This window comes from Anaerotignum propionicum DSM 1682 (genome assembly GCF_001561955.1).
In the GTDB taxonomy this organism is placed as follows: domain Bacteria; phylum Bacillota; class Clostridia; order Lachnospirales; family Anaerotignaceae; genus Chakrabartyella; species Chakrabartyella propionicum.
Genome location: NZ_CP014223.1, coordinates 1,672,476 through 1,787,818, shown reverse-complemented (window position 1 = coordinate 1,787,818; position 115,343 = coordinate 1,672,476). Strand labels below are relative to the sequence as shown.

The following is a 115,343-nucleotide window of genomic DNA, read 5'->3' as shown; positions in this document are numbered from 1 at the left end:
AATTGCTTGGATGGCTACTCCGTGGCTGCATATCAGCCCTTACAATCAGCGCCCTGCAATTAACTTTGTCTATGCGTATCCGCAGCTTCGCTGCTCCGATTGGAATTGGTTTATGTGCTGTTTTCATTGGCCTAGGCATGTACGTCATACACTTGGGACTGTTTTTTCCCCACTCACTATTGACTACTGGTATGGGGGTACTCAGTCAAACAAGCCTTTCGCCTGGAGAGGACCTTTTGTTTATCATAATAAATCTGCTGTATCTTATTATTATTAGTGCAGGTGCAATACGCCGGATGGGTAAATCTGATGTAGTTGCTTAAAAATAGAAAGGATGTCATTTTTATAAAGCAAAATTGTCATCCGGTATATAAAAGGAGAGTATGTATTGATTTGATTTTCCCTATCGCTACGCACTGCGTAGCGATAGGGATGGATACATTATCTGCTGGTTGAAAAATTTTTTCTGGTAAAGTGTAGCCTATATCTGTATTGGAACGGCTGAATATCAGAAACAGATTTGCTCTGATTCATTCGGGTGATGTGCTTCGGTACCGGAGAAGTAAACGGTCGGGGAAATAAAGCTGAGGATATAAGGTGTTATCTGACATTATATTATAATAGTATGGTCGAGAAAAACAACAGAGCCTGCCCTTTTTTATAAGGGCAGGCTCTTGGTTTATAACATGAATATTCTCTTAAACAGTGGTCTGAAATATAAACCAGCCATCTTAACCGAAAACTGAAATACACCACTATGCTATTCAATGATATGAGTCATGCTGTATGTTCCAAAACAATTTTTTCTTTGAGATTGGCTTAGTATGTAGTTAATAGCTTCACCGAGTAGCTCTCCAAGGCAAATTCAGGTGATGATGTAAAGAACAGAATCGGCGCGGTTTTGTCAAACGTGGGGATTTCCTTTGCAACATCAATACCTGTAAACCCCGTCATAATAAAATCCAAACAATATATATCATACGGCTATCTTTTTTCCAAGGCCGAAACTAGCTCAAATCCATTTGGAAAGACGGCGTGTTCGCAGTTTAGATGTTCGGTACAGGTCTATCAGCTTTATCATATTGGCTAGTTCGTCAATATTGTCATCACAGACTGCAATTTTATGCATAAGCATTCCTCCGTTTCTTTAGCTCCACTTCACTAAGCTAATTACCATAAAAATAAAATTTCAAAACTATAATTCATGTCGAAAAAAACATGATTCATGCAGAGAATGGTTTTCGGAGGATTTTTTTTGATAGCGTCAAGCTGTGATATAAAATCTATATGCAAAATTTCTTAGGAGGAAAACCATCATGAAAAAGCAATTTGTGAGCATCCTGCTCGCCCTGTGCATGGTACTTACCTTGCTGCAGGCGACGACTGCAAATGCATCCCATCCTAACAACCCAACACCTAAAAAAGACCGCTGGTACTATCTTCGGTGTATGGGCAACTATCTCAATATAGATGTCGATGGCAATGCAGAATTGCGCGACAAAACTGACACCCCAAAAGGAAACGCGAAGTTTCGTCTGCACTACCTCGGAAACGGTGGAATTGGTGATGCCTACGCTTTAGAGACGGAGGACGGAAGGTATTTGGGTGTTGACAAAGCATCCAATGGAGCGCGGGTAAAGGCGTTGGTGCGTAGCCCAGATAATAATCATTTGCTGAGTTGGCAGCTCTGCGGTGAAAATAAACCCAGCAAAGATATTAGCAGTCTGCGCCTAATGGCCAATAAAGATATGTTATTAAATGCCACTGGTCAGAAAAAAGCGGACGGAACTCCTATTATTTTATGGAGCCATATAGATAAATGGGTTTGTCCGGCTGATCCTGTCCCTGACGGGCCCGAACATAGCGAGTTCAGGTTTATCCCCGCGGATACCCCAGCGGGAGCTACGGCTCCTGGTACTCCGCAAACACCCGCTGACGGTTGGTACAGCCTCCGCTTTGACGTTCACGAAGCTTTCAGTATTATTGACGTCATAAGAGCCGACCTGGTGGAGCTTAACAGCTGGAACTGTGCAACGCCTTGGACGCGAGCGTTTTATGTTGAAAACAAGGGAAACAATCAAATAACGTTGAGACTTGCAGACGGAAGGTATTTGGGAGTGGGCACCGAAGCTGTTTCCGATTACGGGTGGAAGGTGGCGGCCGTGAAAAACCCGTTTGCTTGGAATACCTACTCAGAAAGCCTGGGGGTAGCAAACAACCACCGTAAATACAGCTTGCGCCCGGTATCTGACACTGGCTTGGCACTCAGAGCATTCACAGTCAATTACACGTTAGGAGATCCTATCACAGTGTTTAAACATAAGGGGGATTATGGTCGCTCCGACGTCGTTTTTTGGGAATTAAGCGGCGATGAAATCCCGAAGACGAATGGTTGGACTCCTGCTCTGGTCACGCAACCTGCACCCGCAGTCATAGCCACCCCAAGCTAGACGAGTTTTGTTATAAACAGCAAGCCCGTATCTGTTACAGCGGAGTACACCATAAATAGCAGCGGCGCAGTTACCGAAACAAAGTACCAAAAAACAACGTATGTCAGGCAGAACGGCACGAAGTTCAAGATGTACCCTGAAATTTACATTTTTATACGCCCCACTAACTACCTCCAACTGCGCAAGTTTGCATAGAAACTCTCTCCAGTACAGCATCTCAATGCAACGTGTACTGGGATAGTATAGCAGGTCAGCAGTTATTTAACCCAGCATGGCCTAAAAGGGTTAGCATCATAGTGATGGTCAAAAAGGAGCGAATCCTCTTTTTTATATCCAATTAAAATTCATGTTTCATGCAGTGGACGGTTTTAGGGGCAGATTTTTGATAGAGTGACCGCAGAGAAATTTACCCTATACAACCCAATAGAAAATGGAGGAATTATAATGAAAAGATTACTGGTACTTATAATGGCACTTGCCATGACGCTAAGTCTTGCAGCCTGCGGAGGAAGCAATGCTGCTCCCACAGCGGTACCTTCCACACCCGAACAAGTTGAAGTGGAATTTACGGAAGAACAGCAAGCCCTTGCCGAGGATTTTATGAGCATGGCAGAAGAATATGATGCAATTGCTGACAAGGTAAATGCAAGCCCTGATCTTTTAGAGGATGAGGAGCTTGTCACTGCAATGAACGACCTTGCCGATGAAATTATCAAGGCGGACGAATGCTTTGCCAGCCCCGAAACGCTTACACCTGAAGTTATGGGTGCCCTGACGGTAGCCATTGAAGTAGGCCGTACATTCATCGCTGAAGCCAATGCCGCTCTAGAAGAAATCGGTCATTGATATTTCCTATACACCTCAGCCATTGTGCTAAGGACAATCACCACAAGCGCAGACTGGTGGTACTGGATGAGAATATCAGAAATGCCATGAGCCAGATCGGCGTGCAGTTTTCAAGCCGTTTTGACGCTCTGACGGTTCTTTTGGATTTGACCAAGGGCTATCCAAGCACGAAAGTGAAACACTGATTGTAACAATAAAATCAAAAAGAAGCGTCATCACGGCAAAATCTACGCCGCATGATGTGATGCATCAGGAAGGGATTATCTAGGAAGCCCTAGGTAGGATTGCCATGGGTACTCATGGAGGATGGCGTTATTTCCCAGCAGGAGTTTGACGCTAAGAAAAAGCAACTACTTGGTATTTGATGAAAACCTACATGGATCTGCGGAAAGGGGGCATGAGATGACTTATTCTTGCGAGGACTGCGGCTTTTTATTCTGCCGTGTGGGAGCGGCAAAGGAATGCCCTTCCTGTGAGAAAAATAACATCCGTTCTGCCACCGAGGACGAAATCGGGTGGCTACAGAAACTATTGGAACAAGGAAAACCAACTTTACGAATCAAGGAGGGACAGACTCTATGAAAAGAATACTTAGTATGTTTCTTGCGCTTTGTATGGTAATGACCCTGCTGCCGGTATCGGCAATGGCAGAAGAAATACATACGCCTATGGACACAAGCGGAGAAATTATTAGCTTTGTGCCGCTTGCAGAAACAGAAAAAAAGGTATCACCGAGCACATCCACAGAGGATTTGGAATTGCCCGAAAAACTGACTGCTACGGTGCGGATAGCCATGCCTATCAAGGAAGGTTCCGTGCAGGATTCCGAGAACCCAGAAACGACGACTACTACAACAGTGGCCCAACAAGAATGGGTTGAGACCACCGTGGACATTCCGGTGAAATGGGAATCCGCACCGGAATTTGACATGAACATCGAAGGTGAGTATGTCTTTACACCGGTAATTAAGGGCTATACAGTCAGCGCCCCGCTGCCGCGGATTACCGTGACGGTGGGTGAACCCGCTTCTGCCGCATTGGGAATACAGCCGTTGGCAATGAATGCCGGCGACGTCGCCGCAATTGGCGAGAAAGGCTATGCCACGCTGCAGGCGGCGCTTGATGCTGTTGCCGACGGGGATACCATTCAGCTTCTGGAGAACATAGACCTTACAGATACTGTCATCATCGCCAGCGGCAGTACAAAAAGCTTCATCCTTGACTTAAACGGCAAGACACTAAATGGCGGCAATGCCATCGCGATTCAGCACAACGGTGGTACGCTGACCGTCGATGATACCGAAGGCGGAGGCAAGGTAACCAGTATGGTTGCAGACGGAACGATACATTTAAACGGCGGAAGCCTTGTTATTATAAGCGGAACGGTAGAAAATACGAATACTTCCAAGTCCTGTGCCGCGGTTTCTAATAACAACAGCGGCAGCGTGTTGGTGAATGGCGGCACGGTTACGGCACCTGGAAGTTATGGCTTTGGAATTGCAAACCATTCAACTAGCTCCGTGAGCGTTTCAGATGGCACAGTAAGCTCCGGTTTCCGTGCAATTATAAACAATTCTAATGGCAAGGTGAGTATTTCGGGCGGTGAAGTGAAACTTACTGGCTCGTCAGCAGGTCAAGCGATTGCAAACATGTGGGATGGCGAAGTGTCTGTCTCCAGCGGTGTAGTAGATGGTGGAAAAGGTACTGGGATTTATAACGATTCAACCGGTAAAATCGTCATTCCAAGCGGTTCTCCCATTATTAAAGGCGAAACCTGTGCAATGGACATAGCTCCGGATTTGAGCGATTATACAAATGTAGAAATTACGGCCAGCACCGAATACAGCGGCTTGCCCACAACTGCTTATGATGTGGGGGCCATTGCCACATACAAATACCTGACTCTTGCAGAAGGCGGGACCGTCACCAATGTGGCGCAAATCGGCAGCACAAGCTATCTCACTCTGCAAGCCGCAATTGATGCGGCTGTGGATGGACAGACGGTTACGTTACTTGCCAATATTACGGCAGATTCCGGCATTAGTGCGGTGGTATTAGCAACAGACAAAGAGATAACACTTAATCTGAACGGTTATACGATTTCCGGGTCAAGTGAGAGTGTGTCTACAATTCTTATCAATACCTCTGGCGCCACACTGACAATCGAAGATAGTGCGGGCGGCGGTACCGTTAGTGCAAGTGGAGGTCAGGTCGATAGTGGTAATCCAGCGGGCACAGCCGTTGAGTGTGCCTACGGAAACTTAATAATAAACGGCGGCAGAATCTACTCGAGGTACGGTAATGCAGTTTTTGTTCAAAGCGGTGGGACGGCAACGATAAACGGCGGAACAATTAACTCTGATGGTTCAAGCTTTACCACAATTTATATAACAGGCGGATCCTATTTTAATATCTGCGGCGGAACAATTGACTCTAAATATACTGCTTTAAATAGCATTATTAACATTATAAACGTGAATGTCTCCAGCGGTTCTGCAATCGTAAAAGGCAATAGCAGAGCATTATTTTCTTCCACCATAAATATCGACACCGGTACGCAGGCCACAGCAAGCACCGAATACGACGGAAGTTCGCCGGTGGCTTACGATCCGGAGAAAAAATACGATTACAAATACTTAAAATTTGAGCCTGCACCGACCGTTTCGGAGCAATTTAATCTCGCTCCCGGAGGCACCTACTATTTCGACCTTTCCAGCGAAAAAAGTAACATCGGCACGGTAAATACCGCCCTACCTGACATAAGCCTGCACTATGTGCCCTTTACCTACGCAGGCACAGTGAATGCCTATAGCCTGGCAAGTCAAATGACAACAACTGAAGTCTATGCAAACGCAAACAAATTCGACCGCAGCCTGTTTGTTGGGGATTATGTCATTGGCAGAAGTATCAGCTGGAACAGTTTAAATACAAATGGTCTTATCTTCGGCAAAGACTTTGATACAAATTATAAACTGCGCTCTTTGAGCGCAGGGAGCAGCAAAGTTGGTTATAAAGACGATAGCAGTGATCATATTGGACAGCCCAATTTCAATGAATGGGATCAGATTTTAAAAAAATCAAATTCAGACGGCTATGCAACGGAATGGATAAAAAACTGGAACGGCCTATACTCCTGGGGACAGGATAGTTCTTCAAATGCTTCCAGAAGCGTTAGGCGAGGGTACAACTCGGTGCATTACTGGGGTAGTAACGATATCAGTTATACTACGGACATGGGCTTCCGCCCTGCCCTTGAAGTGCTGAACCCTGTAACGTTGGGCTCTGAGGGCTTAAAGGTAGTAACGCTGAACTTAAACGGCGGCAAGCTAAAGGAAAACACTGCGCCTATCCAGATTATCTGCACGGGGGATGAATTTACTGCTCCCAGCGGTGAGGGGCTGACTGCGCCAGTCGGTAAGACGTTTGACGGCTGGAAGGATACAAGCGGTACAACTTACCATGCGGGAGCCACGGTTTCTGATTCTGTGACAGGCTTGACGGCACAGTGGTCGGCACCTCCTGTCGTCACTTCGGTAGCGGTGCCAACGAACGGAACCTATTCTGCCGGAAACAATTTGGAGTTCACAGTAAACTTTAGTGAGAATGTCAATGTTACCGGCACACCGGCTCTCTCACTGACTGTCGGCTCGCAAACAAGGCTGGCCGATTATGCCAGCGGCAGCGGCACATCAGCACTGCTCTTTTGTTATACGGTGAAGGGAGACGACAGCGATAGCGATGGTATCTCCGTGGGCTCTCTGAATCTCAACGGCGGCACCATCAAGGATACCGCAGGAAAAAATGCGACTTTGACGTTGAACAGCGTAGGCATTACCAGTGGCGTAATTGTGAATGCTACAGGTGCAGCCATCACCACCGTCGCAACTGCCGACTTTGTGTCCAGTGACCAAATAATCGTCTTTCCGGCTGTAGCAAGCCATAATCCGGGCAATCAGACCATTGAATATGCAATCAGTCTCAGCAATTTGACTGCGCCGACTACCGGCTGGCAAACGGGGTTGTCCTTTGCCTCCATTATGCATAGTACGACTTATTATATCTGGGCGCGGACTGCGGCAAAACCAGGCTACAATGCGGGAACCGCTGTGGCAAGCGCGGCGATTACCACTGCTCCACCTGTCAACGCAAGCATCTCCCCGATTTCGGCTACCTTTGACCTGAACCCAAACGGGGCAAACTACAAGGACATTGACATAACACTTACGCAGGGTAGCTATAATTGTATGTCAATCAAAAACGGCGGAGTACCTCTTTTAATCATGTCTCACTATTCTGTCAACGGTAACATCTACACGCTTAAAAAAAGCTATCTTTCATCCTTAGGTGAGGGCGCCACGATCATCACCTTCCAGATGAGCGGTGGTACAAGCCCCGCCCTTGAGCTGACGATTGTTGACACACGGACAGAGTTGACCTCTGTATCAATCAGCAACACTGCACCCACATTCGGAGATACACTTTCTGCAACAATCCTGCCAAGCTGTGCAACCGTCTCATGCAGTTGGAAAGTGAACGGCTCGCAAGTCGGCACCGATGCGACATATGAGGTCAAAGCTGCCGACATTGGCAAAACAATCACACTAACCGTAACGGGAACAGGGGCATATAAAGGAACAATCACAAGCATAGCTACTTTTGCGGTTGCCGCAAAGGATTACAGCATTACGGTAGGTTCTGCCAAGAGCGTGGCACAGGGCTCGGGATTGTCATCCCTTCCCACAGCAAACTCAGCAACGGCAAATGGTACGCTGACTTGGTACTCAAACAGCGAATGCACAATTGCGGCCCTTGACACCGACATCAGCTCGTTAAGCGTCGGCGGCTCCGTCACGCTGTATTGGAGCTTTACCGCAACCACAGCAGGCTATGTTACAACACCCAAGACAGGTTCGTGCGTGGTTACAATCGTCAGCGGCACGGCGCAAACACTCTCCTTTGAGGAAAGCGCAGTCACAAAGACCGTGGGTGATCCTGTATTCACAAACGCGCTCACCCACAGTGTTGGTACTGGTGCAGTAACCTATTCAAGCAGCAATGGGGGTGTTGCCACCGTGCATCCCACAAACGGCGCAGTGGCGATTGTCGGTGCGGGAACCACAACCATTACTGCAAATGCGGCCATGGTTCCGGGTGAGTATGCCCCAGGGATCGCGTCGTTCACCCTGACTGTAAATAATACACCCATAAAAATTGTGTCTGTCAGCTCACAAATCGGTACAGCCACTGCGGGAACAGCGGGAAGTTTAACCTATACTGTGACGACGGAGAATATTGCCAACGGAATATATGCTGTGAGTGTGGCAAACCTGCCGACAGGCGTAACCGTCGGCAACAGCGGCAATGTGACGGTTTCAGGCAACAGCGGAACGCTGACACTGACCGTTGCGGACACGGCGGTAGCGGGAACGACCGGCACACTTGTGCTGACGCTTGACGGTACAACCTCTACGGCGTTCAGTGTCGTAATTGAGGAACCTGCGGCCGCAAATTACCTCACAGTCACCTTTAACCCGAATGGAGGCACGGTCAGTGAAGCTTCTCGCTCGGTTGCACCCGGTACGGCGGTAGGAGCACTCCCGACACCGACACATTCTGGCAGTTACAGCTTTAACGGCTGGTATACGGCAGCAAGCGGAGGAACTCAAATCTCCGCAAGCACAACCGTCAGTGCAAATGTGACCTACTATGCCCATTGGACTTTCATCGGTGGCGGTGGCTCTGGGAGTGGAGGCGGAAGCTCCTCCAATGATAACAGCAGCACCGTCATCATTATCCCACCCACTGCCGATAAACCCACTGCCCCCACACAGGGTGAAATCAAAGTTCCTGCCATGGCAGACGGCAAGGGCAATGTTACAGTAAACATCACTGATAAAATCGTGACCCATGCCTTTGACAAAGCTTACGCCGACGCAAAGAAAAGCGGTAACGAGCAAAACGGCATTGCCGTGGTTCTTAGAGCAGGCCTAAACAGCAATACGGCATCTCATGTTACCATCAATCTGCCTAAAACTGCGCAGGATACCATTATTCAGAGAAATATCGTCAACACCATCGTAGTGGTAGATAACCCCAATATCAAAATTGGTATGGACCTAGCGACAGTGAAAGAAATCAACAAGCAGGCAAGCACTGATGTCAACATTACTGCAACCCGCCCAGACAATAGCAAGCTGACGGACGATGCCAAAAGGGTTATTGGTAGTCGCCCGGTATTTGATCTTAACGTAAACTACGGTAGCGGAAAACAGGTAGAAAATTTTGGTGAAGGTAACGTTTTGGTGACCATCCCTTACACCCTTGGTGAAAATGAAAAGGCAGAGAATGTTTGCGCTGTTTATGTGAATGTGAATGGCAGTGTAGAATGGCTCACAGACTCTATTTTTGACAGCAGGGAAAAGGTATTGCGCTTCAGCACCAATCATTTTTCCACCTACGGCGTGGGCTATAAACAGCCTAGCACTGCATTCATGGATATTGAAGACAACTGGGCAAAAGAAAATATTGCATTTGTGGTAGAACGTGGATTGTTTAGTGGGACTTCAGACCATACCTTCAGCCCGAACATGACGATAACAAGAGGAATGTTCGTCACCGTACTGGGGAGGTTGGCAAATGCCGATGTGAGCAACCATAAGCATAGCAGCTTCACTGATGTAAAAAGTAATGCTTACTACATAGGTTACATTGAATGGGCAAGGGAAAACAGTATCGTAAAGGGCTCTGGAAATGGGAAATTTGCCCCAGATCAGTCCATTAGCCGTGAGCAGATGGCTGTGATTATGAATAACTATGCTAAGACCATGAACATTAAGCTGCCACAGGTTCAAGCAGAAAACATCTTTGCTGATAGCACCAAAATAAGCGCTTATGCTAATGATGCTGTGAAACAGGGGCAGATATTGGGCATTCTCAGCGGTAAAAATGGCAATCTCTTCGATCCTCAGGGAACTGCCACTCGTGCCGAGGTTTCAGCCGTTCTTTCTCGTTTTGTGAAGCTGATGGATTCAAGTGACACCATGTAGGGGCTAAGCGCGACGTACAATGAAAGACTAATGTTATAAAAGAGCCTACTCTTGATTCTGAAGGTGGATTCTTGTCATATTTTTGCGTATATTCTTGAATAAATCCTAAAAAAGTGTAACAGCCGATTCTTTCTGCCGAACACAAAAAGGTTTGAATCGTTTTGGCAGATAAACCATAAAATTGAATAGAATTCATGTTTCAAACAGAAGACGGCGTTTTGTAGGTACAACTGCTGTAATGAAAATATGTGAGAAATACAATGTGAGAAGGGAGTTAATTACAATGAAAACTATGAAACAAAAAAAACTGCTTGCAATACTTTTTGTCCTAGGCTTCTTTCTTGCTGCTTGCTCGAAAACCTCCATAGATAACGGGCGCCAGATTACGCCGGGAGACGAAGCTTGTATTGGCAATATAGGATACGTTACCCTACAAGACGCGATAAAAGCGGTAACGGATGATAATACGATTACATTGCTGGAAGACATCACCCTAGAGGAAGCTATTTATATTGGAAGTGACATAAGTTTTATCCTTGACCTAAACGGTAAGACACTGGACGGCGGCAGTAATATGGCCATCCAACATGATGGCACAGGGATATTGAACATCACCGACAGTTCTGGCGGTGGAGTTAGTATCGGAAAGGTTAGGTCAGCAGGTGGCGAGAATGTGGCCACAGTTGGTATAGGCAACGGCGGTAATCTGGTCTTATCTGATTGCGCCATGATTACCGCTGATGGTGGAATTGGGATTTTTAATCTAGGCTCTGGCAGTGTATTTATTGCAGGCGGCGACGTGAACGCAACAACTGGCGGCACGGCTATTAAAAACGGCGAAGGCGAAGTAATCGTAGCAGGCGGTGCAGTGGGTACGACGGATAGCGGTTACGCCATTTGGAATGAAGGCAATGGCAGTATAAATGTTGCTGGTGGATCAGTTTACGCAGAGGGGAGGTACAGTGCAGCGATTTACAACTTCGGAATCGGCAGCGTGAATATTTCTGCTGGTACCGTATCCTGCAATGGAGCGGACAGTCATGGAATTTTGAACAATGACACCGGTACCGTAACTATCAACGGCGGCACAATTCGCAATAACTACGATATGGGTACGGCAATATGTAACGAATATGGTGGAACTGTCTCCATTCTTAATGAGACTCTGCCTATCCAGGAAAATTGCGAGCCACTCGTTATCATAGGTGGTGGCATGGCGATTGACGCAGCACCAGATTTGGGCGACGGTGTACAGGTAGTGGCTGGCTTTGACATAAACGGAACGCCGACGGTGGATTTCAATCCGAAGAACATCACAAAATACAAATATCTTAAGTTTGAACAAGGCTCTTCCTCTATACAAACTTCCGACGTAACAAAGAAAAACGCAGATGCCTAGAATATAGAAGTTGTAATAATTGTAGTTACAATTAACGCTAAAGTATGGAACGTAGCGGATTAGCTTTGTGTAGATTGATGAGATAATTGTTTTTAATCGAATAATTAATAAAATAGCCTAATTATCAATGCTGGGAAACAGGCCAGAAGATAATTAGGCTATTGTTAAAGATATGCCTTTTATTCTATTTTAAATTTCTAGGGGATCATCATGGGGGACATAAGAATTTGTTGCATAAATTTTGTAAATACAATATAATAGATTTGTAGAATTTTGTAGAAAATTGTAGTAAATGTAGTAAAAAATAGAAAAATTTAATGCAGCAAACAATTCTGTGTATCACTTTTTAAAACAACTTTTATTTAACTCAAATCTTGTTAATTTGGTCAGTAATAATGATTCTTTTTTTAACTAAGTTGTTAAACACAAAATTATCTAGGAACTTCCATTTCCTTGGTGTTGTTTCTTATTTCTTCCTAATGAAAAGAAAAATATGAAAAAGATAATATAAATATATTTTTTGGATTTATATTTGAAAGGCGGTGGTTGGCAATATTATGTAAACTTAGGAAGAAAAAAGTTAATATAGATAAAGTGATAATTTGATTTGTGTAACTTATGTTATGAATTGAATCATTCAACAAAAAAACAAAAATAGATTTTAGGAGATATTGTACACTGACTTTATAGAAAGGGATGATCATGATGATCAAAAAAATGAACTTCAGTTTGAAGGTTAAGCTTAGTATAATTATTTTGCTGTTTTCATTATGTCCATTAATTCTAGTTTCTACAATATTTATAAATTTTACGAGTAAAAGTATAATGTCGGAACAAGAGAGAGCGTCCAATAAGCAGCTTGAAATGTTTAATAGTAATATTGATTCAATCATTGAAGAATTAATGAATAATACAAGTGGGTTTGCAAACGAAGCAATAATAAAACAGGCAGATGGATCTCTAACAAGTTATTTAAATAATAATGGTATTACGCAAATGACACCTAGTAAAAATGGAGGAGTCGAACAGGAAATCTACCAGCGATTTAAAGAATTTGGAGAAACACATTCTAATTATCAATATGTGTATATGGGGGTGGAATCGGGAGGATATGTTCAATATCCGGAAGGGAAAATGGAAGGGCCATATGATCCACGACAAAGACCATGGTACCCTATTGCCCGTAATAATCCAGATAAAGCAGTCTTAGGAGATCCTTACTACTTTGCAACGGATGACATTGTTATTTTAGGTGCTTCTCAAGTTTTGAAAGATGCCAATGGAAATGTAATCGGTGTTGTTGCATTAGATATGAGTTTAGATAAGATTACAGAAATGGTTGACAAGGCAGGGAAAGATACAAAAGGACATTTTATCGTTGTTGATGATAGCGGAACGATTATTGCAGATCCAAGTAACAGTGAAAATAATTTTAAGAATGTGGTAGAGGCATATGGAAATGAATTAAGTAATCTTATTTTATCAGGTGCTGATTTCAATGAAGTGGAAGTGGATAATAAAGCTTATTTAGTTAAGTCTATAGAAAGTGACAAGACAAATTGGCGATATGTTGCGCTTTTGGATAAGGATGACATACTTAGCCCCATTACAAATTTAATTAGGTTGGAAATGATTATTATTTCTATTGTGTCATTATTAGCTATTTTGTTTGGGATAATTACAAGTCTAAAAATCTCAAAACCAATAAAGGAAGTATCCAAAGCTGCCAATAAAATAGCTGGAGGAGATTTTTATGTGCAATTAGAAACTAAAGCAAATGGCGAAGTAGGTGAACTTATTGATTCATTTAAAAGGATAGGAATAACTTTAATTGAGTATAAAGAGTATATTCAAGAGATAGCACATATTTTGAATCTTATTGCACAGGGGAATTTATGTTTTGAATTGAAACAAGAATATATAGGAGAGTTTTCAAAGATAAAGGATTCTCTTCTAAACATTTCAGAGAATCTTTCCCTGACAATTGAAAATGTTAAAACATCATCAGAACAAATTGCAATGGCTGCCAATCAGGTATCATCGGGAGCGCAATCCCTTGCCCAAGGAACAACGGAGCAAGCAAGCAGCATTGAGGAGTTTTCGGCAACGATTGCAGATATTTCACTGCAAATTAAAAATACTGCAAACAATGCTAATTTGGCTAACAGAGAAGTTGTGTCTACTTCTGAAGAGGTTATAAATAGTAATAGTCAAATGCAAGAAATGAAATTGGCTATGAATAATATCAATGCAAAATCAGCTGAAATCAGTAAAATCATTAAAACGATTGAGGATATTGCATTCCAAACGAATATTTTGGCACTAAATGCTGCTGTTGAAGCTGCGAGAGCTGGTTCTGCTGGAAAAGGATTTGCTGTCGTTGCGGATGAAGTTCGAAATTTGGCTCAGAAATCAGCAGATGCGGCAAAGAATACCACTATGCTCATTGAAGAAACGGTACTAGCGGTTGAGCGGGGATCTAAAATTGTTGATATTACCGCACAATCAATGATAAATGTTGTGTCAGGATCAGATCAAGTGCGAGAGTTTGTTAATGAAATTGCTCGTACTTCTAAAGAACAATCAGATGCAGTATCTCAGATATTAATAGGGGTTGAACAGATATCTTCTGTTATTCAAAGCAATAGTGCAACTGCAGAAGAAAGTGCGGCAGCAAGTGAGCAACTTAGTGGACAAGCTGATTTGTTAAAGCAACACGTGGACCAATTTCAAGTTCAAAAGGATGTTAACATTCATTTTCATAAGTTTATAAAAACACAGGATAATACTATAGAATCAAGCCAGTACAGAATGGATGATGGAAATAAATATTAGAATGCAAGTGTAATTATGCCGCTTAGATTGATTTTCTCAACGAACAGACTGACTGTCCTCTCAAAAGAACAGTCTTTCATGTAAAATCGGTAAAAAATCGTAAAGGCGGTATTGGCTATGGGTTAATATATGTACTTTACTAAAGAACAAAAGCAAAGAGCCAATGAGGTTGAGCTTGAGTATTGTCTTCATCAAAAGGGTGAGATTTTGCTTCCATACGGTATAGAAAACGGTTAAAAAGTGATCACAGTATTACTGACAGAGGAAAAAAACAGGAGTAATAATTGAGACTATACAGATATTCGTATATAATATATCTTGTGTTTTTATATTTACATGTAGGGGAAAGTGGTGAGCAGTTTGCAGGGTATCTCGGCGCGAGAAGCGTCATATAAATGTGGAGTATCGGAACGGTTTATGCATCATTACTGCCAAGCCAAACACATCCTTGGAGTTTCCTGTTTTGAGCGTTCTTAGCTCATTGCCGCTGATGCAAAAAAGCCTACTGACCACAAAATATTATAAGGAAGTGACATCTATGCTGCGTATTGCCATCTGTGACGACCATCCGGAAGAGTTGGAAGTCAACAGCGAATACATAAGAGAATACCTTGACACTCATACGTTGGAAGCAGAGATAAAAGAGTTCTCCCATCCTGATAAAATACTGACTACCATTGAAACCGAGAGCTTTCATCTTTACATACTGGATATTGTTATGCCCATGGTGAGCGGTATCGAACTCGGCAAAGAAATTCGCCGCATTGACCGTGAAGCGCAAATTATTTATGCTACCACCGAGCCGCAGTTTGCTTTGCAGGCATATGCTGCAAGTCCCATCAATTATCTTGTGAAGCCAATTAATAAAGCTCAGTTGTTTGATACCTTAACTCTTGCCATCTCTAAGGCAGACCTTGCCGAGGAACAGACTTATGCGGTGAAAACTGCGGACAGCCTGCGAGTAATAAAGCTGTCCGAAATCGTCTGTTGTGAGTACAGAAATCATACTGTCCTATTTTTCCTGTCAAACGGAGAGGAGGTGCAAAGCCGCACGATTCGAGAGAGTTTTGCGAAATACACCTCGCTTATTTTGAAAGACAGGCATTTTTTGCAATGTCATACTGCATTTGTAGTCAATCTGCGTCGGGTAGAGCGCTTTGCCAAGGATAGTTTTACATTGTGTGGAGGCAAGATTATCCCCATTGCCGTAAAGCAATATGCGGCGGTACGAGATACCTATATGGACTACCTAATGGCAAGGGGGAGTAGCAATGATTGAAATTTTTCCGGATCTGTTACGAGGAATCATTTCTACTACCGCCAATGTTCTGCTGATGGCATCCCTTTTGCAGCCGAAATATTCTAAAAAAGTAACGCTGCTCACTATGCTCGGCGTTCTTGCGGCTGATTTGGGTACTGCTATTTACTGTTATCTCAGCGGAAACCTAACATTGCTTTCAAAGCTTGATATTATCTTGTTTGCGGTGCTTTGCATCGCCGTGCGCCCAATGTTCAAGGATAACTTCATGCAGTGGTTGTTTTCGTATATCACCCTTCAAAATATCAGTGACACCGTGATTATTTTAAGCTTCCTTGGCTCAAGGCATTTACCTTATCCTGCATATGCAAATTCATTGCTGCGCATTGTCCTGTTTGGCACTTTCCTGCTGGTTTTATTGCGTTATGTGCGTCCACTGTATCGGCAGGCGGTAGAACATTGGACGACGTATTTTACCGTGGCATTGGGACTTTACATTACCTTTAACTACTATGTGCTAACTGCGGATGATGTTGTAGTAATGCTGGCAGAACAGGCCATACCGCTGATTCTTGTTATTTTTATTGGACTTGCCGCCTACGGCTCTATTTTGCTCTCTCTTAAAAACCTTCAGCGGGAGTTTCGAGTGAAGGAAGAAAACCAGAAAATACAGGCGGAGCAGGAATATCTGCAATTAGCCGCAGGAAATATGTCTCAGCGTCTTGAGCTCATGGTAGAGGTATCGGCGCAAAACAGCCGCGCCGCCCATGATCGACGTCATTTCAACAATATTCTTCTGGAGCTTTTAGAGCAGGGGAAAACCGGCGAGGCTAGCGCTTTGCTGCAAAGTCAAAATCAGACGACACATGAAATCAGTAAGGTCTATTGCGAGAACCCCGCCGTGAACGCCGCTGTCTGCCATTATGCGGGTCTTGCGGAGCAGGAGAGTATTCCCACAGACATTGAATTGGACATTTCAACAAAGCTGGCTTTGGATTCCTTAGAGCTGGCCATGGTGGTTTCAAACTTGATGGAAAACGCAATTTCAGCCTGTAGAAGACTGCCGAGAAATCAGGCTTCCTATCTGCGCTTTACCTGCCGAAGCGTGGGACGGCTGCTGCTGGAAATTGAAAATCCATGCACAGAGGATACTGTACTGGATGAGAAGGGCTATCCTATTGCGCGCGAAGAAGGACATGGAATTGGCACCAAAGGAGTGATTGCCTTTGTGAAAAAATATGATGGCGAATTGCTTTATAAAATCGAAAAAAGTGTTTTTCGTGTGCGTATTTTGGTGTAAAAGAGCACTGTCTCCCGTTTGTCAGAGTGAATTTTAACTGAATATCTTTTTTTACTTATAAAAATGAGCCTTTTAAGTGTAAAGGCTCATTTTGTTTTTCAGGTATTCTCAATGAAATTTAACTGATGTGAAAAATTACCACGTCAGACCATACTCTTATAATGAGGGCTACCATATGCCGTACACCGTCCTTTCTTGTATTGTGGTACTACAATTTTGGTTGACTAGGACAGGTTGCTGACTATTTGTGTTGAATATTGTTTTTGGGTGAAAAATATTGCAATTGTCTGTAAAACTCAAAAAAGTGTTATTTCTTTCTAAATCTTGCCGATTAATATAATATAAAGATGCTATTCTACATAAAAAACAGGTGTAACGGACGTAAAAAAGAACGCTACCGAAGCCTGCCGAAAGGAGAATACAGTGAACAGCAAGTATATTGTACGACAGCCAATTAAAGACAGGGACAGCAATGTCATCGGCTATGAACTTCTCTACTACGGAGAAAATCAGGCATTTGGCGCTGACTACCCATCTTCTTCGGGAGGGGGCGACGCCTCCACTCCTTCTGCATCCAATGCTCCGGCTTTTAGAAATGACTTTGCCGCGGCAAATGCCATTTATAATTTTTTAACGCAGAATACCGATAAATCTCTGACGGGGACTTTGAATTTCATGACTTTCACACCTACTCTGCTAATGAAGAACGCACCCCGGATATTCAAAAAGTCTGAATTGGTTATTCAGATTGAAGATAATGCAATCATCTATCCGCTGGCCATGAATTTCGTCCAGAAGTTTGCAAAAGAGGGGTACAAAATCGCGGTAAACGAATTCAGATTTGCTCCTCGTTATTTAGCTCTGATGGACAAGATTCATTATATCAAGCTGAATTTTTCCACGACTCCGGTGTCGACATTGTCCAACATCATTGAGCTTGCCCATAGCATGGACAAGAAATGTATCGCAACAAATATTACCAGCGAGGAGCTTTACAATTGCGCAATAAATCTGCGCGTAGATGCGTTGGAGGGGACTTTTGTGGCAGAAAAGCTCTCATCCAAAGCACACACCAGCGGATATCTGCAAAGCAACTTTTTCCGACTGATAGTGGCCATCACGCAGGATGAACCGGATATTGACGAGATTGAGCAACTGGTCTCCCAAGACGCTTCCATGGTCTTCGGCCTGCTGCGAATGGCAAACTCCGTCTATTTTTCTTCCAAGCACCGATCTACCACCATCCGCCAGGCCATTATGACTCTGGGGCTTGGTCAGTTACGTCAATGGATCTATTTTCTCAGTGCCAGCAATGTGGAAAATGAAATCGATCCTTCGTGTGAGGAGTTCCTCAAGTTGTCTTTCTTGCGGGCGAATTTCTGCAGTGATCTAAGTGATTACACGCAGAATACGCTCTCCATCACTAAGGGTGACGCCTATCTGATCGGTATGTTTTCTACTCTGGGCTGTCTGGTAGACGCACCCATGGAAGAAATTTTGTCTGAAGTCCCAGTTGCAGATGAAGTCAGAGATGCCTTGCTCTACCAAAAGGGGTCCGCCGGCAAACTGTTTTCTTTGCTTCTCAGCTATGAACGGGCCGACTGGAATCGCATCACTACTTTGGCAGACGAACTTCATATCCCTACTAACCTGCTCACTAGTTTGTATTTTGATTCTGTGGATCGCGCGAATATGATCTGGGCACGGATTACCGCTCCCGCAAATCCCCCTGACGAGAACGTATAATTGTTCCGGTCAAAGCAAAATAGGGCACATATAAAACAGCATCGGATGCGGAATACCAACGCCTCCCGGCACGGCCGTCCTGTCCAAATCTATAAGAAAAGATTTCCTGCCAGTTAGACTGCCGGCCAAACGTGTTGCCTTTCTTCTATATCAAAATCCTGATAGGGTGTTCCTGCATATGAAAGGGACACTTTATCGGGATTTTTATTACTGCTCCTGAAGGCTAAACAGGGCTCTATCTGAGTCAATCAAAGCTTTTGATATTGACAAAAGCTACAGGTTTTACTTGTGCGTTTCGCTGCATGATCCAGCTTCTGAAGAAGCACTATTAAACCATGCAGCTACATTGGGTTGGAATTACGCATTCATTCTATAGGTTTTAGGTTGTATGCCTTTTGGTGTGCCATCAGTCCCTACGCTTGTTCTCATTAGCGGCATAGTGATTGCTGCCGGGAGGGGACATATAAGTGCTTGAAAAAGCCTTGAAATATGGGGTTTCCGGGAGCTGGGAATATTTTCCTGACTCTCGGATTTTTTGTATTCAGGAGAGGATGAGGTTGGCATATGAATGCAGCTGATGTTACATAGACTAACGATGAATGAAAACAATGGTTATTAAACCAGTACACATAATCTACTAATTTAAACTGTAATTCTTAAAGAGATTCAAATACGCTGAATTTTAAATGTTGTTTCCATTAACAAGGAGAGAAAGGTTGAACGCGAAAATAATAATTTTAAATTTTAGATTGTTCTCTTAAAGAGATATCATAATACGAAATATTATTTCGTATTATGATATGAGGGTGAAAATATAATGAAGTTATGAAAATCCACAGAGGTTAGGTTTTACTCTTAGATGGCATTGAAAAAACGAAGGCGACGTCTTGGTTTTTTGATTGAGAAGATGAATGACTTCATCAAACATTTTATTGATTGTCACCGGGAAAATATCATAAGTGGTGGGGTTATTGTTTAACCGAATTGCTTATAAAAGAAAGGTGCTATGGGAGGATAGAATAAAATGAATGCTGTTACTAAACGGGAAAATAGTGTCAAGTCCATATTAAAGGCGTTTCAGATTATTGAGGAATTAGATAGATTTGGAGAACTTTCCATTGGGCAGTTAAGCCATGCGCTTTCCATGGATAAAACCACTGTACATCGTTTGATTAGTACCATAAAAGAGGCCGGATATATTGTGCAGAATCCGTATACCAGAAAATATTCAAACAGTATTAAGCTTTTTACCATTGGAAGTAGCATAATCGAAAGAACAGGTTTGAAAGAAATCGCCAGGCCATACATAGAAGCTGTTGCAAAAGAAACGAAGGAGACAATTAATTTAAGTATGCATAGTGGCAATAATATCGTTTATGTTGACAAGATTGAGAGTAATTCTGCCATAAAGGTGGGTATTAAAACCGGAACAGCCATTCCTATGTATTGTACTGGAATGGGGAAGGCGATTCTTGCTTTTCTTCCTGAAGATATTCAGAATGAAATTATGAATAACACAAGTTTTCAAAAGCGTACAGAAAAGACGGTTGCCAGTAGGGAAGCCCTCATTGACCAGTTGGAGCTTGTCAGAAAAAATGGTTATGCCAAAGATGAAGAAGAATATGTCTATGGACTAATTTCTTTTGCTGCACCGATTTTTGATTACAGGAATAACCCTGTTGCTGCCCTCAGCATTTCCATGCCGAAGCTTAGATATAACGAAGCGGAAAACAGGGAGTATTATGTAAGTCTTGTAAAGGATACGGCGGAGCTACTGTCAAAAGAGTTAGGGAAACGCTAGATCATTACGTGCACACATCTAATGAGTAAATTTTCCTCTTGGCTGCGTCAAAAAAATTCGTAGTAGCTGCTATTCTTGCGTTTTTTCCTTGCCAATAGAAAAGTTTCCTCGACTATCTGCGCACCCTCTATTACATCAGCGTTTCTTTAGGAGAAAGAACAGCAATTTATTAGGTGCTAAAACTATTAAAGGAGGGATAAGACCATGGCAAAAGTAAAAATGACGGTGGGAGATTTTAAGAAATTTAAAAAGGAGGGAAAGAGATTTAGCTTTGTAACCGCTTATGACTATACAACAGCAACAATTGTTGATGAAAGCGATTGCAATATTATCCTAGTAGGAGATTCTTTAGGTATGATTATGTTGGGTTACAAAGGGACAGAATCTGTAACGATGGATGATATGGTGCATCACATCCGCCCAGTGGTAAAGGGCGCTCCCAATACATGGATTATTGGCGATATGCCCTTTGGGTCCTATATTACACCAGAAATTGCAGTTGCCAATGCTGTCCGCCTCATCAAGGAGACAAATTGTGACTGCGTTAAACTGGAGGGCGGCGTTGAAATGCTTCCGCAGATTAAGGCGATTGTCGGAGCTGGTATCAATGTTATGGGGCACATCGGACTGACACCACAAACAGCCTCTTCGCTGGGGGGATTTAAGGTGCAGGGCGGTACTCCTGAAAGCGCTGCAAAGCTAATTAAGGATGCAATAGAATTAGAAAAAGCTGGATGCTTTTCAATTGTATTGGAATGTGTCCCTTCTGGGGTTGGCAAAGCAGTATCGGAAGCTGTGGAAATCCCAATTCTGGGAATTGGAGCAGGCCCCCATGTTGACTGCCAGGTTCTTGTGACCCAAGATCTTCTTGGCATGTACGGCGATTTTAAACCCAAATTTGTGAAGCAATTCGCACAGGTTAGACAGGTTATGATTGAAGGGCTGAACGAATTTCATAAGGAGACACTGGAGGGAACTTTCCCGTCTCCTGAATTCTCTTTTAATAAACAAGTAGATATTCCAAAATTGTATTAATGGAACAAAACGGTTTAGCATATATCATCATATATCATAATGTAGAAAGGGAATCGGTCAAATGAAAATTGCGATCATTGGTGCAGGAGCAATGGGATGCCTTTATGGGGCTAAATTATCTACAGTGCCTGGCAACCAAGTCTATCTCCTTGACATTTGGAAAGAGCATGTAAACGCCATTAACAATGATGGTCTTCATATGGAAGAAAACGGTGCGTTGTTGTGTTATAATCATTTGACAGCTGCCACAGATGCCGTGGCGGTTGGCATTGTTGACTTGGCAATTATATTCGTGAAATCCACGTTGACGGAGCAGGCTGTAGAAGCGAATAAAGCTGTCTTTGGGGGTAATACAATCGCAATTACCTTGCAAAATGGGGTAGGCAACATCGAAAGTATCGGTTCCTTGATTGGGGCAGAAAATGTAATGGCGGGAACCACCGCTCACGGTGCTACCATGTTGGGACCTGGAAAGATACGCCATGCGGGCGTAGGAAAAACAATGATTGGCGAGCTTTCCGGAGTAAGAAGCAAAAGAATAAATGAGATCGCAGAAGTTTTTTCTGCAGCAGGATTGGAAGTTGAAGTTTCGGAAAACGTATTGGGGCTTGTGTGGGATAAACTTCTTGTAAATGTGGGTATTAATGCATTAACGGGAATTACGAAGCTGACAAACGGAGAAATACTTGCGCATCCTGAAATCGAAGGAATATTGGAAGAGGCTGTGAAGGAAGGTATTGCGGTTGCAAATGCCAAGGGAATTGTTTTAGGGTTTACAGATCCTGTGGCACATACCAAGGAGGTTTGCAAAGCGACGGCAGCCAATAAATCATCTATGCTTCAGGATGTGTTGCATCATAAGCGAACAGAAATTGATATGATTAATGGTGCAATTGTGAGAGAAGGCAAAAGCACAGGCCTTGCCACCCCAGTAAACCAAGTGCTTTGTGCTCTAATTCATTATTTCGAAAGAAAGGAGTAAGTATACCAATTTTGCGGTTATTTGCAAGTATGGTTGCATAGGTGTTATAACATGATTAAAGGAGGGAAAGATATGGTGCCGAAACTGACGGAAAAGGAGAGAAATCTTCAGATTAAAAAGGAAGCTCTTATTTCCATTGGTCTTTATGTTGCTTTCTTTTTATGGTGGTATTTTGCTGGCTATGGTTTGGCAGAAGCTTCCAAAGAGTATATTTATATTATGGGATTACCCCTTTGGTTCTTCCTAAGCTGCGTTGTGGGCTATGTATTATTCAGTATTGCTGTAATTGTTGTTGTCAAGCTGTTTTTCAAAGACTTTAGTCTTGATGAAGTAGCGGATGAGGACAAAGGAGAGGAGGATGAAGGATGAGTTCATATACGATAATTTTAATGACTGTTTTAGTGCTCTATCTCCTTGCAAACTTGGGCATTGGCCTTTTTATCAGCAAAAAACAGGCTAAGATAGATGCTGAAGCTGGGACTGGGTTTATTAATAACTACTTTATTGGTGGAAGGTCTATGGGTGGTCTTGTTCTGGCGATGACGTTGATTGCTACTTTCACAAGTGCCAGTAGTTTTATCGGTGGCCCTGGTGTTGCATATTCCAAAGGACTTGTTTGGGTATACTTATCTATCATTCAGGTTCCCACAGCTTTCATCATTTTAGGAATTTTGGGCAAGAAGTTTGCCATTATTTCAAGAAAGACAAACGCTGTAACGGTGACGGACTATTTAAAAGCAAGATATAAATCACCTGCAGTGGTTATCATTTCTTCCATAGCCCTTGTTTTGTTCTTTATTGCACAGATGATGTCTCAATTTATTGGTGGGGCCGTTTTATTCCAGACAATTACAGGGCTTCCTTATGTGTATGGCTTGCTTCTCTTTGGAGCTATTGTCATCCTTTATACAACCATTGGTGGGTTTAAGGCGGTAGTAACTACGGACACCATACAGGGATTGGTTATGGTAATGGGCGGGTTCATTATTTTGTTCACCATTGTAAAGGTAGGCGGAGGATTTGAAGCGATTGTTGAGAAACTTAACGTTGTGAATCCCACTTGGAATGACCCTACCGTAGGTGGTACAACACCAAAGGCATACGTAATGTCTTTCTGGGTACTTGTTGGTATCGGCGTGTTGGGTCTACCCCAAACTGCCGTAAGAGGCATGGGCTTCAAGGATACAAAATCCCTCCACAGTGCTATGATTTATGGCACCATCGTAGTCGGATTTTTGATGCTGGTTATGCATATCTCAGGGGCATTTGCACCTGCAATTTTAGATCCAAGTGAGATTTCTTCTTCTGACTATGTTGTGCCTACTTTGGTGTTGAAATATATGAATCCAGTTGTGGCGGGCTTATTTATTGCAGCACCTCTATCTGCAGTTATGTCAACAGTATCTTCTCTGTTGATTTTGGCTTCTGCGGCGATTATCAAGGATATTTATTTAAACTACATTGCAAAGGAGAAAGGCAATGTGGATAAGACAGACGCAAAATTTGAAAAGAAAATTGGAAAGATGAGTATGATTACCACATTGTTTGTAGGTGTTATTGTATTCGTATTTACAATTTATCCACCTGATTTAATTGTTTGGATTAATCTTTTCGCTATGGGTGGCCTTGAATGTGCATTCTTATGTCCAATCTTATTTGGATTATATTGGAAGAGAGCAAATGCCACAGGTGCAGTTTTATCCAGTGTTATCGGCGTTGTTTCTTTCTTGCTTATGACTACTTATAAAGTAAGTATTTTTGGTACCACCCCCATTGTACCATCTATTGTGATTTCAATTGTGGTATTTGTTATTGGCAGTTTGATAGGTAAAAAACCAGATGAAGAAATAATGAAATTGTTCTATTCATAAGCTATAAAATCAAAAATGAAAATTAAAGTAAGCTTATGAACAACAGGGATTGTGTCATTGAACAGAAGGGAGCTCCGCCTTTTGGTGGGGCGTTAGCTTCTACATGTAGTGAGGCACGCAAACTTTCACTGAATAAATTAGTGTTGTTAATACCTTCTGCTATGAGGATTTTAATTGGGGGGAGGAGACAATGAAGTTTGATTTTTCATATATAGACACGGCTTTTATAGGTGGCAAGGTGATTACTGTAAATGATAGAGATGAAATTGCAGAAGCTGTTGGGATTAAACGAAATAAAATAGTTTTTGTTGGTTCGAATGAGGAAATTTTAAAGATTACAACAGATAAAACAAAAATAATTGATTTGAAGGGCAAGACTTTAATGCCGGGATTGATAGACTCTCATTACCACCCCATTCTCTCCGGTCTTTTAGGAAAGGATTTGGATGCACCCATGATTGATACCTTTTATGGGAATTGCAAATCTCTTTCCGACATGTTGAATATGGCTCGGGAGGCTGCAAAATTAAAAAAGCCGGGACAATGGATTTCCATGATGGGCTATGAGCCTACCCTTTTTCCGGAACAGCGTCATCCTACCATTGATGAATTGGATGACGTAGCACCAAACAACCCTGTGCACTGTATGCATGGGGGAGGACATATCTGCATGTATAACTCCAAAGCATTGGAATATTTAGATGTGCATTCTCCACAGGATGCTAAAAAGTATCCAGAAAATGAAGTGGAAGTAGTCGAAGGAAAATTGACAGGAATGGTTAGGGGAAGTACCCATTTCTGGCTCTGGGGTAAAGTTGAATATACACAAGAAGCTCAGGCAAAGGCGGCAATGAAAGCACATCAACATTGTTTGGAGAACGGTATTACATCTATTCACGACTGTGGAGAATGCGACAAACCGTCGTATCATATTATGCAGAAACTATGCAAAGAGGGTAAGTTTAAAGTCCGTTCCTACATGATGTTACACAGCATTTTTGGTAAAAGATATTCTTTAATGGATAACGAACATTTTCTGGAATTAGGTTTAACCAGTGGTCTTGGAGATGAACACTTTAAGATTGGCAGTTCAAAATTTATGATTGACGGCGGCTCCGGAGGCCCCTCTTGTGCAACGAGAGAGCCTTTTTCCCACAATCACAACCTTCCGAGGGAAAGAGCATGGGAGAAGAAGGAAGTAGCGGAGTATATTAAAAAAATCAACGATGCCGAGTGTCAGGCAACTGCCCATGCCATTGGAGATTTAGCAATTGAATTTATGGTTGAGGGATATGAAAAAGCCTTTGAAACAAATCCCAGACCGGATCTTCGCCATAGGATTGAGCATTGTACCATTGTGGATCAAGACCTAGTAAACCGCATGGCAAAAATGAATATCTGTCCAAGTGTAAATGTATCTTCTATTCAGAAGATGGGAGCAAAATTCGTTGATTTCTATGGTGAGAATCGAAATAAATATATCTGTGCTATACGAAGCATGCTGGATGCCGGAGTAAAATGCTCTTTACATAGTGATACGCCATCGTATCCTGGGGGGCTTGCCCTATTAGATGCTGCTGTAAACCGCTACGATAGGTCAGTGGGATTCCAGTGTGATAAAACCCAGGCTGTATCCGTTCTTGAAGCAATTCGTTGTGCTACGTTAAATGGAGCTTATAGTTCTTTTGAAGAAGATATTAAAGGCAGTGTTGAGGTCGGAAAACTGGCAGATTTGATTGTTCTCACAGATGATATTCTTTCCATCCCAACTATGAGCATTATGAACTTGGAAGTGGAAATGACTATGATTGATGGTGTTATTGAATATCAAAAGTAAAAGTCTTTGTGCTATATAAGCCTGTCAGATAAAATTAGTAAGGTGTTGGTTTATCGTGATATAGGAAAGGGGGCGCTGAACTATGGCTCAAGAATCGAAGAGCGTCAAATATGCCACATCGTATAAGGAACAGCTAACTGTTCGTGGTATGATAATTGGTGTCATCGGCGTAGTCATTGTAACATGTTCATCTATGTTTATAGCATTGAAAGCATCATCGTTACCATTCCCCATTATGTTTGTTGCGCTCGTATCCATGTTTGCATTAAAAGCATTGGGAAGAACCAATATTAATGAAATCAATGTAACACACACCGCAATGTCAGCCGGTTCAATGGTGGCCGGTGGCGTAGCCTTTACCATTCCGGCAATTTATATGCTGTATCCCAATTCGGAATTAGGTTTGGCTAAATTGCTTGTCATCACAATTAGTGGTACTATGCTGGGGCTTATATTTACATCTCTTATGAGAAAACAGTTCATAGAAACATCAAAACTTCCCTATGCCATGGGTCAGGCAGCTGCAGAGGCCCTGATCGTTGGCGACGAAGGAGGGAAAAAGGCACATACACTCTTTGGGGCATTGGGCTTCGCTGCTATTTGGACTGCTCTTCGTGACTGGTTCATGAAGATTCCGGCTGTCCTTTGGTTTGGCGGCGGCAGTTGGCTGAATTATGGTTCCTACGGAGGTGTTTGGCTTTCGCCGATGCTTGTATCTGTTGGCTACCTTGTAGGCCCTATATTTGTGGGTGTATGGTTCTTTGGAGCACTTATCGGTGATGTGGGTATTTTAATCGGCGGTCAGCGGTTAGGTTTTTTTGACGCAACGACAGCAGCAAATATCAAAAGTGGACTGGGACTTGGGATGATGGTAGGAACGGGCGTGGGTGTGTTTATTAAAAACATCTTTCCAAATTTTAAGGCAATCTTTGGGTCTATGGTATCCAAGGATTCCATTGGGGATTCAATTGTCCCCTTGAGATGGGCACCAATCTTGATGGCACTTTTTGCAGCACTTTTTGTAATTATTGTTGACGTTCCGGTTGTTGCTGCAATTATTACAATTATAGGGGTTTGGCTTGCAACTGCCATGTCTTGTCAAACGGTTGGTATGTCCGCCATTAACCCTATGGAAGTGTTTGGTATTTTCGTACTGATTCTTGCAAAGCTTTGTTCTCCCGGAATTACAGAAGTTGCAGCCATTTGTATTGCAGCTATTGTTGCAATTGCCTGCGGTCTTGTGGGCGATGTTATGAACGATTTTAAAGCAGGGAGCATTTTGAAGTCCAGCCCCAAAGCCCAGTGGACAGGAGAATTAATCGGTGGTCTTGTTGGGGCGGTTGTATCCGTATTTGTCATCATGGCTATTATTCAGGCCTATGGTCCTTCTGCTTTTGGCAATCCGGAACTTTTCCCTGCAGCGCAGGCATCTGCTGTAGCAGCTATGGCCGGAGGAATTTCTCATGTACCAGCGTTTATAACTGGACTTGTGGTAGCTGCCATTCTTTATATTGTAGGATTTTATCCTGTTATGACCCTTGGACTTGGCGTTTATCTGCCGTTCTATTTATCCTTTACGGCTTTTATCGGAGCAGCCATCCGCTTCATTCTTGACAAAGTTTATCCCCAGTTTGAAAGGGAAGGAAAAGGTACCATTATTGGTGCAGGGCTTTTGGGTGGCGAAGCGGTGGTAGGTGTTATTATTGCAATTATCATGGCAGTGCAGTTTATTGCGTAATTAAAAAGACGACAGAAGATGAGGGCGGCAAAAGCCGCCCTCATCTGAAGAAAGGAAATGTGTATGAAGGAAATTAAAATTTCAGAAATAAAGGGAATTAAGATTGGACATGCGCAGAATTTTAAAGGTGCAACGGGATGTACTGCCATAATTTGCGAAGCTGGAGCAGTAGCGGGAGTTGATGTGCGTGGGAGCGGGCCGGCTTCCAGGGAGACAGAGCTGTTAAAGCCCGTCAATATGGTTCAGCAGATTCATTGTGTTATGCTTTCCGGCGGCAGTGCTTACGGCCTTGCGGCGGGGGACGGTGCAATGGAGTATTTGGAAGAGCAGGGAGTTGGTTTCGATGTTGGTGTTGGAGTTGTGCCTATTGTTTGCGGAGCATCCCTCTTTGATTTAGTCGTTGGCGATCCGAAATGCAGACCAGATAAAGCCATGGGTTACGAAGCTTGCGAAGCGGCAGGAACATGCGAGCCAGCGGAGGGAAATGTAGGTGCAGGAACAGGTGCATCTGTAGGCAAGTTTCTGGGTCCTGAAAGAATGATGAAAAGTGGGCTTGGAATCCACGCAGTGCAGATTGGCGATGTTCAGTGTGGGGCAGTGGTTGCGGTCAATGCTCTTGGAGATGTGATTGATTATGATACGGGAAAACGAATCGCAGGAATTATAACAGAAGATAAAACAGCTTTATCGAGCACAGAGGAAGTGATGTATGCCGAAATTGGCAGAAAGCGAAATGTTTTTTCGGGTAATACAACAATTGGTTGTGTTATAACCAATGCAAAGCTTACGAAGGTTCAGGCAAATAAGCTTGCCAGCATTACCCATAATGGGTATGCCAAGGCCATTAATCCGGTTCATACTTCTGTTGATGGAGATACGATTTTTGTTATGGCAACCGGAGAAGTGGAAGTCGGGCCGGATGCTCTTGGTGCACTCGCAACGGAAGTTATGGCAAGAGCAATCTGTCGAGGGGTAAAGGCAGCTGAACCGGCTTATGGACTGAAAGCAGCAAAAGATTTTAAATAATGCTGTGCTTCTGCAAACAAGGTATAATTAAGAGTGGTAAACGAAAAAGCAACCCAACAATAGGACCTGAAATCAAAGGTGTTATTGTTGGGTTAAATTATTTAAGAAGCACCAGGTCTGCAGGTGAAGAAAAAATTTATTGCTATGGATAATACACTAACGAATAAAACTGTTTACGTAACACAACGTGCTTTATAAGACGTGAGTCCTCTATTATAAGAAAATCATAATTCTTTTTTCTGTTTTTTGATAAATCAGCAACAATCCTTTTGTTCCCATTCCACGAAGCATTTCACTGTTGACACTGGTTGAGAAAATGATAGGGAACTGCTCTTAAATTGTTGTCAGAGATGCCATAAGTATCGGGGGGGTCCGGTTGGGAAGGCCATCAATCGGCTTCCATCAGTTCCATCCGTCTCATGAAATTGTGATAAGGCCTTTAAAATGATATCATTGTTTACAACGATGCCTACAAGCACTAGACAGGCAATCATTGTCATCATACTAATGGGTTCACCATTAATGGAAAAGGGGGTATTGTTCCAGTAAATACCATGGAACTGTAACCATGATAATGAAACAGATTGATAAAACATTCAAACTGAAACAAAGGAACTGATAGTGAAAGTTTTCACTATCAGTTCCTTTGTCTTTATAATTTATTTCATAAGGGGAATTCCTAAAGAAGAATATTATTAAATCTAAGAGTAAATAGGGGTTCATAAGGAGGTATTTAAATGAAGAAAATAAATTTATGTAAGTTTATAAGTTGAATATATTATTTTTTTGTAACAACCTTAAGACCTTCCTTTAAAATCTCGTCATTTGAATCGGTCACAACGAAGCTATCAGATTCAAGCCCCGATAAAATTACAGTTTCGGTGCGTAGATCCATTCCTGTTTTTACTTCTATCGCGTGCAAAGCTCTGCCATTAACAATCCAAACCTTATCAATTCCATTATCTTTAAATAATGCAGTTTTAGGAACGGCTAAGCTATTTTCTTCCTTGTAAAGTAAAAACTGTACATCCACATCATACCCAATACCAATCTTTTCTTCTGTCAATGAAATACTTGGAGTTACCTCTATCTTAACCTTTCTTTCTTCTAATCCAAGTGGAGAAATCATAAGGTTTGCTGTGTCATCAATATAAGAAACTGTTCCGTCAAAGGTAACATCTCCATCTCGTCTTTTTATTATTAATACAACTGAATCTCCAAGAGCAATATTGCTTATGTCATTTGTAGATACATATGTTTCTACAAACAGCGTATCTGTGGCAGTTAACTCTGCAACAGATGACATGGCAGATACATAATTTGTTTCCTGTACAGGCAGGTTTGTAATAACTCCATCGGTAACAGCCGTGACATTAGTTTGTGAAAGTTCTTTTTCCAGCAGTTTCAAATTGCTTTCTTCTATATTAATCAATGCCTTGTAATAATCTGACATTTTGCTGTTTTCATCAGCATTTGATATCAACTCTAATTCCTGCTGATGGCTCTGCAATGTTAATTCAGCCTGCTCGACGGATGATTCGGCCTGCTCCAAGTCAACATTGGAAATAAAACCGTTTTCATAAAGTACCAGAAGCCGATCCAGATCCTTTTTTTCCAGCTCTAAATTTTTCTCACTTTGTTTGATTATTATATTTTGTAATTTTCTTTTTTCGACGACACTTTGGTTTTGGCTTTGGTTTTGGGCTTGCCATGTCTGCATCTGAGCCTTGTATCCGGCTATCGAGCCGTTTGTTTGGTTAATTTTCTCTTTAATGTCCTCAGAATCTATGACACATATAATATCTCCCTCTTTAACATGCTGCCCCTTTTTTACTTCAACGCTTAATACTTTGCCTGAGCTTAGAGGATATATTTGAATTGTTTTTCCACCGGCAACAGAACCCTGTTCGGTAAAGGTAAGCTCTGCAGTTTTTGATACAACTTTAGTTAAGGGAACTTCTTTCGGCGCATTCAGCGAGTAAATACCACCGGCAACAGCCGTTACTATAATAACACCAAGCAATATTTTTATTAATTTTTTCTTCATAGTTTCCCTCCTTATTAATCACGTTCTTTTAATACTTCAACCATATCAAAGGTTTGTATTCTTTTTCTTGCGGATCGGGCGGACAAGAATATTGCTGAGAAGCAACAGCTTGCACCTATAAGATAGGCGGATAGGGGGAGTGTGCTAGGCATACTGTATATATCACTATCTACCATCAAATTCATTAAACTGTTAAGAAGTTTGGTAAAAGGAATACCTAAGAGAATGCCAAAAGATGTGAGAATTGCATACTCAAAGTTCATAATTTCCGATACCTCACCCACAGAAAGACCAATAACACGTAAAGTTGCATATTCCCTTTTACGTTCTGACAAAGAAATCGTTGTTGTATTATAAATAATTGCAAAAGCTACCAATGTACCCAAAACTTGAAGAGCAACGTAAAGACTGGAGAACATTCCCATCATCTTTTGATAGCCTTTTAAAGTGTTTTCTTTATCTTCTATGGTTGTCACAATGTTGCTTCCTTTTATTGTTTCTTTTAGTTCTCGCAAATCATTTGTATTTAAAATTACGGATGTGGCAATGTTTTGATGATTTATAATACTGCTCAGGTAGTCTAACTGCGTATAGCAGCCGCTTCCCATATTTTGTTCGATAACCTTTGATACGAAAACGGAAATATCTTTCTCAAGTAAAGGTGAAGAAAGTGTCACATAATCCCCGGCTTTAACCTGCAGCTGATCGGCAAGACCGTTCGTGACAATAAAGCTGTCAGCAGGCGGAACAAATGTCCTTTTTGTATTTGTATCCACAATATGATAAAGCTGAGAGTCCTTTGTTATGCCTGTAACCATAGCATTTTCAACCAAATGACGATTAGAGATTTTAAAGGGGAGCTCCAAAATACCCTCCGCATATGTTATATTTTCTAAACGGTATGCGTCTTTTACGGCATATTCGTAGGATAGGGGTTGAGATAATGACAGCTTCACTTGAAAACGCTGAATATCTTGAAGCTGACTGAAAATCATTTTATCTATTAAACCGTTAAAGCTTCCCACAATAGATATAATTCCAAAGGAAAACATAATGCTTATAACCACAAAGGTCGATCTTATGGGATTTCGTGTTATACCTCTTACAGACATATTTCCCCGTGAATTAAGGAAGTGTTTTAGAACACCCAAATACTTTATGATATCAAAACGTATTGGTTTTGGACTTTCGGGGCGCATTGCCTCGGCAGGAGCTAGCCTAATCATTTTTCTCGCCCCGGCGTAGGCTCCTAATAGTCCGCTGAAAATTGCCAGACTCAGTGCTTTTATAATAATGTTTAAGTCAAAGCTGCTTTCTATATTAGGGAGCATAAAAAATTGTTGAAACATTTCCAAATAAGGGCCTGAAAGCATATATCCTAAGATACAGCCCGTTATTCCGCCTATAGTACCTGTTATAGCTCCGTAGGTTAGATAATGGAGTATAAGCTGGATATTAGAGTAACCAAAGGCTTTCAGCGTTCCGATTTGCGTACGCTCTTGGTCAATGACGCGTTTTAGCATTAAATACAGAACTACAGCGGCAAGAAGTAAAAAGACCGTTGGCATAGAGCTTGACATGGAACGAATAGAGGTTATTTCCAAGTCCAAAAAGAAATAACTTAACAAGTCTTCTTTATCAAACAATTCCTTAAGTCCGAAACGGGAAAGGGAGTCTTCTAACTGTAATTTTATATCATCAAAGGAAACATCTTTTTCTCTCTGAAAAATAATACTGTTAGCCACACCGACGTAACCTGTGAGAGCCTCCATACTTTCCGTTGTAATATAGCCAATTCCAAAGCCTGCTTCATCGGGCAGCATTTGTGTCATATCCTTTGTTATATAAACATATTCAGGACTAATGGCAGTGCCTGTTAAAGTAAAGGTATATTCTTTTCCTTTTGAAAATATGGAAATAGTGTCACCTTCACTTAAATTGTTTGCCTTGAAAAATGCAGGATTCACTAAAATTTCAGTTTTATTTTTAGGCGCAGTACCGGTTATGTTTAAGGCGTTAAGCGTTGGATTCTCTATGGAATTTGCAGCAATAAGCCTTAAGGTTATTGTTTCATCCGAATTGGGAATTTCTGCACGCATTTCGGCTATGTATCTGCCTTCAGCGGAAGAAATACCTGGTATTTTTTCTAATGTATCAACATAGTCTTCCGGCATAGATTGAACAGTTGCATATGTATCTGCCAAATTATTAGACTTATAAAATTCAAGCATGGATTTTTCAAGTCCCGAAGCTGCAATACATAAAGCGGTTTGCATGATAATTCCAACCGCAATTAAAAACATGCAGGCAAAATATGATTTTTTATTTGCTAATAAAGTTCGCTTTGCTTTTCGAAGAAGCATGCTACCACCTCAATTCTTCGGGCAAAACAGGATTTTTATTTTCTGTTATGCTGTCAATAAGGCCGTCTCTTACATGTATAACGCGGTCGGCCATTTCTCCTATTGAAGAGTTATGTGTAATAATTACAACTATTTTTTTGCGGGTTTTCTGGTAATCTTTTAAAATACGCAAAACTTGAATTCCCGTTTTAAAATCCAACGCTCCCGTAGGTTCGTCACACAGAAGGATAGGAGGATTTTTACTTACGGCTCTTGCAATGGCAATCCGCTGTTGTTCACCTCCTGATAACTGAGAGGGAAAATGGTCACCTCTTTCCTCCAAACCGATTTGCTTTAAAAGTTCGTCAGCAGAAATGGGGGAAGATGACAGCTCTGATGCCAATAAAATATTTTCCCTGGCAGTCAAGTTAGGGATTAAGTTATAAAACTGAAAAACAAAGCCAACAGCCTCTCGACGAAACTTTGTAAGTTCCGCTTCAGTGGCGTAGGAAATATTTTTTCCGTTATAGAGGATATCTCCCCTTGTGGGTTTGTCAATTCCGCCTATTATATTAAGCATCGTGCTTTTTCCGGAACCGCTTGTGCCTAATATTACTACAAGCTCGTTATCGTAGAGGGAGAAGTCGACACCCCTTAAGGCCTTAACTGAAACCTCACCCATTTTATATTCTTTCGTAATATTTTTAAGCTGAATAATCGGTTCTTTTTCCATTCCCTTCACCTCCTTGTTAGCGGTACAATAACTCCCTTAGCAAATTTAAATAGCTTTTTGTTTCTTCAAGATAAGTGTCAAACTCTTTACTCATTTGTTTAAATGACTTCTTTTCATGGGTCATTTTTTGTGATAATCCTTCCAACGTCCAACGTATAATGTTTGATGCCATAACCTTGTTGATATTTTCTTTAAGTAAGTCTTCGTCAATGTTATCGTAAAGAAGTCTGTATAATTCTTTCTTTAACTCCATATATCTAAGGGCAAAGTCATTTGGCTGCTCTGAAATTTGATAATAAGACGCAGTCAAAAATTCAAAGATGTCAGGATATTGACCGCATAGGTCTTTTTTAAGCAAGGATATTTGCCAGATACGTTCTAATAAATCCTTCTCATCAGAATAGAGAAGACTTTTATATTCATTCATGACCGTTTCTAAGGCATAATCCAATATAAAAAGATATAAGTCTCTTTTGGTTCCAAAATAGTGAAAAAGGAGCCCTTTGGAAATTCCTGCTTTTTGTGCAATTAAATCAGTGGACGCCATTTTAAATCCTTTTGAAAACTCAGACATGGAAGCATTTAGTATTATATTTCGTTTTTCTTTTTCCATAGACATAATTTTATGGTTTTCAATACTTGAATGAATTTGCACAAACTTCGCCTCCTTCAATGTTATTATAATTTCATTATATAGCTATTGACTCATTCAGTCAATAAGCCTTAGCTGCAATTGAAAAAAACCTCGATTTATCTAAATATTTTAAATCGCAACTTATAAAACCGAAAGGATAGGGATGATTATGGCATATGAAAGAACGTATATTATGTTAAAGCCTGATGTGCTAAAGAGAGGTATTATGGGAGAAATTATAGCCCGCATTGAAAGAAAAGGATACTCCATAGCCGATATCAAAATGATAAGTCTTGATGAAAAGATTTTAAAGGAGCATTATTGCCACATAAGTGGTGAATCGTTTTTTTCGGAAATTGTTGAATATATGACTAGCGGTCCTGTGGTAGGGCTGATAGTGGAAGGGGAAAAGGCTGTTAAGGGAATGAGGATTTTAATCGGTGCAACAAAGTTTGAAGATGCAGTCGCAGGGACAATAAGAGGAGATTTTGCTTCCGACACAACATTTAATATAATTCATGGTTCGGACTCTGTTGAAAATGCAGAAATAGAAATAAAAAGATTTTTCGGATAGAAGAGAGATTTTTTTCGTCACGCTATAAATGAAGCTAAATTTGCAATAAAAGGCTAAGTGATAGGCCAATTGATGAATTTGTACTTAGCCTTTTAATATTGAAAAAAGTGATATTATTATAGTTTGTTCTTCCGTAATAAAGTAAGCTACCGTGTTGCGAACATTGAAGCTAAGCTTGTAGATTCTTAATTAAGCTGTCTAAATATTCTTTACATAACATCAGTATCAAATGTCATTCGTTCTTGCAAAGCTTTTTCGTTGATAGCTTTTTTTGAAAAAAGCCATAAAATTGTGCCTGTGAGGCAAGCAAAAAATTCGGAAACAGTCATAGACCATATCACTCCATTTAACTGAAATAGAGAGTTCGCTATGATGATGATTGGAATGAGAGCAACACCCCTTGAAACCGACATAATATTGGATTGAAAACCTTTTCCGAAGGCTTGAAACATACTAGTTAACAGCCCTGATATACCTGCGAACAATGTTGAAAGCAGTAGTGCCGAAAGAATAATTACACCGACTTCTATCACATTTTTATCTGAGCTAAATAATTGTATAATCTGTGTGCGCAATAAAAATAGAGTAAAAGCAATCGTAAGAATAATACTTACGAGATACAATGCAGTTTTTTTCAAAACCTCTTGCAAACGCTGTGTATTATTGGAAGCATAAGAAAATGCAATCAATGGAACAACACCCATATATAGCCCCATACCAATAAAATCTGATATTTGGCATATACGGTTAGCTACACCAAATGCTGCAACAACATGATCTCCATAAATAATTGCATAGTTGTTGAACATAAGGCTTGAAATAATCAAAAATCCGGACAGAAGGAAAGCAGAAATGCCAATTTTGAAGATATTAAAGAGTATTTCTCCGTTAGGCTTAAAATCCTTGATACTAACACTCTGGAATTGGCTTTTTCTTTTCAAATAGTAAATATAATAAGCCACCGCGCAGACGTTGCCAATGACAGTTGCAACGGAAGTACCCATAACATCCATATGGAAAAGAAAGATAAAAACTGGGTCAAGAATAATATTGATGACGACACTTATTATCATTCCAATCATTGATTCGGTGGCAGCACCTTCACTTCTAACCATTTGGGCTAGTGCAAAATTTGCAATTACAAACGGGCTACCGATTGCATAAGCAATTACATAAGACCTCGTATAAAGGAGTGATTCGCCAGTGGCTCCCAGGAGTTTCAAGATAGGAGATAAGGCGGGAAGACAGATTAGCATAAACACAATTCCTGAAAGTAAGGAAAGATAAAAGTTTACCGAGGAAGCCTTTCTCACACCAATTAAGTCTTTTTCGCCTAACAATCTTGAGATATATGTACTTCCTCCCGTACCAAATAGTTCCCCAATTGCCATAAGAATGGTGGTAAAAGGCAAAGCCAGTGTGATGGACGCCAGCATAGGTGTATTCTTGAGCATTCCGATAAAATAAGCGTCCGTAATGTTGTAAATCATGTTGGCAACCATGCCTAAAATCATAGGAATTGCCATGTGGATAATTGCTTTTGTTACAGGAGCTTGTTCAAGATAATACATTGCATCTTTTTGTTTGTTTTCCATTATAGATATCTCCTTTAAATATAAGTTTAATTCTACCTATTTAGTCATAAAAGTCTTAAAGAACTATAAAAATAAGGCATTTGTTGATAGGTATAAATCTACCTATTTGTTTAAAAATTTTAAATGTGTGAGTCCATGCCTAAATTTTTGTAAGCCCTTTTTAAGAACATCAAGAATGCGATTTTTTCTTCTTCTGAAAATCCGACCAGTAAATCTTGTGTTATCATATTCAAAATATCAGACATTTCATTAAGGAGAATCATTGCCTTTTGACTAAGTTCTATGCGCATTGTCCTGCCATCTTCACTGCCCGAACAACGCGAAATCAATCCCTTTTTTTCTAAATTGTTAAGTAAGCTCGTTACGGATGGACCAGATATTTGCATGGCCTGACTTAAGTATCTGCGGCTTATTTCTTGTTCTGATCTTTGTGCACCATATATGTGCCCCAAAAGACGTGCTTGGGACTCGGTGATATCATAGGGTGCTAATCGTTGATCGCTTTTGTAGCGTAATAAATGAGCTATATTTTTGATATAAAAATCGTGAGAAGGTGTATCGCGACGTTGCATAACTAGGATTCCTTTCTAAATAGGTTGAATTCTATCTAATATATTATAAGTTAAAACGTAACTTGTCAATACTAATATTTGCTATTTTAAAAGGATTAATTAAAATTTTAGTATGAAAGGGATTGCTATGGTGCTGAATATTTTGAAACACCATCTATTAATTTTAAGGGAACGATAGGACATGTATTATTAAATATGTAATGCAATTAAGAGACCTTAGTAACATAGAATAAAATGCAAATTTTCAATATCAGAAGTAATTAAATAAAATAGACTTCAGGGGCAACTCTGATTTATCACATGGAAAAATCTCTATTTCTTTGATTAGCAAAGAAATTAGAGATTTTTTCTCTTCATCGCTGATTTTATCAGCACTTTATTGAAGTTACCCAGTAGGGTGTAGATACTTTCCAATGTGATGGCATCTTGTTGTAAGGAGAGGTTCGCCATAAATAGAAACAAAAAAACCACCGCCCTTATGCAATTATTGACTGGACAATCCTTGCATAAAGACGGTAAACAGAGATCAGGATCATTTGTGCGACGGGTGGGCTTCTCCAATTCTTTGAAAAAAGGACAAGAATTGTTTTGTTTAGGTATCGACTTCTTCCTTTAAATGATTTATTCTGTTCCAAAAGGGTGGTAATTTGTAAATGGACAAGGAAGGAAGTGGAATATTCCTTCGTGTACTGACGAAAAAAGTTCTAGAAGGTTGCCATGAAAATCTTTCGGTGGAAGAGCGGCAACCTTATGCTGAGGTTGGTAAGCTTAGTGAACGTGTTGGAATATACCACGAGTAGCCGAAGGACGAACAGCAGATTCTTGAGGACTACTTTGCAAAACCAACCTAATCGCAGACAAGGAATTTGCGTTTTTCTATGAGCAAAGCACAAAAGAGTGTGTGTAACTGGTGAAAAAACTCGGTACCCTGTAGCAATCCGACACATAACATGACATGTTGGACAGAAGTGCTTATCTAGCCAGGATGTTTCTGTTGAAATATAGTGACTGGGCAAAAAAGAACAGAATCCATTACAACTCTATAACAAAACCTTGATAATATTGTTGAATGAGGAGGTGGTCAATTGGCATCTATTTTAATTGTTGAGGATGAAGCGGCAATCAATGAGCTTGTAAAAAGAAACCTACAACTCGTGGGGCATCAATGTCATTCCGTCTTTGATGGTAAAACTGCCGTTTCTAAAATACAACGTCAGTCTTACGATTTGATGATTTTGGATATTATGCTGCCTGGGCTTGACGGGTTTGAGGTGATTAAGCAATCAAATGAAACGCCCACAATTTTCCTGACTGCGAAAAACAGCCTGCCTGATCGTATCAAGGGGTTTTCAATGGGAGCGGATGATTATCTGACAAAACCTTTTGAAATGTTGGAACTACTGGCCCGTGTGGAAGCAGTCTTAAGGCGGACGCAGAAAACAGCAAGTTGTTATGAAACAGGAAACGTAAAAATTGATTTCAGCGGCCGTCTGGTATTTCATAACGGACAGTTGGTTGAATGTACGCCAAAGGAATATGAATTATTAGAAGTCCTTGTGAATAACCGTAATATCGCGCTCTCCAGAGAAAAGCTGCTGGAATTGGTTTGGGGTTACGATTTTGAAGGAGACACTCGGACCGTAGATGTACATATACAAAAATTGCGAAAAAAACTGGGCTGGGAAGACAAGATAAAAACCGTATACAAGCTTGGTTACCGTCTGGAGGTAGGGCGATGAAGCAGAGAACCTTTTTAACAACTCTCGCTCTTTTTCTCTTCTGCTTTAACCTCGGAATATTCATTGTTTCCGTGGCAATGTTCAGGGATATGGTGAACCGCGCGGAAAGTAGGAGTCTTAGTGAACACTATTTTATATCATCTGCTCTGATAAAGGATATCCAAGCCGTGCAAGGGCGTGGAACCGACATAGATGGTTCTTTAAGTTCACTGCTTCAGCCCTACAGCTATCTGTCAGGGGATAACAAGGCAGAGCTGGCATTTTACAAGAATAATCAACTTGTCTATTCCAGTAAAGATGTGACTGTACTGCAGAGCAATTTCATAGAGCCGCCGGGCAACGGAAGTCGCTTGGCAACGATACGGAAAGTTGACGATAGAACTTATGTTATCGTCTCAGGAAAACTTCCTGCCCCGTATGATTCCTACACACTGATTTATCTTTACGATACGACGGACGCCATAAACTCATGGAGCCGCCTAAAAAACATATTATTCTTCGCGGGATTTGTCCTCTCAGCTCTGTTCGCTTTCGGTCTTCTTCTCGTGCTGAACCGAATATTCAGGCCTCTTAAACAGATTTCTGGGATATCCAAGGATATTGCGAATGGTGCCTATGAAACTAGACTTCCCGTATCAGGACATGACGAGCTTACCGAAATGTCACAAAGCTTCAATCACATGGCGGAGGAAATCCAGCGCCAGATGACGGAACTAAAGGACGTCGCAGATAAAAAGCAACAGTTTGTCGATAATTTTGCTCATGAGCTCCGCACGCCGCTGACAGCGATTTACGGATATGCAGAATATATGCAAAAGGCCGTTTTGTCTGAAGATGACAGACTTGCGGCACTGAATTATATCATGTCTGAAAGCCGCCGACTGCAAACGGTAGCGTATCAATTGCTGGAGATGGCAAATTTGCAGAACAATCAGATTACCTGTGAAGAACTGAAGGTATCCAGCCTCTTTGAGACCGTCCGTCTCACGCAGAACGGCAAGCCAGCGGGAAAAGACGTTCAGATAGAATTCAGCAGTAAAATAGAGACAATCCGTGGTGACTCCTGCCTGATGGAAAGCATGCTGATCAATCTGATTGACAACGCGATAAAGGCGTGCGGAAAGGGTGGACATATTATTGTAAGTGCGGAAAAGGAAGCCGAAAGGAAAACGATCAGTGTCCGGGACAACGGTAAAGGTATGACTCCTGAAATCCTTTCGCAAATTACGGAACCTTTCTATCGGGGAGAAAGATCGCGGAACCGGAGCGACGGCGGGGCAGGATTGGGACTTGCTCTCTGCAAGCAGATAGCATTGAGCCATGACGCGGAGCTGAGCTTTAGCAGCCGTCCTGGGGAAGGGACGACGGCAAAAATAACTTTTACAACTTAATAATAACCTGATTACGATTCTATAATTTAGGTCCCATATACTGGTTTCGTGATCACAAAAAATTATTAAAAAATAAAGGAGATATTAACATGAAAACAAACAAATCGGAAGGTAAACAAGTTAAAAAGTTGGTTTTAGCAGCTGCCATGATCATCGGGGCCAACACAATGATGTTTCAGGGATTTACACAGCTAGCCGCAGCGGCAGAATATAACAAGACAAATACGATTCCCACAAACTACGTAAGTTACATGGATATGTCATCCAATACGGCGAAGAATAGCCTGCCCGAGGGCTATAAAAAAGCAAACTATACGGTAAGGGACATCGACCTTGAGTTTTACCGTAATCAAACACCGACAAGTAAGGACATGGCAAAGAAAGATGCTGCCGAGATCGGAGTGCAGGCTTTGTGGAGCGTATATGACCTAAGCATGGAGGGGCAAGTCATCGAAATGGGCTACCAGCCAGCAACGAACGATCTTCCTCGTTCAAGATGGTATGCCGATGTTCTGATCAATGGGGAGCGTAGTTACAGCTTTGAAGTCGACTCTGTAACAGGTGATCTGTTCGCTGTGATCCGTAGCAGAACGCTGGACAAAAATATTTCCGTAGCATATGACACAGCACTTGCAAAGAATCCGCAGGAATATGCAGCGCTGGCAAAGAAAACTGCCGAGGAGCTCAATGTGGTTCATGGCGCTGTCGCATCGGTTGAATATAACTGCCAGGGCTACGGAAATAACGACCCTAATATCACATTAAATATCAAGGGTGAAAATGGGGAGGTTGCCTCAATGACTTTCTCAAGATACGACAAGGCTTTGCTTGCTGTTAGCTATAATGCGCAATTTAAATATACACTTGAATACATGAAACTGCTTGAACAGAAGGCTCAGGAGGAGTCTGCGCAGAAGCAAAAATCAGCCCCATCTGCCAGTGGAAACCAGGCTCCTTCTCTTATAATTACGTCAGATAATTAAAAAACATAGTACAGGATGCCACGTAAAACGACAGCTTGGACTATATTTACAACTCTATTGCTGAGTTTAATTAAGAAAAACAATTATTTCTTCATGCAAGGGGATGTTTGTTGAAAGGCAGGGACCAAAAGCCATAGGGTCTAAGCTTGGAGAGCATGATGACACCTGACCGCCGTGAAGTGCCTATCAGACCTCATAAATAGTCCCTGCAATGAACTTATTCTTGCAGTATATCTTTGCCAAGCTTGGGATGACGTACATTGATTTCTCAAACATGGTCAATTTGAGGGAGTGGCCCAGCAATTTTTTTTGCCTATTTGGTATTTACATTAACGACTCCTCTTTTTATTTGGACTATAGACGATTAATAATGAACAAAGAGCCACTACACCCAAAGGCAATGTGTAGTGGCTCAAATTGAATGTTATCAAGATTCATATGCGTGGGTTGAAACATCAACTTTGTGTTAATCTTCGTGATAGGTATTTACTTTCTTTTCCTATTAAAAACAAACTTAAAATTAAGGTCAGAAATTCTGTAATAGGAGAGACAAGCCATACACCTGTCATACCAAACAACGATGGCAAAGTAAAAATACAAATGAGCAGAATAACCAAACCTCGTGCAGAAGATATGATAGCTGATTCCTTTGCTTTTCCAATTGATGTAAAGTAAAAAGAGGAAATTGTATTAATTCCCGAAAATAGAAATGAAACAGCATATATGATTACACCGGAATGCACCATCTGTTCTACGACAGCACTTTTTACAAACAGACTGCTGTACCACCTTGAACCAAACAGCACAAGCAAAAGCACCATTGCTCCTGCAGTCAGCACCATGAAGTTGGTTATCTTACGCAGGTTTACTGCAAGAAAATGTTCCTCTGCTCCATATGTAAAACTGATGAGAGGGCTTGCACCTTGGCCAAAACCAATAATCACCATGCTGAAAATATAGGCAATATAACCAACGATGGTAAATGCAGTCACACCATCCACACCGATGTTCCTTAGTATTACATAATTATATGCAAACATAGAAATACTCATTGACATTTCACCAACAAATTCTGAGCTGCCATTGAGTAGTGTGCTACACAGCACGTCACCTGAAAAAGTAAATCTACCGAATTTGTATACGCTTGACTTGTTTATAAAAAAGTAGAGAATGTATAAAAGGGTAACAAGGGCAGAAAGTAATGAGGCTACAGCGACTCCCTTTACGCCCCAAGCAAACCAACGGACAAACAAATAATCCAGTAGAATATTAAGCAACACGTTCAAAATGTTGACTTTCATAAAATACTGTGGTTTGCCCTCTCCGCGGATAAACATACCAAAGGATGCATTTATCACCATAATAGGAAGTTCCAACAGCATAATGACGTAATAGTCTGTGAAAATCATTGCCACCTGCGAATCAGCATTTAAGATATGAAGCATCGGATCAAGGCTAAGCCACACGATGACACTGAGCAGGATGGTCGCAACCATTGTTGTACACATGGTCTGATTAAAAACACTGTTGCATTTGTTAATATCATTACTGCCAAGAGCCATTCCGGCGATTGCAACACCGCCTACCGATACCATGAGACCCACTGCAAGGAATAAATAGACAATAGGCAGTCCTAAGTTAATTGCAGCAAGACCTTCTTTACCCACGAAGTTTCCGATGAAAAAACCATCGGTAACAGTAATCAGTGATGTCAGTATCATTGCGATAATCGATGGAATTGAAAATTGCAAAATGGTTCTCATTTTGTTGCTTTGAATGTTTTCTAAGTTCATTTCTAGTTCCTCCCTATATCTTATGTTCATGTTATGATAAGGGAAAAAACAAAATAAAACTTCTGTTTTTGTGCTTTATTTGATTGGGATACAAAGGTCAATTTCCATAAACATGGAATCACAATCTATCTTTCTGTAAATTTCAAAGCCATATCGATTGTCAATTTCAAAGTTACTCTGGGGCAACCACACATTAAATATATTTTGAAAAGAGCTGTATATCTGATTTACCAAGCCTTTAAAGTGATAAATAGCAAATTTTCCGCCTTTTAGCACATAGGTATTTTCAAGGGTGCAGCCTTCGGGGACGGTTATACATATGTCATATAGACATTCTTCTATTTTTGTAATAGAAGGGTCATCATAGGTGCGTTCAAGAAGCAGGGTTTTATCAGTAATATAATCCTTATTTTTTTCTTGAAAAACTCCCCAATGCTCCGATAAGTTCCTATAAGTTCCTTTATGACGCTCGTATATAACAAGAAAATCCTCAAGAATTTCTATGGAAATCTTTTTGTCGCACTCTTCAAATGACTCTAAACCAATGGAATTTCGAAAAACCGGATTTAATAAAGATTTTTGCTTAATGCAGCGTCTAAATTGAATGGGAGATAATTTATGATGTTGTTTAAAAGCAGAACTGTAATTTGATGAGCTGAACCCGTAATCACAGCCGATATCTGTAATACTTCTGCCTTTTTCAATTTTTATACGAAACGCACTCTGCTCCATTTTTACTCGTTTGATAAATTCATGGATGCTTTCTCCGGTTTCTATTTTAAACATTCTGGAAAAGTAATATTTTGAAAAATTGCAGTGAGAAGCAATGTCATCAACAGATATATTCTCATTGATGTGATCTAAGATGTAATCTATTGCACGATTTATATATTCATTTGCTATCATTTTTCCTCCCTTTATTTTTGAAAACTTTTTGTAAAGGCATAGATTATAAACACAATAAGCTCAATTGCCTAAATTTGTTCTTAATGATTTTACCATAGTAAAGAGAGTACTTCAAATAGGAACAGAAAGGGTACAAGTCATTTGCAAGCAAATATCCACAACGTCTTTTGACAAGAATACTTTGAACGATATTGGGTCTAAAGGATAAGAAAGAGCCACTACACAGGTTCAAAAGTGTAGTAGCTCAATTCTCAGATAAATAGATTTTAATCAAATAGCATAAAAACGATAGTGCTGGTCATAATCCATGCCCTGTAAATAAATAATTCATAATTCATGTGTTAGTTCTTTAATTTTAACCTTCGCTTTGCCTAATACATCAATTCCAAGTTCTGTTATGGTATAGTATTTTCGGGTTTTACCATTTACGTTTTCACTTTTTGACACGAGCAGCCCGGCTTTTTCAAGGTTGTGGAATATTGGATAAATTGTTCCTGCACTAATTTCATATCCGTGATGCTTTAATTCCTCAATCATCCAAGTGCCGTAAATAGGTTCCTTGGCAGCGTGATGCAAAATATGAATTTCAATAAAAGCCAAAAACAATTTTCTAAGTACAGGTGCTTGCATTTAGGTTCCTCCAATGTTACAATGATAATATCGAATTTCGATATTGATTGTCTATATTGTGTTTCGAGTAACATTATACTTGAAATGCTCGAATAAGTAAAGAGGAGTGAATGAAAATGTCATTAATTCAATCATCGGCAGATTTGCAGTTTTTGGATTTTATTATCTATCCCCAAATACAAATTAAAGAAAACAGTTTTTCATTTATTGCAGGAAAAAGCGGGTGCGGAAAAAGCACTTATCTCAAAATTTTGAACAGAACAATTATTCCTTCTGCGGGAACAATTTGTTATCAAGGGAAGGATATACAAGAATTGCCAGTACTGTCTTATCGAAAGAGTGTCCTGCTCGTGCCGCAGGAGGTGTTCCTTTTTGACGGAACAATTAAGGACAACTTCAATAATTACTTTGATGCAAGAGAAACCGAACGGCTTACAGATGAGGAAATGTTGAAGTTCTTGCATATCTGTTGTACCAATTTCGCCCTGACCACGGATTGCAAAACGCTTTCCGGCGGAGAAAAGCAGCGTGTGTTTTTGGCGATTTTTCTTTCATGTGTTCCGCAGGTGCTTTTGCTGGATGAGCCGACTGCAGCATTGGATAAAAAAACATCGTTCGAGCTACTGTCTAATATCAAAGAATTTTGCAAGCAGGAAAATATCACAGTGGTATGTATTTGCCACAACGATGAACTAATTCAAAGATTCTCGGATTTTACAATTCGATTGGGGGTATAGGAATGAATCCTGTGATTCAATTTCAAATACGACAGTTTCTATTAATCTATCTTCTTCTGATTGTCGTGGCGCTTATTATGCGAAAATGTAAAATTGACCAGACCAAACTTTTAATTTTAGCAAGCATAAAAATGACAGTACAGCTTGTGCTGGCAGGTCTGATTCTAACCTACATTTTTCAAAACCCACACCCTGTATTTACTATGACATATCTTTTCTCGATGATTTCCTTTTCCATTCATAGGGTGCTGTCAAAAAACAAAGATCTTAGCAAGCGATTCAAAGCAGTGATAGCTGCATCCATAACCTTTTCCGGTATCTTTGTAATTGTATATTTTGTATGCGCGGTTGTAGGCGAAAGCGTCTTTAACCCGCAGTATGTAATCCCCATCTCAGGCATGATTATGGGGAATACCATGACCGGCGTTTCTCTAGGTGTCAAGACTTTTCGTGAATTGATGGATGGGCAGCGGATTAAGATTCATGCATTACTCTGTATCGGTGCATCTCCTTCTACAATCTTACTTCCATTTGTCAAACAAGCATTGGAAACAGCAATGCTGCCTACACTTAATTCTATGGTTGGAATGGGAATTGTATCTCTACCGGGTATGATGACAGGCCAGATTTTAGCAGGCACACTGCCCACAACTGCAATTCTCTATCAAATTGCTATTATGATTGCGATCTGTACAGTTGTAACTTGCTCATGTTTTGGTACCTTATTTTTTGGCTATAAGACTTTGTATGACAAAAACACACAGATTATATGTGAGTAATGCAGTAGTCTTCTGTTATATTTCAAGGCGTATTAATGTTCTACAGTACGGTTTATTTTCCATAAATAATCGCATAGTTTTTAGAGTTAATGTAGGTTGAAGGGTTAAAATTAGAAATTCTCTATCGTCTTTATGCAAAAAATTGACGGGGCAAAAACTTGGTATGTAATAAAAGGCTGACAGGCATCGAAGCATCTGCCAGCCCCCTAGAGCAGGGGCAGCTCCAAGTAGTATGGATCTAAACAATCTATCGTGTATGGGTTAATCCCCTCATGAAAGTGAAAATAGTTCACCAACTATTTGCAAGGACACTCTGGCCATATTGGGGATGTAGAGCAAAACAGCTGGCAAGATTAATAACCTGCCAGCTGTTTTTACAGTTCATATTTTTGAATACGCTCTTTCATATCTAAGATTTTGTTTTGAATCAATGAGATTGTTTCTGTGAAAACTGCATCGTCTTTCCCGCTGGGATCGTCCAATCCCCAATCCTCTCGATGTTTACATGGCAAAAAAGGACATTGCACATTGCAGCCCATTGTCACCACGATGTCCACTTGTGGAATCTCCTCAAGGAGCTTGCTACGCTGGTTCTGTTCCATATCAATGCCATAAAACTGTTTCATTAAACGCACTGCATCCTGATTAATCTGCGGCTTGGTTTCCGTTCCGGCAGAATAGCTTTCAAAAACATCGGCGGCGAGGTGTTTGCCCAGTGCTTCAGCTATCTGACTACGGCATGAGTTGTGCACACAAATAAATGCTATTTTCGGTTTATTCATACTGAAAACCATCCTTTCGTTTTGTTGGCGATTTTTACAAGGAATAGCATGACCGGAACCTCAGTCAAAACGCCCACTACAGTGGCAAGTGCCGCAGGGGAGGTAGTGCCGAATAATGCAATTGCTACGGCAACCGACAGCTCAAAAAAGTTGGAAGCTCCAATCATACCCGCAGGGGCGGCAATGTTGTGAGGCAACTTTAAACATTTGCAGGCAAAATAAGCTATGAAGAAAATGAGAAATGTTTGCAGCACTAGCGGAACGGCAATTAGTAAGATATGCAACGGGTTACGCAGAATTACATCACCTTGAAATGAAAAAAGCAGCACCAAAGTGAGCAATAACCCTACGCTGGTGACGTTATCAAATTTATGGACAAAGGTGTTTTCAAAATACTCTGCTCCCTTATGCTTTGTTACTAGCATATGGGTCAAAATTCCACCTGCTAACGGAATTACTACAAACAGGACCACTGATAAAATCAATGTATCCCAAGGTACGGACACATTAGAAACGCCCAGCAGAAACTTTACAATCGGCACAAAGGCAATCAAGATAATTAAATCGTTTGTTGCCACCTGTACTACCGTATAAGCAGGATTTCCTTTTGTGAGTGTACTCCACACAAATACCATCGCTGTGCAGGGTGCAGCACCTAAGAGCACCGCACCAGCCAGATACTCCTTAGCTAGGTCTGGGGCAATAAAGCCCTTAAAAACAACATAGAAAAACAGTGTAGCAATAGCGTACATGGTGAAAGGTTTGATGAGCCAATTGGTTACCCATGTAACAAATAATCCCTTGGGGTTTTTGCCAACGTTTTTTATGCTCTGAAAATCCACTTTCATCATCATGGGATATATCATTACCCAAATAAGTATTGCAACAGGAAGGGACACTCTGGCATATTCAAATTGCCCTAAAAAAGCCGGAACAGCAGGCAGAAATTTCCCAATCAGAACACCTGCCGCCATGCAGAGTGCAACCCATACGCTGAGGTATTTTTGAAAGAAACCAATGTCTTGTATTTTATCTTCCTTCATAGCGTTACCCCCTTACTTTTTGAAGAATTTTAACAACTTCATCTTTTTTCAGCACCTTACCAAAGGAAACCACCTTTCCGTTCACCACAAGAGCAGGGGTAGTCATTACGCCATAAGCGGCAATTTGCGTAAAGTCCGTCACATGATCAATGGTGGTATCCATTTCAAGCTCTTTCAACGCTTCCAAAGTAGCAGTTTCCAGTTGATTGCACTTTGTACAGCCAGAACCCAACACTTTAACGGATAATCCGCTGACTTTTACCTTTTCAGTTTCTGCCATGGTTTCTGCTTCTTCACAGCAACAGTGGGAACTTTTTATATTTTCTGTGTCGACATCTTTCTTTGCAGCAATTTCGGAGGGTTTGCACATTCCTTCGCAACCACACTGAACAACCAGTTCTTTCTCTGTATTTTTCTTTTTACCAAAACCAAACAATGCCATAATAAAATCCCCCTTAAATTTATAATTTACATAATTAAATAAAATAAATATAATTGATTAGAGGTATCTATCGTCCAGCATGGCTTTAGCCATACTTTATAACAGTAAATACTGAAATATATTAAAAAGATAGCCGATAATAATAATACCAATTGTACATATGGAAATAAATGTAACCAGAAGTTTAGGTTTTACTGCCTTACGTAACATAATTATGGATGGAAGGCTCAGTGTTGTTACTGCCATCATGAAGGAGAGAACAGTACCAAGCTGTGCGCCTTTGTATAGCAACGCTTCGGCCACTGGTATGGTTCCGAAAATATCGGCGTACATGGGAACACCAAGGAGGGTTGCCAATACTACACCAAATGGATTATTGCTACCCAGGATCATTTCAATCCAACTTTCAGGAATCCAATTGTGAATGATTGCACCAATTCCAACACCAATGAGAATGTAAGGCAGTACTTTTTTGAAAGTTGACCCCACCTGTTCCTTGGCATAAATGATACGCTCTTTTCGGGTTAAGTCAGGAGCTTCAATATCTACGCTGTTTGCCGAGCGGATGAAGTCCTCCACATAGTTTTCCATATGGAGTTTTTCGATCAGAGTACCACCAATAACCGCAATAATTAGGCCTACAACTACATAAACAATAGCAACCTTTGCACCAAAGATGCTCATAAGTAAAACCAAAGAGCCAAGGTCTACCATGGGAGAGGAAATCAAAAACGAAAAGGTTACCCCAAGTGGCAGCCCTGCACTGGTAAAGCCAATAAACAGCGGAATAGAGGAGCAAGAGCAAAATGGCGTTACTGTACCAAGTAAAGCTGCCATGATATTTGCCCACACGCCGTGAAAGCGGCTCATTATTTTTTTACTACGCTCCGGAGGGAAGTAGCTTTGGATATACGAGATAATGAAAATCAGTACACATAGTAGCACGGTGATTTTTAGTACATCGTAGATAAAGAATTGAACACTGCCGCCGATTCGTCCTGTTACATCAAGACCAAAAAGCGAGAGCAGATTGCCCATTAGAGCATTTAGCCATTTCATTCCAAGCACTTGGTCTTGAAAGAACAGCCACATAGACTTAAGGGTTTCCATAGGGTATCGCCTTTCTTTTACTATATGATATAGTCACATCAAAAAAAATTGATATATTGTGCCGAATAAAAGCCACCTATCATCAGATGGCTCTTATTAATTGTAACAAAGTGTATCTTCAGTGATTACATTTGGAGTGGTAATTGCTTTTAAGAGGAGAATAGCCTCTTGGCTGCCTTGTTCACTGATTTTATAGTGAGTCCACTTGCCTTCCTGTCTACTTTCAACAATACCGGATTCACATAGAATCTTCATGTGATAGGACAAGGAGGACTGTCCGATTTCCATTTGTTCTATTAAAACACAAGCACATTTTTCACCGCTACGTAAAAGCTCCAAAATGGCAAGCCGCTTTTCATCACAAAAAGCTTTGAACACCTTTGCGTTTTTTTCCGGAGTAAGTTCCAACTTTTATCACCTCAAATCGAATTATTTTGATATGAACAGTATATGCTTCAAATCAAAAAATGTCAATATGAAAGTAACGTTGTTCATGAAAATAAAAATCCATTTAGTCCTTTAATACTCATCGAACGAATAGATGGTTCTAATTATGCTCACAACAAGTAATTCTGACTACCAGTTAAATTGAAGTTTATATAAATCTATGATTTCTTTTTTCTATATGTTTATTGACAAGGGAGATAGATAGGTAATATAATACCTATATAGGGAATATATTACCTTATGGAGGGGTGTTGATGTACGATTTCGATAAGATGGATAAAAGGCTGATCGTATTTGGCTATCTGTTTCGCGTAGCTAATCGCCTTCAAAGCAAAATGGATGCGCAGATGAAAGACCTAACTGCCAAGCAATGGTTCGTAATTTTGGTATTGGGATTATTTGAACAGCCCCCCACGCTAAAGCAGCTTGCGGCAGCTTGCGATACTTCTCACCAGAACACAAAGCAACTTGTTATGAAGCTGGCCGAAAAGGGCTTTGTGACAGTTCATAACGACGAGAAAGACGGCAGGTCGATGCGGATAAAAGCAAGTGAGCAATGGGAGCAGTGGGATAAAGATAATGAACAAATTGCAACTCAATTTATTGAAAGCATGTTCTCTGGCGTGAGCATGGATGAAGTTGCAGATTTAAGCAGTTCGCTAATGAAGATATTTGATAATTTAGATAACATAAATGGAGGAACTTAATGCCTAGAAAAATTTTAGTCACATATACATCGAAGTACGGCTCAACGCGTAAGTATGCTGAATGGATTGCTTCGGCACTAAGTGCAGATTTGTTTGATGCCCAAAGGATTGAACCAAAAGCTCTAAGTCAATACGACGTCATTATATATGGGGGCGGTTTGTACGCAGGAGGTATCGCAGGTGTAAAATTGGTTACCCAAAATTCCTGCGAAAATCTTATTGTGTTTACCGTTGGATTAGCCGACCCCAACACAACAGACTACAGTGCAATCCTAAATAAGAACTTCACACCAGAGCTTCTCGCAAAAACAAAATTCTTCCATCTGCGCGGTGGGATTGACTACAAAAAGCTTGGTCCTATCCATAAAGTCATGATGGCTATGATGAAGGGCATGATTCAAAGAAAACCGGAATCTGAGCGAGAACCAGAGGACAAAGAATTTCTTAACACTTATAATTCAAAAGTAAATTTTGAGGATAGGCAAACTATAGATTCGGTAATCACCTATGTGAATGACTTATAATTTCTAAATAACTTTCATTTTAATAATGAATAATTTAAGCTTTTTGAAATTATATATCATATTTTTCTTCAAGCTTTCTCCGTCTTTATGCAAATGAGGACCGGACTTTTTTGGGAATATAACATCTAAAAAAAGCAAAGGAAATCAAATTTCCTTTGCTTTTTTTCTGTGGATTGACAAACCTATGCGGTATGCTTATAGCCCGTGTCTTTAGAGATTAAGGTGAACTTAAGTATTTGCCCTACTCATTCAAAGGCGAAGAAGATAGCCATTGGTATCTTTATTCTCCCAATATATCCCTCTGTATTTTCTTGCTTAACAACGAAAACACTAATTTATGAGAAGCACGCACCATATCGGCAAGCACCTCATGGGGAATTTCACTGTCTAGATACACAGTACTCCAGTGTACTTTGTTCATATAATAACCCGGCACGATGTTATCGTACTGCTTGCGTAGCATATCACTATACATGGGTTCCAGTTTCAAGGTAATAATGGGGCGTCCATTTTGTTCGTTTATGCCGATATAGGCGTACATTTTGCCCCCAAGTAGATATTTGTATGCTTGCCATGCGGGTTGAAATTCCTTTACAGTTGCCGGTTGCTTTTGCAAATATTCATCTAACCAGAGGTAGTTTTTCATTGTTTCTTCCGGCCACGGTGTTACGCTGTTCTCTATGTCTGCCATCATGTGCCTCCTTTTATACATTCCAATGTAGCTTTTTTGTTTTATCCAATTTAACTATGTTTGGTTATTGGTAACCGCAATTCGCAATTGAAGTCATCAGTATTGTTATCCCCAATAGAAGTAGAATTCGTTTGGAGCACAACTTTCTATTTCAAAACAATTTCTTTCCGTTTGAAATGTTAATGCCCAGTTCACTTGCAATGCTCCCTTGCTTAAACGGATTTATTTTTTTCACCGTACCATCTTGTTTAAAATATGTTCCTGTTCCTTTGAACCAAAATGTAGCATTTGCTTTTACACATTGCTCATGTATATCCAGTACCCAATCATAATCGCATTCACGAGCATCACGCCCACTTTCGCCGCATACTGTAACATGGTCAATTCCATGTAGATAGGCTGACAAATCAATGGCTTCCAAAAGAGGGGAGCAAGCAACAAAACGACGTTTTATTGGATAAGACAAAAACAAAGGGAGACGATAATCTGCCAAAGCTTGATTCTCCACGGTGCAACCAATATTAACATTGTCATAGCCGTCACCCCAATCGGAGGGCAATGAAACGTTGAATCGGTCAATTCGTTTTGTTAGAATTAGAAAATCGATATCGATTCTTTGTTTTATAATGCTCCAAGCGTCTTTGCGCCACTCATCGGCTTCAGGCAGAAAAAAGTCAGTGGCAAAACAGGTGGCAAGGATTTTATTTCCTTTAATATTATATTCACCCTTAGTATTTTTCCTGATAGGCCAATCGAATTTATCTGTTTTCTGTATGGTATTTTGACCGTAGCGTTTCCCATGCGGTCCATAAAAATAGCAATATTTGCATCCATCACTCATTTGGTAGCATCCTGTCCAAGGCTCCCAATTCATATTCTCGCTCCTTCAATAAACATTACAGTAAATTTTTTGGTTCATTCTTTGTTTCGGTTTGCGCTATATCACTTGATAGAAAGCCACATTAGATTGAGAAGGTCTGCGGGAATATAATTAACAGTTCCCTTCATAAAATCACATCCTTTTAGATTTACGAAATCCTCAAGCAAAAGTTTCTAATTATAAATTTTTTCACAAAGTTAATCAGAATTATATCAATCATATTTTAATGATTGATATGGAAAAGTAGTATACCATAGCAAAGCAGCTGTTACAAGCAACTAATTAGATCAAGATTAGGGAATACAGGCTCATAGGATATAAAAGCATTCACTGTTCTTTCAAGGTTAATCTATACTATATTAAGTCTAAAACAAACAAAGAGCCACTACATCAATCAGATGCAGTGGCGACAGCAACAAGGTTTTTTCTGTGTTGGTCTCTGGGAAGAATTTTTTTCCAGTCAGTTTGAATGAGTTCTGCACGTCCACATGCTTGGCGTACCTTTGGAATTCCCATGTATGTCCGAAGCGGAGAGCTTCTGATTTTTTGTTTGGAGATTCCCCACTTATCAGAAGCCTGTGGTAAGGATATATAATTAAGAATTTAAATTCCTCCATTGCATGTCTATTGTTTTTAGTGTATAAGCCGAAGCGAATGAAATCAAGAGAATTAATGTTAATTTTAGAATTGTCCAGCCCCTCACTTTTTCCTTAAGAGAAGTGGGGGCATTTTTAATGACTTTTCTCTCGTTCGAAGGAGTGTGTACGCAAAGATGAAACGAGGAACTTTTTTGTTGTACAATTCAAATTTTTAATTTCAAGCTATTAGCGATTACTTTTATGTGGACTGCTATCTCTGCAAAATGCAAAAGTAAGCAAAATAAATGCTGCCAAGCAAGCAAATCAACGCATCGGCCTGTGGCATTGATGTAGACTCTGTCAGTAATGCCACAATTGTTCAGAATAAAGCTCTCATTCACAATACGTTTGAAAGTTTTATTGCGTACTCTTAAGCCACAGAATATGTAGATGCCATTTAATGGCTTTCATACTGGAGGTATCAAAGAAGTACTGAAGGGGCTTGGTAACGTTGGGCGGTAGGAGCCTTGTGGAATAATTTCACATTGCTACATAATATAAAGTAAACATATTGCAATTCTTTTATTGCCGCCTATGCCAAGTAATGCATAACAAGGTAATTGCCTATGTAAACTGAATTTGAAACGAGGAGTTGTTTGTATGAATTATGAAAAGGAGACGGAATTAACTGGACGTATCGTTTTGCCTAATGATCCACAGTATAATCAGGCTCGCAGTGAATTTAATACCTTCTTTAATAGATTTCCATTGGTTATTGTATTTGCTAGAGAAACACAGGATGTAATAAATGCTATACGCTGGGCACGATGCAGGGATGTGCCGATCCGTGTACGCTCTGGCCGCCATAACTACGAAGGACTATCGGTTGTTGACGCCGGAATCGTTATTGATGTCAGTGAGATGAAGCGGGTTGATTTGGATAGTGAGTCTGGCATCGTCACGATCCAGACAGGCCTGCGTGACTTCGAACTGGCAGAGGTACTGGGGAAGGAAGGGCTGGTAGTACCGCCCGGCCTTTGCCCGACCACTGGAATTGGAGGATTTACCCTAGGTGGCGGACAAAGCAGTTTGTCTAGGCAATGGGGATTGGCCATTGACAGCTTACTTGGGGTGGAAATGGTCGATGCGAACGGCTGTGTACTCTATGCAGATGCCAGACACAATTGTGATTTATTCTGGGCATTGCGTGGAGGTGGAGGTGGTAACTTTGGTGTTTGTACCTCATTCCGCTTCCAAACGCACCATATTGATACGGTTGCTTATGCACGGATTGATTGGGAGATTCAGGATCTTAAACTGGTACTTCAGGTCTGGCAACAATACACAGTACCAGGTGCCGACAAGAGACTTACACCACTGCTATCGATTGTTTCAGGCCAGCAACCGCTATTATTAATGCAAGGCGTTTTTCTTGGGTCAGAGAACGAGCTGCGAAGTCTGCTACAACCTCTGCTGATGTCTAGCCCACCCAAAGAGGTTACCATCGAAGAGATGCCATGGCTTGAAGCAGCGGCTCTGATAGGAGCTACTCAGCCAGATGCACCGGAATCTTTCAAGAGCGTGGGACCCTTTGTTGAGCAGTTATTACCAGATAAAGCAATTGATATTATATCGCATTTCATTAGTGAAGCACCGTCCAGCATTACAGCCTCCGTACTATTTCATGGCTTGGGCGGAGCGGTAGCTGAAATTGCCGACACGGATACGGCATATTTTTATCGCAAGGCTCTATCTAATATGTCACCCTGGGCTACATGGGATGTCCCGGAGGGAGCTGCACAGGGCATTCGTTGGGTGGAGGATTTCCGTAAAGCCATGCTTCCTTACACATGCGGAGTGTATGTCAATACTCCTGATCTGCTGATTGAGAACTGGCCGGAGGAATACTATGGCTGCAACTTTGAACGTTTGACCCAGATAAAGGCAAAATATGACCCTTTGAACGTTTTCCATTATCCCCAAAGTATACCACCAGATTTCTGTGACTAAAGTGATATGGGCTGTATGGAATATCTTTTTAGTGGCTCATTGATGTTGAATTGCATAACCTATAAATTTATAACATTGCCTTCTTTGAGATATTTTCACTTTGTAATCATATCTTAAAGGAGGCATATAAATGGCAAACGAAAAAGTAATCACAATTTCCCAGCAGCAGAAAATAGGATAATCATATTAGAGTTGAAGAGAAAAAGTTAAGGGTTCCTGTATACTGTAGAGTCAGCACTCGGCTTGAACAGAAAGAAACAGCTATGAATCACAAGAAAGTATTATTCTGATAAAATAGCAGCAAATTCCAAGGGAATTTGTGTTGACAATTATTCTGACCAAGGTAAGCCAACATGCAATTTCTTGCCTGTCCGTGTTTTGATCTATTGTAGATACTCTTACATAACCTATTTATAGATAGGCCCTCTCTTTTAAAATTCTATAGCAGTATTATATATTGTTGCAAAAATACCCTTATTGCTTTTGTGATGTCACAGAATAAAAAAGGTACATTTGTGAAATAAAATTGTACTATTAAAATCCTACTTATTGTGACAGTTATAGGTTTGTATAAATGGCAGATAGTGGTATAATATTCTTGAAAGTTATATCAGATTGGTAAATTATTGTGGTGCGACAAGAAGTCGCTAATTGGTAATATTTTGTAGGAAACTACGTTAGTTACTAAGCATTTCCCTGCTCGAAACTGCACTCAGATTAATTGGTTTTAGGTTTCATGAGATGCTATGATATGTGATTTGGAGAGCTTGAAATATATAGAAGAAAAAGATTGCAAACAATACGTTTCTGTTAATTTTAAGCTCTTTTATGAATTTGTCCATACGAAAACATTTGAATTATCAAAGGATAATGATGTATGAATTATGACAGATGAAGTTTTATCAGACTTGAATTGAAATATTAAAACAGCTAGAGGGTAGAAGTGGATTTGAGACATATGAGAATTGTAAATAATTAATATTATGGAGGTAATTTAAATGAAATATCAAGGCGTGTGTATAGCTGTAAAAGATGTAAACCTTTCCAAACGGTTTTATCAGGATTTATTTGATCTTGAGGTGTTCCAAGACTATGGTATAAATGTCTCTTTTGGGGGATTGTCATTGCAACAGGAATTTGAATGGTTATTAGGTATCCCGAAAGAAAGTATATTGAAAAATTCTCATAATATGGAGCTATACTTTGAAGAAGATGATTTCAACAGATTTGTTGAGAAATTAGAGCAACGTAACGACATTAAATGTTTAGGGGAGGGCGTTAAGGAAGCCAAATGGGGACAACGCTCAATACGCTTTTACGATTTGGATGGACATGTTATCGAAGTTGGCGAGAATATGAAGATGGTGGTAAGACGTTTTCTTGATTCAGGGATGTCACTTGCGGAGACATCTAAACGTATGGAGGTATCTATATCAGATTTAGAAATACTTTTGCAAAGTTAGTTTTTGGCCAGTACTACTAAAAATGAGGTTACAAAAGTCCATATAAAGTTGGTGATAAAATGAGCGTAGAAAAAGCGGCAACGCTATTTGATGGTTGGAATGAAGCAATGATATGGTCGTGTTTGCAAGGGCACATGGGAAATATGATTACCGATAATAGTGCAAAACCGACTTCGGCATTGATTGATGTTGGTGATATTTGCTTTTTTGCGGGTAAGCCAGATTCAGATTTATTTCAATCAATTGTTGGATTCAAATTGTTAGTTCCCAAAGACAAGGATTGGGAGACGCAAATCGAGAGCTATTATGGTAAACGAGCAAGAAAATTTTTACGTTATGCAATAAAGAAGGAACCAAATGTTTTTGATAGGGGGAAATTGATAGAATATATTAAAGCATTGGATCATTGTTATGAAGTTAAATTATTCAATGAAGAAATCTTTCAAATGGCACGAAGTGAGGCTTGGTCTGTTGACTTATGCTCCCAATTCAAGGATTATACTGATTATCAAAAAAGAGCCATAGGCGTAGCCATATTGCATAAGGGAAAACTTGTGTCAGGTGCTTCGCCTTATGCGGTATATAACGGTGGCATAGAAATTGAAATTGACACAAAGCCTGAATATAGGCAAAAAGGCCTTGCAACCGTATGCGGAGCAAAATTGATATTAGAGTGCTTGGAGAGAAAATTGTATCCAAGCTGGGATGCGCATGATATGCGTTCAGTGTCTTTGGCAGAAAAGTTAGGCTACCACCTTGATCATTCCTATGTGACATACGAGCTATCTGATTAAAAAAATAGATGAATGTCTTGATACAGAAAACTGAATGTTTACAATTTATGAAAGGCATTATATAACAACCAGCCAATGGTTTCTCATTCATTTTGAGCGGTGGCTGGTTGTTTGCTTCATATTTTGTTATTCGTCAAGTAGCAAATCTATAAAATAAATGCCTTATACAATAGAAATCCAAGTCCTCTAAATTGGTGGAGAAGATTTGTCACGCGCAACCCCTGAAGTATGTATGATATGAGCCGTTTAATTCTGCGGTTATTGCATTGCTTCATTACTTAGAAAAAACATAAATTGATGAATTTCTGAGTTCATTAATATGTTCTAAAAATGATTTCAATTTCACTTAATTTACAAAAGCCACAATGCCACCCAGGCGTACTTTAACGAAGGCTTTGGCAAAAAAAGTGGTCGTGAATGAATAAATTTTGATTGACATAGAGTTTTTCACTCAGTTATTAGTTACAAATGGTACATTGCCAATGACGAGGTCAAAAAAAGCTGTCAGGAAGATCGGTTTTCTCAAAGCCTTTAATCGCAATGTTGGCACTTGGGTTTTTAGCTCGTTCCCTAGTATACTGTGTGCTTAAATCCTGGATTATTGCTTATTATATATTCAAAGTCGATTTGTGCTACCCTTTTTTCCTGCTGCAATAAATTAAGGATTTTGTGAGGGAGTGTTAGTGAGCATTGCCAATGTGTCAGATATTCATCCCCAAAAACCTGTATTGTAGTAAACAGGCATAATTGATTATAATCATTAGAAATATCTAGAGGAAGCTCTATTCTTTCTTTTGGGAAAATATAGCAGTTGTTATTTTTTTGTTTATATTCCGTATTCAACTTATAGGTATCCTTATCTAGTTGGAATATCTTTTTTATCATAAAATAGTGGTCTTCAACGGATAAATTTATTCCGTTCAGCCGCTCTTGGAATCGTTTGTTATTGAGAAGACCTGCTTCTACTTTAATATTCTCAGGAATAAATATACCTTGATCTACCAGCTGTGGGGCAAGATTTAGGGTAATTGCCACTTGGGGCTCACGTCGCAATGCATTCAGCATGGTTTCGCTTATTATGATATGGATGGGAAATCTGGCCTCTGATTTGTATTCTGTTGCATCACAACAAACGATTTCTTTCACATAATCATCGATTTCAAAGGTTTTAATAATTTCCATTAGGGACTCTATACTGTTAGGGTTGATTTCTAGCAAAGTAAAGCATATTTCACTGCTGCTGAAAGCGGTGGTAAGGGGAAGAATCAAAGACGCAAAAGGACCGGTTCCGGCATATAATACATGGAGCCTCGTATCAGGAAAGCGTTCCTGCGCAGTTTTTACGGCCTTATATATTCCGGCTACAAAGCGTTTTGTACGCATAAACTCCTTGATACATAAGGCTGCCCATACAGAGCCGATAGCCTTTCCTGTGGGAAGATAGATGGCTTCTCGATTACTTGATTTCTCAGGTTCCAATCCGGATGCTTTCAGTAAAAGATTGTAGTAAGCATCAGCAGCGTGAAATAGCTCGTCATATTTATCCTCTGAATCAAGAAATATTTTTGTTATTCTGCACAATTCATGCTTATAGGAATTCATATTATTTATCACATCCTTCAGATTTTCAATTGTCCGCCACAAATCTTTTCCGATATACCTAATTATATCTATCACCTTAAATCTTTTCCTATAAAATGTCAATATTTGCTTTGATTACAGTACTGCTGTTAGGGTTAATTAATATTAATAAAAATATATAAAAATTTCCTTAATCTTTTATTTATTTTTATTTTTTTACATTTATAACAAAAAATTGAAAATAGAAAAAAATGGATGTATAATGTTAATATGATTTAAAGAAAACGACAACATAATAAAAACAAACATTTAGGAGGTAAACATTATGGATCCAATTTTAGGACAAATTCAACTTTTTGCTTTTGGGTTCGCTCCACAGGGGTGGTTGCCATGTAATGGGCAAACGCTTCAAATAATGCAAAACCAAGCACTTTATTCACTATTGGGAATTACCTATGGAGGAGATGGAAGGACCACTTTTGGGTTGCCAGATCTCAATGGTGCAAACAAAGCATCTCTTAGAACGGACGGATTTTTGTACTATTACATCGCAACGCAGGGATACTATCCTACAAGACCATAAGCATTGCTATGATTAGAGAATTTATAAACCTTTATTTTGTATTGGAGGTAATTTTATGGAAAACGATTTTATAGGAGAAATCATGCTCTTCGCATTTAATTGGGCGCCGGAATATACTCTTCCGTGTGATGGCAGAATATTAAACATTCGGGAAAACCAGGCGCTATTTTCGTTGTTAGGGGCTGTTTATGGTGGAGATGGGGTATCGACTTTTGCCCTGCCAGACCTTAGGGGAGCACAGCCGCATCCGAGTATGCAGTATTGTATTGTTACATATGGCCCATATCCATCACGCCCTTAAGCAAAATATGATTACAGAAAGGATGGAAACAATATGTCTAATAACTTAACGAATGGCAAACTTCCTACGGAGAGCAGCTGTGTGCTTCCATATGTAGCCTCACGGACAACCGACGGAGCCATAACGGCCCCACAGGATAGATGGCTTACCACCACTTTGCCTGCTGCGCTCATGGTAGATTTGCAAAGTGTATATTATGTGAATAGATGGGTTGTAAGCAATCTAGGTGCTGCACTATGGCAGGACATTTATAATATGAAAGGATACTCTTTGCAGTGCAGCCTTGATAGTCAGAATTGGTGGACAGTGGATTCGGTATCAAACAATACTGCAAGTGCAACAGATCGTACTTTCCCCCCTGTTTTGACACGTTTTGTAAGGTTATATATAGCCTCAAACAGTGGTATGGCTATTCATCCCACGTATGCATCTATTGCACGCTTTGAGGTTTGGGGAGATCTTCCAACGAGTGGGTATCTTACTTCCTTAGCCATCAGTGCAGGAGCATTGACGCCGACATTTAGCAAAACTACATACGCTTATTCCTCCACTGTAGGGTTTAATGTGGCATCAACAACGGTAACCGCCGTACTAGAGGATGCTAACGCCCAGCTTAAAATTAATGGTGTTGCGGCAGTGAGTGGACAGCCTTCCAATAACATACCTCTTGCTGTGGGAAATAATACGATACCCATTCAGGTGACCCCTCAATTAGGACCGGTACAGCCGTATACCGTTACGGTTATAAGGTCTGATAGTACAAGATTAACAAGCTTAACAGCAAGAGATAACCTAAACAACCCAATTTCCCTAAAACCTTCCTTTGATTCGAATACGGCATTGTATAATGTATGTATTCCTCAAGATTCAACAGCAACGGTTTTGAACATTACTCCCGTAAAAGAAGGAGTAAATGCTACCATAGGAGTGAATGGAACCGCTGTAACAAGTGGCATGCCTTGGCCAGTAACCATTCCGGCGGTAGGAGGAAGTGTAAGTGTACCTTTTAAAGTTACTGCACCTCAGGTAACGGACACAACATATACGGTGAATGTGGAGAAAGCAACAAGTGCTTATTTGCAAAGTGTAACGGGTATTCCAGGCGTTAATTTTGTAAAGACCACTTACGATTACACAACGAGCGTTACTGTACCGAAGGTAAAGGCAACGGTTATTCCTGAAGATACCAGTGCAGCCATTGAAGTGACCGTAAATGGCACAAGCATTCCGTATACACAAAGCCTTAGCTTTACACCAAATATTGGTTTAAATGAATTGGTTATTAAAGTAACATCTTCCTTTGGTGGAGATAGCAGAACATATGCTTTCCACATTACGAAGTCATAAAAGTGTAAAAATATCTTTCGAGTTACTTGCAGCTCGAAAGATATTTTAGAAATTTATTATATATGTTTTAAGTTCATGTGTTGTTCGAGTGCTAGAAAGCGTTGAAGAAATTTTAGAAATATAGTGTTTTTATTTAATATCTAATTGATGAGATAAGTGAGGAATTATCATGAAAAAAATTCTAGCTTTCATTTGCGCGGTAGCGATATTATTTCAGGGGCAAGTAGCTTTTGCTGCCCCTCTTATTGGTGGTATAGCAAAAGATGCTACGGCACCGTTAATTACAGAAGAAAGTACCGAGATTGCTACGTATAATGGAGAGGAAGGGGATCCTTATGCTTTTAGAATTATTCCCTTAAATTCAGCTACTTATACGATTCAAACAATAAGTACTATTGATACAATCGGGGAGCTCTTTCAGAGTGACAACCCAACGAGCATAGTTACAGATGATGATGGTGGAGAAGATGGAAATTTTAAAATAACACAGTATCTAGAAGCAGGGACAACTTATTATCTCTGTGTAGTAAACTACACTGTCGATGGGGATGTTGTCACACTCAATATTACCGGTGGTGGCTTAAGCACAGATCCCCCTGTATTGAATACGACAAATCCTTCAGGGGGAAGAAGTGGCACGGTATATGCAGGGCACACCTTTACCGCAACAGGTGGAACAGGTGATATAATCTACACTGTGACATCGGGCTCACTTCCAGCAGGTTTGTCGTTGGCAAGTAATGGTGCTTTAAGTGGCACACCAACGGAAGAGGGAAGCTTTACTTTTACTGTGACTGCAACAGATAGTGCCACCACGCCAATCTCAGATAGCCATAGCTATACAATTTTAATAGGTGCGCCATTCAGTACTGATGCAGCATTGAAAGCATCCTCTACGGTGAAAGGAGTGACCGTGACAAGCCTTGGAACACCAAATGCATCGTTAAGTTCTGAAACAGCTGGAGCAGTAACGATTACAGCGGCAAAAGCGGCAGACACTAGTAATGCAACTACCTTTGTAACACTGTTTGACAAGAATGATACCAATGCGACGGTGAAAGCGGTGAAGTATGCCAGCGGCACCACAGATTTTAGTGACTTCGATGTAGCTATGGCATACACAAACGCAACCATTGCCGATGGAGATTTCTTTATTGTCAGAGTAATGGCAGAGGATAGCACAACAATCAATTACTACAGAATTAACGTAACGGTGACAGCAGCCCAAAACACAGCAAAGGCAATTACTGCATTTACCTTTAACGGCTTAACACCTGCTGTAACAGGAACAGTGAATGAGGGAGCAAAAACCATTGCGTTATCAGTGCCTTATGGAACAGATGTGACGGCATTGGTACCAAGTATAACTCACTCAGGTGCAAGTGTATCTCCCAACACAGGGGTAGCGCAAAACTTTACAAATTCAGTAACCTATACAGTGACAGCGGAAGACAATAGCACGCAGGAGTATATGGTAACGGTAACAGTAGCCCCCTCCACAGCAAAGGCTATTACCGCCTTTGACTTTAATGGATTAACACCTGCTGTAACAGGAATAGTGAATGAGGGAGCAAAAACCATTGCGTTAACGGTACCTTATGGAACAGATGTGACAGCATTGGTACCAACCATAGCGCATACTGGTGCAAGCGTATCTCCAAATACAGGGGTAGCCCAAAACTTCACAAGTCCAGTAACCTATACTGTAACAGCGGCAGACAGCAGTACCCAGCAGTATACGGTAACGGTAACAGTAGCCCCCTCCACAGCAAAGGCTATTACCGCCTTTGACTTTAATGGATTAACACCTGCTGTAACAGGAACAGTGAATGAGGGAGCAAAAACCATTGCGTTAACGGTACCTTATGGAACAGATGTGACAGCATTGGTACCAACCATAGCGCATACTGGTGCAAGCGTATCTCCAAATACAGGGGTAGCCCAAAACTTCACAAGTCCAGTAACCTATACTGTAACAGCGGCAGACAGCAGTACCCAGCAGTATACGGTAACGGTGACGAAAGCTCCAAACCCAGCAAAGGCAATTACCGCCTTTAACTTTAACGGATTAACACCTGCTGTAACAGGAACCGTGAATGAGGGAGCAAAAACCATTGCTTTAACAGTACCTTATGGAACAGATGTGACGGCATTGTTACCAAGCATAACGCATACTGGTGCGAGCGTATCTCCAAATACAGGGGAAGCCCAAAACTTCACAAGTCCAGTAACCTATACTGTAACAGCGGCAGACAACAGTACCCAGCAGTATATGGTAACGGTAACAGTAGCCCCCTCCACAGCAAAGGCAATTACCGCCTTTGACTTTAATGGATTAACACCTGCTGTAACAGGAACAGTGAATGAGGGAGCAAAAACCATTGCGCTAACGATACCTTATGGAACAGATGTGACAGCATTGGTACCAAGCATAACGCATACTGGTGCAAGCGTATCTCCGAATGCAGGCGTAGCGCAAAACTTCACAAGCTCGGTAACCTATACTGTAACAGCGGCAGACAGCAGTACCCAGCAGTATACGGTAACGGTAACAGTAGCCCCCTCCACAGCAAAGGCAATTACCGCCTTTGACTTTAATGGATTAACACCTGCTGTAACAGGAACAGTGAATGAGGGAGCAAAAACCATTGCGTTAACAGTGCCTTATGGAACAGATGTGACAGCATTAGTACCAAGCATAACGCATACTGGAGCAAGCGTATTTCCCGATACAGGGGTAGCCCAAAACTTCACAAGCCCGGTAATCTATACTGTAAAAGCGGCAGACAATAGCACCCAGACATATACGGTAACGGTAACAGTAGCCCACTCCACAGCAAAGGCAATTACAGCCTTTGACTTTAACGGATTAACACCTGCTGTAACAGGAACCGTAAATGAGGGAGCAAAAACCATTGCGCTAACAGTTCCTTATGGTACAGATGTGACGGCATTGGTACCAAGCATAACACATACTGGTGCAAGCGTATCTCCCAATACAGGGGAAGCCCAAAACTTCACAAGTCCGGTAACCTATACAGTAACAGCGGCAGACAGCAGTACACAGCAGTATTCGGTAACGGTAACAGTAGCCCTCTCCACAGCAAAGGCAATTACCTCCTTTACCTTTAACGGCTTAACACCTGCTGTAACAGGAACAGTGAATGAGGGAGCAAAAACCATTGCGCTAACGGTACCTTATGGAACAGATGTGACGGCATTGGTATCAAGCATAACGCATACTGGTGCAAGCGTATCTCCGAATACAGGGGTAGCCCAAAATTTCACAAGCCCAGTAACCTATACTGTAACAGCGGCAGACAGCAGTATACAGCAGTATTCGGTAACGGTAAAAGTAGGAGTATCTAGCAACAGCAATTTATCAGCTCTTAGTATAAGCAGTGGAACCCTTTCACCCGCTTTTGCAAATGGAACAAAAAGCTATACAGCAAGTGAAGGGCATGGAGTGAGTAGCATAACAGTGACCCCCACTGTAACCGATAGTAATGCAACAGTCACCGTCAATGGGACAACAATAGCAAGTGGCAATGCTTCGGGAGTAATCAATTTAAATGTGGGAGCCAATATCATAACGGTAGTGGTAACGGCACAAGATGGCGCAACGACAAGCACCTATACGGTGACAGTAACGAGAGCCGGGGCAAGTAGTGGAGGCTCTTCGTCAGGAAGCAGCAGTGGCGGGACTACACCTGCAACAACCCAACCAAGCCGGAATACAATTGTGGTTGTGAACGGTAAGGAGCAGAATGCAGGGAAAGAAACGCAGAAAACAGAAGGTGGAAAATCAATTGTAACGGTAGCTGTTGATAATAAAGCCGTTGAAAGTAAAATTGACGAAGCTATTAAAGCCAATACAACCGGAACGGGTAATGTTATTCAAATTCCGGTAGCTGACACAAAATCTGAAGTAGCTAAAGTTGAATTGACTGGCGATATTGTTAAGAAGTTGGAAGAGAACACCTTTGATGTATCTGTAAAACGTGATAACGTAGAATATATAATTCCTGCGGAAGAATTCACCATAAGCAAAGTAGCAGAAAACCTTGGACTAAAGGAAAAGAATCTTTCAGACATTAAAGTGGAAGTGAAAATCTCGAAGCTTGATGAAAAGGCAGTTGAAAGGTACAACGAAGTTGCCAAGGCAAATGGTGCAGAGCTGGTATTCCCACCTGTTGAATTTGAAATTGTAGCAAAGACTACAAACACAGATGGAAGAACGAAGGAACAGAGTATCAATAAATTTAGCAACTATGTAGAAAGAGTGATGGAGATTCCAGCTGGTGTTGACCCTAGCAAGATTACAACAGGTATTGTATTTAATACAGATGGGACCTATAGCCACGTACCTACAGAGGTATATCAAAAGGATGGAAAATGGTATGCAAGACTGAATTCTTTAACGAATTCGGATTACTCTGTTATCTGGAACCCGGTAACTGTAAAGTCTGTTGAAAATCATTGGGCAAAAGATGCAGTAAACGATATGGCTTCCAGATTAGTAATCTTTAATCCAGAGGAATTTGAGCCCAATAAAGCTATAACAAGAGCAGATTTTGCGGAGTATATTGTTAGGGCATTGGGACTATACAGAGAAGGCTTAACCCATGATAATAATTTTAAAGATATAAGTGATTCAGGGGAAAGAACCTTAGCAATACTGATAGCAAATGAGTATGGAATTGTTTCAGGGTATTCTGACGGTACATTTAGAGGAGATAACCGGATTACAAGAGAAGAAGCTATGGCTATGTATCAAAGGGCTATGAAGATTACAAATCTTGTAGGAAGCAATGAAAATCGTTATCAAAACTACACTGACTATAGCGAAGTAAGTGATTGGGCAAAAACAAATGTTAAGAATGTATTATCTGCCCATGTATTTAATGGCACATCAGAAACTAAAATTTCACCAAAGGCAAGCTTAACCTATGCAGAAGCGGCACAAGCAATAAGGAATTTGTTGGTGGAGTCAAAATTAATTAGTGAGTAGTTAAATAAGTTATTTTAAGAGAATTTCATCATTTGGAGGCTAAGGTGTGGGTTATTTAATGACCGTCAGCTTAGCCTTTTATATACCTTCAAACTGATATTTTTTATAATGAGGCTAGGGATAAACAATAAAAAAAGATTGTCATTCCCCCATTATCTGGTTTTCAGAATAGACTTGAGATACAAGGTGGAAAAAATGGAGGAGCAGCTAAAGGTATGGTTTATGATCCTCTTTTTTGTTGCGTTCAGTGGGGTCTAAAAAAATAAATAGATAGTTTTGACTACTTATCATTATGTCTGTATAATGAATATGGTAATTATTGTAATTACATGATGTGATTTTATTTTTTGCAACTCATTTTAGTTTCTTTTTAAAAATGCAACTGATATTGGTTGCGTTTTTGCTTCGTTGTATTATAATGATATCTAGAGGTGATGTTATGAAAAATTATTCTGCATTAATAATAGATTTGAAAAGATCTCGATCCTATTCGGTTGAAGACAGAAACTCTATACAGAACTACATTATTAATATAATCGAAAAATTAAATGAAGTATTTTCCGGTTCATTAGCCAAAGATGTTGCGTTCAGTGGGGGAGATGAGGTTCAAGGTTTGTTCATCTCTCCGGAATCGGCATATCTTTATTTGAGAATGTTCTGCATGCTTATTTCTCCTGTTGAAATAAGAGCGGGGATTGGCGTAGGGGAATGGAATGTAAAAATTGAAAATGCAAGTACCACTGCTCAAGATGGTCCCGCATATCATAATGCAAGAAACGCCATTGAAAATGTAAATGATGCACTAGGATATTCTGTACTTCTGTACTCAGGAACAAAGATTGATTTATTTTTAAACGCCGCAATAAATGTTTCTTTTGCGTTAACTAGAAATCATAGCGAATATCAAAATGAACTTATGTTACTTTCAGAATTGCTATATCCCATAGATTACCATCAAGTGATAAACTATAGCAAATTTGACCTGATTTCCAAACTTATAACATCAAAAAACAGACTTAATTATTATTCGTATTATAAGCAAAGTAAATCGGTAAAACAATATCCCTTTGATGAGTTAGAATTTATGAATTTAGTGCCTAATCCAATAGATGCTGTTAATGATAACAGCAACTTTTATGTTTCCGGCGGAAAGAAAAGAGGGATGACTACACAATTATCCGAAATTTTAAATATAAGTAGACAAAGCATTGAAAAAACTTTTAAAATCGCCAATATCTACGAAGCTAGAAATGCAACGATTGTCGCTTTGAAATTTATGGATATGTATTTATAAGAGGTGAAAAATGATTATATATATCTTGATTATAGCTCATTTTCTTGCTGATTTTACTCTTCAAACCACGAAATTGGCGCAGAGAAAACTTGATAATTTTAAATATCTTATATACCATGCAATCATTTATGCTGTCATATTTTTAATAACAATGTTCCCCTTGGTAAAATTCCAAAAGGCAATTTTACCTTACATAATTATTACATGTTCACATTTTTTCATCGATTGGATAAGAACGCTTGTAGATAAGAAATTTAGCAGGAGATCCATTATATTTGCCTCTTTTATTGTGGATCAGATTTTGCATGTCTTAATTCTTATGGTTTTGTATTATGCTTATGATTTAGGTGTGGAAACAACCTCGTTATACGACTATATACAGCAATGGCAATATAGTTACCGTTTGGTTATTTACTGCTTAACGTTTGTTATATTATGGGATCCCACAGCGGTTTTCATAAAAAAACTGTTCTTGTATATTGTTGATGGAGATAGTAGTGATCAGGAGGAAAATGATCCTCAGGTAGGGCGTATTATTGGAAAGGTTGAACGAATTATTATTTCAATTTTAATCTTATGCAATCAATTCGGAGCTATTGGCTTTGTGTTGACTGCAAAAAGTATTGCCCGATATAAACAACTGGAAGACAAGAATTTTGCAGAGAAATATTTGGTAGGTACCCTGACCAGTGTAGCGATTGCGTTTATTATTACTTTAGTGCTAAAAGAATATTTATGATAGAAACCTTATCAGTTGCTATTATGAAAGGAACTAGGATATGGTTGCCTTTTGTGGGATAATTTTTAAGGGCAAAAGTCAACATAATAACTTGAACTGTATCCAAAATGCAGATGTCAAGTCGATGAAAAATGTCTTACCCAAGTGATTGTTTCTGGAAAAAGCATTGTGAAAATATTTTGCTTGTTATGCAGAAAAAAATGATTTTATAGAGGAGATTTTTATGTATAGAAAAACATGCAATAATAAAAATGCAGTTATTATATTGCATGAAATTTATGGAATAAACTGTTATATAGAAGAAATATGTACAGAGTATAATCTTCAAGGATTCGATGTGTTTTGTCCTGATATAATACAAAGAGAGAAATTTTTATATTCGGAAAAAACAGAGGCTTACCAGCACTTTATTAACAACAAAGGATTTGAATATTATAAAGTTATTGAAGACTTAATTTCAAAGTTGAAGCTTATCTATGATAAAGTATATATTATTGGTTTCAGTGTTGGGGCTACTATTGCTTGGAGGTGTAGTCAACACCCTAAATGTGATGGAATTGTATGTTGTTATGGTTCACGTATTCGTGATTATATAGAGCTTCAACCATTGTGTCCTGTACTTTTACTTTTTGCAAAACAGGATTCATTTGACGTAGAATATGTGGCAGAACAGCTTGCTGGGAAAAAGAATATTGATATACATATATTGCAGGCAAGTCATGGATTCATGGACCATTATTCTGATTGTTTTAACAAGGAACAAGCACAGATATCCAAAATATGTATACGCAAATTCCTAAATAGAAATTTGTAACTTACCGAATCATTATCGCTGATGTCTTAGTTATTTCCTTACAGAACATTTAAAATTTTGTAGAAAAGAAATTAGTAATTATATGCTACCAATCAGGGTATATTAAAGTTTGAGCTTAAATTAAAGGAGGATTTATCAATGAACAAGTTTATTTTCAAAGATTATTTTCATGAACCCCCAAAAAAAATTGCCAAGCGAATGATTTTCAAAAGTGATAATGTAATTGCCTTTGTTCTAAACATCGCAAAAGGGGAAATACTACCGGGACACACACATCTAAAATCAACCCTTTTCCTGCAAGTCATGGAGGGTAATGCCAAGGTTGTCACGGATGGCAATGAAACCTCGTTGCAGAAGGGCGAATTAATGCAGGTCGATGGACAGGAAAGCTTGCAGGTTTTAAATATCGGTGAAGATATCTTGCGCCTTTACGTCACAATTTCACCAATGGGTTCAGATGCGTTTGCAGCAGATGCAAATATCTAGTGAAATATCTTTAACTTTACCATGTGAAAAACTTTTTTTATTATTTGTACTACTTATTAATTGATAGACAGTTATTAGTTATTAGCAATCATCTAAATTCACAAGGCTAAATTCAAGTGCTGACCAAATAGGGAAAGGTCCACGCTGGAAAAATCGATTCATAAGATTGATATCTAAAAGAATGCTATTCATGATAAGATGTCATTTCATGAGCAAGAAAAATTAAATCATATTTTTATATGTGCTATTATAGTATTGCTCATCTGAGCGTACTCCTTTTGATTTTAGCTGGCTGACGAAACCAACTTATTATATCAAAAGGAGTTTTTTTTATAGCCATATCTTTAGTCTTTCCGTTCTCCCAAGCATAGCTGGAGGTTGCCATTCAATTTGGATTGTTAAAGCTGACGGGTTTGGATGTGTATCTCCAAAAGCGTTTGTATAACATGTGATGGAAACAGGCTTAAAACGGGAAATCCATTAACTTTAGTCATAGAAGATGAAAATGAAAGAAAGAGCTGTGTTGTAAAAGCTTTAAGAGGAAATGTCTTGCAATTAAAAAATGGGACTATTTAATAATTAGTGGTTCCCAGTTAATAAATTACAATAGAATTGGTAAGAATTTTATTTTCTATTAAACATATAATTTTATTGGCTTGTTATTTATATGTTTATATAGGAGATGAAGCGATGAGAAATGGATATGAGAATCAGAGATATTCAAAAATCTTGAATATTATTATATGGGGAGCTTTATGGGGTATCTTTGAATCAACAGTAGGTTATTTGTTACATAGTATTTCCTTTGGATATAGTTGGGTAATATGGTATCCTTTTGCATGTTTCATTATGACCAATGTATATCGCAAAAATAAAAGTTTATCATCAATTTTTTATGTAGGCTTATTTTGCGCTACCATTAAAATGCTGAACTTGTTTTTGCCGGGCAGGATTGATAGAGTAATTAATCCTGCAATTTCTATTGTGCTTGAGGCTATTGCAATGGTTTGTGTAATGTTTATAGTCAATTTATATTTAAAAGAAAAGCAAAAAAATTCATTTATACAGGGTCTTTTGGTTTTTGTTATGAATACTGGTTGGAGGGCAATGTTTATTTTGTACTTACTTTTCTTTGTTCCAGATTGGATACGAGATGTATCAGTTATAAGCAGTGCTGAAAAATTTATTCAGTTTTTTATTACGCAAAATCTTGTAACAAGTGCCTTCATTTTTGTTGGATATAAATATAAAGCTGTTCTCTTAAATGGAGTTGAAATTATAGAAAATCGAATTTCAATTTGGACTCAAACAGTTCCTAATAAGGCAATCCCAGTATTGCAAACGAGTTTGGCTACGTTTATGATTTGTGTAAACATAGCTTTGCAGTTTATATTAAAATAGTTTATACGATTTATGAGAAAAAAGCCATCCTACACAATAGGATGGCTTTTTTAGTCAATTATGAATGGGCAGGCGCTTTACCATTTTGTGCCGGCCATGCAATCAAATCAACCGCAACGTGTTCATATCCTATGGTTGTTTCCAGTAGAGTTTCATCAATAGGGTTAGACAATTGATGAAACTCTACTGCTGCTGTCCAACATAACGGGATAAAGCTAATTCTCTGCGTAAATCATTGTTTTGACAATTGCATGGGATTGATGCTTAAACATTGTTTCAACCACAATGCCATTCGTCATAATAATATGCATTTTAGTGTAAGGGTCAACAGTTTGCTTATGATAGGGAGTGGGATATATGGGAGCACAGTCCATAATTCCATTTATTGTATGCAATGATTTTTGTTAAATGAAATTACTTTACAACTTCTTTTTTGTTTTACTTTTGAGTTGATAGTGTGATTTATATTTAATTATTTGGTTATAAATAAAATAATAAATATAATTCAAAGGAGACAAAAAAATGAGCATGATTGGATGGATCGTTATAGGTGCGCTTGCTGGATGGATTGCAAGCATTATTACTGGTAACAATAAAAAAATGGGCGCCGGGATGAATATTTTGGTAGGTATTGTTGGAGGTTTTATCGGTGGTTTTGTTATGAATTTACTCGGAGGTTACGGCGTAACTGGATTCAATCTTTGGAGCTTACTTGTAGCGATAGCTGGTTCTGTAATCCTATTATTAATTGTAAATACTGTTAAACATAAAAGTTAATAGGAGGCTATGAATGAATACTGCAATAGGAAAAAACGTCCAGCGTAAAGACGCATGGGACAAAGTCACCGGTAAGGCGAAATACACCGATGATTTCCCCACTACAGGTTTTTTAGCAGCTCGTTTACTGACTAGTACTTATGCCCATGCCCGCATTTTAAATATTGATATCTCTGCCGCATTGGAATTAAAGGGCGTAAAAACTGTTCTTACTGGTGAAGACTGTTCAGAATTATTCGGTCCGTTGGTACAGGATCATCCAGCCCTGGCACGAGATATCGTACGATATGCAGGAGAACCAGTTGCATTAGTTGTAGCAATGGACAAGGCAACTGCTGAAAGAGCTGTAAAATTGATAAAGGTAAATTATGAGCCCCTTCCTTTTGTTCTAACCTCTTCGGAGGCAATCGCTGATGGCGCTCCCCTTGTGCATAAACAGGTCAATGGCTACAAAAAGGTATTAACCGATATTTATCCAGAGGTCGACAGCAATGTGGCAAGTCGGTACCGAATGCGAAAAGGTGATGTAACAAAAGCCTTCGAACGGTGTGACAAAATTGTTGAACGGGATTTTTTTCTGCCGCCTTCTGGTCACCTTGCTATGGAAGTGCGAACAGCACGTGCTGAAATAACTTCAAATGGTAATGTAATCATTACAACTTCATCTCAGTCGCCGTATGTGGTTCGCCAGCAGATCGCTGATGCATTCTTAATCCCGTCCGGAAAAATTCAGGTGCGTGTTCCATTTGTTGGAGGGGGATTTGGAGGGAAAGCGCCCGTTATGCTTGAGATACTGGCTTATTTAGCATCTCGTAGTGTGGGAGGAAAAGCGGTGCGGCTTACAATACCACGTGAACATGATATGGCCACAGCCCCATGTCGTATGGGATTGGAAGCAAAAATTAAGATAGGTGTGGATAAAGAGGGCATTATTCAAGCTGCTGAACTCACCTATTTGTTAGACTGTGGTGCATATGCAGATATTTCGCCATATATGGCTAAAGCAATTGCAGTGGACTGCACCGGTCCATATAACATTAAAAATCTGTCATGTGATGCGGTATGTGTATATACAAATCACACATATGTGACTTCCTTCCGTGGATTTTCTCATGAAAGTTACACCTTCTGTATAGAACGTGTTTTGGATATGCTTGCAGAAAAGTGTTCCATTGATCCCCTTGCATTTCGTATCCGAAATGCAATTCGACCAGGAAATTTAACCCCTTCGCAGGTAAAATGTACAGCAAATCTAATTGGAAATCTTACAGAATGTCTCCAAAATGTTAAAAAGCTTGCAGAATGGGATGGCGGTAAAGCTGTTCCGATTAAGCGGAATACCGTTCAGGCAAAGGGCATTGCATGCTTTTGGAAAACTGAAAATCCACCGACTGATGCAATATCAGGAGCACTGATTACCTTTAATTCAGACGGAAGTGTAAATTTGCATACAGGTGTTGTTGAAATGGGATCAAATGGACAAACTCATTTAGCACAGATATTAGCAGAAAAATTAAAAATAGATGCAGATCAGGTTCACGTGGTTGAATCAGTGGATACCAGAACAGCACCAAAACATTGGAAAACAGTTGCAAGCCTTACTGAATATATGGCTGGACATGCTGTAATGCGTGCAGCGGATGACTTGTTGGATCAATTGCGAAGTAATGGTTCACAGGCCTTACATTGCTCCGTTGAAGATATTGAAGTTGCGTATGGACGTGTGTTTTCTAGAAAAAATCCTGAACAATTCATTGAGATCAAAGACATTAATGAGGGGTATAAAGCATCAGATGGAGAGTCAATAGGAGAGCCTGTTTTTGGTCGAGGCGGATTTATGCTGAAAGGCCTTTCCATGTTAGATCCCCAGACAGGGCAGGGGAGAACCGGTCCTGAGTGGACACTTGGTGCACAGGTTGTTGAGGTAGAGGCGGATTTAAAAACGTATACGTATCGTATAACAAAAGCAACTACGGTGATTGATATTGGTAAAGTAATTAATCCGGAATCAATGCGTGCAATGATTGCTGGTGGCATGGCTATGGGAATAAGTCTGTCAAGCCGTGAAGTTTATAAATATGATAAGGAAGGGATACCGATGTTGCCGAATTTACGCACTTATAAGCTTATGCATATAGGTCAGGAACCGGATTATCGTGTAGGGTTTGTTGAAACACCTAACGAACAGTCGCCATATGGCGTGCGCAGTTTTGCGGAACATGGAGTCATTGGTATGCCCGCAGCACTTGGTAATGCACTATCAACAGCATTTGGAAAACAGCTTGTTACTTTGCCCCTTACACCTGAAATAATTTGGCGTACGCCATCGGAGGAACAAATATGATTCCATTTGATTTTATTTATCTTCGCCCGGATACTCTACAAGAAGCGGTGGAGTTATATACTCAGCTTGAATCTGAAGGAAAAAATCCGGTATATTATGCAGGTGGCAGCGAAATAATCACCATGTGCAGGGCAGGCTCTATTCAGCCTGGGGCGGTGATTGACATTAAAAATATTCCGGAGTGTATGATTTTATCTGTTGATGATGAAAAACTGCACATTGGTTCTGTTTGTACGCTGAACCAAATTAGTGAGTCGAAGTTATTTCCACTTTTACAACATTCCTGCGGCAGAATAGCGGACCATACCAACCAATGCCGAATCACCATAGGCGGGAATCTTTGTGGTACTATCATTTATCGTGAGACCAGTCTTCCTCTGTTGCTTTCTGATGCAGAAATAACAGTATTTGGAGGGGATGGCCAGCAAATATTCCCTCTTAAAAGCATATTCGATGGAAGAATTCTTCTGAAACCAGGCGAGATAATCGTTCAGGTTCATGTTCCTATTTGGGCACTTTCTGCAAATTACAAGCATATTAAACAAACAGCAAATGAAAAAATTGATTATCCTTTAGTCAGTATTTCCGCAATATGGAAAGAAAACAATCTGCGCATCGCATTTTCGGGCATATGTTCTTACCCTTTTCGAAGCGCACCCATTGAAACGACTTTAAATGATAGGACAAAATCTTGTCGCGAAAGAGCTGAAATGGCAGCAGGACAATTACCTGAAGGTGCTTACAGCGATGTGGAGGGCTCAGGAGAATACCGGCTATTTGTTCTGAAAAACATGCTGGAAGAACTATTGGAGGGCTGGGAAAATGGTACAATATGAAGGGAAAACGGTAATATCGCTTCAAGTAAACGGTGAAACATTTGAGGTTGCAGTAAGACCTTCTGACATATTGCTTGATATACTACGAGAACAGCTTGGGCTAACTTCCGCAAAGGCTGGTTGCTTGAATGGCGACTGTGGAGCATGTACAGTGATTGTAGACGGATTGCCCGCAAAATCCTGCCTTATGCTGGCGGTTGAAGCCGAAGGCCATGTGATTCTTACAGTGGAAGGATTAGGCGGTTTGGCACCGATACAAAAAGCATTTGTAGATGCTGATGCATTTCAATGTGGGTACTGTACTTCCGGATTTCTCATTGTTTGCCATGCGTTGAAAATGAATTATCCTGTTTTGCCGGAAGAATATATTATAGAAGAATGGCTGCAATCTAATTTATGTCGTTGTACTAGCTATCAGGAAATACGCAAAGCTGTTCATTTGATGTATGAAATACAAGCTTGATGATAAAACTTATAATAATATAAAACAGTTAAATATCATGTAGGTTTTGTTTGTTTGTGAAAACTCTAAACTGATGAAAGATTAAATTACTCAATCTGAGGTTTTATTTATAACAAGAAAAAATGACTGCCCCGGAAAGTAGCAATTGAATGAGGAGCTATTAATGTTCCTAATTTCCTGATTAAATTACTATAGATGTCAACCCGTTTGGTAAATGAATATGGCGAACAGATATAATCCTTCAAGTTCAAATTCTTATGCTCATAGAAAATAATGCAAAAGAAGAAGAAAGTAAAAAATTCCATGAAATATATAAAAAACAATCAGAATGGATAAATGAACTGAAAACTGCAAAAATAAAAAATGTAAGCGTAGAAAAAATACAAATATGTTCAAAGAGTTGGAGAATTAGATAGGACCATAGCAAGAGTGTTTGACCAAGACCTTGTGAAAAGCCTGATTTCCTCCATAAGGGTAAATAAGAGTATGAGACTTGAGATACAGTTCTACTCAGTGAAAGTGATAAAACAGGATGTGAACTACTATGAATAAACATTAAAATAAGAGCTGGGTGTCTTCCCAGCTCCTATTTCGAAAGGCTAATTTTTAATCTTAAATATATTTGCAACATAGTTACAAAAAGAAGCCATCTGGGAATCAATAAAAAGATTCTTTAAGATTGTTTATTATATCGAGGCTAATTGTTTACATAAAATTTTGCGTAGTTTACGTTGCATTGTTGTAGTATATAGTCCCAAAATATTCTATGGACCTGTTAGTTTAAATTTCTAATTCTATAAAGTTTTCTCTTTAGTGCAGAGAATATAGAATAAGCGCCTATAAATACAATGAAAATTTCAAGTCTTCCAAAAATCATTCCAACCATCTCTACTACAAGCGTAGCTGCACCTGTATCAGGACAGGTAAGACCAATAGACAATCCTACTGTACCAAGTGCAGAGGCAAATTCAAACATAGCTTCAGTAAGAGAACATCCTGAAGTTACTGTAAGTAGCAATGTGCCGATGATAAAAACACAAAGATAACTTGCTACGAAACCGATTGTATCCATAGCTAGTGAGGAATCAATTTTTGTTTTTCCCTGTGCTCTGTAATAGTAAGGTGCTTCTACATTCCTTGGCGGCAAAAGTCGTTTGCGTATATTTTGTAAGATAAAACGAAACATTAGATAAACTCGTGACATTTTAATTCCACCGGCTGTTGAGCCTATCCCACCACCTATCAACATCGCCAGTATAAGCATACCGATTGCTAGTGGTGGCCAGGAGATATAACTCATACTGGAGTAGCCTGTGGTTGAAAGTGCAGAGGAAACATCAAATAAAGAATGGCGAAATCCTTCTGCAATGCCCATATTCATGCCACTTATAAGTGATAAAGCTGTAATTGGTACAAAAACCAAAAGTAGCAGGAACATAAATCTAACCTCGCTTACTTTGATAACTTGTCTCCATTTTCTTCTCGTCAGAAGAGATAGAATTGCAAAGTTTGTAGTGCCTATTAACATCAAAATGATTGTAATGATATCAATAGATAAACTGTTGTATTCCCCAATGCTGTTTAGTCTGGTTGAAAATCCGCCGGTAGATAAGGCGCACATCGTATGATTTACCGCATCAAACAAACTCATTCCCACAATCACATAAGCGACTATACCTGTAAATAGAAAACCGTTGTACATCAAGCAAATGGTCCGAGCTGTCTTTTTTAAATTAGGCATAAGCTTGTCGGGATGACCTTCGGCATTATACAGATTCATGGATTGTTTATCCTGCACAAGCATAATCATCATCATTACAAATCCTAATCCACCGCAAAATTGCATAAAGCTTCGGTGAAAAAGAAAGATATGTGGAGTAGCTGACACATCCATAACAGAAAGACCTGTGGTAGTCCAGCCGCTGACGGATTCAAACAGTGCCTGAACAAAGGTAAGTTGACCGCTAATAACGAATGGGAAAGCGCCAATTAAAACTCCCCAACTCCATGCAAACAGCACTGTGATGCTGCTATGCTGAACGGAAGACCACCATTCAAACTCTGAGTCTTCCTTTTTTCCAACCAAACAGATAATACTGCCTACTAAAATGGAGAAGAATGAAGGACACATAAAAGAAAAAATATGAACAGTATCCTCTGGATAAAAAGGTACAATCACTATGGGTACAGCCGCAAGAAGGCCAATCAGCAACATGAGTTTTCCATAATTATTGCAACTCGAGAATTTACGAGTCATACTATCACCGTCCTGTCAATTCTTGAATGGCCGCCATCTCTTGTGTATCAGATGATATAAGAATAAGCATATCTCCTGCAAGAATGCGGGTATCACCCCTTGGAACCATTGTAGTATCGCCACGAAGAATACAACCAATAATAACTTCCTTAGGAAGGTTAATTTCCCATAATTTTTTTCCGGCAACGGGGGAGGTGCCGGGAATAGGAACCTCAGCAATATTAACCCGTCCTTCACCAATTGGAATTAATGTTGTAATTTTTTCCAAAAAAGCCTGCTGTTCAATAATGTGAGTAATGGCTGTAATGGCACAAACAACACGGTCTATTCCCATTTTATAAAAAAAGTCTGTCTTTTTTGGATCAGTAACGAGGGCTACAGTTTTTCCTACTTGAAATTTCTTTTTACATAATTGGCAAATAACCAGATTATCTTCATCTTTTGCGGTCATTGCGATGGCAATGTCTGCATCTCCTGCACCTGCATCCTCCAACACGAATGGTCTGGTACCATCACCATTAATGACCGTGAGCTTGTCTATTTCAGCCAGTTTTAAGCAATCTTCATATGTATCATTTATTACAGTTACACGGTATCCCTTGTTAATTAAAGAGGTTGCAAGGGATTTTGTCTTGCTTCTTCCACCAATAAGTAACACCTTTGTTTTCATTGTTCTTCCTCCTTGATTACATCCTTTGTCAGAATGTTTTGGGACAGTATTTTATCTATTTCTTTTGCAGACAAAACTGCTGGGCAAATGGTGTCTATGCCAAATTCATTATAAACGTATTCTCTGTCGGGGTCATACAGCCTAGCTATAACACGCTTAATGTGAAACATTTCTCGTGCTATCTGGGCTACCATAATATTTGCGTTATCATTATTGGTAACAGCAATAACAGCACTTGCATTGTTCATTTGTGCTTCCAGCATTACATCAATGTCGGTAGCATCCCCGATGATGGAAAGACCCCCATAGGATGGGGAAAGCTTGCGAAAAGCATCTTTATTTTTATCGATTATCAGTACATTTCCATTTCCCTCTGAAAGAGTGTTTGCAAGGTTAGCTCCCAGTCTACCGCAGCCTATGATGATTATGTAGTTCTGATATTCTTGTTTGTTTGTAAATCGTTTCATAATTATTCCCTCCTAATGAAATGGCCAATTCCACGCGAATCATATTCAACTTGATAATTACTGTAGTTTCCTGCGCTTTCATTTGAAATACAATCTCTTTCATCATAAGCACATCTGCCCTTTGAATAAAATGTACCGTAGCATTCAAGATTTTGCTGTGCAGGCAGGTAAGTGGGGTCAAGTGCCCAAGCCGCACGAAAGTGCTTCATGGCGGCAGCATGCTCTCCGATTTTTTCAAGCAATATTCCAATCAGATTATGCGGCTCTGGTGAATGAGGACATCTTCTCATAGCATCAAAAATTAAAGCTTTGCATTTATCATAGTTTTGAGTATCAATCAATTCCCTTACAGCTCTACAGAGAGAAAAGAGATCCTCATTATTTTCGTATACACCTTTTACAGCCATTGATCTAACCTCCCTCTTATTTTTTCATGCTTATCATAACAAAGAAGGTGTGAAGACGGTGTGAGATACCATAGATTCTTGTGAGAATTCTGTGAGAATTGAAAAAGACCGCATTCGTGGTTACCGAAGCGGTCTTTAAAGAACAAGAAATTTTTAGTTATACATCTGAAAGACGGTATCCTACTCCGATTTCAGTCAGAATGTATCGTGGTTTTGCTGGGTTATTTTCAATTTTACGACGCAAACCTGCCATCAGTTTGCGGAGTGCCTGGGTATCAGATCCATAGCTAATGCCATAGATTTCTTTGATAATATATTTGGTAGTAAGTACTTTTCCTATGTTCCGAAAAAACAAGGAAAGCAAACTGTATTCTAAAGGTGTTGTATGCAGTTCGGCGTTGTCAAGATAAACCAAACGTTTATCGAAATCAATCAGAAGTCCACCTACAGAGATGTTTGTCTGAGGTTTCATTCCGCCTGCTTTATGCAAGTGTCGAAGTGCAACACGGATACGGGCCATAAGTTCCGTGGACGAAAAGGGCTTTGTGAGGTAATCATCTGCTCCACTATCCAAAGCTGCTGCCTTTTCCTTGTCTTGGTCGCGGGCAGAAACTACGATGATGGGCATTTCGGACCACTCACGGACTTTTTTAATAACTTCCATACCATCAAAATCCGGAAGACCAAGGTCAAGTAGTAAAAGATCAATTTGTTCGGTAACAAGTGTTGATAAAGCACCTTGTGCCGTTGTGGCAGTTGTATATGAAAAACCATCTTGCCGCAATGAGTAGCAGATAAAATTACGGATTTGTGAATCATCTTCCACAATTAAGATTTGTTCATTTTTGTTCTGCATCATTTGGTTCCTCCTTTGGTAACGTAAATATAAATTCAGAGCCACGTCCGCTGGAACGGTTATGTCCCTCTATTGTTCCTCCGTGTGCTTTGACAATGGCCTCGCATATTGGTAGTCCCAAGCCCACGCTACGTTGTCCATCGGCGGCTCCTGAGCTGGTGGTGTAAAACATCTGAAAAATATTTGGTAAATCCGAAGCAGCAATTCCGCATCCTAGGTCGGCAACAGAGAATACAGCATTGGTATCTTTTTGGCTGACTGAAATACATATTTCATAATCCGGTGATGAATGCTTAATAGCATTTTCCAGTAAATTGATAAGTACTTGTTCTATTAATTTTGCATCCATAGGAATCATTAGCACGTCATCAGGAATATGCACTGTTATTTCGAATTCTGGATACCGTTTCATGATATGGTTGACGGCACCGCCAACAACTTCTTCTGCCGCTTCCAATTGCTTTGTGATCGTTAGCCTTCCGTCATGTAACCGTGTAAGGCTTAAAATATTTTCAACCAGAGAATGCAGCCAGTCAGCATCTTTATGAATACCTTGCGCCAAGGCGTATCTCATATCATCTTTATCAGTCATATCCATAAGCATTTCAGACGTCCCCATAATACCAGAAAGAGGGGTTCGAAGATCGTGAGAGATAGCACGTAGAATATTACTGCGATACCGTTCCTGAATGGTTTCTTCTCTTGATTTTTGCTGTTGTTGCGCACTTAGAAAACGATCCATGGCAAGCGCAGTACTTTCAATCATGGAACGCAGCAGGCGTTTTTGAGGTTCACTCATGGAAGCAGCATTTTCTTTAGGTATCCTTAAAGTACCCAATATAGTATCTCTGCCATAAATTGGCCAGTCGTAGAACTCATCGCTTTTTACATAGCCACTTCGTAGACTCTCGATACTGTATTTTAGTGCGGAAGCATCTTCCACTTCTCGACGTACTTGTTTATTAGCACTTTGTTGTTGAATAAAGCTATGTTCTGGCTGACCGCTTTCGTCAAAGCATAAACAAGCCGCATGACAATTCATGATACCGCTGATGGTATCTGTGGTTATGCTTGCAATATCAGCAATATCGCAGGCGTCAGTCAGCCGGTTTGTAAGCTGAAAGAGAGCACTCGTTTCAGCTTCTTTTTCTTGTGCTTCTAAAGCGTTTTGCTTCACTTTTGAAGTGAGGGTACTGGTAATAATTGCAGTAAGCGTCATTATTCCAAAAGTAATTAGATAAGTGGGGTCGTTGACGGAAAGAGTGTAGTAAGGTTTTGTAAAAAAATAGTTGAATGCACAGGTAGCAACCACCGATGCTACAATTCCGTAAGCATATCCTAAAGTAAAGCGGGTAATTATCAGTATTGAGAGGAGATAAACAATAACGATATTAGTTTCAGGAAACCCAAAATAGCGGATAATCCAGCCGATGACAGTTGCAATGATAATTATTGCTATTGTAATTAAAACATAAGTAATAATTTTGGTAAATTCTTTATTTTTATAGGATTTCACGTATCCACCTCCTAAAATATGATTGCACTAGGTACATTGCAAGTTGAATGACTAACATAAAGATACGCTATAAAGTAAAAAGGTTGAGAATACAAATCATTTTAAGTTTAGTTAAAATATTTTACCATATTTGAAACTTAAAATTCAATCAAAATAAATGGATGTTTTAAGTCATACTAAAACCCTTGGGCCTTCCCTTGCCTCGTTCATCATACATCGTTGGGCAAAAGATGCAGCAAACGACATGGCTTCCAGATTGGTAAACTTTAATCCAGAGGAATTTGAGCCCAATAAAGCTATAACAAGAGCAGATTTTCTTGAAGCATGAAAATAAATAGTTTAACCACATACTTCCGCTGCCAAAACAATAAATTATCTTTTCGGTAATGCATATATGGGTGCATCCCTGTGGCAGATTTGCAGGCATTTACCACAGACAATACATTTTTCCTGATTAATACTGCTAATCCAGCCAGTCATCATTGAAATTGCATTTACTGGACAGTTGATAATACATGCCCCACACCCTACACATCTGTCGGGATCGATAGATACCTTTGATTTATGCAAGTATTTGTTTGTCAATAATGTACACCTCTATTCAAGTTTTTTACTCCAATCATAAAAGGCGCAGGCCGTTTTATGGCACTGCACCTGACTGTTTTTGTGTAATATTATGAGAGATTTTACTGAGTTACAGTTCTTTTTTGTTTTCAGAACCGGGAGTTGTAACGATGACCTTTTCGGGATTAATAATTAAAGCTCCTTTTGCAGTTACAGCGCCATTGAACATTTTTTCTACCATTGCCTTAAATGTATCGACGATATTGCCTTCTGTTAAATATTCTGCTTTGCCCTTGATTTGATAACCTTCAAGATTCTGTGCATCGTACACGGAAATAGCAATTTTTCCATTGTTGGCTTGGATGTTTTTTAGGGTGGTTTCAAGGAATACATCACCTACAATAAGTTTGCCGTCTTCAGTTACATCTTTGAATGCGACAGGTACAACATTTGGTTCATTGTTCTGGCATGTTGCCAAATCCCACATGCTTTCTTTCAGTAGCTTCTTTATGTTTCCATTTAACATAACAAATACCTCCATTAGAAATTATTTTGATGTTTGACTACTTTACTGATTATAGAGAATTGACTTTTGAGCGGCAAGATATTAATAAATTAGTTAGATACTATTAAAATTCATAGTAACTTGCCAACACATAGAATGTTACATATAATTAGTACAGATAAGGTAGGAGGAGAGGAAGCATGTATCAAAAAAAAATGGATAAAGATATCCGCTGTCCCTTGGAATATGGACTTGAGATTTTCGGGGGAAAATGGAAACCTAGGATTATTTGCGTGCTTAATGAAAAGAAGATCTTGCGTTATAGTGGAATCAGAAAAGAAATGATGAACATCACGGACGCGGTACTGGCTTCGGCGCTAAAGGCGCTGATTAGGGATGAGATTGTGCAGAGAAGGTCATATGAAGAGATACCTCCCCGGGTAGAATACAGTCTTACGCAAAAGGGGGAGTCTGTGGTTCCAATCTTACAAAGCATCTGTGGCTGGTCGGGCATTTTCTATAATAAAGACAGCGACCATGCTTTAATGCAATGTCAGAAGTGCGATTATAATGCTCCAACTTCAGGGACACTTTAAGGATGTTACGGCACTGATTCGACGTTTTGGAGCACAGTTCAGAAGTCATGTTCACCGTTTTGCATAAGGCTTGTTCCTGAATTAGAGGATAATTTATGGAGGGATAATGAAATAATTATGAAATTACGAGATAGGGGACTTGCTGTATTTGTTATCATATTGTGGGGCATCAATTTTACAGTAATCAAGTTTGGAATAAATGAAATGTCGCCAATGTTATTGGTGACATTAAGGTACATATTTGCTGCATTGCCTGCAATCTTTTTTGTAAAGCGACCGGATACTAATTGGAAATATATTGTTGCTTACGGCCTTGCCGTTGGAGTTGGTCAGTTCTCATGCCTTTTTTATGCCGAATATATTGGTATGCCTGCTGGTGTTGCGTCGGTGGTTTTGCAAGCCCAGGCTTTTTTCACGATTTTACTTGCAGGTGTGCTGTTTAAGGAACGTATTGGCGCTGGCCAAATAGCAGGACTCATTGTGGCATGTATGGGTCTTATTCTTATAAGCGGTAGTATTGGTGCACAAGGTGGTGGTACGGTCATACCGGGAAAAGCGTTTCTTTTGACGATCATTGCCGCTCTTTTTTGGGGAATCTCCAATATCATCATAAGATATGCATCAAAAGAAGCTGAGGAGCAAGGAAAGAATTTGAATATGTTCAATATGGTTATATGGTCCAGTTCAGTTCCACCGATTCCTATGATGATGGCGGCGCTCATCATTGATAAGCCTGTTCAAGTCTGGTATCAGTTGAGCCATATTAATGTATTGGCGCTCTTTTCCATATTATATCTGGCGTTTTTTGCAACGCTGATTGGATATGGTCTTTGGAGTACATTGCTTGCCAAATATCCCGCCAGTAAGATTGCTCCATTGTCACTCCTCGTACCAGTAGTGGGGCTTACTACGGCTCAAAAACTCTTAGGAGAAAAACTTACCACAATCCAATGGATTGGAGGGCTTATCATTATTTTTGGTCTGCTGATATCCAATTTTTCGAACCTGTTACGGAATACATGTTTCAAAAATTTTGGTAAGTCTAAAATATAAAAATATATACTGTTTAAATTCCATAGTAGCTTGTGTATTACTAATGAACTTTATGTAAAGCTTAATGACTACGCAGAAAATATTTGGTATTCCTTGAAATTTATTGAGGAATTCGTTATAATGCAGTTAAAAAATTTATAGGGTGAGTACCTACCGTATGCGAGGCAAATCTTGCATACGGTTTTTTTGCTTAAGGGATTACATTGATTTTAGGCAAACAGCGAAGTGACTTAAAAAAACATTGCACCTACATTGATAGAATTTAGCATACCACTTATTCTTAGTGGTACACTACAACAACTTTATAACTGGGCAGATGCATTTATCATTGGCAATGCTAACGAAGAACTTGCATTGGCCACAATCGGGGCAACCAGTACGGTTAATCTTTACATTATGGTGATAACCGGACTTTCACTTGGGCTTTCAATCTTGTTTCACAAAAATTTGGCAGTGAAGAAATCGTTACCATACCAAAATACTTGCAACTTTTTCAATGCTTCTGGGCACCGTCTTTGTCCTAGTAAGAACCTCTTTCATCGAATTGCCAACTTTTATATAGTTTTTGGTCTTGCAACTGCGGTACGTGGTTATTTAGAAGCTATAGGAGACGTTCTTTATTCCAGCATTGCAGGTATACTATCTCTATTATCCCCTATACTCATTTCATATTCTTTAGCTGGTTTTTTTGATAATATGATTATTGTTTATGCGGAGGCTTTTTCTTGGGGAGTACTGTTAGTATTATATTTGTTACGTATGATATGGAAGAAGCTAAATTTTAGAATATCTAAATAATATAAATACACAAATTCATCCTATTAATTTTTTTGGATGACAGAAAAAGAGAAAAAATTATTCGGAAGAAGGAACAAATGAACAATATTTGCAATATATACGACAACTTATAACATAGACATATGTAAGCGCTAGGAGATACTATATACTATAGAAAAGATTTAATTTGATATAGTGAAAAGCCTCAAATATGTAGTCTAAAACAATGAAAAAGCAACCTCCTTTATAAAAAGTTTTTTAGGGAATTTAGAAAATCAATTAGAACTAATACAAAATGATTGAGCTCATTACTAAAATATTGAAAAAACCTCTTTCGGTTATCGGTACGCGTAATGAAAGGTCTGTTGAAATTGAATTATAATTAGTTATTTTTATATAGTACAGAGTTTTAAAAAGATTGTTTAGTTACAAAGGAAAAGAGGGGGATTTTAATGTTTGGAAGGATTGGTAAAAAGAAAGAAAAAAGAAATGGGGGCGGGATAGGTATTAAAGGTCTTTTAACAAAATTTTTAAGTTTAATTGGTGTACCCATGTCACTTTGTTTTATTGTTGTTGCAATTGTTATTACCAATGTAGTCGGCAAATCGGTTTCAACTCTGACAAATACTGACTTGGAGAAATCTTCAATTCTTGCTACGGCTCAAGTTGACACCTATTTTTTGAAATATAGGCAAATGTCCTTGGCTTTAGCGGCCAGCACGCAAACTATTGACATTCTTGAGGAGACGAATGTTGGAGAGCACTTTAATACTTCAGAAAGCTACAATAAAGTTTTAAAAACTCTAGATAATATATTTAAAGATTCTGATGCATTAGTTTCTGTATGGGTTAATGATATAGATTCCAGTACATATATGTTGTCAGGAGGAGTTTTATCTGATGATACTTTCCGAATTACTGAACGTCCTTGGTATAAGGATGCAATGGCGGCGAGGGCATTGATAATGACAGAGCCTTATACAGATGCAGCATCCAATGAAGAAGTAACAAGCATTATGGCACCTGTCTTTGATAGTAGTGGGCGTGAAATAATTGGTTTCGCAGGTGCGGATTTTAGCCTAACTAAATTGGAAAACATTATTAATAAGTATAAGATTGGAGAAAGCGGTTTTTTTATACTTACAACGCGAGATGGAAAAGTTCTCTGTCATCCTAATTCAAGTAATCTTGGCAAAAATATTAAGGATTTAGATATTTCCGAAGATATTTCTGAGGCTTTATCGAAAGGAACCCAAGGTTTTGTTGATTATACTTTGGAAGGCGAACATGTACATGGCTATATTTCTATTGTTGGAGATACTGGTTGGACTGTTATATCCGGTCTCCCTGAACAAGAATATAACAAATCGATGAGTGTATTAAACACAACAATGCTTATAATTTTTACGCTTGCCCTTATTGTTTTATGTTTGATTTTGTTTTTAATGGGAAAAAGTATAATATCTCCCCTTAAGAAACTAAATGATGTTGCTAATGAGATTGCAGACGGAAATTTAGATGTAAAATTAGAGGTTGAATCTCATGATGAAGTTGGTCAGGTAGCAGAATCGGTTAATAGAATTATTGTACGTTTGAGAGGTTATATTGACTATATTAAAGAAATCACTTTTGTCCTGAGTACAATGGCTCAAGGAGACATGAGGGTTCAGCTTAAGCAGGATTATATAGGGGAATTTGAAGCAATCAAGACAGGATTAATTGGGATTTCGAAATCTCTTAGCCAAACACTTTCACAGATTCAGAATTCTGCAGAACAGGTAGACAGCGGTGCTTCTCAAATTTCTACAGCTGCACAGGAGCTTGCAGCTGGTTCCACAGAACAGGCAAGTTCGATTCAGGAGCTTTCAGCATCTATCGCAGAGATTTCTGATAAAGCCAATTATAATATGGAGAAAGTTATTTTGGCAACTGATTATATTGTTGAGGCAAATAAAAAAGTTGAACAAAGCAATCATCATATGGAAGAAATGCTTACTTCTATGAAAGAGATTAATGACTCCTCAAAAGAAATTCAAAAGATCATTAAGGCAATAGATGATATTGCTTTTCAAACAAATATACTTGCGCTTAATGCAGCGGTTGAGGCTGCAAGAGCGGGTTCTGCAGGAAAAGGTTTTGCTGTTGTTGCGGAAGAGGTTAGAAGCCTTGCTGCACGCTCTGCAGATGCCGCAAAACAGACAGAAGCGCTTATTTTATCATCAATGGAGGCAGTTCGTCATGGTTCTGGAATAACAGAATCTACTGCTCAAGCTTTGCGGGAAGCAGCAATACATACCGAAAAGGTTCAATCTGTTATTGTTGAAATACAAAATGGTACGCGAGAGCAAGCAAGCTTTATTGAACAGGTAAATCAGGGCGTTGGGCAAATTTCTTCCGTTATTCAGACGAATGCTGCTACAGCAGAACAAAGTTCTGCTTCAAGTGAAGAGCTTTCTGCACAAGCTACCCTTTTATATGATGAGTCAAATAAGTTTGTTTTGCCTGAAGAATTTTTAGATGTTCAAAATGGTATAAGTAACAATAATGTTAATGATTGATATAAAGATTCACAGCATTCATGTTTAGATGAAACCGAATTGATTGTTGGCCTAGTTACGCAAAGTTACATATTTATGTTATAAAGCTATTTCTGTAGCGCAGCGTATTGCAGAAGGTGTGATACTATACGATATGAGTAGTCTTCACATATGTACTTTACTTGAATATAAAGTGAATTATATTACACTAGGTATGTATAAATCAGTTTAATTGAAAGATAAGCAATATTTGCAATCTTTTGAGCAAAAAAAGTTATAGACAAACAAAGGTAGAATAAAAATAAAAAGTATTTTATACAGTGTATGGAAAGAAGGGTGTATATGTCAAATAAATTAAAATTGATGAATACGATATCGCAAGGGATTTATATCATTGGAACAAAAATGAAAGATACTTATAATTTTATGACGGCAGCGTGGATAACACAAGTATCGTTTTCTCCATGCAAAATTGCAGTCTCTGTTGATAAATCTCGTTATAGCGCTGATTTAATTAAAAAGCAGGGAATATTTAGCGTATCTGTATTAACAAAAGGACAAGAAGATGTTGCTAAAGTGTGTGGATTTCAGTCAGGGAAAGATGTAAATAAATCTGAACGGGTAAATTACGAATTAAACAAGGAAGGATTGCCAGTTATAAGAAACTGTGCAGCACAAATGACGTGTAAAGTAATTAAGACATTTGATGCAGGCGATCATTTCCTGTTTGTAGCGGAAATAGAGAACGGAGAGGTAGGTCAAGAAGAGCCACTAGTGTATGTATCATCCGATTATTTTGGGTAATATTTAAATAGTAGGAAAAGTTATGCAGTAATTGAAGTTAATCGGATAGGTCCGATTAATATATAGCTTTAGACATAAGCCTTACTTAAACAAATAAAAGAGGTGTTCCATTATGGAACACCTCTTTTATTCGTTTATTTTCATAGAAATCTTTTTGTACTCCGATGGGGATAGGCCCGTTGTCTTTTTAAAAGCCCGGAAGAAATTGCTATAGTTATCAAACCCCATGGTTTTTGCCACATCTGCGGCTTCATGAGTTAACAAAATCTTTTTTGCAATTTCAATTTTCTTGTCGATGATATATTTGCCTAAAGTAAAACCGGTGTACTTTTTAAAAATATGACATAAGTAGTAGGTACTAAAATGCAACTCATTTGACAATGAATCCAGTGAAATTGTATTTTCAATATTGAGATCAATAAATTGAATAATATCAAAAATTAGTGTCATGTGTTTGGAATTGGCAGTTTTGTATTCTAAATCATCATGATAATTATCAAATATATGTGAAAGAATTAAAAGTATCAATCCTTTTTCGAATATATCAAAACCGTTCTCAATGGTTGCGCTTTGAAAGCTTTTAAATAGGGCAATAAGGGCATTTGCTTCATGGTCCTTTAATTCCCTAATTGGATAAATATTATTTTTATTACTGAAGATATTTAAAAGATTCGATTCTTGCGAAGACGCAAAATGTATAATATTTGGTGAAATATCAAGGCAGTATCGATAGCAATTTTTACTAGTAATATCTATTTTATGTTTCTCAAAGAGATTCACCAAAACTAAATTATTGTTATATAGTGGATATTCTTGATTTCCTAAAGTTATATATCCCTGAACCTCATTTTTATCATTATTTTTTGCTTGAACCAATTGGACTTCGTAAAAATCATGATATTGCAGGTGTTTTCCATAAGCATACTCATATTTGTCATCATAAATAAACAAGGTGTATCTTTTTTTGGTGGGATAAATATTATCATGTGATAGGTATTTAGCTTCCATAGCAATGTATCCCTCTCTCTGAATAGTTTTACCAATTTGTTCTTTTATCAAAACAACTGAACAATATTTGCAATGTATAAGACAAAATAAGATATGGACATATGTGTTTATTATTTATAAAATAATAACAAGGTTAATCATTATTTCAGTACGAATTATCCAAATATTTTTGCTTGATATAATTATAACTGGATTTCAAATAGAAATATTGTACAAACAACATAATGAATATAAAATGTTGTTGTATATTTTTTTGGGGGTCTTTTGTAATTCGAAATGGGGCAATCCCATAGAAATCTGGTTTTATTATATAAAAACTTACTAGAGAGGAGGAATCTGTTTGCATGTCGAAGGATCTAAAGTTTCTAAATCAACGATTGGTTCAACAGACCAGGTATTTTGTTTTTTAGAAGCAAGGATGAGTGAAGCTCATAATATGATTACCACTGCAAGGCTCATACAAGCAACACTCAGCCCTATTCTCACTGCCCAGTCGAATGAGCGTACTCATTATACAACTGAATTAGTTAAAAATCAAGATTATTTTAAAGTGGTATTTCTTATAGATAAATACAGAAATTTTAATAAGAATTATCATTTATCATTAAGTAAAAAAATAATTAGGATGGTAAAAGCACATTTTAAGCTTATAAAGAATGAGTTGCCCGATATGAGCAATTCTTCGGCATAGATAATTTACTGGTTTATGGAAGCGTAATAAGTTATTTCCCAGTTTCAGCATCAAGATAACAGGATGCTGTAACAAAACAGTTTCTAATATTGATTAGAAAACCCTGATGTAAAAGCAAAACTATTTTACTTTTAATGTTCAAATCGAAAGGGGAATGTGTGTGAGTAATTCAAATGCAAATGTTGGAAAAGAAAAATATGCAGGCCGATTTGGTGCCATAATGTCAATGGCAGGTATGTGTGTTGGTATGGGTAATGTATGGCGTTTTCCTTATATGGTAGGTGCATATGGTGGTGGGGCTTTTGTTCTTGCTTATTTGCTTTGTGTAGTTGTTGTAGTTGCTCCGCTTGCAATCATGGAATGCGGTATCGGTAAAGGCTTTGGAAAAGGTATGATTGATGTATATTCTGATACACTGCACAGCAAAAAAGCTGGTAAGGCAGTTGGCGGACTTTTCTCTTTTGGTTATTATTCAATGAACTTTTTCTATTTTTCAATCGTGGCAGCAAGTCTTTATTTTGTTTTTGCTAGTGCAACAAGTATGTGGAAAACAGTTCCCGCGGTAGAAATTTATGATAAGTTAACTGTTAACTATCCTCTTCTTGCGGTAATAGTAGTAGTGCTTGTACTTTTTACAAGCTATATCGTATACAAGGGTGTTGCAAATGGTATTGAAGCCGTAAGTAAGATTATGATGCCTCTTATGATTGCTTTCTTAGTAATTGCAATTTTATTCGGTGTTTTCTTTATCGACAATATTGAAGCAGGCTATGAATTCTTATTCAAACCAGACTTTTCAAAATTACTCAGCTTTGATATGTGGGTTGCTGCTATGGGGCAGGCTTGTTTCTCAATCGGTGTTGGTGCTGGGTGTATTCTTGTATATGGCAGTCATCTTGGTAAAAATAGTGATGTAACATTAAATATGTTGACCGTATCACTCTTCGACACATGTGTTGGTATGTTAGCCGGAATGGCTATTGTTCCTGCGTGTGTTGCTATGGGATTAAGCCCAGAAGCAGGCTCAAAGCTTATTTTCGTTGTACTACCTTCATTATTTGAAATTCTTCCAGCTGGTGCTTTAATGGGAATACTTGTATTCGTTGCAATATTCTTTGCGGGAATCACTTCAGCTATTGCGCAATTAGAGGTAATCGTAGCTTCCTTCGTAAGCAGTTTCAATTGGTCACGACTTAAAACAGTATTTATTTTTGGCGGTTTAAATATAATTGCAGCCGTTATCGCAGTTTACAGCACGAAGTTCTTTGACTTCTGGAACATGGTATCGGGAAATTATGTATTTATCGTAAGTGCAGGTGTTGGTGCTATTGTATTCGGCTGGGTATTTGGTATTGAAAGGATTAGAACTGAATTCCTTAACCCGACAAGTGATATTCAGCTTGGTAAGTGGTATACATATTTTACAAAATTTGTTGCTATTCCAATTATGTTAGTAATGATGCTTAACTCATTATTCCCATTCTTATAAACTGCTAAAAGCAGAGGAGGTAAATACGTATGTCAACGAGTACAATAATCACTTTAATTTGCATTGTAACATTGCTTTATGGAAGTACAGGATTTCTTGTTTATAAATGCCTTACCACTAAGGAAAAGGAATCAGACGAGTAATTAGGTGTTGCCGCATAATTCTTTGTATTCACATATGTGTGTAAAGAACAATCGGAAAATATGCGGTGTTGCCTTCAATTAAATTAATGCAACATTGGAAAGGAGTTTTTTTATGAGAGTAGTATCACATCCTGTTTTAGGTGAAATGCAGGATATTGAATGGGTAAACATTATTGTAAATGGAAAACCTATGAAAGCAAAAAAAGGCGAAATGATTTTGGCAGCGTTGTTAGCGGAAGGCATTATTGTGAATCGGTATACAACAAAAAAACATGAGCCAAGAGGTATTTTCTGCGGAATAGGCCAATGCACAGATTGTATGATGGTCGTAAATGGAATTCCTGGTGTGCGGACTTGTATTACTCCGGTAGAAGAAGGAATGACCGTGGATGTTCAAGAAGGTTTAGGGAGCTGGAGGGGTGACAAATGAAACAGTGCGAATTGCTTGTGATAGGTGGCGGCCCGGCTGGACTTTCAGCAGCGATTGAAGCGGCCGAGGCGGGTGTCAAGGTTATCATTGTAGATGCAAATGAGAAGGCCGGGGGGCAGCTTTTTAAGCAAATACATAAATTTTTTGGGTCGAGTATGCACCGTGCAGGGATTAGAGGTATGAATATAGGGCAGGAATTGCTTGAACGCTGCGAGAAACTTGGCGTGGAAATTTGGCTTGATAGTCTAGCTATTGGTATGTACAAAGGCAATATTGTTGCAGTGGATGTGAAAAAAAATCTTACAGAGCATAAGCTAGAAAAAATTCAGGCAAAAAAAATTGTGATTGCAACGGGGGCGTCGGAAAATGCAGTACGTTTTCCCGGTTGGACATTACCAGGAGTAATGGGTGCCGGTGCAGCACAAACCATGGTTAATTTCCATAGAGTTCTTCCGGGAAAAAAGGTTCTCATGATTGGTTCAGGAAATGTTGGATTAATAGTTTCCTATCAGTTGATGCAAGCAGGAGCTGAGATTGTAGGTATTGTAGAAGCGCAGCCGAAAATTAACGGCTATGCGGTGCATGCTTCTAAGCTGACAAGAGAAGGGATTCCTATTTACACCGGCTATACAATTGTAGAGGCTAGTGGCGATGAGAGAGTGAATAGAGCAATTATTGCTAAAGTAAATCCCGATTGGTCAACAGAACCAGGGACAGAGATCACCTTGGATATTGATACAATTGCCATTGGTGCAGGTTTAAAGCCGTTAATCGGGATGAGCTATATGAGTAACTGTCATTTGATGAATGATAGATTCTTAGGCGGATGGGCACCATGCCATAATTACAGCATGGAAACGACAACGAAGGATATTTATGTTGCTGGTGATGCTTCCGGTGTGGAAGAGGCTAACACTGCAATTGAAGAAGGAAAAGTCTGCGGTATTGCCATTGCACAAGCTTTAGGATATTTGGAAGAAGAAAAGGCAGAACAAATGAAAAAAGATGCATGGGGACGATTAGCTGGGTTGCGTGAGGGTGCCCATGGTGCAGAGCGTACAGCAGCAAAAGAAAGACAGTTACTCGAGTACAAAAAAGTAATGGAAGGTTAAGGTGATGAACGAATGAAGTTGAAAGAAACTGGCGTTCTGACAAAAGCAGATTTAGTAGAAATGGGACGCTACCCATCTGAAGAAAGAATGAAGAAAGGCCCTGTAGCAGTGGCTGAATGTGTTCAGGATATTCCTTGCAACCCATGTGAAACTGCGTGCCCCTTTAAAGCAATTCATATTGGAGAGAACATTTCAAATCTTCCCAACATAGATGTGGAAAAATGTAATGGCTGCACCACTTGTGTGTCTGCTTGTTCAGGTCTTGCAATATTTGTGCTGGATAAATCCTATTCCGACAGCGTTGGAAAAGTTAGTTTTCCTTATGAATACAATCATTCTTTTAAAGTAAATGACATTGTTAAAGCAGCAGATAGAGGTGGAAGGCATGTCTGCGACGGTAAAATTCTTAAAATTGCAAATACACAAAAGGCGGATAAAACTACCGTTATTACCTTGGAAGTACCCGTTGCATGTGTTGACGAAGTAAGAAGTATTTACCGTGACAGACAACAGCAATTAAGCAAAAAAGAAGGTTTGTCTGTAAAATTAGGTGATGATGTAATGGTTTGCCGCTGTGAAGAAATTACGGCTGGAGAGATAAGAGAGGCGATTCGACAAGGCGCAACGGATATTACGGGTGTCAAATTGCGTACAAGAGCGGGAATGGGGTTATGTCAGGGACGTACATGTGAAGCTCTTGTCAACCAAATTATTAGGCAGGAATTAGGGAACTCACCTGAGGAAATAGGATTTTCAACGCCAAGAACACCTCAAAGATCGGTGACATTTGGTACATTAGGAGGTGGAATTGATGAGTAAAACGTATGATGTTGTCGTGATTGGCGCTGGCGTAATCGGAACAAGTTGCGCTTATCATCTGGTTAAAAAAGGACTCACAGTTGCTCTTGTAGAAAAAAATGATATCGCAAGAGGAACCTCAAGCCATTGTGATGCGGCGGCCTTGATTGTTGATAAGCAGCCCGGTGTAGATGCTGCGTTAGGTTATGCAAGTATTCAAAGATTTAAAGAGCTTAGAGATGAGTTATCCTATGATTTTGAATTTACAAACAGAGGCAGTATGTATGTTTGTGAATCGGAGCAGGAGATGGAGATTGCAACTAAATTTGCAAAGGATTTAAGCAAAGACGGATACAGAGTTTATACGTTAAGTCCATCAGAACTTGTTGAGCGCGAACCATTTATTGCAAAAGACTTAGCTGGTGGTATTTATAGCGATGAATGCTGTGGTTTAAATCCGTTTAAGTTATGCTTTGCCTTCGTGGAAGCCGTGAAAGGCAAGGGACTTGATGTGTACCCCAGAACAAGCGTTATGGGTATTAAACTAAACGATAAGAAGGAAGTAGAAGCAGTAGAAACTACAAGCGGAACACTTTTAACAAGAAAAGTGGTTAACTGTTGTGGCGTTTGGGCTCCCGAAATTGGAAAGATGGTTGGCGTGGAAATTCCTATTATCCCAAGAAAAGGCGTTATATTAATTTCCGGTGCATCTTTTCAGTTCTGTAACCAAAAGGTTCAGGAGTTTGGCTACATGCTTTCAAAGTTTGCAATTGAATGCAAGAGAGATCCTTTGGTTGAGAAATATGGCGTAGCCTTTACAATTGAGCCATCAGAAGGAAACAATGTTCTGGTAGGAAGCAGTAGAAATTTTGCAGGTTATGGCATTGATGCAGAAATCGATATTATACAAACAATTGCAAAGAGAGCTGTGCGTTTCTATCCGATTTTAAAAGAACTGAATTGTATTCGTTCCTACGCTGGCGTGAGACCATTTATGGAAGAGCATCTTCCGCTTATTACAGAAGTTGAAGAGGTTCCGGGTTATTATATCGCTGCAGGACATGAAGGCGATGGTATTTCTATGGCACCAAGTACAGGTAGATTGATTTCAGAGATGTTGACAGGGGAAAAACCTTATATGGATGTTACACCTTTTAGTTTTAGTCGCTACAATAAATAATTTTTTTTACATATTAGGAGGAATATTATGAGTAAAGCACCTATTGGATTATTTGTACCATTGATTACCCCCTTTCATGCAGATGAAAGTATCAATTTTGATGCATATAAAACCATTATTGATTACACAATCGAAAATGGAATGCATGGGATATTAGTTGGAGGGAGTACCGGCGAATATCATATGATGTCGTTGGAGGAAAGAAAAGAGGTTATTAAAAAAGGTTGTGAATTTGCCAATGGTAGAGTTCCTGTTATGGCAGGAACTGGAGAATATACAGCAAAAGAAACCATTGAATTAACAAATTATGCAGCTGATTGTGGAGCAAAATGGGGCTTGGTATTGCCGCCATTTTATCAGCAGACAAGTGAAGAAGGCATTTATGAATTCTTTAAAGAGATCGCCGAAGGCTCTAAAATTGGCATTGTAATTTATCACAATCCCGGTTCAACTTGTGTTGAATTGTCTCCGGAATTCATTCGTAGATTGGCATTGATTGATAATATTGTTGCTGTAAAAGAAACTATTGATGAACGTCATACAAGCCAAACGTATGCAGCAGTGAGAGATATTCCGGATTTTGCCGTTATGGAGGCGGAGGAACATCTTCTTATGCCCACATATTCACTGGGCGCTAAGAGTGCATTTTCTATTGTTTTCAATCTTTTGCCCAAAGAGATGAGAGAAATGTATGACTTGGCAGTTGTTAAAAATGATTTTAGGGCAGCAGCGGAACTGAATCAAAAACTTGTTCCTTTCTATGATTTAATGGAAGCAGAACCATACCCGGGACCTGTGAAGGCAGGTTTGGATGCTATTGGTTTGCCAGGAGGCATTGTAAGAAAGCCTCTTACACAGCCCAGTGATGAATTAAGAGCAAAAATGCGTGAAGAACTCAAAAAGCTTGGTTACAAAGTAAAATAAAAGATTCCCGACAGAGGAGGTCTTGTATGAGTAAATATATGGATGGTAGACGTTATGGTTATTTAACACCCGGCAATGACGGAGGTTATTACAAAGGAGTACAGGGACAACAAGTAGCAGGGTATTCAGTTGGTATTGTATATATTGAAAACATCAATTACCCAATTTTACCGGGTAATGTAGTAAATGCTTATACCTATAATTTTCCTGTTAGAATGAAGGCCGTTTCCAACTTAACGAATGACCGGCTTTTCAATAATGATCCCACAATAGTGGATGATATTATTTTTGCGGCGAAATCTATGGTTGAAAACGAAGGAGTGAGAGCTATTTGCAGTGCTTGTGGCTTCTTTGGAAATTACCAAAAGCAGGTTCGGGAGGCAGTGGATGTTCCTGTTGCTATGAGCAGCTTAGTACAGATACCTTGGATTCAAACTTTAATTAAACCGGGACAAAAAATTGGTATTTTAACTGCTAATAAAGACTCCATGACCAATGCACTTTTAGAGAGCTGCGGAGTTGTTGACAAAGATAATCTTATAATTAAGGATGCCTTAAAAACAGAAGAGTTTGCTACAGTTGTTAATATGAGAGGCTATTTTGATAATAGCATTGCAAAAGAAGAAATTGTAGCGCTAGCCAGGGAATTAGTGGAAGAAAATGATGATTTAGGAGCCATTTTACTGGAATGCAGTGATATGCCACCCTATGCCTATGCGGTGCAGGAAGCAACACAATTACCGGTATTTGATTTTATTACCCTAATTAACTGGCTTCATAATGCAACAGCACAAAGACCATACAATGGTTGGATTTAATTGAGATTACATTTAACTAGGTAAAGACATATGAGAGAAAAAGGAGTATAAATATGAATGTTCAAGAAATGATTGATAATGGGCGAAAAGCGTTTGCTGAGATCAGCGGTTATACACAGGAACAAATTGATCATCTGGTTTATGAAAGCGCAAAGATTATTTATGATAATGCAGTGCCTCTGGCAAAGATGGCTGTTGAAGAAACAGAACTTGGCTGTGTTGAAGACAAAATTGAAAAAAATACAGGTACGGCTGCTGTTTTCTGGGACTATCTGAAAGATAAAAAATCTGTTGGGATCATCAATGAAATTCCCGAACAGGGTATCATTGAGGTAGCACATCCTGTAGGCATTATTGCTGCTATCACACCTGCAACAAACCCTACGGTTACACCTCTGGGTAACTTCATGCACGCATTAAAGGGCAAAAATGCCATTATCATTTCCCCTGCGCCCCGTGCGGAAAAAACCTCTACCAACACGGTAAACTTAATCAGAGAAGCGTTGGAAAAAAATGGGGCTCCTGCTGACCTAATCCAAATTGTGGCAGGTGCAACCATTGAAAAATCCGTGGAATTAATGGAAAAATGCGACTTGGTATTAGCAACAGGTGGACCAGGACTCACCAAAGCGGCATACTCCAGCGGAACTCCCGCATACGGCGTAGGCCCCGGCAATCCTCCTGTTATTTTGGACAGAGATTATGACCTGAAAACAGCGGCAGGGATGACAGTAATCGCTGTTGGCAGTGACAACGGTATCCTTTGCGATGGTGACAACTTATTGCTGTATCCTCAAGAAGTGGAAGCAAAATTCTTTGAAGAAATGAAGAATGCAGGCTTTGTGGTTTATGAAGACGCCAAAGATGTGGAAAAATTCCGCCAGGCGTTGTTTCACGACGGTAAGGTAGACGGTAGTCTGGTGGGCAAAGACGCTTTCGTTATTGCAAAGGCTGCGGGCTTTGATATCCCTGTGGAAACAAAGGTGCTTGCAGTGAAAATTGACGGCGTAGGCAAGGATGACATCTTCGGTCATGAAATCATGGGACCTATTGTGGTTATGAAATCCTATGATAAATTTGAAGAGGCAGTAGAAATGGCAGTTAGAAATATGAAAGAGTCCGGTGGAATTGGTCATACCGCTGGTCTGTTTAGTAACAATCAAGAGCATATTAGGTATGCCGGAGAAAAAATACCTGTGGCTCGTTTGTTAGTAAACCAGCCTACACCAGATGCGTGGGGACCTGCTACTAACGGTCTATCTCCTGCAGTATCTGAAGGATGTGGTACATGGGGAAACAATATTTTGGCAGGAAACGTAGACTATATACATCTGATTAATGTATCAAAAATTGCAATGCCCCTTGATGTAAAAGTGCCGGATGCGGCTAGCATTTTTAAAAAGTAACAACAAGCAACGTGCCGGGTCTATGAAAGAGCGGAGTGGTGAGAAGGCTTAAAAAAGATTTATGAATAAATCGAAGCTTATAAGTTATGAGATAAGTGGAATTTATAGGAGAAGTCCGAATAGACCGGATTTAGATGATAGACATTATTCAAATTCCCTCTCAAAGTGTCATGCCGAAAAATATTTGAGGTGTCTAATCAAAACAAATGAAAAACGGGCTTTCTAAGAAACGATTTCCGAGACAGTTTTCTTAATCACATATTCATAGACCCGAATTATTATATTGTTAGTGTTACATTGAAGAATGAAAAGGAGGAAGTAGTTATGGTAGGTAAAAAGGTTGTACATCATTTAATGATGAGCGCAAAAGATGCTCACTATACTGGAAATTTAGTAAACGGCGCTAGAATTGTGAATCAGTGGGGCGACGTTGGTACAGAATTAATGGTTTATGTTGATGGTGACATAAGCTTATTCTTGGGCTACAAAGATATCGAATTCACAGCTCCTGTATATGTTGGTGACTTTATGGAATACCACGGCTGGATTGAAAAAGTTGGTAACCAGTCCTATACATGTAAATTTGAAGCATGGAAAGTTGCAACAATGGTTGATATCACAAATCCTCAGGATACACGCGCAACAGCTTGTGAGCCTCCGGTATTGTGCGGAAGAGCAACGGGTAGTTTGTTCATCGCAAAAAAAGATCAGAGAGGCCCTCAGGAATCCTCTTTTAAAGAGAGAAAGCACCCCGGTGAATGAGGAAGTTTTTATTGATTTTGATTTTAAATTGTACATTACTTTAGTTATTCAAGCGGACGAATTAATTTCGTCCGCTTTTTCTAATACAGTCTTAACCTTGATGATGCGAAATAATTGCTGGTAAGATAATTAGCTATAACTGCGATCAACATATTTGTTGTCATGGGGGCATTCCAAAGCAACCTCTTCCACTAAATAGCAAGTTTAAAATAGAAAACAGTGTTATGATATGCAACTCAATTACTAAAGAGCTTTAATTTATTCATAATGATTAAAGGATTTAGTATATTCTGGCGGTCTTTGCTAAAAATAAGAAAGGGCGAATTTATGAATGGATATTAGCTTAAAAGCAGGCCGACGTTAATCGCTGGAGATGCCCACGGTATAGATAGAAGAATATAAAAAAGGAGTAATAAAATGAGTGATGCAGATTTCATAGGATTGGGACATAATCCCAATTACAATGTTCCTGATATACCTGAAGGTTTTGGCGCAGCTTTGAGTAAAGAACCTGAGGCACATCATTATTTTGATAGTTTAAGCGTAGTTCAAAAAGCTTCTGTGATTCAATATATACAAAGTAATAATGAAACAGGTGACGACGCAAGAAACAAGATAAATACTGTTGTTACCAGCTTAAAAAATAATAGTCTGAATTTTAGACTTTAGGTGAAAGGAGAAATACGAATGGATGATAAAAGTTTTGTTGGAATGGGCCACAATCCCAATCCAAATGTTCCTGATTTACCCGAGGGTTTTGCTATGGCGCTTTTACAAGAACCTGAGGCAAGAGTCCGTTATGAAAATCTAACTGATATGCAAAAAGCAAATGTCATTCGCTACATTCAAAGTAATAATGAATCGGGTTACGATGCAAAAGAGAAAATTAATAATGCGATAGATAGTCTTAGGAATAATAATTTAGGATTCATGAATGCGTATTAATTTATTGAAGCCATTTAAAAAAGGTGAGATTATGGAAAAATATACAAATGGTGGGAAAATACCGGTAGGACTTGGTTTGGCACTCGAAGAATACAATGCAATGGATTATTTCTTTTCGCTGTCAACGCAGGCGCAACAGCAAATTATAGATCGTACCCATATGATACAATCTAAAAATGAAATGCTTGCCTATGTACAGTCTCTTGTACCCCAAAAATGAAAGATGCCTGCTTATCATCTCAATATGTAAGCAGGCATTTTTCTATACGTTACGTTATTCATATATACGATATTTATTGATGATTACTGATAAAAGAATCCTGACATCAAATTGATATATGCCAATATATATTTTTTGAGTCTAATAGATGGTTGGAGTAGGTAGACTGACTATTTTGGGATTAAAATAAAGATATTATGTAACGGTACACTGTTTGGTAATTATAATAGTTTGATAGATTATTTGGATTATGAAAGATGAGCTTATTTCAATATATTCTACAACAATTGAAACAAAGAAAGAAAATCTTATGAAATACAGCATATCAAGATGACATAGTAAAAGGACCAAGAAAAAGGTAATTAAATACCTCAACCTTAGCCCTTTTTATTTAACTGTTTGGATTGTTAAAGCTAACGGGTTTGGCCTGTGTATCTCCAAAAGCGTTTGCAGGAGAAGGACTGGAAAGATCGAAATAAATACGAGAATCCTTGGTCACACCAAAATCTTTGTTAGAGCCAGAATCCTGCACACGATTAAAGGCTTCACGAAACATTGCGTTATGTGCTTCCTCTCGGTTAAGCAAAAAATCGATTGTTTCTTTTACCTTTTTATCATTAATTTGACGGTAAAGATACTCGTACACAACTTTTGCTCTCTGTTCTGAAGCTATGTTTGAGAGCAAATCCGCACAGAGATCGCCAGTTACCGTCACATAATCGCCGGTCCATGAGTAGCCGGATGAATTGATAAGTCCGGGATTGAGTCCCAGAATTACATGAGTCTGAATTTCCCCTGCATTTACAGCGGAGTAATCAACATCGTGTCCGTTGAGCAAATTAATAGTCTGCGCCACCATTTCCATATGGCTGAGTTCTTCGGCCGCAATATCCATAAATAAATCCTTAATGGCAGGATCCTTAATGCGAAAACTTTGAGACATATACTGCATTGCAGCTTTTAGCTCACCGTTTCCACCGCCAAGCTGCTCTTGCATTAAAACAGCATATTGGGGATTGGGTCTTTCTACTTCAACCGGATGAAAAAGTTGCTTTTCATGTTTAAACATCGTAACACTTCCTTTCTTCGAATAATATTCCTTTTTCTGAAAATAATATTCATAAGAAACCTGTTTGAAATAACGTTAAAGATGTTTTCCGAGATTGAAAAACACTAATGCCATATAAGCAATTATAAGCAATTGGCCTGAGGGAAAACCTCGTGCAGAAAGGTGGAATAATATGAATTCCGTTTGGAAGGAAAAATCAGATTTACCATGTTTTGATGTTTTGAATCAGGATATCAGAACGGATATACTCATCATCGGCGGAGGTTTGGCAGGAATCCTGTGCGCTTATATGCTGGAACAAGCGGGTGTTAAATATATGCTAGTGGAGGCAGATCGTATTTGTAGCGGAATTACGAAAAATACAACTGCAAAAATTACCTCACAGCATGGTTTTGTCTATGACAAATTGATCCGTGAATTTGGTATGGAAACAGCAAGACTCTATCTTGAAGCCAATGAAGAAGCTTTAAATCAATATCGGAAGCTGTGCAAAATGGTTAATTGCGACTTTGAAGAACAGGACAATTATATATATTCCCTTGATGACAAGAAAAAGGTGGAACGGGAACTTGCTGCCCTTCATAAAATCGGCTTTTCAGCACAATCTGTGGATTCCCTTCCCTTGCCATTTTCCATTGCAGGTGCTGTCAAGTTTTCTAAACAGGCGCAGTTTAATCCGCTGAAGTTCGTATCTGGCATTGTAGAAGGACTGTCTATTTATGAGCATACTGCTGTTCGCGAGTTAATTGGTACAACTGCTGTCACAGACCATGGAAAAATTACAGCAAACAAAATTATTGTGACCACTCATTTTCCTTTTCTTAATAAGCACGGGAGCTATTTTTTGAAAATGTATCAGCACCGTTCCTATGTGCTTGTATTGGAAAATGCACCTAATGTTGAGGGTATGTATGTGGACGAATCACAAAAAGGTATGTCCTTTCGCAATTATGAAGATCTTTTGCTCATAGGCGGTGGTGATCACCGTACAGGTAAAAAAGGCGGTAATTTTAAAGAGCTTGAAGATTTTGCAAATCGTCACTATCCGAATGCAAAAATCAGATACCGCTGGGCAACACAGGATTGTATGACCCTTGATGGTGTTCCTTATATTGGTAGTTATTCTGCTAGCACCACGGATTTATATGTTGCTACTGGTTTCAATAAATGGGGCATGACTTCTTCTATGGTGTCAGCAATGCTTCTTACAGACATAGTGCTGGGAAAAGAAAATCCCTATGCGGAGGTTTTCTCCCCGTCCCGTACAATTTTTCGTCCTCAGCTTGCTAGTAATGCCATTCAAGCAGTGGTCAATTTGCTTACACCCACAACACCTCGTTGTCCTCATATGGGCTGTGCCTTAAAGTGGAACAATGTGGAACAATCATGGGATTGCCCTTGTCATGGTTCACGTTTTACTGAAGAAGGAAAGCTAATTGATAATCCTTCAACCGGAAATTTAAGAAAAAAGGTGTAAGTGAAAGATTTTAAAGTTAGAAGGGTAGAGCTGATTTTATTGGTTCTGCCTTTACTTGCATTACAGGAATTGCATGTAAACAAAGTCTGTCTTGAAAGAGATTAGAGGTTTTGTGGGTTGTCAATTTTATTTACGGCGGGAGAATATTCAGAATTTTATCTTACATCAATTAAGAGGTGAATAAAATTTGGTTCACATCTATTTGAATCTTAAACTTTTGTCTGTCAAATTATTTGGAAAGGTTAATATTTAGCAAAAAAGAATAAGAATAATGATTTTTGGAAGAATTTTAAGTAGTAGTTTTAATAAGACAGTATCAATTAACGAATGAGAGTTTTTAATGAAATTTAAATAAAAAAGGAGGAAAAGATTATGTCAAGCAACGGGAATACTTTAAATGGACTGGAGAACAAAAGACTTCACAGTACAACTGCTACAAATAGAGAGGGCACTGCGGCATGGGCAAATGTGGATAAGGTAGATAAGGAAACCAACTTAAACATTCCAGGGGATTATAGTGTAGAAAAAGCCAAAAACTGGGTTGATAATGGAAGTAAGCTTTAAAAAATTTATAGAGTTGGAGAGTTAGTTATGGGAAAAATACAGTTGACTTTAGATGGAAATACAGCAGCAGCATACTCTGCTTATGCATTTACGGATGTTGCGGCCATATTTCCTATTACGCCATCCTCCGGTATGGCTGAAATTACAGATGAATGGGCTGCAAAGGGCAGAAAAAATATATTTAATCAAGAAGTTAGTGTAGTTGAGATGCAGTCGGAGGCCGGAGCGGCAGGGGCTTTTCATGGTTCCCTCCAAGGCGGGGCATTAACAACGACGTTTACAGCTTCTCAAGGGCTGCTATTAATGATACCAAACTTGTATAAGGTTTCAGGAGAGCTTTTACCGGGAGTACTTCATGTAAGTGCCAGGGCAATTACAGCCCATGCATTAAGTATCTTTGGAGATCATCAGGATGTTATGGCGGTGAGACAAACAGGATGTGCGTTATTGGCAAGTGGTTCTGTGCAAGAGGTGATTGACTTAGCTGCCATTGCACACCTATCTGCAATAAAAGGCAGGTTACCATTTGTTCATTTCTTCGATGGTTTTAGAACATCACATGAAATACAAAAAGTAGAAGCTTTAGAATATAGTGATTATTCAGAGATGATTGATTATGAAGCGGTACAGGAATTTAGAGATAGAGCGTTATCTCCGAATCATCCTGTAACCCGAGGAACAGCCCAGAATCCTGACATCTATTTTCAGGGAAGAGAGGCAAGCAATCCATTTTACAGCGATATAATACCGGTTGTAGAGGACTACTTTGCGCAGCTAGGTAAAAAAACAGGAAGGCAATATGGCTTGTTTGATTATTATGGGGCAGAAGATGCAGAATATATCATCATAGCAATGGGATCAGTTACACAGACTATAGAGGAAACTGTCGATTATTACAATGCGAATGGAGAAAAATACGGTTTAGTTAAGGTGCATTTGTATCGTCCTTTTTCCAGTAAGCATTTACTAAAGGTTATTCCTAAGTCGGTGAAAAAGGTTGCGGTGCTAGATCGTACAAAGGAGCCGGGTTCCATTGGCGAGCCTCTTTTTTTGGATGTAAAGGGCTGTTTCAGCGATGTGGATAATGCGCCTATTATTGTGGGCGGTCGATATGGCTTAGGATCAAAAGATACCAATTCAGCAGATATCACAGCGGTTTACGAAAATTTAAAACAAAAAGCTCCTAAATCGAATTTTACAATAGGTATTGTTGATGATGTTACAAAAACTTCATTGGAAAAAGTTTTCAAAGCTTCAACAGAACCATCTGACCGAATTTCTTGTAAGTTTTGGGGGCTGGGTTCTGATGGCACGGTAGGTTCTAACAAACAGGCAATTATGATTATTGGTAATAAAACAGAGGATCACGTACAGGCTTATTTTGACTATGATTCCAAAAAATCAGGCGGGGTTACCATATCCAATCTCCGTTTTGGAAAGTCACCAATTAAGTCCACATATTTGGTAGGTAATGCAGATTATGTTGCGTGTCATAACCAGTCCTATGTTAACAAATACGACATCCTTGACGATGTGAAACAAGGTGGAACATTTGTCCTTAACTGCCAGTGGTCTGATGAGGAGCTAGGGCAATATTTGCCGGCTAAATATAAGAAGTTAATTGCAGAAAAGGAAGTTAAATTTTATACAATTAATGCTGTAAAGATTGCAGAGGAAATTGGTCTTGGAAACAGAATTAATATGGTTATGCAAGGGGCGTTTTTTAAACTGATCAATATACTTCCACAAGAGGTATTTATTGATGAGTTAAACAAAGCGGTAACCTATTCATATAGTAAAAAAGGTGATAGGGTAGTTAAAATGAATCAGGACGCTATATTAAAAGGCGTTGAACAAATTCATGAGGTTAGAGTTCCCAAGGAATGGTTAAATGCAAATGAAAATAGCCAAATGATTAGAAATAATTCCGTTGAAGAACCTGATTTTGTGAAAAATATTATGAGACCAATGCAGGCACAGAAGGGTCAAGATTTGCCTGTTAGTGCCTTTAGGGGTAGAGAAGACGGAACGATTCCTTCCGGAACAACAGCTTATGAAAAACGAGGCATTGCGGTTAATGTTCCAGAATGGATTGAAGAAAATTGTATTCAGTGCAATCAATGTTCTTATATTTGCCCCCATGCAGTAATTAGACCTTTTTTGCTAACAGAAGAAGAGTTGAACAAAGTGCCTATTTCATTTGAAACCATAAAAGCCACAGGTAAATCCTTTGAAGGTTTATATTATAGAATGCAGATAAGTCCTATGGATTGTACAGGTTGTGGGAATTGCGCAGACATCTGCCCCGCGAAGGAAAAGGCTCTTGTAATGAAACCGATAGAGACACAGTTATCCAATGAAGTAGATAATTGGCAGTTTGCGAACAGTACGATTGGTTATAAAACAAACATTCCCCTGGGCGCAACCGTTAAGGATAGTCAGTTTAAAGAGCCATTAATGGAATTTTCCGGTGCTTGTGCAGGTTGTGGAGAAACAGCGTATATTAAACTTATTACCCAATTATATGGAAATCGTATGATGATTGCCAATGCTACAGGTTGTTCATCCATTTGGGGAGCAAGTGCACCAAGCAGTGCTTATTCTACAAATAAGGAAGGCAAAGGACCTGCTTGGGCGAATTCTTTGTTTGAAGATAATGCAGAATTTGGATTTGGAATGCATCTTGCAACAAAGCAAATGAGAAATGGCTTGGAAGAAACCATGAAACAGTTACTTTCTACTAATGTAGATGTAAAGATTAAAGAATTAATCAGTGACTGGTTAAATTATAAAGAGGATGGAGAAATTAGTGAACAGGTAAGCAATAAGCTTATTGATGCCATAGAGAGTTACGAAATAACAGATGATGAGGTAATGTTATTATTAAATAACATTAAGCAAAGGAAAGATTATTTGGTAAAGCGTTCCCAGTGGATTATTGGCGGGGATGGTTGGGCATATGATATCGGGTTTGGCGGTCTTGACCATATTATGGCGTCAGGGGAAGATATAAATGTATTCACGATTCAATTTCATGGAAAGGAAGAACTTTTATGGAAACCAATCATAACAGATATAAGTACATATTTGACGAAATACTTAGTCTCTCGGATGATGGATTTATTGTGGTTGACACGAAAGGCATGATTACTGATATCAATGATCAGTATTGTAAGTATCTAAAAACCACAAAGGAAGAAGCAGTAGGAAGATGCATCAAAGAAATAATACCAAACACAAAAATGCTTGATATTATTAAGAATGCATACAAAGAAGAGGGGGCGATTTTGCGGCTGCAGGAACAAAGAGACGATGTGGAGGATGCAACCTTTTTGGTAAATCGTTCATGTGTTTACGATGATAACAAAAAAGTTATTGCTGGGGTTGCCCAAGTAAAATTTAGACTTCAGACCTTGGATTCTGCTAAGAAGTTAATTCAGGAATATGCCGAGTTTGAATTTTACAAAGAAGAATACCGTAAAAAAAATACAGCAGGCTATTGCTCTTTTGATACGGTATTGGGGGAAAGTCAAAAGTTCAGAGAATTGAAGAAGCGGGGTATCAAAGCTGCAAGAACTTCGTTTTCTGTACTTCTTACCGGGGAAACAGGAACCGGTAAGGAGGTTTTTGCCACAGCGATTCATTATAGCAGTGACCGTCGGGAAAAACCTATGGTCAGCATAAACTGCGCTGCCATCCCCGCTGAGCTTCTAGAAAGCGAGCTCTTTGGATATGAGGAAGGTGCATTTACTGGAGCCAAAAAGGGTGGAAAAAAAGGTAAATTTGAACTTGCCAACAAAGGGACATTGTTCCTCGATGAAATTGGAGATATGCCATTAGGAATGCAGGCGAAGCTCTTAAGAGTTTTGCAGGAACGGGAAGTTGAGAAAATAGGAAGCTACAAACCGGTTCCCGTTGATGTGCGAATTATTGCAGCTACCAGGAAAAATCTTTATGAAATGATGCAAAACGGCGAATTCCGTGAAGATTTATATTACAGATTGAATGTAATTAATATCGAGATGATCCCCCTCAGGGAACGACGGGAGGATATCCTGGAGTTGGCAAATCATTTTCTAAAGCGGCTGAATAATGATTATAAAACTACAATTGCCATTTCAAAAGAGGTAAAGGAGTGCTTTAAGAATTATTCTTGGCCGGGCAATGTTAGAGAACTGGATAACGTGATAAAAAGTGCATACGCAGCGTGTGAAAATTTCACCATTCAACTTTCAGATTTACCCAGTAAAATGGTTTCAAGACATCGCTTTGGTTCTTTTGAAGAAAGCGACGGAAAGAAATTAAGTCAGATGATGGATGAGTATGAAAAGAACTTGATTACAGAGGCGTTAGTAAGCAATGAATGGAACTGCCAAAGTGCTGCGGAGGAATTAGGTATTCATCGCAGTGCAATATACAAAAAGATTACGAAATATGAAATAAAGCAATTTTCAAGAAAAGCATCAGAGTGATATAGGCTAACAAAATAACAAAAATTTACATTAAAATTATGCAGATTGACATGTCATAATTTTGGTGTTATTTTTGCACACTTTTTTAGAATGTATGTAGAAAAATACTAAAATAAAGGCTGAAAAATATGCAATTTATACAAATACCGTTCGATTTATATTGGTTTTGAAAAGGTGCAAGAAATGATTTTTAAGAACTTTTGACAAAACTGGATTGCGTAATTTTAGTAATCATCAATGGGGTTGAAAAGAGCAAAAGCCTTATGACCTTTGCTCTGCTACAAAAGAGAAGAAATATTTAGAATACACGCATTTTAAAGAAAGAAGCGCCTGAATTTCGATAATTATTTATTTGGATTAAGCTTAAATTAAGCGAAGCCACTGAAAAATGAAATGATTCGAGGTATAAAAATGAAAAAGATTAAAATTTACAGTGCAGAAGAGGCCGCTCTCCTCGTAAAAAACCAAGATACCATAAGTGTAAGCGGCTTTGTGGCTTGCGGTTTGCCGGAAACTTTGAACACAGCTTTAGAGAAAAGATTCATTGAAACGGGTTCTCCTACAAATTTGACACTGTTTTATGCCGCAGGTTTAGGTAACCGCGATGGCAGCGGAGCAGATCACTTTGCCCATGAGGGCATGACTAAAAGAGTAATCGGCGGTCATTGGAATTTAGCCCCCAAACTTGGTCAATTAGCGATTGAAAATAAAATCGAGGCATATAACTTCCCCCAAGGTACCCTTTGTCAGCTATATCGAGATATTGCGGCACATAAGGTGGGAACCATAACCCATGTAGGCTTAAATACCTTTGTTGATCCTAGAAATCAAGGGGGAAAGCTGAATGACATCACCACAGAGGATATGGTGAAGTTGCTTGAAATTGATGGGAAGGAACAACTTCTCTATAAGGCAATTCCAATAAATATTTGTTTTATTCGAGGTACATATGCAGACGAATATGGAAACATTTCGTTGGAAAAGGAAGTTGCACCTTTTGAAGTTACTTCTTTGGCCCAAGCTACAAAGAATAGCGGTGGAAAGGTCATTGTTCAGGTAGAAACTATTGTTCGTGGGGGTACGTTGGATCCAAAGCTTGTAAAAATTCCTGGGATTTATGTGGATGGTATTGTCTTATCCAAAGAGGAAGAACATCAACAGTGTTTGAATGGTAAGTACGATCCTAGCCTTTCCGGTGAGATTCGAATTCTGACAGATAGCACCAGCACTTTGAAATTAGATGCGAAAAAAATAATTGCAAGACGTGCGGCGATGGAACTGCAAAAAGATACTGTTGTAAATTTGGGAATTGGTGCTCCTGAATATGTTTCAGCTGTGGCAAATGAAGAAGGTATTGGAGATTTTATGACACTTACCGTTGAGGTTGGCCCTGTGGGTGGGATTCCCCAAGGCGGTACTCGTTTCGGCGGCAGTATCAATGCGGATTGTGTTTTGGATCAGCCATATCAATTTGACTTTTACGATGGCGGTGGCGTAGACCTTGCATTCCTTGGTCTTGCACAAACAGATGGTGACGGAAATGTAAATGTAAGCAAGTTTGGCCCAAGAATTGCAGGCTGCGGCGGATTTATTAATATCACACAGAATGCAAAAAAAGTATTTTTCTGCGGAACATTTACAGCTGGTGGTTTAAAAACAGCAGTAGAAAATGGCAAAATGCTCATTACAAAAGAAGGGGCTGAAAGAAAGTTTGTAAATGCCGTAGAGCATATCACTTTTAGCGGTAAATATGCAAACAAAACGAACCAGCCAGTTATGTACATAACGGAAAGAGCTGTATTTGAACTAAGACAAGATGGTGTGCATCTGATTGAAGTTGCCCCTGGAATTGATATTCAAACACAGATTATTGATCTAATGGGTTTTGTTCCTAAAATGGAAAAGGAAGTTCGGCTTATGGACGAAAGAATTTTCAAGAACGAACCAATGGGTCTCTCTAAATAACAACAAAATTCAAGTATTTTAAAATTAAACAAAGGAGATGTCATAATTGAAATTAGTAGAACTGAAAGAAAGCATTAAAAACATTATTATTGAGATTGAGGGCGAGGTTGCTATTTTAACAATGAATAGACCAAAAGCATTAAATGCGCTCAACGCTGAAACCATGCAGGAAATGATTAAAATTATGGAATGCATTGGTTTAGATGATTCCATTAACGGTGTTATCATCACAGCTGAAGGAAAGGGTTTTATCGCAGGTGCCGACATTACTCAGTTTGTTCCCCTGGATGCTTTGGGCGGAAGAGATTGTTCCGAACTTGGACAGATGTGCTGTAGTTCTATCGAAAGACTCGAAAAACCCGTTATTGCCGCTGTAAACGGCTATGCTCTTGGTGGCGGAAACGAAGTTGCTATGGCTTGTGATATAAGAATTGCCAGCACAAATGCAGTTTTCGGACAGCCGGAAGTAAACCTTGGAATTATGCCATGCTTTGGTGGTACTCAGCGCTTAACAAGACTGGTAGCTTATGGTGTTGCAAAAGAACTTATTTTTACAGCAAGACAGGTTAAAGCTGATGAAGCTCTTTCCATCGGACTTGTAAACAAAGTGGTTGCCCCTGAAGAATTGCTTTCTTCTGCAAAAGAAATGATGTCAACTATACTTACAAAGGCACCAAAAGCAATTTCCATGTGTAAGGTTGCAATCAACAGAGGTAAGGAAATGGATATGGTCAATGCACTTGAGCTTGAAAGAGATGTAACAGGCCTTCTGTTCTCCACAGCAGATAAAGTTGAAGGTGTTGCGGCTTTCCTTGAAAAAAGACCTGCCAAGTTTATTGGCAAATAATCACTTCGCTTAATTTCTTTTTGCGCAGGATAACCCGGGATTCTTGCGCATTAGAAACTTCATAATAAAACTTATATGGCAAAATGAATTCATAATCAATTTTTAAGCATAGCTTAGGGTTTGCGTATTCAAATAAAAATGAAGCAGAATACGACATATTCGAGAAGGGAGGTTTTTGGGAAGAAGAGTTTTTTTGGGGTTTGTGGTTTTCTATCATAATTTAGGAGGATTAAAAATGATTGGATTTATAGGTATTTTATTATCATTGTGCCTTTTGATTTATCTGGCGTATAGAGGTTGGTCAGTTATTCTCTTGGCACCTATTTTGGCTCTGCTTGCAACAACCTTTTCCCTTTTTGAAGGTGGGGAAGTTCATCTTTTGGCTACATATACAGAAACTTTTATGTCTAATGCCGCAAACTACGTAAAGAATTACTATCCTGTATTTTTATTAGGTGCGTTGTTTGGTAAGGTAATGGATGACACGGGAACAGCGAATTCCATTGCTATGTTTATCGCTAAAAAAGTTGGGAAAGGCAAAGAGATTTGGGCTATTGTAATTGCTGGCGGTATCATCGTATATGGTGGTGTTTCCATGTTCGTTGCAGCATTTGCTCTTTATCCAATTGGCGCTGCTTTATTTAGAGAAGCTAATATACCAAAGAGATTGTTGCCAGCTACCATTGGTATGTGTACACTTACTTTCTCTATGTCAGCACTGCCTGGTTCACCACAGATTCAGAATGCTATCCCAATGAAATATTTAGGTACTGATCTTTTTGCTGCACCTGTCTTAGGTATTATAGCAGCACTGATTATGTTCTTTGGGGGCACTCTTTGGATCATTTCAAGAGCTATTAAGGCAAAAAAAGCTGGCGAAGGTTATGGTAATCATCCTAATGAAAACTTAAACACTGTAGATTCAAATGATTTACCTAGTTTTGGTACAGCAATTATTCCAATTTTAATTGTATTAGTTGGTAACTTTGTTCTTTCTAAGATTGTTTTCCCAGGTATGGATTTTACCTACTTGCAAGACAAATATAATATTGCTCCTTCTGCCGTTCTTGGAAACTGGAGTTTAATTTTATCTTTAATTGTAGCAATCGCTTTTGCAATTTCGTTAAATGTGAAGAGATTCAAAAAAGGTATTATGTCTACTTTAAAAGAGGGTGTTCAGGGATCATTCCTTGCTATTATGAACACTGCCAGTGAAGTAGGTTATGGTAATGTTATCAAAACCCTTGCGGCCTTTGGTATTGTTGGTGGTGCATTGATGGGTATATCTTCAAACCCTCTTGTTACAACAGCTATTTCAAGTTCAGTTCTTGCAGGTATCACGGGTTCTGCTTCCGGTGGCGTAAGTATTGCCCTTGAAGCATTTGGACAAACCTTTATGGATCAGGCTATGGCAAGAGGAATTGACATTCAGGTTCTTCATAGAGTTGCTGCTGTTGCCTGCGGCGGTCTGGACAGTTTGCCTCATAATGGTGCGGTAATCACACTTCTTGGCATCACAGGTATGACACATAAGGAAAGTTATGCTCATCTTGGTATGGTTACAGTAGTTATTCCTACATTTGCAGCAATTGCAATTGTTGCGTTAGGATCTCTAGGTATTGTTTAATAGATTTTTTCAACAATAGAATATAAGAGGCAAAAGCTTCGAAAATGAAACTGTCGCTCCACATATTCAATCAGAATTTGTGGGCGACAGTTTTCAGTTATGAAATAATAAATCTGGACTGATATTTTTGCTCTGATTACATCATATTGCCAGCTTTTTTGTTATTATATTGATTTTTTAAGATTTATTGGAATAGTCTGCTCTCGTTTTGGAAAACTAATTTAGATTAGAGTAAAGACGAGGAGGTCAAGTTATGGATAATTCAATGTTCTGTTATCAATGTGAACAAACATTAGGTGGAAAAGGCTGTGTGAAATCAGGTGTATGTGGGAAAAATCCCACCGTTGCAAACTTACAAGATGTATTGATTCACGAATTAAAGGGAGTTGGGTTTTACGGTCAGAAGAATTTAGAGAAAGGGTTGAAAATTCGAAGCGAAATCAACAAATTTGTAGTTGACGGCATGTTTTCAACGCTGACAAATGTAAATTTTGATCCAACAAGATTTGTAGAATATGTGAAAAAGGCCGAGGAGATAAAAGAAGAATTGAAAAAAGCAGTCGGCGAGATAATGAATGTTCCAGAGGCTGCAAAATATAAAGCTCCGGAAACCATGGAAGGAATGCTGGAAGATGCAGAGAAGTTAGGTATTATGGCTGATGAAAAGCTAGATATGGATATTCGTGCATTAAGAGAGCTATTGATTTATGGTTTTAAAGGAATGGCGGCTTATGCTCATCATGCATATATTTTGGGTAAATTTGATGATGAAGTGAATAACTTCTTTTATAAAGGATTATCAGGAACAATTGATGATAGCCTAAGTGTTGAAGATTTGTTTAACCTAAATATGGAACTTGGGAAAACAAATATAAAATGTATGGCGATGTTAGACTCAGCTGTTACAGGGGCATTTGGTAATCCTGAACCCACACAGGTTCTGATTACAAAGAAAAAAGGCCCATTTATTATTGTTTCGGGGCATGATTTTAAGGATTTGAAAGAATTGTTGGAACAAACAGAGGGAAAAGGCATTAATGTTTATACCCATTGCGAAATGCTCCCTGGAAACGCCTACCCGGAATTGAAAAAATTTAAACATTTAGTGGGCAATTACGGTGGAGCTTGGCAGAAACAACAGGAGGAGTTTGACGGTATACCAGGATGTATTTTAATGACCACCAACTGTGTACAAAAGCCAAGGGATAGTTATAAAGACAGATTGTTTACAACAAGCATTGTTGGAATGCCTGATTGTCCCCATATTGATGAGGTTAATGGCAAAAAAGATTTTACTCCTATCATTGAGAAAGCCTTGGAACTTAAGGGGTGGCAGGAAGATGAGCCGGAAAAAAGAATTACCATAGGTTTTGCACATCATGCGATTTTAAGCCACGCCAACGAGATTGTTGATGCAGTAAAAAGCGGAAAAATCAAACATTTCTTCTTAATTGGTGGTTGTGATGGGGCAAGACCTGGCAGAAACTATTATACGGAATTCGCAGAAAAAACACCAAAGGATACAATTATTTTGACATTGGCCTGCGGCAAATTCCGTTTTAACAAGCTGGATTTGGGAACAGTGGCGGGTTTTCCTAGGGTGCTGGATTGTGGACAATGCAGCGATTCCTATTCTGCAGTAAAGGTAGCTATGGCTTTGGCTGAAGCATTTGAATGTGGTGTGAATGATTTACCACTGTCCTTAGTGCTTTCTTGGTATGAACAAAAGGCAGTCGGTATCCTTCTGGCATTGCTCTCCTTGGGAATTAAAGATATTCGCCTTGGACCATCATTGCCAGCATTTATTACACCAAATATTATGCAAGTTTTGGTGGACAAATTTGATTTAAAACCGATTTCATCTCCCGAGGATGATTTGAAAGCAATTTGGGCAAAATAAATTTTTTTATATTATATAGGTAGAGACAGATACTATTTTTAAAAAACAAAATTACACTTGATGAGTGATAGCTGTTGAATTATTATTGAAAATCAATGATTCAACAGCTTTTTCATTTTAAATACAGATATAGTATAATGAAAGGAAAGTATTCTTAGATTAAATTAATAAGGGCAGATAATGAATTATTGAAGGAATCTTAATTAATGGCACCACAATAATTTTTTTCAGATGTTTTTCCACTTAATTTCGTTGCAATTTGTACTATATTATGGCAGTATAAAAAGACTGAGATCACTTCAATAGCCCATTGTTAAGACTTGCTCTTTTCTATATGGACAAAAATATTTAGTTTTTTCAATTTATGTTGGTTTTACCTAAGAAGCTTAGCGTTTCCGATATTTTAAGGAAGAA

98 protein-coding genes (1 of these 98 only partly in view) are annotated in these 115,343 nt (G+C 39.3%); 70 read left to right on the top strand and 28 right to left on the bottom strand.

The genetic code is table 11. The annotated features are described in order from the left end of the window. The 5 genes from CPRO_RS15765 to CPRO_RS08295 all read left to right on the top strand — a co-directional run. Positions 1–323: the 3' portion of an ABC transporter permease gene (locus CPRO_RS15765; protein WP_236782330.1), read on the top strand. It extends 28 nt beyond the left edge of the window; 323 of the gene's 351 nt are visible here — the last part of the coding sequence; the start codon falls outside the window, past its left edge; the stop codon is at positions 321–323. 993 nt (positions 324–1,316) lie between these two features. Next, positions 1,317–2,450 (top strand): fascin domain-containing protein, encoded by a 1,134-nt coding sequence (locus CPRO_RS08305; RefSeq protein WP_066050269.1) that lies wholly within the window; start codon positions 1,317–1,319, stop codon positions 2,448–2,450. Positions 2,451–2,894: 444 nt separating this feature from the next. Further along, a complete protein-coding gene (locus CPRO_RS08300) occupies positions 2,895–3,296 on the top strand; it encodes a hypothetical protein (protein WP_066050266.1) in 402 nt (133 codons plus the stop codon). A gap of 299 nt (positions 3,297–3,595) precedes the next feature. Further along, positions 3,596–3,661: an SHOCT domain-containing protein gene (locus CPRO_RS16220; RefSeq protein WP_072743709.1), complete on the top strand. Its 66-nt coding sequence runs from the start codon at positions 3,596–3,598 to the stop codon at positions 3,659–3,661. Positions 3,662–3,698: 37 nt separating this feature from the next. After that, the gene (locus tag CPRO_RS08295) at positions 3,699–3,878 is read left to right on the top strand and encodes a hypothetical protein (protein WP_066050263.1); all 180 of its coding nucleotides are present in this window, start codon (positions 3,699–3,701) and stop codon (positions 3,876–3,878) included. Here the strand turns inward: CPRO_RS08295 and CPRO_RS15485 are convergent. Next, positions 3,856–4,233: a hypothetical protein gene (locus tag CPRO_RS15485; protein ID WP_159430705.1), complete on the bottom strand. Its 378-nt coding sequence runs from the start codon at positions 4,231–4,233 to the stop codon at positions 3,856–3,858. The two genes, CPRO_RS08295 and CPRO_RS15485, sit on opposite strands and share 23 nt — an antisense overlap. 388 nt (positions 4,234–4,621) lie before the next feature. On the opposite strand from CPRO_RS15485, the gene CPRO_RS08290 reads away from it, so the two are divergent. The 14 genes from CPRO_RS08290 (at position 4,622) to CPRO_RS08225 (ending at position 29,170) form a co-directional block, all read left to right on the top strand. Continuing rightward, positions 4,622–10,342 (top strand): S-layer homology domain-containing protein, encoded by a 5,721-nt coding sequence (locus tag CPRO_RS08290; protein ID WP_159430703.1) that lies wholly within the window; start codon positions 4,622–4,624, stop codon positions 10,340–10,342. 283 nt (positions 10,343–10,625) lie between these two features. Next, on the top strand, positions 10,626–11,741 hold the full coding sequence (locus CPRO_RS08285) for a hypothetical protein (protein ID WP_066050257.1): 1,116 nt from the start codon (positions 10,626–10,628) through the stop codon (positions 11,739–11,741). Between the two features lie 705 nt (positions 11,742–12,446). Then, positions 12,447–14,576, top strand: a complete 2,130-nt coding sequence (locus CPRO_RS08280; RefSeq protein ID WP_159430701.1) for a methyl-accepting chemotaxis protein — start codon at positions 12,447–12,449, stop codon at positions 14,574–14,576. 463 nt (positions 14,577–15,039) lie between these two features. Then, positions 15,040–15,855 carry a LytR/AlgR family response regulator transcription factor gene (locus CPRO_RS08275; RefSeq protein WP_236782329.1) on the top strand — a complete coding sequence of 272 codons (816 nt, stop codon included), beginning with the start codon at positions 15,040–15,042 and terminating at the stop codon, positions 15,853–15,855. Next, on the top strand, positions 15,848–17,134 hold the full coding sequence (locus tag CPRO_RS08270; protein WP_066050249.1) for an ATP-binding protein: 1,287 nt from the start codon (positions 15,848–15,850) through the stop codon (positions 17,132–17,134). The genes CPRO_RS08275 and CPRO_RS08270 overlap by 8 nt, the downstream gene beginning before the upstream one ends. 423 nt (positions 17,135–17,557) lie before the next feature. After that, complete coding sequence (locus CPRO_RS08265; protein ID WP_066050247.1) at positions 17,558–18,880, top strand: EAL and HDOD domain-containing protein; 1,323 nt, start codon at positions 17,558–17,560, stop codon at positions 18,878–18,880. A gap of 1,024 nt (positions 18,881–19,904) precedes the next feature. Next, positions 19,905–20,681 carry an IclR family transcriptional regulator gene (locus CPRO_RS08260; RefSeq protein ID WP_066050244.1) on the top strand — a complete coding sequence of 259 codons (777 nt, stop codon included), beginning with the start codon at positions 19,905–19,907 and terminating at the stop codon, positions 20,679–20,681. Between the two features lie 204 nt (positions 20,682–20,885). After that, positions 20,886–21,716, top strand: coding sequence for a 3-methyl-2-oxobutanoate hydroxymethyltransferase (gene panB, locus CPRO_RS08255; protein WP_066050239.1), 831 nt, complete (start codon positions 20,886–20,888; stop codon positions 21,714–21,716). A 61-nt stretch (positions 21,717–21,777) separates the two neighbouring features. Then, on the top strand, positions 21,778–22,698 hold the full coding sequence (locus CPRO_RS08250) for a ketopantoate reductase family protein (protein WP_066050236.1): 921 nt from the start codon (positions 21,778–21,780) through the stop codon (positions 22,696–22,698). A gap of 72 nt (positions 22,699–22,770) precedes the next feature. Continuing rightward, positions 22,771–23,067 carry a YhdT family protein gene (locus CPRO_RS08245; RefSeq protein ID WP_066050233.1) on the top strand — a complete coding sequence of 99 codons (297 nt, stop codon included), beginning with the start codon at positions 22,771–22,773 and terminating at the stop codon, positions 23,065–23,067. Further along, positions 23,064–24,569, top strand: coding sequence for a sodium/pantothenate symporter (panF, locus tag CPRO_RS08240; protein ID WP_066050231.1), 1,506 nt, complete (start codon positions 23,064–23,066; stop codon positions 24,567–24,569). Before CPRO_RS08245 ends, panF begins: the two co-directional genes overlap by 4 nt. Positions 24,570–24,759: 190 nt before the next feature. Further along, the gene (locus tag CPRO_RS08235) at positions 24,760–26,406 is read left to right on the top strand and encodes an amidohydrolase (RefSeq protein ID WP_066050229.1); all 1,647 of its coding nucleotides are present in this window, start codon (positions 24,760–24,762) and stop codon (positions 26,404–26,406) included. 82 nt (positions 26,407–26,488) lie between these two features. Further along, a complete protein-coding gene (locus CPRO_RS08230) occupies positions 26,489–28,144 on the top strand; it encodes an OPT/YSL family transporter (RefSeq protein ID WP_066050226.1) in 1,656 nt (551 codons plus the stop codon). A gap of 63 nt (positions 28,145–28,207) precedes the next feature. Then, positions 28,208–29,170 (top strand): P1 family peptidase, encoded by a 963-nt coding sequence (locus CPRO_RS08225; RefSeq protein ID WP_066050223.1) that lies wholly within the window; start codon positions 28,208–28,210, stop codon positions 29,168–29,170. 778 nt (positions 29,171–29,948) lie between these two features. Here CPRO_RS08225 and CPRO_RS08220 read toward each other — a convergent pair. Genes CPRO_RS08220 through CPRO_RS08205 form a run of 4 tightly spaced genes read right to left on the bottom strand, consistent with a single transcriptional unit; the run spans position 29,949 to position 34,947 of the window. Then, a complete protein-coding gene (locus tag CPRO_RS08220) occupies positions 29,949–31,217 on the bottom strand; it encodes an efflux RND transporter periplasmic adaptor subunit (protein ID WP_066050220.1) in 1,269 nt (422 codons plus the stop codon). Between the two features lie 14 nt (positions 31,218–31,231). Next, positions 31,232–33,580 carry an ABC transporter permease gene (locus tag CPRO_RS08215; RefSeq protein ID WP_066050217.1) on the bottom strand — a complete coding sequence of 783 codons (2,349 nt, stop codon included), beginning with the start codon at positions 33,578–33,580 and terminating at the stop codon, positions 31,232–31,234. Between the two features lies 1 nt (position 33,581). Beyond that, positions 33,582–34,292, bottom strand: a complete 711-nt coding sequence (locus CPRO_RS08210) for an ABC transporter ATP-binding protein (protein WP_066050214.1) — start codon at positions 34,290–34,292, stop codon at positions 33,582–33,584. 16 nt (positions 34,293–34,308) lie between these two features. Beyond that, positions 34,309–34,947 carry a TetR/AcrR family transcriptional regulator gene (locus CPRO_RS08205; RefSeq protein ID WP_066050209.1) on the bottom strand — a complete coding sequence of 213 codons (639 nt, stop codon included), beginning with the start codon at positions 34,945–34,947 and terminating at the stop codon, positions 34,309–34,311. Positions 34,948–35,095: 148 nt separating this feature from the next. Between CPRO_RS08205 and ndk the strand changes: the two genes are divergently transcribed. Further along, positions 35,096–35,500, top strand: coding sequence for a nucleoside-diphosphate kinase (ndk, locus tag CPRO_RS08200; protein WP_066050206.1), 405 nt, complete (start codon positions 35,096–35,098; stop codon positions 35,498–35,500). A gap of 209 nt (positions 35,501–35,709) precedes the next feature. Here ndk and CPRO_RS08195 read toward each other — a convergent pair whose 3' ends face one another. Both CPRO_RS08195 and CPRO_RS08190 read right to left on the bottom strand, forming a co-directional pair. After that, positions 35,710–37,095 carry an MATE family efflux transporter gene (locus CPRO_RS08195; protein WP_066050203.1) on the bottom strand — a complete coding sequence of 462 codons (1,386 nt, stop codon included), beginning with the start codon at positions 37,093–37,095 and terminating at the stop codon, positions 35,710–35,712. Between the two features lie 119 nt (positions 37,096–37,214). After that, complete coding sequence (locus CPRO_RS08190) at positions 37,215–37,667, bottom strand: MarR family winged helix-turn-helix transcriptional regulator (protein WP_066050200.1); 453 nt, start codon at positions 37,665–37,667, stop codon at positions 37,215–37,217. A gap of 653 nt (positions 37,668–38,320) precedes the next feature. Between CPRO_RS08190 and CPRO_RS15300 the strand changes: the two genes are divergently transcribed. The 4 genes from CPRO_RS15300 to CPRO_RS08175 all read left to right on the top strand — a co-directional run bounded on the left by CPRO_RS15300 (position 38,321) and on the right by CPRO_RS08175 (position 41,780). Next, complete coding sequence (locus CPRO_RS15300; protein ID WP_157881650.1) at positions 38,321–38,467, top strand: hypothetical protein; 147 nt, start codon at positions 38,321–38,323, stop codon at positions 38,465–38,467. 285 nt (positions 38,468–38,752) lie between these two features. Continuing rightward, positions 38,753–39,406, top strand: a complete 654-nt coding sequence (locus CPRO_RS08185) for a response regulator transcription factor (protein ID WP_066050197.1) — start codon at positions 38,753–38,755, stop codon at positions 39,404–39,406. After that, positions 39,403–40,797 (top strand): sensor histidine kinase, encoded by a 1,395-nt coding sequence (locus CPRO_RS08180; protein WP_066050192.1) that lies wholly within the window; start codon positions 39,403–39,405, stop codon positions 40,795–40,797. Before CPRO_RS08185 ends, CPRO_RS08180 begins: the two co-directional genes overlap by 4 nt. 89 nt (positions 40,798–40,886) lie before the next feature. Beyond that, positions 40,887–41,780, top strand: coding sequence for a hypothetical protein (locus tag CPRO_RS08175; protein WP_066050189.1), 894 nt, complete (start codon positions 40,887–40,889; stop codon positions 41,778–41,780). Between the two features lie 455 nt (positions 41,781–42,235). Here the strand turns inward: CPRO_RS08175 and CPRO_RS08170 are convergent, their stop codons facing one another. The 3 genes from CPRO_RS08170 to CPRO_RS08160 all read right to left on the bottom strand — a co-directional run bounded on the left by CPRO_RS08170 (position 42,236) and on the right by CPRO_RS08160 (position 45,109). Next, entirely contained in the window at positions 42,236–43,573 is a 1,338-nt protein-coding gene (locus CPRO_RS08170; RefSeq protein WP_066050186.1) for an MATE family efflux transporter, read from the bottom strand. A 75-nt stretch (positions 43,574–43,648) separates the two neighbouring features. Beyond that, entirely contained in the window at positions 43,649–44,479 is an 831-nt protein-coding gene (locus CPRO_RS08165; RefSeq protein WP_066050180.1) for an AraC family transcriptional regulator, read from the bottom strand. Positions 44,480–44,806: 327 nt separating this feature from the next. Beyond that, entirely contained in the window at positions 44,807–45,109 is a 303-nt protein-coding gene (locus CPRO_RS08160) for a PadR family transcriptional regulator (RefSeq protein WP_066050177.1), read from the bottom strand. 110 nt (positions 45,110–45,219) lie between these two features. On the opposite strand from CPRO_RS08160, the gene CPRO_RS08155 reads away from it, so the two are divergent. Together CPRO_RS08155 and CPRO_RS08150 are read left to right on the top strand one after the other, a co-directional pair. Then, positions 45,220–45,846, top strand: coding sequence for an ABC transporter ATP-binding protein (locus tag CPRO_RS08155; protein ID WP_082754287.1), 627 nt, complete (start codon positions 45,220–45,222; stop codon positions 45,844–45,846). 2 nt (positions 45,847–45,848) lie between these two features. Beyond that, a complete protein-coding gene (locus CPRO_RS08150; RefSeq protein WP_066050171.1) occupies positions 45,849–46,625 on the top strand; it encodes an ABC transporter permease in 777 nt (258 codons plus the stop codon). A gap of 374 nt (positions 46,626–46,999) precedes the next feature. Here CPRO_RS08150 and CPRO_RS08145 read toward each other — a convergent pair whose 3' ends face one another. From CPRO_RS08145 to CPRO_RS08125, 5 genes are all read right to left on the bottom strand, one after another. Then, positions 47,000–47,407: an arsenate reductase ArsC gene (locus tag CPRO_RS08145; protein ID WP_066050169.1), complete on the bottom strand. Its 408-nt coding sequence runs from the start codon at positions 47,405–47,407 to the stop codon at positions 47,000–47,002. Continuing rightward, positions 47,404–48,450 carry an ACR3 family arsenite efflux transporter gene (arsB, locus tag CPRO_RS08140; RefSeq protein ID WP_066050166.1) on the bottom strand — a complete coding sequence of 349 codons (1,047 nt, stop codon included), beginning with the start codon at positions 48,448–48,450 and terminating at the stop codon, positions 47,404–47,406. The genes CPRO_RS08145 and arsB overlap by 4 nt, the downstream gene beginning before the upstream one ends. Positions 48,451–48,454: 4 nt before the next feature. Then, positions 48,455–48,892 carry a thioredoxin family protein gene (locus CPRO_RS08135; protein WP_066050163.1) on the bottom strand — a complete coding sequence of 146 codons (438 nt, stop codon included), beginning with the start codon at positions 48,890–48,892 and terminating at the stop codon, positions 48,455–48,457. Between the two features lie 96 nt (positions 48,893–48,988). Next, complete coding sequence (locus CPRO_RS08130; protein ID WP_066050161.1) at positions 48,989–50,002, bottom strand: permease; 1,014 nt, start codon at positions 50,000–50,002, stop codon at positions 48,989–48,991. Between the two features lie 96 nt (positions 50,003–50,098). Continuing rightward, positions 50,099–50,410: an ArsR/SmtB family transcription factor gene (locus CPRO_RS08125; RefSeq protein WP_066050158.1), complete on the bottom strand. Its 312-nt coding sequence runs from the start codon at positions 50,408–50,410 to the stop codon at positions 50,099–50,101. Positions 50,411–50,703: 293 nt separating this feature from the next. Here CPRO_RS08125 and CPRO_RS08120 point away from each other — a divergent pair, with 293 nt between their 5' ends. Next, on the top strand, positions 50,704–51,156 hold the full coding sequence (locus tag CPRO_RS08120; RefSeq protein ID WP_066050155.1) for a MarR family winged helix-turn-helix transcriptional regulator: 453 nt from the start codon (positions 50,704–50,706) through the stop codon (positions 51,154–51,156). Continuing rightward, positions 51,156–51,680, top strand: coding sequence for a flavodoxin domain-containing protein (locus CPRO_RS08115; protein ID WP_066050152.1), 525 nt, complete (start codon positions 51,156–51,158; stop codon positions 51,678–51,680). Before CPRO_RS08120 ends, CPRO_RS08115 begins: the two co-directional genes overlap by 1 nt. Before the next feature lie 280 nt (positions 51,681–51,960). Here CPRO_RS08115 and CPRO_RS08110 read toward each other — a convergent pair whose 3' ends face one another. Both CPRO_RS08110 and CPRO_RS08105 read right to left on the bottom strand, forming a co-directional pair. Next, positions 51,961–52,371: an MmcQ/YjbR family DNA-binding protein gene (locus CPRO_RS08110; protein ID WP_066050149.1), complete on the bottom strand. Its 411-nt coding sequence runs from the start codon at positions 52,369–52,371 to the stop codon at positions 51,961–51,963. A gap of 151 nt (positions 52,372–52,522) precedes the next feature. Continuing rightward, on the bottom strand, positions 52,523–53,245 hold the full coding sequence (locus CPRO_RS08105) for a DUF5131 family protein (protein WP_066050146.1): 723 nt from the start codon (positions 53,243–53,245) through the stop codon (positions 52,523–52,525). 1,244 nt (positions 53,246–54,489) lie between these two features. Between CPRO_RS08105 and CPRO_RS08100 the strand changes: the two genes are divergently transcribed. The 3 genes from CPRO_RS08100 to CPRO_RS08090 all read left to right on the top strand — a co-directional run bounded on the left by CPRO_RS08100 (position 54,490) and on the right by CPRO_RS08090 (position 58,096). Continuing rightward, on the top strand, positions 54,490–55,839 hold the full coding sequence (locus CPRO_RS08100) for an FAD-binding oxidoreductase (RefSeq protein ID WP_066050143.1): 1,350 nt from the start codon (positions 54,490–54,492) through the stop codon (positions 55,837–55,839). Positions 55,840–56,837: 998 nt separating this feature from the next. Then, positions 56,838–57,302 carry a VOC family protein gene (locus CPRO_RS08095; protein ID WP_066050140.1) on the top strand — a complete coding sequence of 155 codons (465 nt, stop codon included), beginning with the start codon at positions 56,838–56,840 and terminating at the stop codon, positions 57,300–57,302. 59 nt (positions 57,303–57,361) lie between these two features. Continuing rightward, positions 57,362–58,096 (top strand): GNAT family N-acetyltransferase, encoded by a 735-nt coding sequence (locus tag CPRO_RS08090; protein WP_066050137.1) that lies wholly within the window; start codon positions 57,362–57,364, stop codon positions 58,094–58,096. A gap of 570 nt (positions 58,097–58,666) precedes the next feature. On the opposite strand, the gene CPRO_RS08085 is transcribed toward CPRO_RS08090, so the two are convergent. Continuing rightward, on the bottom strand, positions 58,667–59,698 hold the full coding sequence (locus tag CPRO_RS08085) for an SAM-dependent methyltransferase (RefSeq protein ID WP_066053884.1): 1,032 nt from the start codon (positions 59,696–59,698) through the stop codon (positions 58,667–58,669). Between the two features lie 304 nt (positions 59,699–60,002). On the opposite strand from CPRO_RS08085, the gene CPRO_RS08080 reads away from it, so the two are divergent. From CPRO_RS08080 to CPRO_RS08020, 13 genes are all read left to right on the top strand, one after another. Further along, positions 60,003–60,260 (top strand): phage tail protein, encoded by a 258-nt coding sequence (locus tag CPRO_RS08080; RefSeq protein ID WP_066050134.1) that lies wholly within the window; start codon positions 60,003–60,005, stop codon positions 60,258–60,260. Between the two features lie 55 nt (positions 60,261–60,315). Beyond that, a complete protein-coding gene (locus CPRO_RS08075; RefSeq protein ID WP_066050130.1) occupies positions 60,316–60,561 on the top strand; it encodes a phage tail protein in 246 nt (81 codons plus the stop codon). 33 nt (positions 60,562–60,594) lie between these two features. Continuing rightward, positions 60,595–61,908 carry a cadherin-like beta sandwich domain-containing protein gene (locus tag CPRO_RS08070; RefSeq protein ID WP_066050127.1) on the top strand — a complete coding sequence of 438 codons (1,314 nt, stop codon included), beginning with the start codon at positions 60,595–60,597 and terminating at the stop codon, positions 61,906–61,908. A 169-nt stretch (positions 61,909–62,077) separates the two neighbouring features. Further along, entirely contained in the window at positions 62,078–66,919 is a 4,842-nt protein-coding gene (locus CPRO_RS08065; protein ID WP_066050124.1) for an S-layer homology domain-containing protein, read from the top strand. Between the two features lie 439 nt (positions 66,920–67,358). After that, entirely contained in the window at positions 67,359–68,213 is an 855-nt protein-coding gene (locus CPRO_RS08060) for a SatD family protein (protein ID WP_066050120.1), read from the top strand. A gap of 10 nt (positions 68,214–68,223) precedes the next feature. After that, positions 68,224–68,952 carry a DUF3307 domain-containing protein gene (locus CPRO_RS08055; RefSeq protein WP_066050117.1) on the top strand — a complete coding sequence of 243 codons (729 nt, stop codon included), beginning with the start codon at positions 68,224–68,226 and terminating at the stop codon, positions 68,950–68,952. A gap of 223 nt (positions 68,953–69,175) precedes the next feature. Beyond that, complete coding sequence (locus CPRO_RS08050) at positions 69,176–69,766, top strand: dienelactone hydrolase family protein (protein ID WP_066050114.1); 591 nt, start codon at positions 69,176–69,178, stop codon at positions 69,764–69,766. A gap of 138 nt (positions 69,767–69,904) precedes the next feature. After that, positions 69,905–70,252 carry a cupin domain-containing protein gene (locus CPRO_RS08045; RefSeq protein WP_066050111.1) on the top strand — a complete coding sequence of 116 codons (348 nt, stop codon included), beginning with the start codon at positions 69,905–69,907 and terminating at the stop codon, positions 70,250–70,252. Between the two features lie 690 nt (positions 70,253–70,942). Then, entirely contained in the window at positions 70,943–71,653 is a 711-nt protein-coding gene (locus CPRO_RS08040; protein ID WP_066050109.1) for a hypothetical protein, read from the top strand. Positions 71,654–72,175: 522 nt separating this feature from the next. Beyond that, complete coding sequence (locus CPRO_RS08035; protein WP_066050106.1) at positions 72,176–72,430, top strand: GlsB/YeaQ/YmgE family stress response membrane protein; 255 nt, start codon at positions 72,176–72,178, stop codon at positions 72,428–72,430. A gap of 13 nt (positions 72,431–72,443) precedes the next feature. Further along, positions 72,444–74,774 carry a xanthine dehydrogenase family protein molybdopterin-binding subunit gene (locus tag CPRO_RS08030; RefSeq protein WP_066050103.1) on the top strand — a complete coding sequence of 777 codons (2,331 nt, stop codon included), beginning with the start codon at positions 72,444–72,446 and terminating at the stop codon, positions 74,772–74,774. Next, positions 74,771–75,610 (top strand): FAD binding domain-containing protein, encoded by an 840-nt coding sequence (locus CPRO_RS08025; protein ID WP_066050101.1) that lies wholly within the window; start codon positions 74,771–74,773, stop codon positions 75,608–75,610. Before CPRO_RS08030 ends, CPRO_RS08025 begins: the two co-directional genes overlap by 4 nt. Next, entirely contained in the window at positions 75,597–76,073 is a 477-nt protein-coding gene (locus CPRO_RS08020) for a (2Fe-2S)-binding protein (RefSeq protein ID WP_066050099.1), read from the top strand. Before CPRO_RS08025 ends, CPRO_RS08020 begins: the two co-directional genes overlap by 14 nt. Positions 76,074–76,848: 775 nt before the next feature. Here CPRO_RS08020 and CPRO_RS08015 read toward each other — a convergent pair. The 8 genes from CPRO_RS08015 to CPRO_RS07985 all read right to left on the bottom strand — a co-directional run bounded on the left by CPRO_RS08015 (position 76,849) and on the right by CPRO_RS07985 (position 83,336). Next, positions 76,849–78,330, bottom strand: a complete 1,482-nt coding sequence (locus CPRO_RS08015; protein ID WP_066050096.1) for a TrkH family potassium uptake protein — start codon at positions 78,328–78,330, stop codon at positions 76,849–76,851. Positions 78,331–78,334: 4 nt separating this feature from the next. Beyond that, positions 78,335–79,000 (bottom strand): potassium channel family protein, encoded by a 666-nt coding sequence (locus tag CPRO_RS08010; protein WP_066050093.1) that lies wholly within the window; start codon positions 78,998–79,000, stop codon positions 78,335–78,337. Next, the gene (locus CPRO_RS08005) at positions 78,997–79,467 is read right to left on the bottom strand and encodes a potassium channel family protein (protein ID WP_066050090.1); all 471 of its coding nucleotides are present in this window, start codon (positions 79,465–79,467) and stop codon (positions 78,997–78,999) included. Before CPRO_RS08005 ends, CPRO_RS08010 begins: the two co-directional genes overlap by 4 nt. A 2-nt stretch (positions 79,468–79,469) precedes the next feature. Next, positions 79,470–79,874, bottom strand: coding sequence for a hypothetical protein (locus CPRO_RS08000; protein ID WP_066050087.1), 405 nt, complete (start codon positions 79,872–79,874; stop codon positions 79,470–79,472). 157 nt (positions 79,875–80,031) lie between these two features. Beyond that, positions 80,032–80,730, bottom strand: a complete 699-nt coding sequence (locus CPRO_RS07995) for a response regulator (RefSeq protein ID WP_066053881.1) — start codon at positions 80,728–80,730, stop codon at positions 80,032–80,034. After that, on the bottom strand, positions 80,714–82,246 hold the full coding sequence (locus tag CPRO_RS07990) for a sensor histidine kinase (RefSeq protein WP_066050084.1): 1,533 nt from the start codon (positions 82,244–82,246) through the stop codon (positions 80,714–80,716). Before CPRO_RS07990 ends, CPRO_RS07995 begins: the two co-directional genes overlap by 17 nt. 372 nt (positions 82,247–82,618) lie before the next feature. Next, positions 82,619–82,816, bottom strand: a complete 198-nt coding sequence (locus CPRO_RS16035) for an indolepyruvate ferredoxin oxidoreductase subunit alpha (RefSeq protein ID WP_157881649.1) — start codon at positions 82,814–82,816, stop codon at positions 82,619–82,621. 124 nt (positions 82,817–82,940) lie between these two features. Then, the gene (locus tag CPRO_RS07985) at positions 82,941–83,336 is read right to left on the bottom strand and encodes a pyridoxamine 5'-phosphate oxidase family protein (RefSeq protein ID WP_066050081.1); all 396 of its coding nucleotides are present in this window, start codon (positions 83,334–83,336) and stop codon (positions 82,941–82,943) included. Between the two features lie 179 nt (positions 83,337–83,515). Between CPRO_RS07985 and CPRO_RS07980 the strand changes: the two genes are divergently transcribed. The 5 genes from CPRO_RS07980 to CPRO_RS07960 all read left to right on the top strand — a co-directional run bounded on the left by CPRO_RS07980 (position 83,516) and on the right by CPRO_RS07960 (position 89,082). Continuing rightward, positions 83,516–83,911 carry a winged helix-turn-helix transcriptional regulator gene (locus CPRO_RS07980; RefSeq protein WP_066050078.1) on the top strand — a complete coding sequence of 132 codons (396 nt, stop codon included), beginning with the start codon at positions 83,516–83,518 and terminating at the stop codon, positions 83,909–83,911. Positions 83,912–84,028: 117 nt separating this feature from the next. Then, positions 84,029–84,964 (top strand): EamA family transporter, encoded by a 936-nt coding sequence (locus tag CPRO_RS07975; RefSeq protein ID WP_066050076.1) that lies wholly within the window; start codon positions 84,029–84,031, stop codon positions 84,962–84,964. Between the two features lie 252 nt (positions 84,965–85,216). After that, positions 85,217–85,762, top strand: a complete 546-nt coding sequence (locus CPRO_RS07970) for a hypothetical protein (protein ID WP_066050073.1) — start codon at positions 85,217–85,219, stop codon at positions 85,760–85,762. Positions 85,763–86,193: 431 nt separating this feature from the next. Further along, on the top strand, positions 86,194–88,299 hold the full coding sequence (locus tag CPRO_RS07965) for a methyl-accepting chemotaxis protein (protein ID WP_082754285.1): 2,106 nt from the start codon (positions 86,194–86,196) through the stop codon (positions 88,297–88,299). A 321-nt stretch (positions 88,300–88,620) separates the two neighbouring features. After that, positions 88,621–89,082 carry a flavin reductase family protein gene (locus CPRO_RS07960; RefSeq protein WP_066050070.1) on the top strand — a complete coding sequence of 154 codons (462 nt, stop codon included), beginning with the start codon at positions 88,621–88,623 and terminating at the stop codon, positions 89,080–89,082. A 126-nt stretch (positions 89,083–89,208) separates the two neighbouring features. On the opposite strand, the gene CPRO_RS07955 is transcribed toward CPRO_RS07960, so the two are convergent. Then, positions 89,209–90,090 (bottom strand): helix-turn-helix domain-containing protein, encoded by an 882-nt coding sequence (locus CPRO_RS07955; RefSeq protein ID WP_066050068.1) that lies wholly within the window; start codon positions 90,088–90,090, stop codon positions 89,209–89,211. Positions 90,091–90,430: 340 nt separating this feature from the next. Between CPRO_RS07955 and CPRO_RS07950 the strand changes: the two genes are divergently transcribed. The 13 genes from CPRO_RS07950 (at position 90,431) to CPRO_RS07890 (ending at position 101,008) form a co-directional block, all read left to right on the top strand. After that, the gene (locus tag CPRO_RS07950; protein ID WP_066050065.1) at positions 90,431–90,781 is read left to right on the top strand and encodes a hypothetical protein; all 351 of its coding nucleotides are present in this window, start codon (positions 90,431–90,433) and stop codon (positions 90,779–90,781) included. Positions 90,782–90,941: 160 nt separating this feature from the next. Then, a complete protein-coding gene (locus CPRO_RS07945; protein ID WP_066050062.1) occupies positions 90,942–92,270 on the top strand; it encodes a sodium-dependent transporter in 1,329 nt (442 codons plus the stop codon). A gap of 255 nt (positions 92,271–92,525) precedes the next feature. Further along, positions 92,526–92,843, top strand: coding sequence for a (2Fe-2S)-binding protein (locus tag CPRO_RS07940; protein ID WP_066050060.1), 318 nt, complete (start codon positions 92,526–92,528; stop codon positions 92,841–92,843). Continuing rightward, positions 92,840–93,955, top strand: a complete 1,116-nt coding sequence (locus CPRO_RS07935; protein WP_066050055.1) for an NAD(P)/FAD-dependent oxidoreductase — start codon at positions 92,840–92,842, stop codon at positions 93,953–93,955. Before CPRO_RS07940 ends, CPRO_RS07935 begins: the two co-directional genes overlap by 4 nt. Positions 93,956–93,967: 12 nt before the next feature. Beyond that, entirely contained in the window at positions 93,968–94,774 is an 807-nt protein-coding gene (locus CPRO_RS15755) for a (2Fe-2S)-binding protein (protein WP_066050052.1), read from the top strand. After that, on the top strand, positions 94,767–95,933 hold the full coding sequence (locus CPRO_RS07925; protein ID WP_066050049.1) for an NAD(P)/FAD-dependent oxidoreductase: 1,167 nt from the start codon (positions 94,767–94,769) through the stop codon (positions 95,931–95,933). The genes CPRO_RS15755 and CPRO_RS07925 overlap by 8 nt, the downstream gene beginning before the upstream one ends. Before the next feature lie 27 nt (positions 95,934–95,960). Beyond that, positions 95,961–96,857 carry a 4-hydroxy-tetrahydrodipicolinate synthase gene (dapA, locus tag CPRO_RS07920; RefSeq protein ID WP_066050046.1) on the top strand — a complete coding sequence of 299 codons (897 nt, stop codon included), beginning with the start codon at positions 95,961–95,963 and terminating at the stop codon, positions 96,855–96,857. 26 nt (positions 96,858–96,883) lie between these two features. Beyond that, on the top strand, positions 96,884–97,675 hold the full coding sequence (locus CPRO_RS07915; protein WP_236782328.1) for an aspartate/glutamate racemase family protein: 792 nt from the start codon (positions 96,884–96,886) through the stop codon (positions 97,673–97,675). Between the two features lie 53 nt (positions 97,676–97,728). Next, positions 97,729–99,081 (top strand): aldehyde dehydrogenase family protein, encoded by a 1,353-nt coding sequence (locus tag CPRO_RS07910; RefSeq protein ID WP_066050043.1) that lies wholly within the window; start codon positions 97,729–97,731, stop codon positions 99,079–99,081. A gap of 324 nt (positions 99,082–99,405) precedes the next feature. Beyond that, complete coding sequence (locus tag CPRO_RS07905; protein WP_066050040.1) at positions 99,406–99,843, top strand: hotdog fold domain-containing protein; 438 nt, start codon at positions 99,406–99,408, stop codon at positions 99,841–99,843. A gap of 417 nt (positions 99,844–100,260) precedes the next feature. After that, a complete protein-coding gene (locus tag CPRO_RS07900) occupies positions 100,261–100,512 on the top strand; it encodes a YdeI/OmpD-associated family protein (RefSeq protein WP_066050036.1) in 252 nt (83 codons plus the stop codon). 18 nt (positions 100,513–100,530) lie between these two features. Further along, a complete protein-coding gene (locus tag CPRO_RS07895; RefSeq protein ID WP_066050033.1) occupies positions 100,531–100,788 on the top strand; it encodes a YdeI/OmpD-associated family protein in 258 nt (85 codons plus the stop codon). Further along, positions 100,778–101,008 (top strand): hypothetical protein, encoded by a 231-nt coding sequence (locus tag CPRO_RS07890; RefSeq protein ID WP_236782327.1) that lies wholly within the window; start codon positions 100,778–100,780, stop codon positions 101,006–101,008. The genes CPRO_RS07895 and CPRO_RS07890 overlap by 11 nt, the downstream gene beginning before the upstream one ends. 391 nt (positions 101,009–101,399) lie before the next feature. Here the strand turns inward: CPRO_RS07890 and CPRO_RS07885 are convergent, their stop codons facing one another. Further along, entirely contained in the window at positions 101,400–102,077 is a 678-nt protein-coding gene (locus tag CPRO_RS07885) for a manganese catalase family protein (RefSeq protein ID WP_066050030.1), read from the bottom strand. Positions 102,078–102,249: 172 nt separating this feature from the next. Between CPRO_RS07885 and CPRO_RS07880 the strand changes: the two genes are divergently transcribed. From CPRO_RS07880 to hcp, 8 genes are all read left to right on the top strand, one after another. Next, positions 102,250–103,554, top strand: coding sequence for an FAD-dependent oxidoreductase (locus tag CPRO_RS07880; RefSeq protein ID WP_066050027.1), 1,305 nt, complete (start codon positions 102,250–102,252; stop codon positions 103,552–103,554). 372 nt (positions 103,555–103,926) lie between these two features. Beyond that, positions 103,927–104,118: a CDIF630_02480 family spore surface protein gene (locus tag CPRO_RS07875; RefSeq protein WP_066050023.1), complete on the top strand. Its 192-nt coding sequence runs from the start codon at positions 103,927–103,929 to the stop codon at positions 104,116–104,118. A gap of 27 nt (positions 104,119–104,145) precedes the next feature. Beyond that, positions 104,146–107,265 (top strand): pyruvate:ferredoxin (flavodoxin) oxidoreductase, encoded by a 3,120-nt coding sequence (gene nifJ / locus CPRO_RS07870; RefSeq protein ID WP_066050020.1) that lies wholly within the window; start codon positions 104,146–104,148, stop codon positions 107,263–107,265. Then, a complete protein-coding gene (locus CPRO_RS07865; protein ID WP_066050018.1) occupies positions 107,172–108,590 on the top strand; it encodes a sigma-54 interaction domain-containing protein in 1,419 nt (472 codons plus the stop codon). The genes nifJ and CPRO_RS07865 overlap by 94 nt, the downstream gene beginning before the upstream one ends. 411 nt (positions 108,591–109,001) lie before the next feature. Beyond that, positions 109,002–110,555 carry an acyl CoA:acetate/3-ketoacid CoA transferase gene (locus tag CPRO_RS07860; RefSeq protein ID WP_066050015.1) on the top strand — a complete coding sequence of 518 codons (1,554 nt, stop codon included), beginning with the start codon at positions 109,002–109,004 and terminating at the stop codon, positions 110,553–110,555. A 46-nt stretch (positions 110,556–110,601) separates the two neighbouring features. Further along, positions 110,602–111,402 (top strand): enoyl-CoA hydratase-related protein, encoded by an 801-nt coding sequence (locus CPRO_RS07855; protein WP_066050012.1) that lies wholly within the window; start codon positions 110,602–110,604, stop codon positions 111,400–111,402. A gap of 235 nt (positions 111,403–111,637) precedes the next feature. Further along, positions 111,638–113,029, top strand: a complete 1,392-nt coding sequence (locus CPRO_RS07850; protein ID WP_066050009.1) for a GntP family permease — start codon at positions 111,638–111,640, stop codon at positions 113,027–113,029. A gap of 253 nt (positions 113,030–113,282) precedes the next feature. Next, positions 113,283–114,929, top strand: a complete 1,647-nt coding sequence (hcp, locus tag CPRO_RS07845; protein ID WP_066050006.1) for a hydroxylamine reductase — start codon at positions 113,283–113,285, stop codon at positions 114,927–114,929. Positions 114,930–115,343 lie beyond the last annotated feature (414 nt).

Coding starts and splice junctions, on each gene's coding strand:
- CPRO_RS08250 (WP_066050236.1), top strand. CDS start 21,778: ATGAAAATTGCGATCATTGGTGCAGGAGCAATGGGATGCCTTTATGGG.
- CPRO_RS07975 (WP_066050076.1), top strand. CDS start 84,029: ATGAAATTACGAGATAGGGGACTTGCTGTATTTGTTATCATATTGTGG.
- CPRO_RS08010 (WP_066050093.1), bottom strand. CDS start 79,000: ATGAAAACAAAGGTGTTACTTATTGGTGGAAGAAGCAAGACAAAATCC.
- CPRO_RS08195 (WP_066050203.1), bottom strand. CDS start 37,095: ATGGAAAACAAACAAAAAGATGCAATGTATTATCTTGAACAAGCTCCT.
- CPRO_RS08090 (WP_066050137.1), top strand. CDS start 57,362: ATGAGCGTAGAAAAAGCGGCAACGCTATTTGATGGTTGGAATGAAGCA.
- panB (WP_066050239.1), top strand. CDS start 20,886: ATGGCAAAAGTAAAAATGACGGTGGGAGATTTTAAGAAATTTAAAAAG.
- CPRO_RS07910 (WP_066050043.1), top strand. CDS start 97,729: ATGAATGTTCAAGAAATGATTGATAATGGGCGAAAAGCGTTTGCTGAG.
- CPRO_RS08115 (WP_066050152.1), top strand. CDS start 51,156: ATGCCTAGAAAAATTTTAGTCACATATACATCGAAGTACGGCTCAACG.
- CPRO_RS07905 (WP_066050040.1), top strand. CDS start 99,406: ATGGTAGGTAAAAAGGTTGTACATCATTTAATGATGAGCGCAAAAGAT.
- CPRO_RS08045 (WP_066050111.1), top strand. CDS start 69,905: ATGAACAAGTTTATTTTCAAAGATTATTTTCATGAACCCCCAAAAAAA.
- CPRO_RS08050 (WP_066050114.1), top strand. CDS start 69,176: ATGTATAGAAAAACATGCAATAATAAAAATGCAGTTATTATATTGCAT.
- CPRO_RS15755 (WP_066050052.1), top strand. CDS start 93,968: ATGAAGTTGAAAGAAACTGGCGTTCTGACAAAAGCAGATTTAGTAGAA.
- CPRO_RS08105 (WP_066050146.1), bottom strand. CDS start 53,245: ATGAATTGGGAGCCTTGGACAGGATGCTACCAAATGAGTGATGGATGC.
- CPRO_RS08155 (WP_082754287.1), top strand. CDS start 45,220: ATGAAAATGTCATTAATTCAATCATCGGCAGATTTGCAGTTTTTGGAT.
- CPRO_RS08000 (WP_066050087.1), bottom strand. CDS start 79,874: ATGGCTGTAAAAGGTGTATACGAAAATAATGAGGATCTCTTTTCTCTC.
- CPRO_RS07895 (WP_066050033.1), top strand. CDS start 100,531: ATGGATGATAAAAGTTTTGTTGGAATGGGCCACAATCCCAATCCAAAT.
- CPRO_RS08245 (WP_066050233.1), top strand. CDS start 22,771: ATGGTGCCGAAACTGACGGAAAAGGAGAGAAATCTTCAGATTAAAAAG.
- CPRO_RS08030 (WP_066050103.1), top strand. CDS start 72,444: ATGAATACTGCAATAGGAAAAAACGTCCAGCGTAAAGACGCATGGGAC.
- CPRO_RS08175 (WP_066050189.1), top strand. CDS start 40,887: ATGAAAACAAACAAATCGGAAGGTAAACAAGTTAAAAAGTTGGTTTTA.
- arsB (WP_066050166.1), bottom strand. CDS start 48,450: ATGAAGGAAGATAAAATACAAGACATTGGTTTCTTTCAAAAATACCTC.
- CPRO_RS07915 (WP_236782328.1), top strand. CDS start 96,884: ATGAGTAAATATATGGATGGTAGACGTTATGGTTATTTAACACCCGGC.
- CPRO_RS08190 (WP_066050200.1), bottom strand. CDS start 37,667: ATGCAACGTCGCGATACACCTTCTCACGATTTTTATATCAAAAATATA.
- CPRO_RS07890 (WP_236782327.1), top strand. CDS start 100,778: ATGCGTATTAATTTATTGAAGCCATTTAAAAAAGGTGAGATTATGGAA.
- CPRO_RS08260 (WP_066050244.1), top strand. CDS start 19,905: ATGAATGCTGTTACTAAACGGGAAAATAGTGTCAAGTCCATATTAAAG.
- CPRO_RS08035 (WP_066050106.1), top strand. CDS start 72,176: ATGAGCATGATTGGATGGATCGTTATAGGTGCGCTTGCTGGATGGATT.
- CPRO_RS07900 (WP_066050036.1), top strand. CDS start 100,261: ATGAGTGATGCAGATTTCATAGGATTGGGACATAATCCCAATTACAAT.
- CPRO_RS07965 (WP_082754285.1), top strand. CDS start 86,194: ATGTTTGGAAGGATTGGTAAAAAGAAAGAAAAAAGAAATGGGGGCGGG.
- dapA (WP_066050046.1), top strand. CDS start 95,961: ATGAGTAAAGCACCTATTGGATTATTTGTACCATTGATTACCCCCTTT.
- CPRO_RS07940 (WP_066050060.1), top strand. CDS start 92,526: ATGAGAGTAGTATCACATCCTGTTTTAGGTGAAATGCAGGATATTGAA.
- CPRO_RS08135 (WP_066050163.1), bottom strand. CDS start 48,892: ATGGCATTGTTTGGTTTTGGTAAAAAGAAAAATACAGAGAAAGAACTG.
- panF (WP_066050231.1), top strand. CDS start 23,064: ATGAGTTCATATACGATAATTTTAATGACTGTTTTAGTGCTCTATCTC.
- CPRO_RS08235 (WP_066050229.1), top strand. CDS start 24,760: ATGAAGTTTGATTTTTCATATATAGACACGGCTTTTATAGGTGGCAAG.
- CPRO_RS08165 (WP_066050180.1), bottom strand. CDS start 44,479: ATGATAGCAAATGAATATATAAATCGTGCAATAGATTACATCTTAGAT.
- CPRO_RS08295 (WP_066050263.1), top strand. CDS start 3,699: ATGACTTATTCTTGCGAGGACTGCGGCTTTTTATTCTGCCGTGTGGGA.
- CPRO_RS08170 (WP_066050186.1), bottom strand. CDS start 43,573: ATGAACTTAGAAAACATTCAAAGCAACAAAATGAGAACCATTTTGCAA.
- CPRO_RS07925 (WP_066050049.1), top strand. CDS start 94,767: ATGAGTAAAACGTATGATGTTGTCGTGATTGGCGCTGGCGTAATCGGA.
- CPRO_RS07875 (WP_066050023.1), top strand. CDS start 103,927: ATGTCAAGCAACGGGAATACTTTAAATGGACTGGAGAACAAAAGACTT.
- CPRO_RS07960 (WP_066050070.1), top strand. CDS start 88,621: ATGTCAAATAAATTAAAATTGATGAATACGATATCGCAAGGGATTTAT.
- CPRO_RS07880 (WP_066050027.1), top strand. CDS start 102,250: ATGAATTCCGTTTGGAAGGAAAAATCAGATTTACCATGTTTTGATGTT.
- CPRO_RS08095 (WP_066050140.1), top strand. CDS start 56,838: ATGAAATATCAAGGCGTGTGTATAGCTGTAAAAGATGTAAACCTTTCC.
- CPRO_RS08085 (WP_066053884.1), bottom strand. CDS start 59,698: ATGAATTCCTATAAGCATGAATTGTGCAGAATAACAAAAATATTTCTT.
- ndk (WP_066050206.1), top strand. CDS start 35,096: ATGGCATATGAAAGAACGTATATTATGTTAAAGCCTGATGTGCTAAAG.
- CPRO_RS08270 (WP_066050249.1), top strand. CDS start 15,848: ATGATTGAAATTTTTCCGGATCTGTTACGAGGAATCATTTCTACTACC.
- CPRO_RS08005 (WP_066050090.1), bottom strand. CDS start 79,467: ATGAAACGATTTACAAACAAACAAGAATATCAGAACTACATAATCATC.
- CPRO_RS08305 (WP_066050269.1), top strand. CDS start 1,317: ATGAAAAAGCAATTTGTGAGCATCCTGCTCGCCCTGTGCATGGTACTT.
- CPRO_RS08120 (WP_066050155.1), top strand. CDS start 50,704: ATGTACGATTTCGATAAGATGGATAAAAGGCTGATCGTATTTGGCTAT.
- CPRO_RS08080 (WP_066050134.1), top strand. CDS start 60,003: ATGGATCCAATTTTAGGACAAATTCAACTTTTTGCTTTTGGGTTCGCT.
- CPRO_RS08060 (WP_066050120.1), top strand. CDS start 67,359: ATGAAAAATTATTCTGCATTAATAATAGATTTGAAAAGATCTCGATCC.
- CPRO_RS08300 (WP_066050266.1), top strand. CDS start 2,895: ATGAAAAGATTACTGGTACTTATAATGGCACTTGCCATGACGCTAAGT.
- CPRO_RS08220 (WP_066050220.1), bottom strand. CDS start 31,217: ATGAAGAAAAAATTAATAAAAATATTGCTTGGTGTTATTATAGTAACG.
- CPRO_RS08280 (WP_159430701.1), top strand. CDS start 12,447: ATGATCAAAAAAATGAACTTCAGTTTGAAGGTTAAGCTTAGTATAATT.
- CPRO_RS08290 (WP_159430703.1), top strand. CDS start 4,622: ATGGTTGCAGACGGAACGATACATTTAAACGGCGGAAGCCTTGTTATT.
- CPRO_RS07955 (WP_066050068.1), bottom strand. CDS start 90,090: ATGGAAGCTAAATACCTATCACATGATAATATTTATCCCACCAAAAAA.
- CPRO_RS07860 (WP_066050015.1), top strand. CDS start 109,002: ATGAAAAAGATTAAAATTTACAGTGCAGAAGAGGCCGCTCTCCTCGTA.
- CPRO_RS08020 (WP_066050099.1), top strand. CDS start 75,597: ATGGTACAATATGAAGGGAAAACGGTAATATCGCTTCAAGTAAACGGT.
- CPRO_RS07980 (WP_066050078.1), top strand. CDS start 83,516: ATGTATCAAAAAAAAATGGATAAAGATATCCGCTGTCCCTTGGAATAT.
- CPRO_RS08025 (WP_066050101.1), top strand. CDS start 74,771: ATGATTCCATTTGATTTTATTTATCTTCGCCCGGATACTCTACAAGAA.
- CPRO_RS08215 (WP_066050217.1), bottom strand. CDS start 33,580: ATGCTTCTTCGAAAAGCAAAGCGAACTTTATTAGCAAATAAAAAATCA.
- CPRO_RS08065 (WP_066050124.1), top strand. CDS start 62,078: ATGAAAAAAATTCTAGCTTTCATTTGCGCGGTAGCGATATTATTTCAG.
- CPRO_RS08110 (WP_066050149.1), bottom strand. CDS start 52,371: ATGGCAGACATAGAGAACAGCGTAACACCGTGGCCGGAAGAAACAATG.
- hcp (WP_066050006.1), top strand. CDS start 113,283: ATGGATAATTCAATGTTCTGTTATCAATGTGAACAAACATTAGGTGGA.
- CPRO_RS07985 (WP_066050081.1), bottom strand. CDS start 83,336: ATGTTAAATGGAAACATAAAGAAGCTACTGAAAGAAAGCATGTGGGAT.
- CPRO_RS08055 (WP_066050117.1), top strand. CDS start 68,224: ATGATTATATATATCTTGATTATAGCTCATTTTCTTGCTGATTTTACT.
- CPRO_RS07995 (WP_066053881.1), bottom strand. CDS start 80,730: ATGCAGAACAAAAATGAACAAATCTTAATTGTGGAAGATGATTCACAA.
- CPRO_RS15485 (WP_159430705.1), bottom strand. CDS start 4,233: ATGTTCATGTCAAATTCCGGTGCGGATTCCCATTTCACCGGAATGTCC.
- CPRO_RS07865 (WP_066050018.1), top strand. CDS start 107,172: ATGGAAACCAATCATAACAGATATAAGTACATATTTGACGAAATACTT.
- nifJ (WP_066050020.1), top strand. CDS start 104,146: ATGGGAAAAATACAGTTGACTTTAGATGGAAATACAGCAGCAGCATAC.
- CPRO_RS15300 (WP_157881650.1), top strand. CDS start 38,321: ATGGACAAGGAAGGAAGTGGAATATTCCTTCGTGTACTGACGAAAAAA.
- CPRO_RS08130 (WP_066050161.1), bottom strand. CDS start 50,002: ATGGAAACCCTTAAGTCTATGTGGCTGTTCTTTCAAGACCAAGTGCTT.
- CPRO_RS08015 (WP_066050096.1), bottom strand. CDS start 78,330: ATGACTCGTAAATTCTCGAGTTGCAATAATTATGGAAAACTCATGTTG.
- CPRO_RS08160 (WP_066050177.1), bottom strand. CDS start 45,109: ATGCAAGCACCTGTACTTAGAAAATTGTTTTTGGCTTTTATTGAAATT.
- CPRO_RS08150 (WP_066050171.1), top strand. CDS start 45,849: ATGAATCCTGTGATTCAATTTCAAATACGACAGTTTCTATTAATCTAT.
- CPRO_RS08230 (WP_066050226.1), top strand. CDS start 26,489: ATGGCTCAAGAATCGAAGAGCGTCAAATATGCCACATCGTATAAGGAA.
- CPRO_RS08225 (WP_066050223.1), top strand. CDS start 28,208: ATGAAGGAAATTAAAATTTCAGAAATAAAGGGAATTAAGATTGGACAT.
- CPRO_RS08145 (WP_066050169.1), bottom strand. CDS start 47,407: ATGAATAAACCGAAAATAGCATTTATTTGTGTGCACAACTCATGCCGT.
- CPRO_RS08180 (WP_066050192.1), top strand. CDS start 39,403: ATGAAGCAGAGAACCTTTTTAACAACTCTCGCTCTTTTTCTCTTCTGC.
- CPRO_RS07885 (WP_066050030.1), bottom strand. CDS start 102,077: ATGTTTAAACATGAAAAGCAACTTTTTCATCCGGTTGAAGTAGAAAGA.
- CPRO_RS08210 (WP_066050214.1), bottom strand. CDS start 34,292: ATGGAAAAAGAACCGATTATTCAGCTTAAAAATATTACGAAAGAATAT.
- CPRO_RS08075 (WP_066050130.1), top strand. CDS start 60,316: ATGGAAAACGATTTTATAGGAGAAATCATGCTCTTCGCATTTAATTGG.
- CPRO_RS07935 (WP_066050055.1), top strand. CDS start 92,840: ATGAAACAGTGCGAATTGCTTGTGATAGGTGGCGGCCCGGCTGGACTT.
- CPRO_RS07850 (WP_066050009.1), top strand. CDS start 111,638: ATGATTGGATTTATAGGTATTTTATTATCATTGTGCCTTTTGATTTAT.
- CPRO_RS08070 (WP_066050127.1), top strand. CDS start 60,595: ATGTCTAATAACTTAACGAATGGCAAACTTCCTACGGAGAGCAGCTGT.
- CPRO_RS08285 (WP_066050257.1), top strand. CDS start 10,626: ATGAAAACTATGAAACAAAAAAAACTGCTTGCAATACTTTTTGTCCTA.
- CPRO_RS08040 (WP_066050109.1), top strand. CDS start 70,943: ATGAGAAATGGATATGAGAATCAGAGATATTCAAAAATCTTGAATATT.
- CPRO_RS08100 (WP_066050143.1), top strand. CDS start 54,490: ATGAATTATGAAAAGGAGACGGAATTAACTGGACGTATCGTTTTGCCT.